Here is a 115,343-nt window from a genome sequence, read left to right as displayed (position 1 = left end):
TGCCGAGGCGTGGGACTACAAGCGCGTCAACGGTGGGCTGCTGGTGCAGAGCCGCGACATCGGCATGATCGGTGCCGATGACCTCAAGGTCGTGACGCGCCGGGCACCCAGCGAGCAGGAAATCCATGACCTGATCTTTGCCTGGAAAGTCGCCAAGTATGTGAAGTCCAACGCCATCGTGTACGCCAGGAACCGCCAGACCATCGGCGTCGGTGCTGGGCAGATGAGCCGGGTGAATTCGGCGCGCATCGCGGCGATCAAGGCTGAACATGCCGGCTTGCAGGTGCAGGGCTCGGTCATGGCGTCGGATGCGTTCTTCCCGTTCCGCGACGGCTTGGACAATGCCGCCAAGGTGGGCATCACCGCCGTGATCCAACCGGGCGGCTCGATGCGCGATGCCGAGGTGATTGCGGCCGCTGACGAAGCCGGCATCGCCATGGTATTTACCGGCATGCGCCACTTCCGCCACTGATCTGGCGACGGCCGCATTGAAGATGCGGCCTCCTACAGTGATGTTTCACGGGTACGCCGCCCCTGTAGCAGCGGCGCAAGCCGCGTCAGGTCGTTACGCGGTGTACCGCGAACACCCCTAGAATTCCGCTTTACCGAGGTTTTGAACCATGAACGTATTGATCATCGGCAGCGGCGGGCGCGAGCATGCGCTGGCCTGGAAAGTCGCCCAGGACCCACGGGTCCAGAAAGTTTTCGTGGCACCGGGCAATGCCGGTACCGCCACCGAGGCCAAGTGCGAGAACGTCGCTATCGACGTGCTGGCATTGGAGCAACTGGCGGACTTCGCCGAACAGAACGTTTCGCTGACCATCGTCGGCCCTGAAGTGCCGCTGGTGGCTGGCGTGGTCGACCTGTTCCGCGCGCGCAACCTGGACTGTTTCGGCCCCACCGCAGGCGCGGCCCAGCTCGAAGGTTCGAAAGCCTTCACCAAGGATTTCCTCGCGCGGCACAAGATTCCTACCGCCGATTACCAGAATTTCACCGAGATCGAGCCGGCACTGGCCTATCTGCGTGAAAAAGGTGCGCCGATCGTGATCAAGGCCGATGGCCTGGCTGCGGGCAAGGGCGTGATCGTTGCCATGACCCTGCAGGAAGCCGAAGACGCCGTACGCGACATGCTCGCCGGCAACGCCTTCGGTGACGCGGGTTCGCGGGTGGTCATCGAAGAATTCCTCGACGGCGAGGAAGCCAGCTTCATCGTCATGGTCGATGGCAAGAACGTGCTGCCCATGGCCACCAGCCAGGACCACAAGCGCGTGGGCGACGGCGATAGCGGCCCGAACACCGGCGGCATGGGTGCGTACTCCCCTGCCCCGGTGGTGACCGCCGAGGTTCACCAGCGGGTCATGGATCAGGTCATCTGGCCGACCGTGCGCGGCATGGCGGAAGAAGGCAATGTCTACACCGGTTTTCTCTATGCCGGGCTGATGATCGACAAGGCCGGCAACCCCAAGGTCATCGAGTTCAACTGCCGTTTCGGCGACCCCGAAACCCAACCGGTCATGCTGCGCCTGCAGTCGAGCCTGATCCTGCTGATCGAAGCGGCTTTCGCCCAGGCGCTGGACAAGGTCGAGGCTCAGTGGGACCCACGGCCGAGTGTCGGCATCGTGCTGGCGGCGGGTGGCTATCCGGGCGACTATGCCAAGGGTGATGCGATCGGCGGCCTGGACGCGGCGGCTGCCGAGACCGGCAAGGTGTTCCATGCGGGCACCGCGCTCAAGGATGGCCAGGTCGTCACCGCAGGTGGCCGCGTGCTGTGCGCCACGGCACTGGGCGACAGCGTCGGCGCCGCGCAGCGCCAGGCCTATGCGCTGGCCGCGAAGATCGATTGGCAGGGTTGTTTCTATCGCCATGACATCGGCTACCGGGCCATTGCCCGCGAAAGCGGCAAATAAGCGTGGTGACTGTCGGGGGCTTCAAGCCCCCGACACACGTTTCATGGCGCACGCGGCTATAATCAGGCATTCATCTACGAAGGGATTTCGCCTTGCGCTGGCTCAGGACTGCCATAGGATTCACCGCCGGCCTGCTGGCCCTGCTCTGTGTGCTCGGCGCCCAGGCAGAGTCGGTGGGCGGCTGGTCGATGTTGATGGACGAAGACGGCCGGCTGCAGTTGGGCGACGTGCGCTCCGAACGCTTCCAGAACCAGTTCGCCCCGGTGCAACTGCGCCAGGTCAACGCGGCCGGGCCCAACGGCGCGTTGTGGCTGCACTATCGCCTGCCGCCGACCGACCAGGAATTGTTGCTGCGTATTTTCTGCCCTGACCTGAAGGCCCTGGATTTCTATGTGCTCGACGCCGACACGCTGATCAGGCGTGTGTCGTCGGACACCGATGCCAACACCGAGGCGCCGCTGGCCAGCAGCGACCATCTGCTGACCTTGCCGGTGAGCCAGAAGCATCTCGACGTGTACCTGCGTATTGCCTCCGAACACCAGATCCGCCCCAGCATCGTTCTGCAATCCTCTTCCGCAGCGGCCGCCGATCAACGGGAGCCGTTGCTGTTCGGGCTGCTGCTGGGCTGCGTTGCCATGCTCATCCTGCACAACCTGATGTGCTTCGCCCATCGCCGCTCCAGCAGCAGCCTGTGGCTGGCCTGCTCCCAGGCCTGCCTGCTGGCCTCGGCCCTGATCCTGTTCAACTTCACCGGGCCCTGGGTTTCGCTGTGGCCGGCAGCGCGTACACCCGCCGCCTACAGCGCACTGCTGCTGGCATCGATGACCGGGCTGATGTTCTGCCTGCGTTTCTTCGCCGTACGCGGCCATCAGCGCTCCAACCGCATCATCAAGGCCGAGGTTGCCCTGATCGCCCTGTGCGGGCTGTTGTTGCTGTTCATCGACGGCCTGCCGTTCAACTTCTTCGCCTACGGCCTGCTGGCCCTGACCAGCATGACCATGCTGATGATCGGCATCTGGCACTGGCTGCAGGGCTATCGCCCGGCACGCACCTTCTGCCTGGGGCTGCTGGTGTGCAACCTGGGGTGCCTGGTGGTATTGCCGGCGCTGCTGGGCCTGACCCGCACACCTTCGCAGTGGCTGATTTTCACCTTGCTCGGGTTTGCCATGGTGGGCGGGGTGATCCTCAACGCCGCGCTGACCCAGCGCCTGCGCAGCATCAGCGAGGATCGCTTCAGCGCCAGCCGGCAGCTGGCGGCCAGCACTGCCGAGATCAACGCCAAGGCGGAATTCCTGGCCAAGCTCAGCCACGAGATCCGCACCCCCATGAACGGCGTCCTGGGCATGACCGAACTGTTGCTGGGCACACCGCTGTCGGTCAAGCAACGCGACTACGTGCAGACCATCCACAGTGCCGGCAATGAGCTGCTCGGTCTGATCAACGAGATCCTCGACATCTCCAAGATCGAATCCGGGCAGATCGAACTGGACGATGTGCAGTTCGACCTGCACGCCCTGATCGAAGACTGCCTGAACATCTTTCGCGCCAAGGCCGAGCAGCAGAACATCGAGTTGATCAGTTTTACCCAGCCCCAGGTTCCGCGAGTCATCAGTGGTGATCCGACACGCCTGCGCCAGGCGCTGCTGAGCCTGCTGGACAATGCGCTGAAGAAGACCGACCAGGGCGAGATCCTGCTGGTGGTGGCGCTCGACCAGCGCAGCGCCACCCCGCGCCTGCGCATCGCCGTGCAGGACAGTGGCGAACCAATGCCCGGCGCCGAACGCGAAGCGCTGCTGCACACCGAATTGCGCAGTACCAACCTGCTCGACGGCAACCGCCTGAGCGGGCATCTGGGGCTGGTGATCGCCCGCCAACTGGTGCTGTTGATGAAGGGAGATTTCGGCATCAAGAGCGGCAGCGAGCATGGCAGCACCCTGTGGCTGACCCTGCCGCTGGATCCGCAACGCCTCGAGCAGCCCTCTTCGGACCTCGACCTGCCGCTCAAGAACGCGCGGGTGCTGGTGGTCGACGACAACGAGACCTGCCGCAAGGTACTGGTGCAGCAGTGCAGTGCCTGGGGCCTGAATGTCAGCTCCGTGCCGTCGGGCAAGGAGGCCTTGGCCTTGCTGCGAACCAAGGCGCACCTGCGTGACTATTTCGACGTGGTCTTGCTGGACCAGAACATGCCCGGCATGACCGGCATGCAGCTGGCCGCGAAGATCAAGGAAGATCCAAGCCTGAACCACGACATTCTGTTGATCATGCTTACCGGTATCAGCAATGCGCCGAGCAAGGTGGTCGCGCGCAATGCCGGGATCAAGCGCATCCTGGCCAAACCGGTGGCCGGGTACACCCTCAAGACCACCCTGGCCGACGAGCTCAGCCATCGTGGAGAAAGCGAGGCACCGCCACTCGCTGCCGCCCACCTGGCGCCGATCGATGTGCCAGGTGACTTTCGTATTCTGGTGGCCGAAGACAACAACATTTCCACCAAGGTGATCCGCGGCATGCTCGGCAAGCTCAACCTGCATCCCGACACGGCCAGCAATGGCGAGGAAGCCCTGAAGGCGATGAAGGCCCAGCGTTACGACCTGGTGCTGATGGACTGTGAAATGCCGATTCTCGACGGCTTCTCGGCGACCCGTCAGTTGCGTGCCTGGGAAATGGGCAACCAGCGCGTGCGCACACCGGTGGTGGCGCTGACCGCGCATATTCTCAGCGAGCACAAGGAGCAGGCGCGCCAGGCCGGCATGGACGGGCATATGGCCAAGCCGATCGAAATGTCGCAATTGCGCGAACTGGTGGAGCACTGGGCCTCCCAGCGCGAGGCCATCATCCCCCCCGTTGAAAACCCCCTGACCCCGTAGCAGCGGCGCGAGCCGCGTCGGCGTCACACGCGGTACGTCAGGAAATGCGCGGTGCAGCCTGACGCGGCTTGCGCCGCTGCTACAGGGGGCGTCCGGCAGCGGTTGGTGTTCGTTTGTAGATCAGGGCTTGGTGCCGTACCAGCGTGGGGTGTATACCCAGGTGCCGCCTGCGGCCTTGGCGAAGGTGCAGGTAGTGGAAGAACCCACCAGCACCATGGTGCGCATGTCCACTTGCTCAGGCGTCAGCTCGCCCAGCGTGATGACCCGCAAGGTCTGGCCGGGACGGCCGATGTCGCGGCCCAGCACCACGGGGGTGGCAGGCGTGCGATGCAGGCGAACGATGTCCAGCGCCTTGCCCAGTTGCCACGGCCGCGAGCGGGAAATCGGGTTGTAGAACGCCAGGGCCAGATCAGCCTGACAGGCCAGGTCCAGGCGCTTCTCGATGATGGCCCAGGGTTTGAGATTGTCGGACAGCGACAATACGCAAAAATCGTGGCCCAGCGGTGCGCCGGCCTGGGCCGCCGTGGCCAGGGAGGCCGAGACGCCTGGCAGCATCTGCAGCTCTACCGCGTGCCAACTCGGGTCGGCGGATTCGTGCAGCGCTTCCAGCACCGCAGCCGCCATGGCGAACACGCCGGGGTCACCGGACGACACCACCACCACCGAGCGACCCTGAGCGGCCAATTCGAACGCGTGCCGGGCACGCTGCATCTCTTCGCGATTGTCGGTGCAGTGCAGCACCTGATCGGCGCGGAACGGGCCGGCCATGCGCACGTAGGTCTCGTAGCCCAGAATGTCGTTGGCACGCGCCAGCTCCGTCTTGACCGCCGGGACCATGAGGTCGGCGGCGCCGGGGCCCAGGCCGATGACGGCCAGACGTCCGCGCGGCCGGCCAATACCTGACAGGTCCAGTGGCTGCTCGGCCATGGCGACTGCCATGTGTTCGCCGATCGCCACGGGCGACGACTGCGGCACCGCGTGGCCGGCCATCTGCACCAGCGAGCCTTGCGCCGGGGCAAACCGCAGCGGCACGCCCAAGTCGGCGGCAGCATCGTGCAGCGCAGAATCGGCCATGGCGCCCTCGTCCGCCAGCAGGCACGCCAGTGATGGCAGGGCAATACGACGGCCCTGCAGTGCGTCACGCACGGCCTCCGCCAAATGGGGCAACGCTGAATTCACCGCCACCAGCACGTTGCGCGGATGGATGAGCAGTTCGTGGGCAACCGGTGCCCGCGCCTCGCTGCCAACATGAATGGCCAGGCGCGCCTGTGCGTCTTCGGGCAGCCGTGCGTCGGCGAGCCAGGGCGCGGCGCCTTCGACGCGCACCCGCTCACCGGCGAGCAGGTCGGAAACGAAGCGCTTGCCCAGTTCCAGGTCGGCCAGGGCATAGCCGCTGGGCGGGTTGAGCAGGCAGGTACCGAAGCGCAGCTCGCCGCTGGTGGTGATCGCAGCCGCAATTCCCAGGCCTGCGCCAATCTCGCGAGCCAGCACGTTGACCCCGGCCAGGCCACCCAACAGCGGCACCACCGCGCTGCCATCTTCGGCCACGGCCAGCACCGGCGGTTCGGCGCCCTTCTCCAGCAGGAGCGGCGCCAGGCAGCGGATGACGATGCCCGCCGCGCACAGGGCAATGATCGGGGTGTCCTGTCGATACAACTGACGCAAGGTGGCGCCGAAGTCCTGATAGCTGCGCTCGACACCGGTCACGCGCTCGGCCAGGCCGTGGATCAGCGCCTGTGGATAGAGTTGCTGCAGGCGCCGCGCGGTGGTCAGGGCACCGCTGCCGAGAATGACGATTGCTGGGGCGTTCATCAGCCTTGCCACCTCTCACCCGGAACGATGATCAAGGAAAAATAGGGCGACGAGGTCGGATCGACCTCGGCCAGGGGGACGATCTTCTGGTTGGCCATGGTGGCGCGCTCGACATACAGGGCGCGCTCGCCCAGGCCCAGTTCGATCAGCACCTGGCGGACCTTGGGAAAGTTGCGGCCCAGCTTCATGATCACGGCGGCGTCGGCGTCGGCCAGGCGACGCTTGAGGTCGTCCGCCGGCAGCACGCCCGAGAGCACCGAGAGGCTCTGGTTGCGATACACCAAGGGTGCGCCCAGCACCGAAGCACCGCCGAGCATCGAGCAGACGCCAGGGATCACCTGGGCTTCATAGCGCTCGGCGAGCCGGTCGTGCAGGTACATGTAGGAGCCATAGAAGAACGGATCGCCCTCGCAGATCACTGCCACGTCGCGGCCGGCATCCAGGTGCGCGGCGACGTCCAGGCTGGCGGTGTCGTAGAAATCGCTGATGACCTGCTCGTAGGACAGCGGCGCTGGCAGCGCTTCGGTGGTCACCGGGTAGACCAGCGGCAGCAAGGTTTGCAGAGCCTGCAGGTGGCCCTCGATGATGCCGAAGGCGTTGCCCTTCTTGCCCTTGGCGACGAAATAGGCCACCACCGGCGCCTCGCGCAACAGGCGCAGCGCCTTGACGGTGATCAGTTCGGGATCGCCCGGGCCTACGCCCAGTCCCAGCAGACGGCCACGCGGTTGCATCACTCGACCTCCGTGGCCAGTGCATTGACCGCGGCGGCGGCCATGGCACTGCCACCCTTGCGGCCTTCGACGATGACGAACGGCACGCCACGGCTGTCCGCCGCCAGCATCGCCTTGGACTCGGCCGCGCCGACGAAACCGACTGGAAAGCCGAGGATCAGGGCGGGCTTGGGCGCGCCGGCATCGATCATGTCGAGCAGGTGGAACAGCGCAGTCGGCGCGTTGCCGATGACCACGACCGAGCCCTCCAGATGGGGCCGCCACAGCTCCAGCGCAGCCGCCGAGCGGGTGTTGCCCAAGGCTTGGGCCAGGGCTGGCACGCTGTCGTCCTTGAGGGTACAGATCACCTGGTTGTTCGCAGGCAGCCGGGCGCGGGTGATGCCTTCGGCGACCATGCGCGCGTCGCACAGGATCGGCGCGCCGGCGGCAAGGGCGTCGCGGCCGGCTTTGCCGGCGCCGGGCGAGAAGCGCAGGTCCTGCACGACATCGACCATGCCGCAGGCGTGAATGACCCGTACGGCGAGCTTTTCCAGGTCTGCGGGGATCTGATCCAGCTTCGCTTCGGCACGAATGATGGCGAAGGAGTTGCGATAGATCTCCTGACCATCGCGGATGTAGTCAATCATGGGTGTCGCTCCGTGAGCGGTCGCGCAGCAGGGCAGCGGCCGCATCCAGTGAAAGATGGCGCGCGAGCAGAGTCCCGAATCCGGGTCGTTCGGCGTCGCGCAGATACAGGTCATAATGGCCGGCGCTACTGGCCAGCAGGGTCGCCGGGGCGACATGGGCCGCGGCGCATGAACGTGGGCAGCCGCTCAGATGTACGCTCAGCGGCGCCCGCGCAGGCAGCAAAGCGGCGAGGCGAACGGCATCCGCCTTGGTGTCGGCCAGGCCCTTGGCACAGCCGCTGGCGCCCGTGCAGGCGATCATGGCCGCCAAGGGCTGTTGCGGCCCGGTGATGAAGCCCAGCTGGGTCAGGGCCTGGAGCACGGGTTCGGGATCGCGCAGGTCAGGTAGCAGCAGGCCCTGCCACGGGGTCATGCGCAGGGTGCCGTTACCGTGTTCGCGAGCGAGCTGGGCGGCGCCGCGCAGCATCGCTGGGGTCAGCCGTCCCAGAGGGACCAGGGTGCAGATGAAGCTCAGGCCCGGTTGGCGCTGTGGCTGGATGCCCAGTTTGAAGGTGGCCAGCGGCCTGCCAAGTGGTGCAGGGCAAACAGGCAGACCCAGGGTGCTGAGGAATGCCTGGGTAGTGTCAGTGGCGGCCTCTTCGCGGGCAGAGCCCGCTCCCACTGGTGCAGCAATCTTGCCTGCCTTGGCTGTGGGGGCTGGCATGGTGGTATCAGCGACGAGGATCCTGTGGGAGCGAGGCGGGCGGCTGAGCCCTGTGCCTGCGAAGACGGCGTCGGCAAGCAGATCGCGCATTCGCGTGTGTTCAGGGCGCGCCAGTTCGAGAAAGCGGTCCAACACCGCCACCACCAAGGCATGGCCTTGGTCGAAAGGCACGGCGCCCACGGCCGAGTCGCTCCCGGGACAGCCGGCCAGGCCGAACGCCCACCAGCACTGCCCATCGCGTTCGAAGGCCGACAGCCACAGGTCGTGGTGATGCTCGAGCATCGCCAGGCGCTCGCCGCCGTGCAACTGCACGGCGAACTTGGCCGACAGCGCATGAAAGCGCGGCTCGGTTTCCAGGCTGTGGATGACCTGGGCCGCCAATGGGCGCGTGTCGACGACCTGGCGGGGGTCGATGCCCGCGGTGGGGCCGAGCATGACATTGCGCACGTCGTCACCGGCCGCGTCCCGTGGACCCAAGCCAGCCTGCAGCAAGTGCTCGATCAAGGCCTGATGACGTTCACCGATACCTCGAATCTGCAGATTGCTGCGGTTGGTCGCCTCGATCGTTCCCCCGGCATACCGCTCGGCGGCTTCGGCGACGGCCTCGGCCTGGTCCGCACCCAGTTCGCCGCCGGCGAGTTTGATACGGCAGATCCCTCCGTCCAATGCCTGCACGATACGCAGCAACCCCGGACACGCCGAGGGGCGGACAACGTTCGAAGTCTTGTTCAAAGGGGCACCGGACACGCGCGAAAAACCACTGGAATGGGTAAGGCGCGGTATTATGCCTGCTTTGGCCGAAGGCATGAAAAGTCTGCCCGTCGGAATAGTTTTGTATGAGGAATATTCATGTCGGCCTGGCTGACCCTGGTAGGTATCGGTGAAGACGGATTTGCGGGCCTGGGCAAACAGGCGCGACGTGCGTTGTTGAGCGCGCGGCGCATCGTCGGCTCGCCACGCCAGCTCGAACTGCTGCCGCGATGCATCGTCGGTACCCGCGTCGCCTGGCCCAGTCCGTTCAGCCTCGATGCGGTACTGTCCGAGCCCGGCGAGGCGGTCTGCGTGCTGGCCAGCGGTGATCCGATGCTCTATGGCGTCGGCGCGAGCCTGGCGCGGCAGGTCCCGGCTGCGCAGATGCACGTATTGCCCTCGCCGTCCTCCTACTCTCTGGCCGCTGCTCGTCTGGGCTGGGCCCTGCAAGACGTGGTGACCCTGTCGGTGGTCGCCCGTCCGGTCGCGGCGCTGGCGGCACACCTGTACAGCGGCCAGCGCCTGTTGGTCCTGAGCAACGATGGGGCTAGCCCGCAAGCCGTTGCACGGTCGCTGCGCGAGCGCGGCTTCGGTGCCAGCCGCATGACCGTGCTCGAACACCTGGGGGGGCCCGGCGAACGTCGTATCGACGGTACCGCCAACGATGACTTCAGCGAGATCGCCGCGCTCAACCTGATCGCCCTCGAATGCCAGGCAAGCCCGGACGCCCCGCGGCTGTCACCCCTGGCCGGCCTGCCCGACACTGCCTTTCGCCACGATGGCCAACTGACCAAGCGTGACATTCGCGCGGTGACCCTGGCACGCCTGGCACCCCAGCCGGGCGAGTTGCTGTGGGACGTCGGTGCCGGCTGTGGCTCGATCGGCATCGAATGGATGCGTGCCCACCGCAGTTGCCGCGCCATCGCGGTCGAATCCGACGAGGGCCGCCAGGCCTTGATCGAACAAAACCGCGATGCCCTCGGCGTACCAGGCCTGCAGTTGGTGCGCGGTCGGGCGCCGCAGGCCCTGGCCGGGCTGGCCACGCCTGACGCGATCTTCATCGGCGGTGGCGTCACCCGCGAAAACGTCCTGGCCGACTGCTGGGCGGCGCTCAAACCCGGTGGCCGTCTGGTGGCCAACGCGGTCACGCTGCAAAGCGAACTGGCGCTGGTGCAGTGGCGCGAGCACCAAGGCGGCGAACTGACCCGCCTGCACCTTGCCCAGGCCTGCCCGTTGGGCGAGTTCGACACCTGGCGCCAGGCGTTGCCGATCACCCTGCTCGAAGCGGTCAAACCCCTCGATGCGTGAAGAAACAGCGGAACAGCCGGCACCACTGCGCAGCGGCCTGACCACCGGCAGTTGCGCCACGGCCACCAGCCTGGCCGCCGCGCGCCTGTTGCTCGGCGGTGGCGCCAGCGATGCGGTGCATATCGTGTTGCCCAAGGGCAAGCAGGTGTCGATGCGCCTGGAGTTCTGCCGGCTGAATGCCGACGGCGCTGAAGCCGGTACGCTCAAGGATGGCGGCGATGATCCGGATGTGACCCACGGCGCCTTGCTGTACACCCAGGTGCGTCTGCTCGATGAGCCCGGCATCCATTTCGTGGCTGGCGTCGGCGTAGGCACGGTCACCCGGCCAGGGCTGGTGCTGGGTGTCGGTGAGCCGGCGATCAATCCGGTGCCGCGGCGGATGATCGGCGAGCACCTGGCGCGCTTGGCCGAGGAACATGGCTACGGCGGCGGCTTCGAGGTCACCGTCAACGTCGAGAACGGCGCTGGCCTGGCGCTCAAGACCATGAACCCGCGCCTGGGCATCCTCGGCGGGCTGTCGATCCTGGGCACCAGCGGTATCGTGCGGCCGTTCTCGTGCGCCGCTTACATCGCCTCCATTCATCAAGGCATTGATGTGGCGACCACCAACGGCTACCGGCACATCGCCGCGTGCACCGGCAACGCCAGCGAGGACACCATGCGCCAGGTCTACGCGTTGCCCGAGATCGCCCTGATCGAGATGGGCGACTTCGTCGGTGCGGTACTCAAACATCTGCGCAAGGTGCCCGTGGACAAACTCAGCCTGTGCGGCGGTTTCGGCAAGATCAGCAAGCTGGCGGCCGGACACATGGACCTGCACAGTCGTCATTCGAGTATCGATCTGGCACAGCTGGCGGGTTGGGCCAGCGACGTCGGCGCAGGCAGTGACCTGCAAACGCGGATTCGCGCGGCCAACACCAGCCAGCAAGCCTTGGCCCTGGCCCATGCCGAGGGCGTGAAGCTGGGCGATGAGGTCTGCCGCCATGCCTGGCAATTCGCTTGCAGCGTGGTACAGGATCGGGTTCAGGTGGAGGTGTTCGCCATCGATCGCCAGGGCGGGATCGTCGGGCAGGCGGGGGTGAGTCCATGAAGCGCATCCTGCTGCTGGGTGGCGTGACCGAGGCCCTGGCGATCGCGCGGACCCTGGGGCCTGAACATGTCTACAGCCTGGCGGGCGTGGGCCGCGTGCCGACCGACCTGCGCTGTCAGGTGCGCGTCGGTGGGTATGGCGGTGCCGAAGGGCTGGCAGCCTACATTCGTGGCGAGGGCATTACGCTGCTGGTGGACGCGACTCATCCCTATGCGGCGCAGATCAGCGCCAATGCGGCGAAGGCTGCGGGCCTGGCCGGCATCGAGTGCTGGGCCTTGCGCCGTCCGGCCTGGGCGCCTCAGGCGGGTGACGACTGGAGAGAGGTGGTCGACTGGGCTGCACTGGTGCAGGTGCTGGCACCGTTCCAGCGACCGCTGTTTACCCTGGGTCGCGAACCTCTGCAGCACCTCCACGAGATCCCGCCGCATCAGCATTGGACCCTGCGGGCGCTGGACCCCTACCCAGGCACGGCGCAATGCGAGGTCATCGGCGCCCGTGGTCCCTTTTGTCTGGACGCCGAACGCGCCTTGTTCGCCCAGCGCAGCATCGACGTGCTGATCAGCAAGAACAGCGGCAGCGGCGCGACCGAACCCAAGCTGCAGGTGGCGCGGGAGATGGGGTTGCCGGTGTTGGTGCTCAAGCGCCCGACGCTGCCGGCGGTGGATCGCATGTTCATGGATGCGGCCTCATTGCTGGTGCAGATGAATCGCGGCGCCTGATGACGCGGCTTGCGCCGCTGCTACAGGGTATTGCGGTGCCTGATGATGCGGTTTGCGCGGTGGACCAGATTTATTGCGTATGCCGCCGTCGCGGCTCGCGCCGCTGCTACAATGGCGGCTTTCGTATCGGGGTGTCTGCGATGAAAAGGTTCTGGTCTGCCTGTGTGCTCATGCTGCTCGCTGCCGCCGCGCAAGGCGACGTCCGTCAATACAAGGCGGGTGACCTGCTCATCGTCGAACCCTGGTCCCAGGAACTGCCACCCGGCTCGCCGACAGCGGCGGTGTACTTCGAGCTGCGCAACCGCGGGCTCGACGACGACACGCTGACCAGCGTCGACACGCCCATCGCCGCAGAGGCGCAGTTGCATCAGCACATCAACCAGGACGGCATGATGAAAATGCAGCAGGTCCAGGGTGTCACCGTTCCGGCGAGCGGCCACGCGGTCTTCGCGCCGATGGCGTTTCACGTGATGCTGCTGGATCTCAAGCTGAGCAGCCCATTGCAGGCCGGCCAGCACTTTCCCGTGACGCTGCACTTTGCCAAGGCCGGTGATTTCGTGGTGGAGGTACAGGTGCTCAAGCAGGCGCCCGCGCAGGAAGAGGCCACCGAGCATGCGCATTGACTGAATGAATGCGCTGAGCGCCAAGCGCCCTCCTTCCACGCCGTCTGCCAAGGCGCGCGCCAGCTGGATCAGCCTGTTCGCGATGCTGATGATATTCATCGGCCCGCTGATTTCCCAATCCATGCCGATGGACCACAGGATGTCCAGTGTGGCGCTGGGCAGCGCCGTGCCCACCATCAACATGCCCGCCATGGACCACCAGACTCATGGCGAGCATCACGGCAGCGCCGCGGGCAGCAGCGACCTGCACGTGCTGATGGAAAAGTGCGGTTATTGCAGCCTGTTCTTCCATTGCCCAGCGCTGCCTCAGGCGCTGGCCATTGCGGGGGCGAATGCGCAGCGCCCGCACAGTGTATTCATGGCCGAGCCCCGCGCGGGGCACGCTACACAGGCGGTGTTCCTCGGCGCGCGCACGCGAGCGCCGCCTGCGTTGGTTTGAGCTTCCACGCCAAACATACACACGCTTGTGCGTTGTCAACGCGGGCCTCTTCGCGGGTAGATGGCTCGCCGCCCGCCCCGCTCCCACAGTGGGCGTTGCTGATCCTGCGAATGTCTTCGCAGGCAAGGCTCGCTCCCGCGCGGTAGCGCGGTTGACCTGTGGAAGGGAACGGGCAGCGCATGGGCCTTGTTGAGTACACGATAAGTCGGAACACGCCTTCTCCATGAAAACCTCTTTCTACAACCTTGCCTGGCGTTGGCATTTCTACGCCGGGCTGTTCGTCGCGCCGTTCATGATCCTGCTGGCGCTGACCGGAATCATCTACCTGTTCAAGCCACAGCTGGACCCTTGGATGTACCGTGACCTGCTGGTGGTGCCGGTGGCCGAACAGCGCCTGAGCGCCGATGAATTGCTGGTGCGAACCCACAACGCCTACCCGCGTGGTGCCATCGGCCAGTACCTGCCGCCCAGCACCGCCGAGCGCAGCGCTCAGTTCGTGGTCCATGCCGATGGCCGCGAACTGAATGTATTCGTCAATCCCTACACCGGCGAATGGCTGGGCGCGCAGGATGCCAAGTGGAACCTGCAGGCGGTGGCCAGGGCGCTGCACGGCGAATTGATGATCGGCACCGTCGGCGACCGGCTGATAGAGCTGGCCGCCGGCTGGGGCATTGTGCTGGTGATCTCCGGCCTGTACCTGTGGTGGCCGCGCGGCACCGCGGCCAGCGGCGCGCTCTGGCCGCGCTGGCGCAGCCGTGGCCGGGCGCTGTGGCGCGACGTCCATGCGGCAGTCGGTTTCTGGGGCGCGGCGTTGCTGCTGGTCATGCTGCTCAGCGGCATGACCTGGACCGGTTTCTGGGGCAAGCAGTATGCCCAGTTGTGGAACCAGTTCCCTGCCGCCATGTGGAACGACATGCCCACCTCCGACGAGCAGGCTGGCAAACTCAACCAAGCCCACCGGCAGACCGTGCCGTGGGCCATGGAACACACGCCGATGCCACAGTCCAGCGGCGCGCATGCCGAACACATGGCTCATGGCGAGCACGTGCATGCCCCGGCGGCGCCGCAGATCAGCCTGCAGAGCGTGGTCGATACAGCGGCGCGATTGCAGGTGGAGCCGGGCTACAGCATCACCTTGCCGACCACCGCGAGCGGCGTGTTCACCGTGGCGGTATTCGCCGACGACCCACGCAACGACGCGACCCTGCACATCGATCAGTACAGCGGTCAGGTTCTGGCCGATGTGCGCTGGGCACAGTACGGCCTGGTCGCCCGTGCTACCGAAACCGGCGTGATGCTGCACGAGGGCAAGATGTTCGGCCCGGTCAATCAGATCATCGTGCTGCTGGTGTGCCTGATGATCCTGCTCAGTTCGGTCAGCGGCCTGGTGATCTGGTGGAAGCGCCGGCCACAGGGCAAGCTCGGTGTACCGCCGCTGCGCCATGATCTGCCGCGATGGAAGGTGGCGGTCGGAGTGATGGTTGCGGTGGGCGTGCTGTTTCCGCTGGTGGGCCTGTCCTTGGTGCTGGTGTGGGTGGCGGATCGGGTGCTGCTGCGGGTGCGGCCTTCGGTCGAAGCTGTCTGAGTCATCCTGCATACATCTGCGGTACGCCCGGACGCGGCTCGCGCCGCTGCTACAGGGGATTTGCGGTCCCCGTAGCAGCAGCGCAAGCCGCGTTGGCGGTGCACGCAATCCCGCAGCAGCGGCACCAGCCGCGTCGGCGGTGCACGCAATCCCGCAGCAGCGGCGCAAGCCGCGTCGGCGGTGCATGCGATCCCGCAGCAGCGGCACCAGCCGCGTCGGCGGTGCACGCAATCCCGTAGCAGCGGCGCAAGCCGCGTCGGCGGTGCACGCAATCCCGTAGCAACACCGCAAGCCGCGTCGGCGGTGCACGCAATCCCGTAGCAGCGGCGCAAGCCGCGTCGGCGGTGCACGCAATCCCGTAGCAGCGGCGCCAGCCGCGTCGGCGGTGCACGCAATCCCGCAGCAGCGGCGCCAGCCGCGTCGGCGGTGCACGCAATCCCGTAGCAGCGGCGCAAGCCGCGTCGGCGGTGCATGCGATCTGCCTGATGGTCGCTCACGTAGTCCGGCGCACCAATACCACTCAACCCTGCGCACCATCCTGCCAGTCGAGCACCAGCACGGTGCGCGCCGCTGCGTTGCCTAAGCTCAACCGGCACGTATTTCGCCCCTGCGCGACTCCGGCACACCCCTTGCAATACTCCAGCGAGAAGTCCCCACCTGCCGCACCGGAACGACATTCCGTACATGGAGATTGCACAATGAAGCGTCGCAGCTTGATCAAGGCGTTCACCCTTTCCGCATCGATCGCTGCCATGGGTTTGTCCTGGACGATCCAGGCTGCCGAGACCATCAAGGTCGGCATCCTGCACTCGCTGTCCGGCACCATGGCCATCTCGGAGACTTCGCTGAAAGACATGGCCTTGATGACCATCGACCAGATCAACGCCAAGGGTGGCGTCAATGGCAAGATGCTCGAGGCGGTGGTGGTGGACCCGGCGTCCAACTGGCCGTTGTTTGCCGAGAAGGCACGGCAGTTGATCACTCAGGACAAGGTGGCCGTGGTGTTCGGCTGCTGGACGTCGGTGTCGCGCAAGTCGGTGCTGCCGGTCTTCGAAGAACTCAACGGCCTGCTGTTCTACCCCGTGCAGTACGAGGGTGAGGAGATGTCGCCGAACGTGTTCTACACCGGTGCGGCGCCCAACCAGCAGGCGATCCCGGCGGTCGAATACCTGATGAGCGAAGACGGTGGCGCGGCCAAGCGCTATTTCCTGCTGGGCACCGATTACGTCTACCCACGCACCACCAACAAGATTCTGCGCGCCTTCCTGCACTCCAAGGGCGTCGCCGACAAGGACATCGAAGAGGTCTACACCCCGTTCGGTCACTCGGACTACCAGACCATCGTCGCCAACATCAAGAAGTTCTCGGCAGGCGGCAAGACTGCGGTCATCTCCACCGTCAACGGCGACTCCAACGTGCCGTTCTACAAGGAACTGGCCAACCAGGGCCTGAAGGCCACCGACGTACCGGTGGTGGCCTTCTCGGTCGGCGAAGAAGAGCTGCGCGGCATCGACACCAAGCCGCTGGTGGGCAACCTGGCGGCATGGAACTACTTCCAGTCGGTGGAGAACAAGGAAAACACCAAGTTCGTTGCTGACTGGAAAGCCTACGCCAAGGCCAAGAACCTGCCGAACGCCGGCACCGTGGTCACCAATGACCCGATGGAAGCGACCTACGTGGGCATCAACATGTGGGCACAGGCCGCCAACCAGGCCAAATCCACCGACGTCGACAAGGTGCGTGAGGCCATGGCCGGGCAGACCTTCGCCGCGCCGTCGGGCTACACGCTGACCATGGACAAGACCAACCACCACCTGCACAAGCCGGTGATGATCGGCGAGATCGAGGACAACGGTCAGTTCAACGTGGTGTGGCAGACCAAGGAGCCGATCCGCGCCCAGCCATGGAGCCCGTACATTCCTGGCAACGACAAGAAGCCGGATCATGCGGTGAAGAGCAACTGATCCACGTGGCCGCGAAGGGGCGGCGCGGTGCGTCTGGTAGACCGCAGCGCTCTCTTCGCGGCCGATGACCGCTCCTACGGTGGATCGCGAGTTTTCTGTAGGAGCGGTCTATGGCCGCGAAGGGCTATCGCAGTGCAGCTGATAGAGCGCAGCGTTTTTTTTCGCGGCCGATGACCGCTCCCACAAAGGGGGCGGGTGTTGCCTTCAATTCAAAGGACTTGCCATGTCCCTCATCAAATTCTTCACCGCTGTCGTTCTGCTCTTGCCCATGGTGGCGAGCGCCAACGACGCCAGTGATTTTACCGGCGCTTCATCCGCCGAGCAGGTTCGACTGCTGGAAGCCTGGGCTGCGCAGCCCGAGCCGGCGCGGATGGCTTTGCTCACCGCCCTTCAGGACGGCCGAGTGGCGGCCGATGCCGAGAAAAAACCGTTCATCGAAACCGATGGCCAGATGACCGCAGCCGACGGCACTGCCGCGGCCATCGAACCAGTGCGCAAGTTGCGCCTCAACAACCGTCTGCGCGGCCTGGTGGACACCGCCCTGGCCAGCCACCAACTACTGAGCAACGATGTTCAGGTACGCTTGGCCGCCGCGCAGCAACTGCAACGCTCGGCGCAGCCCAGCCAACTGCCCCTGCTCGACCGGCAGACCGCCGGTGAACAGGACGAAACGGTGAAAACCGCCTTGACCCTGGCCCTGGCCAATCTGCAACTGGTCGATCCCGAACCCGCCGTGCGCCTGGCTGCGGTACGCCTGCTGGGTGAAACCGGCGAGCCACTGGCGCGCACCCGTCTGGAAAACCTGTTGGCGCCCGGTGTCGAAGCGGACACGGCGGTGCGCACCGCTGCCGAGACCAGCCTGGTTCAAGTGAAGCGCAAGCTGATGATCGGCGACATCCTGGGCCAGGCCTTCAGCGGCATGTCCCTGGGTTCGATCCTGCTGCTGGCCGCCCTGGGCCTGGCGATCACCTTCGGCCTGCTTGGTGTGATAAACATGGCCCATGGCGAGATGCTCATGCTCGGCGCCTACTCCACCTACGTCGTGCAGATGCTGGTCCAGCGCCTGGCGCCGGGCGCCATCGAGTACTACCCACTGATCGCGCTGCCCGTGGCCTTCTTCGTCACCGCTGTGATCGGCATGGTGTTGGAACGCACCGTCATCCGCCACCTGTACGGACGCCCCCTGGAAACCCTGCTGGCGACCTGGGGTATCAGCCTGATGCTGATCCAGGCGATTCGCCTGATCTTCGGTGCGCAGAACGTGGAAGTGGCCAACCCGGCCTGGCTCTCCGGCGGCTGGCAGGTGCTGCCCAACCTGGTGCTGCCGTACAACCGCATCGTGATCATCGCTTTCGCCTTGTCCGTGGTGGTGCTGACCTGGCTGCTGCTGAACAAGACCCGCCTGGGCCTGAACGTGCGCGCCGTGACCCAGAACCGCAACATGGCCGCCTGCTGCGGCGTGCCCACCGGGCGCGTCGACATGCTTGCCTTCGGCCTGGGCTCGGGCATTGCCGGCCTGGGTGGCGTGGCGCTGAGCCAGATCGGCAACGTCGGCCCCGACCTGGGGCAGAGCTACATCATCGATTCCTTCCTGGTGGTGGTACTGGGCGGCGTCGGCCAACTGGCCGGCAGCGTATCCGCCGCGTTCGGCCTGGGCATCGCCAACAAGATCCTAGAACCGCAGATCGGTGCGGTGCTCGGCAAGATCCTGATCCTCGCGCTGATCATTCTGTTCATCCAGAAACGTCCGCAAGGCCTCTTCGCACTGAAAGGACGGGTGATCGACTGATGAACCAGCCATTGATGCTCACTGCTGCGCAGAAAGCCGGGCCGAAAGTGACCCTCGCCATCGGCGTCGTGATCCTGTCGATCCTCATCGCCCTGCCGCTGCTGTCACTGCTGCCGGCCAGCAACGGCTTGCAGGTCTCGGCCTACACCCTGACCCTGGTCGGCAAGATCCTCTGCTATGCCATCGTCGCCCTGGCGCTGGACCTGGTCTGGGGCTACGCCGGCCTGTTGTCGCTGGGCCACGGGCTGTTCTTCGCCCTTGGCGGCTATGCCATGGGCATGTACCTGATGCGTGAGGCGGCCGGCGACGGCTTGCCGGCGTTCATGACGTTCCTGTCGTGGACCGAGCTGCCCTGGTTCTGGGTGGGTACCGAGCATTTCCTCTGGGCCATGTGCCTGGCGGTATTGGCCCCAGGCTTGCTGGCACTGGTGTTCGGTTTCTTCGCCTTCCGTTCGCGGATCAAGGGCGTGTACTTCTCGATCATGACCCAGGCACTAACGTTCGCCGGCATGCTGCTGTTCTTCCGCAACGAGACGGGTTTCGGCGGCAACAACGGCTTCACCAACTTCCGCAGCATCCTGGGCTTCAGCATCACCTCCCAAGGTACCCGTGCCGTGCTGTTCCTGCTCACCGTGGCGCTGCTGGTGCTGAGTCTGTACGTGGGCTGGCGCCTGGCGCGCAGCAAGTTCGGCAGGGTGCTGACTGCACTGCGCGACGCCGAGAACCGCTTGATGTTCTGCGGTTACGACCCGCGCGGTTTCAAGCTGTTCGTATGGGTGCTCAGCGCAGTGCTGTGCGGCCTCGCCGGGGCGCTGTACGTGCCACAGGTCGGCATCATCAACCCCAGCGAGATGTCGCCGACCAACTCCATCGAGGCCGCCGTCTGGGTGGCCCTGGGCGGACGTGGCACCCTGATCGGGCCGCTGCTGGGTGCCGGCATCGTCAATGGCATGAAAAGCTGGTTCACCGTGGCATTCCCTGAATACTGGCTGTTCTTCCTCGGCGCGCTGTTCATCATCGTGACCTTGTACCTGCCCAAGGGCGTGATCGGCCTGCTGAAGAAAAGGGGTGAACAATGAGAATCACCGCGACCGCCGAGTTCATGCTCGAACCGGTGCTGGACCCCAACAGCGACGCCGGCACCAGCCGCGATGCCATCGGCCTGGGCCAGGCCAGCGGACCGGGGCTGAACACCCGCCACGGCACCATCCTGACCCTGGAGGACATCAGCGTCAGCTTCGATGGTTTCAAGGCGTTGAACGACCTCAACCTGTACATCGGCGTGGGCGAGCTGCGCTGCATCATCGGGCCCAACGGTGCCGGCAAGACCACCCTGATGGACGTGATCACCGGCAAGACCCGGCCCACCACGGGCAAGGCCTGGTTCGGCGAAACCCTGGACCTGACCCACATGAGCGAGGTGCAGATCGCCCAGGCCGGCATCGGCCGCAAGTTCCAGAAGCCGACCGTGTTCGAAGCCTTGAGTGTGTTCGAGAATCTGGAGCTGGCGCAGAAGACCGACAAGTCGGTCTGGGCCAGCCTGCGTGCGCGGCTGAGCGCCGAGCAGCATGAGCGCATCGTCGACGTGCTGGAGACCATTCGCCTGAGCGCGTCGATCGATCGCCCGGCAGGCTTGCTGTCCCACGGCCAGAAGCAGTTTCTGGAAATCGGCATGCTGCTGGTGCAGGACCCTCAGCTGTTACTGCTCGATGAGCCGGTGGCGGGCATGACCGATGCCGAAACCGAATTCACCGCCGAACTGTTCAAAACCCTCGCCGGCAAGCACTCATTGATGGTGGTGGAGCACGACATGGGTTTCGTCGGCTCGATTGCCGACCATGTGACGGTGCTGCACCAGGGCAGCGTGCTGGCCGAAGGGTCGCTCGAGGCGGTGCAGGCCGATGAGCGGGTGATCGAGGTCTATCTGGGGCGTTGAGGTCCATTCGCGGCCGCTGACCGCTCCTACGGTAATCAACCGTAGGAGCGGTCGCCGGCCGCGAAGAAGCCCGCCCGGACACTGCAAGAACAAGGACAAAACCTATGCTGCAAGTCGACCAGCTTCACCAATACTACGGCGGCAGCCACATCCTGCGCGGCCTGTCGTTCGCTGTGAACATCGGCGAAGTGACCTGCCTGCTGGGGCGTAACGGCGTCGGCAAGACCACCCTGCTCAAGTGCCTGATGGGCTTGATCCCAGCCAAGCAAGGCAGCGTGGCCTGGGAAGGCAAGCCGATCACCGCCTTCAAGCCACACCAGCGGGTGCATGCAGGCATCGCCTACGTGCCCCAGGGCCGCGAGATTTTCGGCCGCCTGACGGTCGAGGAAAACCTGCTGATGGGGCTTTCACGCTTCCCCGGCAGTGAGGCTCGCGAAGTGCCGGCGTTCATCTACGAACTGTTTCCGGTGCTGCTGCAGATGAAGCACCGCCGCGGTGGCGATCTGTCCGGCGGGCAGCAGCAGCAACTGGCAATCGGCCGGGCGCTGGCCAGCCGACCACGGCTGCTGATTCTCGACGAGCCCACCGAAGGCATCCAGCCGTCGGTGATCAAGGAGATCGGCGCGGTGATCAAGCAACTGGCCGCGCGCGGCGACATGGCGATATTGCTGGTCGAGCAGTTCTATGACTTCGCCGCCGAACTGGCCGATCAGTACCTGGTCATGTCGCGCGGTGAAATCGTTCAGCAGGGTCGGGGTGAAAACATGGAATCGGAGGGTGTACGCGGCCTGGTAACCATTTAATCTGCCGCGACCCGAACAAGAATGAAGGCCATGAATCTACCCGTCACTTCCCTCCCCTACACGCCGAGCTGGCACGCCCGGCTGGAGCTGGGGTACGCGCGGTTCGGCGACAGTACGCGCCCGACCCTGCGCCGCCATTTCGGCCCATTGCGGGTGCAGAAACACCTCTATGCCGAAGGGCCCGAGGTGTGCCAGCACATCATCGTGCATCCGCCTGGCGGCATCGCCGGGGGCGATCGGCTGGACATCAGCGCCCAGGTGCAGGCCAACGCCTGGGCGCAATTGACCACACCGGGCGCGGCCAAGTGGTACCGCGCCAACAGCCCTGCCTGTCAAAACACCGAATTGCATGTGGCCGCGGGCGCCACGCTGGAATGGCTGCCCCAGGAGACCATCGTCTACAGTGCCGCCCAGGCCGAACTGGATACCCGTATTTACCTGCAGGGCGATGCCCGGTTGTTCTATTGGGACATCGTCGCCGTAGGGCGACCGGCGGCAGCCGAGCGTTTCGACCAGGGGCATTTTCAGTCGCGGCTGGAAATTCGCCGAGACGGCGAACTGCTGTGGCATGAACGCCAGCGCATCATCGGCAACGATGGCTTGCTCGACTCGGCCGTGGGCCTGGGAGGCAAGCCGGTGTTCGCCACTTTGCTGGTGACCGGCGAGATCGACCCGGCCCTGCTTGAACGCTGCCGGACACTGCCGGCGCGCGTACGCGGCGACCTGAGCCAATTGCCGGGGCTGCTGGTGGCACGCTGCCTGGCCGACGAGGCACTGCATGCGCGCGACTGGCTGATCGGACTGTGGACGCTGTTGCGCCCGGCCATGCTCGGCCGCGAAGCGCTGGCCCCGCGGATCTGGAGCACCTGATTGAATCTGCCAGCCCTTTCGCGGCCGCTGACCGCTCCTACAAGCGATCTGCCGGGTACCTGCCTGCGGCAGCCGGCCACGCCCACAGGCGATCTGCCGGGTACCTGCTTGCGGCAGCCGGCCACGCCCACAGGCGATCTGCCGGGTACCTGCTTGCGGCAGCCGGCCACGCCCACAGGCGATCTGCCGGATACCTGCTTGCGGCAGCCGGCCACGCCTACAGGCGGTCCGCCGGGTAGCCGTAGGAGCGGCCAGTGGCCGCGAAGAGGCCCTCACTGCCAACCAATATTCTGAAGGAACACCCATGGACCTGACACCCCGCGAAAAAGACAAGATGCTCATCTTCACCGCCGGCCTGGTAGCCGAGCGCCGTCTGGCCCGTGGCCTCAAGCTGAACTACCCGGAAGCCATGGCGCTGATCTCCGCGGCGCTGCTCGAAGGCGCCCGCGATGGCCAGACGGTCGCGCAATTGATGCACTACGGCACCACCCTGCTCAGCCGCGAACAAGTCATGGAAGGTATTCCGGAAATGATCCCGGAGATCCAGGTGGAAGCCACCTTTCCCGACGGCACCAAACTGGTCACCGTCCATCAACCCATCGCCTGAGGCACGCCATGATTCGTGATGCAACCGAGCGCGACCTGCCTGGGATCTGCGCGATCTACAACGATGCAGTGCTCAACACCACGGCGATCTGGAACGAGAAGCCGGTCGACCTGGCCAACCGTCAGGCCTGGTTCGAGGCGCGCCAGGCGCAGGGTTATCCGATCCTGGTGGCAGAGGAACAAGGCGAGGTCACTGGCTACGCATCCTTCGGCGACTGGCGACCTTTCGAAGGCTTTCGCTACAGCGTCGAGCACTCGGTGTACGTGCGCAACGACCAGCGCGGCAAAGGTCTCGGCGCGCGTCTGATGCAGGCGCTCATCGAGCGTGCTCGCGAGGGCGGCAAATACGTCATGGTGGCCGCCATCGAAAGCGGCAACCAGGCATCGATCCATTTGCACGAGCGCCTGGGTTTCGTCACCACCGGGCAGATGCCCCAGGTAGGCATCAAGTTCGGCCGCTGGCTGGACCTGACCTTCATGCAACTGGCGCTGCAGCCAGGCGCCGAGCCGCCCCAGGCCTCAGCTTGAACCACCGTCTTTCTTCGCTTCGAGGAGCTATTTCATGATTCCTGGCCAATACCGGATCCAGCCTGGCGACATCGAGCTCAACGTCGGCCGGCGCACCCTCAGCCTGACCGTGGCCAACAGCGGCGATCGGCCCATTCAGGTGGGGTCGCACTATCACTTCTTCGAAACCAACGACGCCCTGCATTTCGACCGCCCGGCCGCTCGCGGCATGCGCCTGAACATTCCCGCCGGAACCGCCGTGCGCTTCGAACCGGGGCAGAGCCGCGAAGTGGAACTGGTGGACCTGGCCGGCTTGCGCCGGGTATATGGCTTCGCCGGGCGCATCATGGGTGACCTCTGACCCCACAGGGTCCATACACAACTGAATTCCAGGGCATACCGATGAAGATTTCCAGACAAGCCTATGCCGACATGTTCGGCCCGACCGTCGGTGACAAAGTCCGCCTGGCCGATACCGACCTGTGGATCGAAGTGGAAAAAGACTTCACCACTTACGGCGAAGAAGTGAAGTTCGGCGGTGGCAAGGTCATTCGCGATGGCATGGGCCAGGGCCAGCTGCTGGCCGCCGAAGTGGTCGACACGCTGATCACCAATGCCCTGATCATCGATCACTGGGGTATCGTCAAGGCCGACGTCGGCCTCAAGGACGGGCGCATCGCCGCGATCGGCAAAGCCGGCAACCCCGACATCCAGCCGGACGTGACCATCGCCATCGGCGCCAGCACCGAGGTCATCGCCGGCGAAGGCATGATCCTCACTGCTGGCGGCATCGACACCCACATCCACTTCATCTGCCCGCAGCAGATCGAAGAAGCGCTGATGAGCGGCGTCACCACCATGATCGGCGGCGGCACCGGGCCTGCCACCGGCACCAATGCGACCACCTGCACCTCGGGGCCGTGGCACATGGCGCGCATGCTCCAGGCCGCCGATGCCTTCGCCATGAACATCGGTTTCACCGGCAAGGGCAACGCCAGCCTGCCCGAGCCGCTCATAGAACAGGTCAAGGCCGGGGCCATCGGTCTCAAGCTGCACGAAGACTGGGGCACCACGCCGGCCGCCATCGATAATTGCCTGAGCGTGGCCGATCAATACGACGTGCAGGTTGCGATTCATACCGACACCCTCAACGAGTCGGGCTTCGTCGAGACCACCCTGGCTGCCTTCAAGGGGCGCACCATCCACACCTACCACACCGAAGGCGCTGGCGGCGGCCACGCTCCGGACATCATCAAGGCCTGCGGCTTCGCTAATGTACTGCCCAGCTCGACCAACCCGACCCGGCCGTTCACCCGCAACACCATCGACGAGCACCTCGACATGCTCATGGTCTGCCACCACCTGGACCCCAGCATCGCCGAGGACGTGGCCTTCGCAGAGAGCCGCATTCGCCGCGAAACCATTGCCGCCGAAGACATCCTGCACGACCTCGGCGCGTTTTCCATGATCAGCTCCGACAGCCAGGCCATGGGCCGGGTCGGCGAGGTGATCACACGCACCTGGCAGACCGCCGACAAGATGAAAAAACAGCGCGGCGCGCTGCCCGAGGACGCCGAGGACGCCGAGGGCAACGATAACTTCCGCGCCAAGCGCTACATTGCCAAGTACACCATCAACCCCGCCATCACCCACGGCATCAGCCATGAAGTGGGTTCGATCGAGGTCGGCAAATGGGCGGACCTGGTGCTCTGGCGGCCGGCGTTCTTCGGCGTCAAGCCGACCTTGATCCTCAAGGGTGGTGCCATCGCCGCCAGCCTCATGGGCGACGCCAACGCCTCCATCCCGACGCCGCAGCCCGTGCACTACCGGCCCATGTTCGCCAGTTTCGGTGGTTCGCGACACGCCACCAGCCTGACCTTCATCAGCCAGGCCGCGCTGGACGCAGGCGTGCCCGAGCAATTGGGCTTGAAGAAGCAGATCGCGGTGGTCAAGGGCTGTCGCTCGGTGCAAAAGACCGACCTGATCCACAATGGTTACCTGCCCGACATCGAGGTCGACCCGCAGACCTATCAGGTCAAGGCCGATGGCGTGCTGCTGTGGTGCGAACCGGCGGATGTGCTGCCCATGGCGCAGCGCTATTTCCTGTTCTAAGAAGCCTGTTCTAAGAGGCCTGTTCTCAATGCGCCGTGCCGACAAGGCTGTCCCGGACAGGGCCAGCCTAACTATGTAGGCCGTAACCCCCCGGCGGATTTTCTATGGTGCAGCTCCATTCGATCCAGGAGCTCCCCCATGACCGGCGCCACCCCGCTATCGGCCGAAAACGTCAGTGCCATTGCCGACCGCTACTACGCGAACTTCCCTGACCTGCGCGAGTGCGCGCGGGACTGGGGCATCAAGCTGCTCAAGTTCCATACCCACCTGGATCTGGATCCGGACACCGTCTACTGGCACGACTTCGACAACGCCCAGAACAACCCACGCGCCTTTACCGGACAGCAGCACATGGGCAAGCCCAAGGAAACGCTGACCGTCACGGAGCTGGTCCTGCGCCGGTTCAAGACGTTCTATCAAGTGAACTTCGACCTGCTCGATCAGATGTCCGGGTTCTATACCGTCCAGCAGGCCGGGATCTACAACGAAACCAATCAGGTCCCCCTGGCGCCCTCGCAGATCATGAAAGCGTTCTGGGCCACGGATTTCTCCAGCCACTACAAGAAGCGCCTGGACGCCTTCCTGCGTGACTATGCCGATGACGGCCGCGTGCTGATCAAGATCCTGTTTTTCAGCTTCAGCTGGAATGCCTACAACAGCGGAGCGCTGAGCAATCGGGAGCTGAGGCTAGTGTTCGACACCCTGGCCGGCCCCATCGCAGGACCGCCGACCCTGGAGGACCTGAAACGGCTGCACACGGCTCGCACCCAGGCAACGGTCAAGAGTTTTACCCTGGGGGACCTGACCTCGTTCGACATACTGCGCATCACCACCGGCAAGGGCCCGCAGATCCTTTACATCCCTGCCGCCTGGTTCCGGGTCTTTCACAATGAACAGCAGATGTACGAGTGGGTGGCCGAAACGGCCGCCCACGAGCAGGGCCGTGAGCGCCTGATCGCTCACTTCGACACCCCCGGAGAGTCGATCCTGCCACCGCGGGGCCTGCTGCTGGCGACCCTGGAGCGCATCCGTACCACGCCATGGCAAGCCGGGCAGCGCCTGCTCAACGGCAACGCGACGACGATCGACAAGGACGTGTTCAGCCTGCTGTTCGATACGGTGGGCAAACGCCTCAAGCTCGATGCCAGGCAACTGTTGAACGGCAATCACGAACTGCGCAGGGAGCTGTTCCTCGTCGACCTGGAGGCATTCATGCGCATCGTCACGCCCATGGCACCGGCGGACCCGGCAGTGGCCCTGGTGGCCGTGGCGGCGGGTTCGATAGCCTTTGGTACGCACCTGGCGAACGCCGTGCACGGGACCGTACCCAAGGCCCGTCAAGCGGCCTTCAAGGCGGCGATCCTGGATGCACTGAACATCCTGCTGGATATGCCGCTGTTGCGCGGCGTGGGCGACGAAGCCATCGCCGAGCTGGGAAACTTCGAGGAGCTGGGCGCCGCGCTCGACCTGGACAGCACTGACCTGGCTCAGATCGACCGCGTGACTCCCGGTGGTTCGCCCCTGGACCTCATCGCCACGGATGAAGACCTGACCGGATTGCCGGAAGGCACCGGCATCTACCAGGGCGTGTTCACCAACCCCGATGGCCAGCACTACATTCGCCTGGAGGGCAAGATCTTTCAGGTCACCCACATCGACTCGCTGGAGCGCTGGGTGATCGTCGATCCGATCGCCCCCGAGCAGATCACCGGCAGCTACCCCGTGCAGAGAAGCTGGACCGGCCATTGGGAGCTGTTCACCATGACCGCCCCCGAGAACCTGGCGGCCAGCACCGACGCGCTGGCCGCATTCGACACTTCACCTGGCTTTCGTGACATCACCGCCATGCTGGTCAATCCCGGCGCACATCAGTTGATGACCGGGCCCATCGACAGCGTGCTGCGCACCGCCCGCTCACAGCTGATCGAGTTGCGCACGAACCTGGGCAAGGAGGCCGAAGCCTTCTTCCTGACCTCTACCCCACAGCACAGCCCACGCCTGCCGGCGGTGAGCACCACCATGACGCCCAAAGAGTTTTTCACTCAGGTGTATGCCAGCAATACCGGGGTGGTGGTCAACGAGGCCAGGAATGCCGTCGGCAGTTGCCAGCTGTTGATCAAATACATGTCCACGCTCAAGGCCCAGCAGGTCAAGACGCTGTACGTGCAAGGCCTGCTCAAGGATCTGCACCAGGACCTGCTCGACCGCTTTCACGCGACCGGGATATTGGGCCGCGATCTGGAGAAGAAGCTGCGTGACCTGCACAACCGTGGCACCACCCTGGACAGTGGTCGCTACACCCTGCGCCAGGTGCTGGTGGAAGCGCGGCGCCAAGGCATAAGCGTGAAGGCCCTGGACTGCGCCGCCAGCCTGTCCACCGACGGCCTGAGCAACCCGGCGCCTCATCTGCAGCAACGCCTGCGGGTTTACTACGCGTACAAGCGCATCGAAGCGCTGCAGAGCCTCAAGCCCGAGGAAAAATGGCTGGCGCTGACCGACCAGACCGTGGCCAACCACTATAGCCGCACACCAGGCCTGGCCAATCTGATCGGAACCCCAAGCCTGCGGGTCAAGCTGGTGGACGGCGATCAGCCATTGCGCTTCGGCCTCGATACCGGGGAAGTGCTGACCCCCGGGCTGATACCGATTCGCGGCGACATCAGCCTGAAAATGCCAGCGGCCGGCAAAGGGTCCGGCATCGAGGCATAGCGGTATCAGCGTCCCCAGTTCTCGCGCGGGTCGAACTCGGCGTGCCTGGCCAGCTCGGCCCAGGCCGCGCGAGTGGATTCGTCGGCCTGCGTGGGCATCACCACTTTCAGCTGGGCGAACAGGTCGCCGCGGCCGCCAAGCTTGTTCTTCAGGCCCATGCCTTTGACACGCAGGCGCTGGCCGTTCTGGCTGTCCGGGCGAATCGTCAGGTTGATCCGCCCGGTCAGCGTAGGCACCGCGACCTTGGTGCCCAACGCCACTTCCCAAGGCGCCAACGGTACCTGGATGACCAGGTCGGGAGCGTCCACCTCGAACAGAGGGTGGGCCGCCAGACGCAAGGTCAGGAACAGATCGCCGCTGGCACCGCCCGCAACGCCGGGCGCGCCCTGGCCCTTGAGGCGCATGCGCTCGCCGTCGGCGACGCCTGCGGGAATCTTCACGTTGAGGTTCTTGACCACATCGGTCAGTCGCTGGCCAGCGGCGCTGTACTGCGGCACCTTGAAGCTGATCTTCTTCGATTCCTCGGCCAGGGTTTCCTCGAGCGACACGGTCAGTTCCATTTCCACGTCCTGACCCTTGCGCGCTGCGCTGCGCTGTTGACCGCCACGGCCGAACGGATTGCCACCGGGATCACCACGAGCACCGCCGTTACCGAAGATGGTGCTGAAGAAATCGGAGAAATCGCCTGCGTTCTCTTCATGGAAACCACCGCCACCGCGACCCTGCCAACCGGGCGGGCCCTGGAACGGACGGCCATGCTGGCCATACTTGCGCAGCTCGTCGTATTCGGCGCGCTTGTCGGCATTGCTCAGCGCCTCATAGGCCTCACTGGCCTCCTTGAACTTGTCTTCGGCGTCCTTTTCCTTGCTGACGTCGGGGTGATATTTGCGCGCCAGCTTGCGGTAGGCGGTCTTGATCGCCTTTTCGTCCGCTGTCGGCTCGACGCCCAGAATCTTGTAATAGTCTTTGAAATCCATCTAAGCATCACCATCAATGAGCGAATGCGCGCCGCTCGCGCCTACTGGTCGGACTCGGCAACGCATGGGAAGTTTATCGGCTGCAGGCCACTGGATGTGAACAGTGGGTTGTACAGCGCGGTCGATGGCTAGAAGGTTGGGGCCGCCGGCGCGCTTTCAAGGCGGTCGCAGGCCTTGATTCTGTACGCAACTGGCATACACTGCGCGGCCGTTTTTTGAACAGACCCGCCTTGCCATGAAAAACGCATCCCCGGCCCGCGCCTGCGGCATCGACTTCGGTACTTCCAACTCCACTGTCGGCTGGCACCGCCCGGGCAGCGAGACGCTGATCGTCCTGGAAGACGGCAAGATCACCCTGCCCTCGGTGATCTTCTTCAACTTCGAAGAGCGGCGTCCAGTGTACGGGCGTCTGGCGCTGCACGAATACCTGGAAGGCTACGAAGGCCGCCTGATGCGCTCGCTCAAGAGCCTGCTCGGTTCCAAGCTGATCAAGCACGACACCAGTGTGCTGGGCACGGCGATGCCGTTCAAGGACTTGCTGGGCCTGTTCATCGGCGAGCTCAAACAGCGCGCCGAAGCCAACGCCGGGCGTGAGTTCGACCAGGTCGTGCTGGGGCGACCGGTGCACTTCGTCGACGACGACGCGGCCGCCGACCAGGAAGCCGAAGACACCTTGGCCGAGGTGGCGAAAAAGATCGGCTTCAAGGACGTGTCCTTCCAGTTCGAGCCGATTGCAGCGGCGTTCGACTACGAGTCCACCATCGAGCGTGAGGAGCTGGTGCTGATCGTCGACATTGGCGGTGGTACCTCCGACTTTTCCCTGGTGCGCCTGGCGCCCGAGCGACGTGCGCTGGACAACCGCGTGGACGACATCCTGGCCACCGGAGGCGTGCACATCGGCGGCACCGACTTCGACAAGCAGCTCAGCCTGCAGGGCGTCATGCCGCTGTTCGGCTATGGCAGCCGGATGAAGAGCGGCGCCTTCATGCCGACCAGCCACCACATGAACCTGGCGACCTGGCACACGATCAACTCGGTGTACCTGCAGAAGGCGCAACTGGCCCTGGCCAGCATGCGCTACGACATCCAGGACACGGACGGTATCGACCGCCTGTTCAAGCTGATCGAGCAGAAAGCCGGGCACTGGTTGGCGATGGAAGTCGAGGAAACCAAGATCCAGCTGACGCAAGCTGCCGGTCGTCACCTGCCACTGGACCGCATCGAGCCGGGGCTGAGCGTGGAGCTGAGCCGGGCCTTGTTCGAAGCCGCCATCGACGGCCTGCTCGAACGGGTGCGTGGCAGTGTGTCCGAGTTGCTGAACCGGGCAGGCGTGGGCGTTGAGCAGGTCGACACAGTGTTCTTTACCGGCGGCTCCAGCGGTATCCCGGCCCTGCGCCATGGCGTGGCGGCCATGCTGCCCAACGCGCGGCATGTGGAAGGCAATATCTTCGGCAGCATCGGCAGCGGCCTGGCCATCGAGGCGCGCAAGCGCTACGGCACCGAGTAAGGCAGGTCTGGCCTCTTCGCGGGCAGAGCCCGCTCCCACAATGCCCATTCCTACAATGCCCATTTCTACAATGCCCATTCCCTCAATACCTGTGGGAGCGGGGCGGGCGGCGAGCCCTCTTCGCGGGCAGAGGCCAGTGAACCCTAGACCAACTGCGCCTGCCTCAACTCACTTTTCAGATAGGCATAATAGATCGGCCCCGCCACCACCCCGGGCAGCCCGAACGCTGCCTCGAATATCAGCATGGCCAGCAGCAGTTCCCATGACTTGGCGCTGATCTGACCGCCCACGATCCGCGCGTTGAGGAAGTACTCGACCTTGTGGATCAGTATCAGATAGCCCAGCGCCGCAACCGCCACCCAGATCGACAGCGACAGCCCGACAATGGTGATCAGCGTGTTCGAGATCAGGTTGCCGATCACCGGCAACAACCCGAGCAGGAAGGTCAGCACGATGAGGGTCTTGGTCAGCGGCAGCTTGATCCCGCACAGCGGCAACACCACGGCCAGGAAAATGGCGGTAAAGAAGGTGTTCAGCAGTGAAATCTTGATCTGCGCGAAAACGATGTTGCGAAAGGCTCGCACCAGCAGGGCCAGGCGGTCGAACAGCGCCGCGGCCAATGGCTTGCGGTTTTCGGGATCGGGGATCGCCTGCAGGGCGATGATGGCGCCCAGTACCATGCCGATCAGCAAGGTCACGAACATGTGCGCCGCATCCTTGCCCACCAGTTGCAGATCACTCAGGTGCTTGCTCAGCCAGCCGCTGATAGCCACCCGAAACTCGGCGGCACTGGCCGGCAGGTAGGCGTCGATGAAAGGCGGCAACTGGCCGCGAGCGCGATCCACTACGCCCATGAACTTGTTCAGCGAAGCACCGGGGTTTTCTGCCTCGTGCAGGATGAAACTGATGACGCCGGCGAACAGCAACGCCAGGCTGCTGACCACCAAGGTGCCCAGCAACGCCACCGCCACCCACCGTGCACGCCGCCCGGCAATCAGTCGCTCCAGTTGCGGCGTGAGCATGTTGACCAGTTCGAATACCAGCAGGCCAGCCAGCAAGCTCGGCAGCAAGCGCATCGGCAAGACCAGCAGAAGGCCGCCGAACACCAGAATCCAGCTGGCGATCAGCACTTGACGCGAAGAAAACATGGGCATAAAGCCTCAGCAGCGAGCGATTCGAAAGGACAGGCAGTCTGCCAGCGTTGTGAGCGAAGGGCCAGTAGGCGGACGCATGCCGAGCCCCGGCTAAATTGCGTCATTTGTTTTCCGCTACAGCCCGTCTTCAACGGCTCCGCAGACGCTTTGCTGCCTGAAAGATTTCAGAACTATCGCGCGGTCGATGCGCTCAAAGCATCACGGGGCCACTCACGGCCCATCGAAGGAGCGACTCCCCATGTACAAGCAATCCTTGGCAGCACTCTTTGCCGTAGCCGCGCTGGCTGGCTGTTCATCGAACACCACCGTGCAGAACCCGGTGGACTTCGTGACCTACCGTGACGCGCCTCTGGTCAAGCAGGTCGAGAAAGGCATGACCATGCAACAGGTGCTGGCCATCGGCGGCACGCCTTCGACCGTCGTTGCCGGCACTGCGAACTCCATGTACGGCACCTGCAATAACTACATCCTGACCCGTGAAGGCCATCAGCAGCCTTACTACGTGAGTTTCGACAGCTCTGGCCACGTCGCCACCAAGGGCTTCATGACTTGCGAGCAACGCAAGCTCAACGAAACCGCACCGTAACCCTGCCCCAGGCGGCTGACGAAAGGCCCTCCCCGGGCCATTTGTAATAAAACTTTTCGTCGCCGCCACGACTCACATCTGTGTAGCGAGACTTCTGTACCGATCCCGCCGGGCCCCGAATTCGGGGCAACAGAGCGCGACGGCCAAAACCGTATAGCTGGAGACGAACATGATCGACCTAGAAACTTCCAAATTGACTCCCGTCGATGTACTGCGTGCCCGTGCGCGCCAAGGTGTCGAGAACGGCGCGGTCACCGAAGGCTACGACGCCAACCGCGAAGAGATCATCAAGCTGCTCAACAGCTCGCTGGCGACAGAGCTGGTATGCGTGCTGCGTTACAAGCGCCATTACTTCATGGCCAGTGGTTTAAAGGCCAGCATTGCGGCCGACGAGTTCCTCGAGCACGCCAAACAGGAAGCCGAACACGCCGACAAGCTGGCTGAACGTATCGTGCAGTTGGGCGGCGAGCCGGAGTTCAACCCGGACCTGCTGAGCAAGAATTCCCACGCCCAGTACGTGGCTGGCAACAGCCTGAAGGAAATGGTCTACGAAGACCTGGTGGCCGAGCGGATCGCCGTCGACAGCTACCGCGAAATCATCCAGTACATTGGCGACAAAGACCCTACCACTCGCCGTATCTTCGAAGACATCCTGGCTCAGGAAGAAGAACACGCCGATGACATGGCGGACATCTACGGCTCGCTGTAACAGCCTGCCGCGAGTCCCAAGCCAGAACTCAGGTTCTGGCTTTTTTGTGCCTGACGGCCGCGTCAGCGGAGATGTGTTTCAACTGATACACCGCAGGGCCCGTTTCGCGGCCGATGACCGCTCCTACAGGAATACCGCGCCTGCTTGTAGGAGCGGTCCGTGGCCGCGAAGGGCGCGCCTCAATTCACCTGATACACCGCAAGGCCCGTTTCGCGGCCGATGACCGCTCCTACAGGAGTACCGCGCATGCTTGTAGGAGCGGTCCGTGGCCGCGAAAACACGATTCGGCTCAACTGACACACCGCGGCGACTGCTTCGCGGGCAGAGCCCGCTCCCACACAGGTGCGGGTCATTCCGGGGGAGCCGCCTTCCAACCGAGCCTCAGGAAGCAGGCACGGTCTTGGGCGCCTTGCCCGACTTCATCTGTTCGAGCAATGGCGTGCACTGGTTCGGCTCACCGCCACTAGGCGCGACCAGTGCCAGCAACCCGGCCGCCGGCCCGATGGTAGCGCCCAGCGCAATCATGCCCGCGCCGCGCAGCAGCAGTGGCACGGCTTGCACCCCGGCATTGGGCTTGGCGAACGGGCCGCGCACATACAACGGCGAGCGCAGCGACAGCAGGCGGAAACCCTTCGATTCCGGCGATATCTTCAGGTCCAGTTGTTCCTGCTTGAAATTCACCGTGCCGTCGACGTAGATGATCGCGTTCTCGGTATCGAAAACGAACAGATCGGTGCTGGCCAGCCCGTTCTTGATGCCCAGCGAGGCCGCCGCACAGTTGATCTCCACTTCCTTGTCGCCGAAGATCTTGCCCACCAGGTAGTTACCGACATTGAGCCCGGCAATCTCCATCAGGTCACGGCTCACGGCGCCATCATTGACCAGCATCTTCAAATTGCCATCTGCCGAACCCAGTAGCGCTGCGACTGAATTACCGGTACCGGTGATGTCGGCATCGCCGTTGAGCTGGCCGAAGCTGGTGCGCATGGGTTCGAACGTGGGAAACAGCTGCTTGAGCTGAAACCCGCGGGCGGTCAGTTTGGCCCTGCCCTGCAACGGCGTAGTGCGCCCGTTCAGCGAGATCTGTGTATCCAGCTTGCCGCCGGCCACGCCAAAGCGCAGAGGTTCCAGGCGCAGGTTGCCGTCGTTCAACACCACATGGGTGTACAGATCGGTGAACGGCAATTCTTCGCTGTGGACGATCTTGCGTCCGGTAAATTCGACATCGGCGTCCATGGCACGCCAGCGGTCGGTCCTGAACTCTTCGACTGGCAACACCTTGCCGGTGGGTTGCTTGCTTGCGCCGCCACGAGCCTTCTGCTCGGTATTGGAGTCAGCGCCGATCAAAGGCTTGAGGTCGGCAAACAGCAACTGGTTCGAGACCAGCGCGCCGCTCAGCTTGGGCCTTGGCTGACTGGCGACGAAGCCCAGATCACCATGGATGTCGCTGTTGCCGATCTTGCCGTTGAAGCCTTCATAGCGGAACGACGCGCCGCCGGGCTCGTGCAGTTTGACCAGCAAGTGCCCGTCGGTTTCGTACGCAGGCGAATCCGGCAGGGTCACCCCGGTCAGTGGATACAGGTTGCCCAGGCTGCTGCCACTCAGGCGCAGGCGCAGGTCCAGGGCACCGAGATTGCGTGGGTCGGTCAGGGTACCGGCAACCGCTGCGCGGGTATCGGCAATGCGCACGTCAACCTGCACTGGAAACGGTCGTGTTGCATCCTGCAGCGCCAGCAGCCCGCCGATCTTGCCCGACCCCGACAGCGGCAGGTCCTTGTAGCGGCCATCGACCTTGAAGCCGAAGGCATAATCCTGGGCACTGGCGCCCTGGTCGGCGACTTTCTTGGCCGCACCGCTGCCGACGATATCGCTGAACGCGATGGGCTTGCCCAATGGATCGATCAACACCTTGACCGAGGTCTTGAGCGTCTGGTCGTCGAAAGCCACCACGCCTTTGTCGAAGCCGATGGCACCGATGTCCATGACCCACTTGGAGGGCTCGGCATCGGGGTCTTTTTCGTCGAACTGAAAGGTCCAGTTGGCGCGTCCATCCGCCAGGCGCTGCAGGGCTACGTCGGGCCCGGTCAGGTCGATACGCGGTATGACCACCCGCTGGGCCAGCAAAGGCAGGGGCGAGAGACGAAACTCGACCTTCTGCAGGCTCGCCATCTGGGGCTTCTGCGACCAGTCGGGGTTGCCCAGGGTGATGTCCTGGGCGACGAAGCGCGGCCATGGCACCCAGGCACGCCAGCCGCCCTCATCCGTTTCGCGCTGCCAATGCACAGCCAGGTCGCCATTGATGGCGAAAGGGCGATGCAGGGCCTCGGACACTTTTTCGTTGAGCGTGGGCTTGATTCGATTCCAATCGAAGGTGGCGATCACCACCACCAATATCACCAGCAGGACCAACAGGCTGCCCAGGGTCCAGGCGATGATTTTACGTGGGCGCGTCATTGCGGGCTCCTTGAGACTGCGTGCTCCCGCGAGCACAGGGGGTGCTACCTAACAAGGGTAGGACTGATAAACGCCTCGAGGGTTTAGTTTTTGGCTTTTTCGAGCCCGGACGCGAGCCGCTTCAACGGCGGATGCGTTGTGCCTGATGCAATGCGATGAACCCGGACGCGGCTTGCGCCGCTGCTACAGGGATCGCGGTCTACTCCCTGTAGCAGCGGCGCAAGCCGCGTCAGCGGTGCATGCGATCTGCCTGATACAACGCGGTCAACCAGGACGCGGCTCGCGCCGCTGCTACAGGATTTCAGCGTCGCTCCTTCATCGACGTTACCGATGGTGACGCTCGACAACGGTGCTCAGGGCCCGAGAATTCACTGTGCTGGTGCACTGAAACCCTCGATCTAGAGCCCTCGCGGCAAAACATCATTTTCGTTGATTGTTACCATTGCCTTTATGAACTTTTCTATCGAATTTCAAAGAGTAGCATTGGCTCTGTACCCAATTACTGCCCTCCCAAGGAGCGCCACCATCATGAAACGCCAATTGCTGCTTTCCCTGACTCTCTCGGTCCTCGCTGCCAACGCCTTCGCCATGCCAGCCGCCGATCAAAGTGTTTCCGCCGAACTGCGTTCCAGCGCTGCCAGCTTCAGCCAGCCCTACCTGGCGGAAGACGGTTCCGACCGCACCCCACAAGGCGCTGTCGCCGAGAACGGCTCCGACCGCACGCCACAGGCCACGTTCGCTGAAGACGGTTCGGATCGCACCCCACAAGGCACCTTCGCCGAGAACGGCTCCGACCGCACGCCACAGGCCACGTTCGCTGAAGACGGTTCGGATCGCACGCCACAAGGCACCTTCGCCGAGAACGGCTCCGACCGCACGCCACAGGCTACTTTCGCTGAAGACGGTTCGGATCGCACCCCACAAGGCACCTTCGCCGAGAACGGCTCCGACCGCACGCCACAGGCCACTTTCGCTGAAGACGGTTCGGATCGCACCCCACAAGGTACCTTCGCCGAGAACGGCTCGCAGCGTCTGCTCGATCGTCAAGACCAAGCCAACGCATGAGGCAGCGGTTTGAGGTATCCGACGAAGCCCGGCCTCCCCAAGCCGGGCTTGCCACCTCCGCGTAATCCATCGCTGCACCCGCTTGGTTCGACGCCCCGCCTGTCAATTTGCTAGAGTTCTTCGCTGTCCTTCACAGAAGCTCCGTCGATGTTGCCTCGCGCCGAACAGAAACAGCAGACCCGTCTCGCCCTCCTCGAAGCTGCACGCCAACTGATGGCGGCCGGTCGAGGCTTCGGCAGTATCAGCCTGCGCGAAGTCGCCAAGGCTGCTGGCATCGTACCCACCGGTTTCTATCGCCATTTCGACGACATGGATCAGCTCGGCCTGGCCCTGGTCAACGAAGTCGACGCCACGTTCCGCGCCACACTGCGCCTGGTTCGTCACCATGAAATAGTGGTCGGCGGCCTCACGGCGGCTTCCGTCCGCATCTTTCTCGACGGAGTGGCTGCCAATCGCCCGCAATTCCTGTTCCTCGCCCGCGAGCAATACGGAGGGTCCCTGCCCGTGCGCCAGGCCATTGCCACTTTGCGCGCCGGCATCAGCGCCGACCTGGCCACCGATCTGGGGTCCATGCCCAAATGGCAGCACCTGAGCAGCGCGTCACTGCAGGTGATGGCCGACCTTGTCGTCAAGGCCGTGTTTGCCACGCTTCCCGAACTGATCGACCCACCCGCTGCCGACCTGCCAGCCCACCTGACCCCCGAGGCGAAGATCAGCCAGCAACTGCGCTTCATTTTCATCGGCGCCAAATACTGGAAAGGCCTCAACCAATAACTCGCTCGCCTCGAATTGGTGCACCTCACGCCGCTACGCACCGCACCAGTGCATTGCGCCGAGCCTCGTTCATCCTGATCCCGCAGCCCCGTTAGCTCACTACCGGTTGGCAAGACACTTGCTCTGCATTGGCCACTGCCCTTCAATGGAAACGTCCAATGCTGGTTATCCATCGCAGAATCGCGCCCGCAAGCCAATGGGCAGCCGAACTGCACCTCAACTTCGAAGCCCGCAGCAAGAGTCGCCTGCGCTGTTTCAGTGCCGAAGGTGAAGACGTCGGCCTGTTTCTGGAACGCGGTCAACCTCCGTTGCACGACGGTGAATGCCTGCAGGCCGAGGACGGCCGCGTGGTGCGGGTCTGCGCGCGTCCCGAGGCGCTGCTTCATGTCACCTGCAGCAGCGCCTTCGAGCTGACTCGCGCCGCCTACCATCTGGGCAACCGCCACGTGGCCCTGCAAGTGGGTGACGGCTGGCTGCGCCTGCTCGACGACTACGTGCTCAAGGCCATGCTCGAACAACTCGGCGCCCAGACCCAGCCCCTGCTGGCACCTTTTCATCCCGAACATGGCGCCTATGGCGGTGGTCATCACCACTCGCGCCATGGCGAGGAAGACTTCAACTACGCGCCCAAACTGCACCAGTTCGGCGTGCGCACGTGAACAACGCCTGGGCCCTGCTGCGCCTGGCCAGCCCGCAACTGCCGATCGGTGGCTACAGCTACTCGCAGGGCCTGGAGATGGCCGTGGAAAACGGCACGGTGACCGATGCGCAAAGCGCCCATCGCTGGATCGCCGACCAACTGCTGCTCAACCTGGCCCGTTTCGAGGCGCCCCTGCTGCTGGCCCACTGCGTGGCTGCCGCCGAAGAGGACTGGGGACAACTGCTGGAGCTAGGTGCCGAACATCGCTCGAGCCGCGAAACCCGCGAGCTGCAACTCGAAAGCCGGCAAATGGGCTATTCGCTCAAGCAACTGCTGCTCGGCCTTGCCGAACTGGACATTACGGCCCGCCACTATCTGGCTCAGATCGAAGAGCCCCACCTGGCCCTGGGCTGGGCACTGGCCGCGCGCGCCTGGAACATCCCTGCGCAGGACGCCCTTGCGGCCTGGCTGTGGAGTTGGCTGGAAAACCAGTTGGCGGTGCTCATGAAGACCCTGCCCCTGGGCCAGCAGGCTGCTCAGCGACTTACCACACAACTGCTGCCGACGCTGCAGCAGGCCCAGTTCGCAGCCACCGAACTGGATCCCCGACACTACGGCAGCGCCGCTTTCGGCCTGTCATTGGCGAGCATGGCCCACGAGCGCCAGTACAGCCGCCTGTTCCGTTCCTAGGAGAGTCACCATGAATACCCAACCCCTGCGTGTCGGTATCGGAGGCCCGGTAGGCTCTGGCAAGACCGCGCTGACCCTGGCCTTGTGCCTGGCCCTGCGCGAGCGCTACAACCTGGCCGTGGTCACCAACGATATCTACACCCGCGAAGACGCCGACTTCCTGGTACGCAACCAGGCCCTGGCGCCCGAGCGCATCATCGGTGTGGAAACCGGTGGCTGCCCGCACACCGCCATCCGCGAAGACGCCTCCATCAATCTGGAAGCCGTGGACCAGCTCAACCGGCGCTTTCCGGGCCTGGACCTGATCCTCGTGGAATCGGGTGGGGACAACCTGTCCGCCACCTTCAGCCCCGAGCTGTCGGACCTGACCATCTACGTGATCGACGTGTCCGCCGGCGACAAGCTGCCGCGCAAGGGCGGCCCTGGCATCTGCAAGTCCGACCTGCTGGTGATCAACAAGATCGACCTGGCGCCGCTGGTAGGGGCCTCGTTGGAAATGATGGACAGCGACACCCGACGCATGCGCGGCGACAAGCCGTTCGTCTTCAGCAACCAGAAGACCGGTCAGGGCCTGGAACAGATCATTGCCTTCATCGAACGCCAAGGCCTGCTCGACGCCGCCTGAACCCAGCGCACCCTTGCTCGCAACTACCGTGAACACGACGATAAGGAACAGACCCGCATGACCTTCAAGACGCTTCTCACCTGCGCAGCCCTGCTGCTGACACCGGCGGTGGCCTTCGCTCATCCGGGACACGGCGACAATGGCCTGCTGGCCGGCATCGGTCACCCCCTGGGTGGCCTCGACCACCTGCTGGCCATGCTCGCCGTCGGCCTGTGGGCGGCGCAGCAGCAAGGCGCGGCACGCTGGGCCCTGCCCTGCACCTTCGTCGGCACCATGCTGATCGGTGGCCTGCTGGGTTTTGCCGGCCTGCAACTGCCTGCACTGGAAAGCGGCATTGCCGCCTCGGTACTGGCCCTGGGCCTGGCCGTGGCACTGGCCGTGCGGCCACCGTTAGCCTTGGCGGTGGTGGCCACTGCGCTGTTCGCATTGTTCCACGGCGTCGCTCACGGCCTGGAATTGCCGGAGATGTCCAGCCCGGTTGCCTATGCTGCCGGTTTCGTCATGGCGACCGCAGCACTGCATGCGGCGGGTTATGCCGTCGTTCGGTTCCTGCCAACGGCAGCCGCGCCACTGGTACGCGTGGCCGGTGCGCTGTCGGCCATGACCGGCGCATGGCTGCTTACCGGCTGATCGCGCCAGGCCCCCTGCCCGGGGGCCTTGTCTTGGGCGCCGTGGCCGACACCTGCTACCATGTCGCGCAAAACGTCTCCGATGATCCCGCCAATGCCCGACCCAACGCTGCACGCCGCCCTGGCGGCCACCCAAGCGCACTTTCGCGAAATCGTATTGCCGTTGTGGCAAGGCGCTGGCTTCGATAGCGAACTCGGCCTGCCGTTCGAAGCGGTGAGCGCTGCCGGCCAGCCCTTGCCGGTGCAGCGCTACCGCGCCATGGCCTGCGCCCGCCAACTGTATGTCTTTTCCAGCCTGATCGAGCAACCCGGTGCGCGCGAACACGCCGCCACCCTGTTCCGTTCCCTGCAACGGCATTTCCACGACGCCGAACACGGCGGCTGGTTCTACAGCATCGACGCCCAGGGCCGCCCGCTGGATCGACGCAAGGATCTCTACACCCACGCGTTCATCGTCTTCGCCTGTGCGCACTACTGGGCCAAGGTGCGCGAACCGCTGGTGGAATCGGTGCTCAGTGCCGCCCTCGAGGTCATCGCCACGCGCTTTTCCACAGATGATGGGCTTTACGAAGCCGTGCTCGGCGAAGGCTGGGCCAACCTGGGCACCGGCCCACTGCAGAACCCCTTGATGCACCTGGCCGAGGGCTTCCTGGCAACCTTGGCAGTGCGTGACGACCCACCCACGCAGAGGGCGCTGCAGGCCCTCTGCGAAGCGATGCAGGCGCGTTTCGTGGAGCCCGAACACGGGATCATGCTGGAGAAGCCGCGCGGAGCGGTGGATAACTGGTTCGAGCCCGGTCATCAGTTCGAGTGGCTGTTCCTCGTGCAGACCTCACCGCTGTTGCAGGGCAGTGCGCTGCACCTTTCCCTGCAGCGCGCCTTCATCTATGCACAACGCACGGGCGTTCGGGACGGCGTGGTCACAGGCATGCTCACGCTCGATGGCCAGGTGCTGGACGCCACCCAGCGTATCTGGGCACAGGCCGAATACCTGCGGGCGCTGACCTTGCAGCCCGGTGCGGCGGTGGCCGCGCAGTTGCAGGTGCTGCGCGAGCGCTTCCTGCACCCCGGCGGCTGGCACGAATGCCGCGATGGCACCGGGGTAGTCAGCCGCACGGACATGCCATCGACCACCCCCTACCACCTGCTGACCTGCTACCAGGGCCTGCAGGCGTTCCTCTGACGCCAGGGCCGATCAAGCCTTGCCTGGACGCTCCACGGCGAAGCCGGCCCACGATTGCGTGACCGGCATCACTTCCAGACTGTTGATGTTGATGTGCGCCGGCTGGGTCAGAATCCAGTGGATGGTTTCGGCGATGTCCTGCGGCTGGATCGGATTGGCGCCGGCATAGGTGGCGTCGTAGCGTGCCTGGTCGCCGCCGAAACGCACCAGTGAGAACTCGCTTTCGCACATCCCGGGTTCCAGGTTGGTGACGCGCACGCCGGTGCCCTGCAGGTCACAGCGCAGACTCAACGAGAATTGCCCGACGAAAGCCTTGGTGGCGCCGTACACATGGCTGCCGGGATACGGGTAATTGCCCGCCACCGAACCCAGGTTGACGATGGTAGCCCCCTTGCCGTGGGCAATCAGGCGCGGCAGCAACAGCCGCGTCGCGTAGATCAGGCCCTTGACGTTGGTATCGACCATGGTGTCCCAGTCGTCCAGGTCGCACTTGGGTGCAGGATCGGTACCCAAGGCCAGGCCGGCGTTGTTGACCAACCCGCTGATGCTGGCGAACTCCTCGGGCAACCCGGCAATCGCTGCCTCCATGGCCTTTCTGTCGCGCACATCGAGCACCAGCGGATGCACCCGCGTCTTTGCCGACAGCTCTTCGCTCAGCGCCATCAGGCGCTCTTCGCGACGGCCGGTGAGAATCAGCGACCAGCCTGCCTCGGCGAAACGTCGCGCGCAGGCTTCGCCAAATCCGGACGTGGCGCCAGTGATGAATACCGTGGAAGTCATGCGGGTCTCCTGCGGGGGTAGCCACGGAGCGTGCCCACGCAATGCGCAGGCCGTTCGAACCGTCGCCACCGTGAATGGGGTTTTGCAGAATGCCCGGCGTACGGGCCGTATGCAACTGATCAATAATCGAACAGCGCCCGCAGACCCTTGTGGTTGCGGGTCCCAGTGCGGTTACCCGCAACTTATCCACAAGCCGTTCCACAGAGATTGGGGGCAACTCCCTTCTGCACGGCAACCCCGGAGGCCAAGCTGGCCGGGAGCCATTAGAATTTTTTGGCTTGACCGGTGAGGTGTATTGCGCATGCAGGTACGGCACTGCGTCTGCAGTGGTCATACGACCAAAGGCGCAACGCCAGTGAAACCGCCACTTTTCGAAGTATTTCCAAGGCTTGTTCACAGACTTATCCACAGCCTGTGCGAGTGCTGTCACTCTGATTGGCACGGTGGATAAAACAGTTGACAAAGCCCGTTCGCGCGACTGTCCAACCTGCTGTTCGATTTTTGATCAGCTGACTGAAGGCCCCGTATACCGTGGCCTGCAGAGGTATACCACCAACTTGTCCACAACCGGTTCCACAGCAATTGGGGACAAGCGTGCTTTGTGGCATTTCGGTGACCAACAGTGGTTTTATGTCGCACTTTGACACTGCAGCGAATTTGTTTTCCACAATTGGGCAGGGTGACGAAAAACGCCCCTGACGGGGCGTTCGGCAAGCCTTTCACGTCTGCTCAGTGCCCGCCCAGATACGCGTTGCGCACCTCGTCGTTGCTCAACAACTCACGCCCCGTGCCGGTCAGACGGATCTCGCCGTTGACCATCACATAGGCACGGTCGGAAAGCCGCAGAGCGTGGTTGGCGTTCTGCTCGACCAGGAAGATGGTCATGCCGCCCTGAGCCAGCTCGCGCAGGGTCGAGAAGATCTGCTTGACCACGATCGGCGCCAGCCCCAGCGACGGCTCGTCGAGCAGCAACAGCTTGGGCCGGCTCATCAGCGCGCGCGCGATGGCCAGCATCTGCTGCTCGCCGCCGGACATGGTCATGGCGCGCTGATTGCGCCGTTCCTTGAGCCGTGGAAACAGCTCGAACATGCGCTGCATGTCTTCGCTCGAGTGCTTGTCGCCGATGGGGATGGTACCCATCATCAGGTTTTCTTCCACCGACATGTCGGGAAACACCCGACGGCCTTCCGGCGACTGGGCAATGCCGTTGGAAGCGATGTAGTGGGACGACTTCTGGGTGATGTCGGTACCCCGGTAGATGATCTGCCCCGCACTGGCGCGCGGCTGGCCGAAAATCGACATCAACAGCGTCGACTTGCCCGCGCCATTGGAACCGATCAGGCTGACCGTCTCGCCCTCGTTGATGTGCAGCGAGACTTTCTTCAGCGCCTGGATCGGGCCGTAGTGAACGTCGATCTCCTTCATTTCGAGGATGGGCGTACTCATACCAGCTCCTCCTCTTCGGCACCCAGGTAGGCGGCGATCACCTTGGGGTCGTTGCGGATCTGCTCCGGCCCGCCCTTGGCGATCACATTGCCATGGTCCAGTACCACGATGTCGTCGGAAATGCTCATCACCATGCCCATGTCGTGTTCGATCAGCACCACCGTCATGTCGTGCTCGTCACGCAGCAGGCGGATCATGCCGCTCAGGGCCTCGGTTTCCTGCGGGTTGAGGCCCGCCGCCGGTTCGTCCAGGCAGATCACCTGGGGCCGCGTGCACATGGCCCGGGCGATCTCCAGACGCCGTTGCTGGCCGTAGGAAAGCTCACCGGCCAAGCGGTTGGCGCAGTTCACCAGGTCCACCACTTCCAGCCAGTAGAACGCGGTCTTGATAGCGTCCTCTTCGGCCTTGCGATAACCACGGGTGTTGAGGATGCCTGCCAGCATGTTGCGGTTGACCCACATGTGCTGGGCGACCAGCAGGTTTTCCAGCACCGACATTTCCTTGAACAGACGAATGTTCTGGAAGGTCCGGGCCAGCCCGGCGCGGTTCACCAGGTGAGTCCCGCCGAACATCTTGTACCAGACCCGGCTGGCGAAGCTGCGTGGCGAGACGAAATCGGTGGCCTGGAACGGCTCGCCCAGCAACTTGATGACATTGGTCTTCTGGCCGCGAGCGTTCAGTTCGATACGTCCACCGGTGGCCTTGTAGAACCCAGTGAGACAGTTGAAGACGGTGGTCTTGCCGGCGCCGTTGGGGCCGATCAAGGCGAAGATCGAGTTGCGCCGGACCTGCAGGCTGACATCGCTCAAGGCCTTGATGCCACCGAAATGCATCATCAACTTCTCGACCGACAGAATGACTTCGTTACTCATGGCGTAGTCCCCTTGGCGTCGATCAATGCGCCCTTGACTGGCTTGATGCCGGTACGGCTGATACGGATCAGGCCACGTGGCCGCCAGATCATCATCAGTACCATCAATACGCCAAACAGCAATACTCGGTACTCGGAGAAACTGCGCAGCAGCTCCGGGGCCACGGTCAGTACGAAGGCAGCAATCACCACACCTACGGTGGAGCCCATGCCGCCCAGCACGACGATGGCAAGGATCAGCGCCGACTCGAAGAAGGTGAACGAGGTCGGGTTGACGAAGCCCTGGTAGCTGGCGAAGAACACCCCAGCCAGGCCTGCGGTGGAGGCACCGATGGTGAAGGCCGAAAGCTTGACCAACACGTGGTTCAGGCCCATCGAGCGGCAGGCGATCTCGTCCTCGCGCAGGGCTTCCCAGGCACGCCCTACCGGCATGCGGGTGAGTCGATGCTTGACGTAGAGAACGGCCAGTACCACCAGGAACAGCACGGCGTAGATGAACAGGAATTTCAGGTCGGGGTTGTATTCGAAGCCGAAGTACTCGTGGATCGGCACCCCGCCGTCACGGGCGCGACGACCGAACTCCAGGCCGAAGAAGGTGGGCGAAGGTACCGGCACACCATTGGGACCGCCGGTGAACGACAACCAGTTGTTGAGCACCAGGCGAATGATTTCGCCGAAGCCCAAGGTCACGATGGCCAGGTAGTCCCCGTGCATTCGCAGCACCGGGAAACCCAGTATGCACCCCGCCAGCGCCGCCGCGATCGCGGCCAGCGGCAACGCCGACCAGAAGCCCAGGCCCAGGTACTGGTAGCCCAATGCGAGGCCGTAGGCGCCGATGGCATAGAACGCCACGTAGCCCAGGTCGAGCAGACCGGCCAGCCCGACCACGATGTTCAGGCCCAGGCCCAGCAACACATAGATCAACCCGAGAATGACCACGGTGAGGATGTATTTGTTGGCGAAGATGGGGAACACGATGGCGATCACGATCAGCGCTGGAATGATGAAGCGCAGCCGCGACTTGTAGTCCGGCGGCAGCACGTGCACGCCCGACCCCGAGCTTTCGAAGCTCTGGGAAATGCTGCGGCCACGCGGCGTCTGCAGGAACAGGCTGAGCAGGAAGCGCCCGGCCATCACCGCTGCCACCAGCCAGGCGACGCGGGCCGGTTGCAGGTTGAAGCTGTAGCCGTCGAGCACGATGCCGACGATGGGGCCGAACACGATCAGCGCCAGCAGGCCGGCAATGACCATGTCGACCAGGCTTTTCTTGATATCGATAGGTTTGGCAGTAGGTGCGGACATACTTATACCTTCGCCACGAGTGGGCGACCCAGCAGGCCTTGGGGACGGAAGATCAGAATCAGCACCAACAGGCCGAAGCTGAACACATCCTTGTAGTCGGAGTTGATCAAGCCGGAGAACTGCGATTCGGCAACCCCCAGTATCAGGCCACCGAGCATGGCGCCGGGCAATGAGCCGATGCCGCCCAGTACCGCTGCGGTGAACGCCTTGATGCCGATGATGAACCCGGCGTAGAAGTCGAACGTGCCGTAGTTCATGGTAATCAACACGCCGGCCAGCGCCGCCATGGCCGCGCCGATGATGAACACATAGGAAATGACCCGGTCGGTGTTGATGCCCAGGATCGAGGCCATCTTGCGATCCTGCTGGGTGGCGCGGCACATGCGCCCAAGTTTGGTGAACTTGATGATGTAGGTCAGCACGCCCATGCCCACGAAGGCGGCAATGAGGATGAAGATCTTGGTGTAGGTGATCTGCACGAAACCGGTGCCCACTTCAAGGCGCCAGGCCCCTTCGAGCAGGGTCGGGACGCCTTGCTGGCGAGCGCCCTGGCTGATCTGCGCGTAGTTCTGCAGGATCAGCGATATGCCGATGGCGCTGATCAGCGGCGCCAGCCGGGTCGAGTTGCGCAGCGGCTTGTAGGCCACGCGCTCGATCACGAAGCCGTACACACCGGTCACCACGATGGTGAACACCAATGTGCCGAGGATCAGGAACGGAAAGGATTCGAGGCCGAAGAACGACAGCACGGCCAGGCCTATGGCGGCCAGGTAGGCGCTGATCATGTAAACGTCGCCGTGGGCAAAGTTGATCATGCCGATGATGCCATAGACCATGGTGTAGCCAATGGCGATCAAGCCGTACACCGACCCCAGGGTCAGGCCGTTGATCATTTGTTGCAGGAAGATACCGTCCATCATGCACTCTCACGAACGTCTGGAACCGCGCACCGCGCAAGGTGCGGGCAGGCCTCGGCCCGCCCGCCACCCGTCAGGCGGTATTGAGGGAAACGTGGGCCATCCCAAGGGCGGCCCGGACTGGCATGCGCCAGTGCAAACGTCCTACTTCTGCTGTTCCAACTGCTTGTACTTGCCCTCGGCGTTCCACTGGTAGACCACGTAGTCGGACACTTTCAGGTCACCCTTGGAGTCCCAGGCCTTCTCGCCCATGACGGTCTTGACCGGGTTGGCCTTCAGCCATTTGGCAGCCTCTTCGCCCTTGTTCGACTTGGCGCCGTTGAAGCCTGCAGCCAAGGCCTGCAACGAAGCGTAGGCGTACAGAGTGTAGCCCTCTGGCTCGTAGCCGGACTTGCGGAACTCCTCAACCACCGCCTTGCTGTCGGGCAGCATGCGCGGATCGGCGCCGAAGGTCATGTACACGCCGTCGACGTATTGCGCACCGCCAGCGGTGGTGACCAGTTCGTCGGTGACGATGCCGTCGTCGGACATGAACTTGACGTCCTTGAGGCCCTGTTCGCGCATCTGCCGAACCAGTGGCCCGGCTTCGGGGTGCAGGCCGCCGAAATACACCACATCGGCGCCGGTGGAGCGGATCTTGGTGACCAGGGCGCTGAAGTCTTTCTCGCCGCGGGTCAGGCCTTCTTCCAGCACCGGCTTCACACCGCGCTTGGTCAGCTGTGCCGAGGTGGCGTCGGCCAGGCCCTTGCCGTAGGTGTCCTTGTCGTTGATCACTGCGACTTTCTTGCCCTTGAGCACGTCGACGATGTAGTCGCCGGCCACGATGCCCTGCTGGTCGTCGCGACCGCACATGCGGAATACCGCCGGCAGGCCACGTTCGGTCACGGTCGGGTTGGTCGAGCCGGGGGTGATCATCAGCACGCCGGCGTCTGCATACACCTCGGATGCCGGAACGGTGGACGAGGAACAGAAGTGCCCCACCACCCCTGCGACCTTGTCCTGATCGGCCAGCCGGTTGGCGACGGCCACGGCCTGCTTCGGCTCGCAGGCGTCATCACCGGCAACCAGGACGATCTTTTCCCCATTCACGCCGCCGGCCTTGTTGATGGCATCGGCTGCCGCCTGTGCACCCTTCATGTACTGCTGACCGAACGATGCGTTGGCACCGGTCATCGGCCCTGCTACGCCGATCTTGATGTCGGCTTGAACAATCGACGAAGCGCCCAGCGCAGCTGCCACTGCGAGAGCCAGAAAACCTTTCCTGTAGAACGTCTGCGACATGAGTGGTGCTCCTGAATTTTTTTGGTTGGCACTACAGCTTCAGCGCATTGCTCAGAGCAAGGGCCGTGCCAGCGCATTTGTCCAACTTGCGCAGTTTTCATTTTCAGGAGCACTTCACTGCGCCGGAACCATTTTCTACAGGTCGTGCAACCGTCTGGCACGGGAATGGTGGAACCCGCAAAGAGTGCGGGTACAACCCGTATGCGCCATCGTTGCAACCCCACGCAGCGCCCGTGGGCAACCACGCTGTAACCGCCGACGTAACCGAAGTGCACACTGTCGGTGCATAACCGCTACACCGCGCACCACAGGATCCTCCTGCAGTGCCGGGTGCAGGCCACTTCGCGTCTCTCTTCGCGGGCCTGCGCAGGGCACTGGCACGGGTCGCGCAGGGGAAGGCACGTCACATCCACCCGCACTCCAAAAAGCTGGCAGAATGTGCCCCTACTGTGCGCCACCGCCGTTCCAAATGAGGCACGCGGTTCTGGAGACCCTGATGAGCGAGAGCGTATTCGCCGATCGCATCGTGCAAAACCTGCTCGACACCGATCTTTACAAGTTGAGCATGATGCAGGCTGTACTGCACAACTACCCCAACGTAGATGTCGAGTGGGAGTTTCGTTGTCGCAACGGCGAAGACCTGCGGCCCTACCTGAACGACATTCGCGAACAGCTCGAGCAGCTCTCCGAATTGAGTCTGGGCCCGGACCAGCTGAGCTTTCTGGAAGGCATCAATTTCATGAAGCCCGACTTCCTGCGCTTCCTAGGTCTGTTTCGCTTCAACCTGCGCTACCTGAGCATCGGCATCGAGAACGACCAGCTGTTCATTCGCCTGCGCGGGCCGTGGCTGCATGTGATCCTGTTCGAAGTGCCACTGCTGGCCACGGTCAGCGAGGTACGCAATCGCATTCGCTATCCCGATGTGCTGCTCAGCCAGCCGCGGGAAAAACTCTACCGCAAGTTCGAATGGCTGCAGGCCAATGCCAGCAGCGAAGAGCTGGCCGAATTGCAGGTGGCCGACTTCGGCACTCGTCGACGCTTTTCCTACAAGGTGCAGGAGGAAGTGGTCACGGTGCTCAAGCACGAGTTTCCGGGGCGCTTCGTCGGCACCAGCAACATGCACCTGGCCCGTCAGCTGGATCTCAAGCCGCTGGGCACCATGGCCCATGAGTGGATCATGGCTCACCAGCAACTGGGGCCGCGCTTGATCGACAGCCAGATCGCCGCACTCGATTGCTGGGTGCGCGAGTACCGTGGCCTGCTTGGCATCGCGCTCACCGACTGCATCACCATGGATGCGTTTCTGGGGGATTTCGACCTGTACTTCGCCAAGCTCTTCGATGGCTTGCGCCACGACTCGGGTGACCCGGTAGTCTGGGCGGAAAAGGCCATCGCCCACTACCGCAAGCTGGGCATCGATCCGATGACCAAGACCCTGGTGTTTTCCGATGGGCTGGACCTGCCCAAGTCCCTGCAGATATTTCGCGCACTGCGCGGGCGCATCAATGTGAGCTTCGGCATCGGCACCAACCTGACCTGCGACATTCCAGGCGTGGAACCCATGAACATCGTGCTGAAGATGACCGACTGCAACGGCCAACCGGTGGCGAAGATTTCCGACGAAGCCGCCAAGACCCAATGCCGTGACCCCAATTTCGTCGCCTACCTGCGCCACGTGTTCAAGGTGCCTACTTGAAGCCAGTACACGCAATGGCGGACGTCCTGTAGGAGCGGTCCGTGGCCGCGAAAAGGTCAACGCGGTGAATCAGGCATACCGCGTCGCCTGCTTCGCGGCCGATGACCGCTCCTACGTGGTCGAAGCGAACACTCAATCGACCAGGGTCACCGCCCCCTTCATCATGGCCAGGTGACCCGGGAACGAGCAGAAGAACAGGTACTTCTGGTCTGCCGACAGTTTCGACACGTCGAACGACACCGAATCCTTCTCCCCGGCGCCGATGACCTTGGTGTACGCAATCACGCGCTCGTCGCCTTTCTTCAGGTAGCTGTTGTCGATGCCGGCACTCATGCCGTCCATCGCGATGCCGCGGGCATCGTCTTCCTTGCTCAGGACCCAGTTGTGGCCCATGACTTCCTTGGGCAGGCTGCCGGAGTGGGTCAGGTTGACCGTGAACGTCTTGCAGCTCTTGCTGATCTCGATAGCCTTGCTGCCGAAGGTCATCTGGTCGGTCGAATCGACGGTGGTCGAGCACTCGGCCGCCAGCAACTGACCGCTGGCCAGGGCAAGCACCGATACCGCTACAGCTTTTGCAAACATGTGAGTCTCCAGGCAGGGGAAATGGCTACGGCGGCAATCATTTCACGATTGGCCGCAGGCTGCAGCACTCTGCCAGCAGTCAGACATTCGCTGTAAACATTCGGCTCAAACCATCGGCAGAACGGTCACGCGCACCTCGGGATCGTGCCCACCACCGCCCAGAATCACTCCGCGCAAGGGCGACACGTCGCTGAAATCACGCCCCCATGCCAGGGTGATGTGTTCCAGCCCCGGTTGAACGTTGTTGGTGGGGTCGAAATCGACCCATCCCAGCACCGGGCAGAACACCGACACCCAGGCATGCGACGCATCCGCGCCGATCATTCGCGGCTGCCCTGGGGGTGGCTGGGTCAACAGGTAGCCGCTGACGTAGCGTGCCGCCAAACCGCGCGAGCGCAGGCAGGCCAGCATCAGGTGGGCGAAGTCCTGGCAGACGCCCCGACGGTTCTCCAACACCTCGACCAGCGGCGTCGCCACCTGGGTAGCCATGGCATCGAACGTGAACTCGCTGAAGATCTTCTGCATCAAGGCCTGGGCACCCTGCAGCATCGGCCTGCCGGACGGAAAGCAACTGGCGGAAAACGCCACGAAGCTTTTCTTCAGGCGCACGTAGGGGGATTCGAAGCGGTAGCGACAGGCTTGCAGCACCTGCGCGGCGACTGGCCGGCCGCTATAGCACAGGGCATCGCGGGTCGACTCCCAGGCCGGCGACAGGGCAAGCACGACCGGCGCTCGTGGCAGCACCTCGACATGCAGGCGCGCGCCAACCTTGAGTTCATCGTGGGGGCGCTCGAACGCCAGCCGCGTCAGTGGATTGCCGAACACATCGAGCTCATCGGTACGCCGGGTCGGTTCGGGGCTGATCTGCAGTGCGCGCTCATGGCACACCTGCCAGGCGCAAGGCCTCGGCCACAGGTGCGCCAGCTGCTTGGCCAGCGACACTGGGCTGTCGTAGCAGTAACGGGTGTCGTGAACGATCTGGTAATGCGCACTCATCACACCGACACCGTTTGCTGGCTGACATCGTCGACATGGACGAAATGGCGCAACGCCAGGCGGTCCGATACCTGCACGCTGACACTGGCGATATCCTCCAGCAGGCTGCGCAGGCCGTCGAGCACGGCGCGCACGCTGGCTTCACCGAACAGCGCGTTTTCCAGGGTACCCAGATCGAAGCGCGCCACGCGCTCGATCAGTGGCTCCAGGGCGCGATCCACCGGCAGGTCGAATTCATCGCTCAGGCGGCGTACAGCCCGCGCCACCAGCTTGAGCTGGAACAACACGGCATGGGGGTTCTGGGCGTCGAGCAACAGCAGGTCCAGCACCGGAATCAACTGCGGCACGGCCAGATAGCGCGAGCGATAGGTGATGCTGCTGTTGCCCAACTCGAGCAGCCAGTCAAGGCCAGCCTGTTCGTCCAGCGCATCGCTTGCCAGAAACGCCGACAGACCATTGCTGAGAAACTGCAGGCGTTCGATGCGTCGCCCGATCATCAGAAAACGCCAGCCTTCATCGCGGGTCATGTCGTCGAGCGCAAAACCGGACAGTGCAGCCAGGTTCATCACCAGTCGATTGAGGAAGTCGAGCAGCTCGCCCAGGTCCGGCACGTCGACTTCGAGCACCAGTGACTCGCGCTGCAGTTCGCCCAACGCCTGCCAGTTCTCTCGCGACAGCTTGCCGCGTACCTGAAACGCCGCCCATTGCAGACGCTGCAGGTTGGCACGCAGGCTGAACGCCCAATCCTCACCGCGCAGGGCCATCAGCAGGCGCTCGCGCAGGTCGCCCTCCTCGGGCAACAGGTGCAGGCTCTCGGCCAGATCGACAGCGGCCTGCAGCGCCTGAGGATCGTCGCCGTCCAGATAGCGGCCGAGAATGATCCGCAGCAGTCGTGCGCTGCCGTCGCAACGCTCGCAGTAACGGCCGAACCAGAACAGGTTCTCCACCACCCGCGAAGGCAGGTAGGGGTCCATGCGCACCAGGTCATGGACCCCGATGCTCCGCTGCGCCCGCCACTGCTCGCCGACCGGAGCGTGCTCGCCCAACACCCAAGTGTCCTTGCTGGCGCCGCCGTGCTGCATCGACACCACTTCGGCATCGGCGTCCGTGGCCACTCGGGTCAAGCCGCCGGGCAACACTCGGTAACCGTCGGCGGCGGCGACCGCAAACACGCGCATGCCGATCGCTCTGGGTTGCAGGTGGTTGCCGTGGCCATGCCACACCGGCGCCAGGGACAGCTGCGCCATTTCCTGAGCGACATAGGCATAGGGCCGGGCCTGAATGCGTTCGGTCAGTGCCTGACGCTGGGCGGCGTCCAGATCCCGACCGAACACCGGGCCGAAGTTCTGCGACGGGAAGGCCGGCTTGATCACCAGCTCGTCCAGCCGCTCGAGGGCCTGGGCCAGCACCGGCGGCTCGCCGCACCACCAGGTGGCGATTGACGGCAGGATCAAGGTTTCGCCGAACAGATGCTCACAGATGCGCGGCAGAAAACCCAGCAGCCCGGGCGATTCGAGCACGCCGCTGCCCAAGGCATTGGCCACCATCACATTGCCCTGGCGCACGGCGTCGAGCAGGCCGGGCACGCCCAGGGCAGAGTCGGTACGCAACTCCAGGGGGTCGCAGAAATCGTCGTCCAGGCGACGCATGATCGCGTGCACCCGGCGCAGACCGCTCAAGGTCTTCAGGTAGACGGTCGCCTCGCGCACGGTCAGGTCACTGCCCTCGACCAGCGGATAGCCGAGCTGACGTGCCAGGTACAGATGCTCGAAATAACTTTCGTTGAACCGCCCAGGCGTCAACAGCACCACCAGCGGCGCCTCGTTGGCGCTGGCTGCCAGTCGGCTCATGGTGTCCTGCACGGTGCGAAAAAAGCCGGCCATGTGCTCGACTTTCAAGTCGCGGTACAGCTCGGGAAAGGTCCGCAACAGGCCCATGCGGTTTTCCAGCGCATAGCCTGCGCCGGAGGGCGCCTGGGTCCGGTCGGCGGTGACCCACCAGCGTCCATCGGGCGTGCGCGCCAGGTCCGCCGCATACAGGTGCAGGAACGTGCCTTGCGGCGGCTGCATGCCCTGGCACGGCCACAGGTAGTTGTTGTGCCCGAAGATCAGCTCGGCGGGCAGCAGCCCTTGGGCAATCAGCGTTTGCGGGCCATAGATATCGGCCAGCACGGCGTTGAGCAAGCGTGCCCGCTGGGCAATACCCGCCGCGACCTGGCGCCATTCGTGAGCAGGAATGATGTGCGGCAGCAGGTCCAGTTCCCACGGCCGATCGGCCCCCTTGGGGTCGGCATAGACGTTGTAGGTGACGCCGTTTTCCTGGATCTGCCGTGTCAGCGACGCCTGGCGCTGCGACAACTGGCCTGGCGCACTGCGTTGCAGATGCTCGAACAGGCGCCGCCAGTGCGGGCGCACGCCGCCATCGGGTTCGAGCATTTCATGATAGGACCCGCCGGACAGCGAGTAACGATCGAGCAGGTCAGACATGGCGAAGCTCGGGGGCAGCGTTGAGAAGAACGATTATCGCAGCCTGCACGGTGCGCGGATACCGTCCATGGCTCACACCCCGCCTTGAGGAACGCGGCGCATGTCCAGGGTCATCGGCAAGTCATCGTCCACCTTGAGCGCTGGCAGTACCAGCCTGCCGGGACTGTGGCCGATCCGAAAGAACCGCGCCAGACGCCGGCTTTCGGCTTCGTTGGCATTCACCGGTGGGCTGTCGTAGCTGCGCCCGCCGGGGTGCACCGCATGGTACTGGCACCCACCCAGCGAGCGCTGCGTCCAGGTGTCGACGATGTCGAAGGTCAGCGGCACATGCGCCTGGCCGGCGACGTCATCGCCGTGATCGGCCTGCCAGGCACGGTAGCGCACTCCCGCAACGAACTCGCCGGCACGACCGGTCGCGGTCAGCGGCAGGGGCTGGCCATTGACAGCCAGCCGGTAACGATCGGCCAGCAACCCATTGACGCGCACCTGCAGGCGCTCCAGTGATGCGTCCGGCGACTGCGGCGCGCCACTGGCACTGCCTCGGCCGGGGCCAGGCTCCAGGGCATGGCGCAGCTCCACGGCAATTCCCTCTACAACGCAGTCGCCCATGGTGGGGAAGCGAAACGCCCGTTGTGCGGCAAACCATCCGGCATCCACGGCATAGCCGTGTGCATTCAGATCGTCGATCACCTCGGCGAAATCGCGCTCGATGAAGTACGGCAGCATGAAGCGGTCGTGCAGCTGTGTCCCCCAGCGGGTCAGCCTGGCCGGTGCGTAGGGCTTGCGCCAGAAGCGCGCCACCAGGCTGCGCAGCAACAGTTGCAGAGCCAGGTTCATGCGCCCATGGGGTGGCATTTCCATGCCCTGCAGGCGCAGCAGCCCCGCGCGCTCCCCTGGTCCGTCACCGTCCAGACGGGCAATGCAGAACTGCGCGCCGGTAGGGTTACCGGTCATATCCACCAATAGATGGCGCAGCACACGGTCGATCAGCCCTGTTGGGCACGGCACGCCGGGAACGGGCAATTGCGCCAGAGCGATCTCGAGTTCGTACACCGCATCGCCGCGCGTTTCGTCGACCCGCGGGGTCGGCCAGGCAGTGCCACTGAACAGATACGACAGCGCCGGATGATCATGCCAATAGCCGATCAGACTGCGCAGCAGGTCGGGCCGGCGCAGAAACGGCGAATCCGCCGCCGTCGTCCCACCCAGCAGCAACGGATTACCCGCGCCGGTGCCGGTCTGCCGACCGTCGATCATGAACCGCTGGGCCTCCAGGCGACGCTGCCGGGCCTGCTCGTACAGCTCATCCACACCCTGGACCGACTGCGCCCAACTGGTGGATGGCGGCACGTCGACCTTGAACACCCCTGGCATCGACGTAGCCTTGAAACCACTGGCAGGTGCGTCGCTTCGAGCTTCCCACGTTGCGGCATCGGCGCCATCCATGGCCACGAACGTCGGCTCGCTGCCGATGCCCAGGCGCACGTCCTCTGCGCGCAGATCGGCATCGACCCGCTGCCCCAGGGCCTGCATGTCCGCCCATTGCTCTTCGCTCAACGGCCAGGTGACGCGTGGCGTCTGCCAGATACGCTGCACCGACATCCGGTGGGAAAACGTCACCTCACAGGGCTCCACCCGGCCACTGATCGGCGCCGCCGAAGAAGGTTCGGGACTGCACGCCAGGGGAATGTGGCCCTCCCCGGCAAACAGCCCGGACGTGGCGTCCAGACCAATCCAGCCAGCGCCCGGCAAATACACCTCGCACCAGGCATGCAGGTCGGTGAAATCGACATCGGTACCGGACGGACCGTCGAGGGCCTGCTCATCGGCGACCAATTGGATCAGATAGCCGGAGACGAAGCGCGCGGCAATCCCCAGCCGGCGCATCAGCTGCACCAGCAGCCAGGCGGAATCGCGGCACGAACCGGCACCGGTGAGCAGCGTGTGCTCGGGCGTCTGCACGCCCGGCTCCATGCGCAGCAGGTAGCGAATGTCCTGGCTGAGTTGCTGGTTCAGCCTGACCAGGAAATCGATACTGGGGATCGGCGTACGGTCGATGCCGTCCAGGTACGCTTGAAACCTGGGCGTCAGGGCCAGGGTTTCCAGGTAGGGGGCCAGCTCATGCTGCTCTTCGTCGGTGTATGCGAAGGGAATCTGCTGCGCATGCGGTTCGAGAAAGAAATCGAAGGGATTGAACACCGCGATCTCGGCAACCAGGTCCACTTCGATGCGCAGCTCGGTGGCCTTCTCCGGAAACACCAGGCGGGCCAGGTAGTTGCCCTGTGGGTCCTGCTGCCAATTGATGAAGTGCTGCGCTGGCGACACTTTCAAGGCATAGGAAAGCACCCGCGTGCGGCTGTGCGGCGCGGGGCGCAGGCGCACCACTTGAGGGCCGACATCGACGGCGCGGTCGTAGCGATAATGGGTGACATGGTTCAGTGCGACATGAATCGACACGGCGTGCCTCCTGCGAGCCTGGAAGGTAAGTGCACGGCGCAAGACTTATGCCATGTGGAGGGTTCAGCCACTGCACTGCGAAGCGGGACATCCGATCGAACGGTTGCCCTCGTTCGGCGTGTGCCAGCGTCGCATACATTGGGCGCATCGTGGTGCGATAAACCTGTATTGCCCAGGCAGGAGGCGCTCACCTTAATGTGGGCGCTCATTCAATCAGGAGATATCCCCATGCCAACCGACCAAGACACCGCTGCGCAAGCCCTGCTCACCGCGCAGACTTCAAGACAGCGCAAGACGTCGTTGCGCCCCACCCAGGCATTGATCGACGCCATCCGCAGTGCGACCAGAGACGGAGTGCTGGACACGACCGACAACCCAGCCCACGACGCCATCGCCGCACGCCCACCGCGACGAGCGCAGCCGAAGTCGACCGACACCGTGCCTGACGGTCACACCGAGCCGTAAGCCATCGCGCTCACGGCAGCGCAACGTGCATCAGCGCGGCAGGACCGGCTGGCGGGTCGGCTTGCCCTTGCCCTTGCCGGGCTTGGCAGCCTGCTGGCGATCCTTGGCAGCCTGCTTGCTGCGCGCCTCGGCGGCAGCCTTGGCCTGCTCGCGCTTGTCCCACGGCTTGGAACCATCGCTGGCACGCGGCGGCAAGCCGGTATGCTGGGTCAGGATGCGGGTTTCCTTGGCTACCTTGTGGCTGCCGGCCGGGGTGGAATTCTTGCGTCGAGCACTCTGATAGGTGTCGGTAGCCGGCTGATGCAACGGAATCAGCTGGTTTTTCCCCGGACCGATCAGGTCGGCACGGCCCATGCGTTCCAGTGCCTCGCGCAGCATCGGCCAGCCCTTGGGATCGTGATAGCGCAGGAATGCCTTGTGCAGGCGACGCTGTTCCTCGCTCTTGACGATGGTCAGGTTGTCGCTCTTGTAGGTGACCTTGCGCAGCGGGTTCTTGCCCGAGTGGTACATCGCGGTGGCCGAAGCCATCGGCGAGGGGTAGAACGCCTGCACCTGGTCGGCACGGAAACCGTTGCCCTTGAGCCAAAGCGCCAGGTTCATCATGTCTTCATCGGTGGTGCCGGGGTGGGCGGCGATGAAGTACGGGATCAGGTACTGCTCCTTGCCCGCTTCTTTCGAGAACTTCTCGAACATGCGCTTGAATTTGTCGTACGAGCCGATACCCGGCTTCATCATCTGATTCAGCGGACCTTCCTCGGTATGCTCCGGGGCGATCTTGAGGTAGCCGCCGACGTGGTGCGTCACCAGCTCCTTGACGTACTCGGGGGACTCCACCGCCAGGTCGTAGCGCAGGCCCGAGGCAATGAGGATCTTCTTCACGCCCGGCAGTGCTCGCGCGCTGCGGTACAGCTGGATCAGCGAAGAGTGGTCGGTGTTGAGGTTCGGGCAGATCCCCGGGAACACGCACGACGGCTTGCGGCACGCGGATTCGATTTCCGGGCTCTTGCAGGCGATGCGGTACATGTTGGCGGTCGGCCCGCCAAGGTCGGAAATCACTCCGGTAAAACCCGGCACCTTGTCGCGGATCTCTTCGATCTCGCGAATGATCGACTCTTCGGAACGGTTCTGGATGATCCGCCCCTCGTGCTCGGTGATCGAGCAGAAGGTGCAGCCACCGAAACAGCCGCGCATGATGTTCACCGAGAAGCGAATCATGTCGTAGGCCGGGATTTTCTGGTTGCCGTACGCCGGGTGCGGAACCCGGGCATAGGGCATGCCGAACACGTAGTCCATTTCCTCGGTGGTCATGGGAATGGGCGGCGGGTTGAACCACACGTCCACTTCGCCATGCCGCTGCACCAAAGCACGGGCATTGCCTGGGTTGGTTTCCAGGTGCAGCACGCGGTTGGCGTGGGCGTACAGCACGGCATCGCCGCGCACCTTCTCGAAGGAAGGCAGGCGAATCACCGTCTTGTCCCGCGTCATCCGCGGGCTGGCCAGGATCTGCACGACCTTGGCTTCGTTCGGGTCTTCGACGTTGCCCTTCTCCTGCTCGATGGCGCAGGCCTGGGTGTCCTGGGTGTTGACGTACGGGTTGATGATCTTGTCGACCTTGCCCGGCCGGTCGATACGGGTCGAGTCGACCTCGTACCAGTCCTTGGGCGTATCGCGGCGAATGAACGCGGTGCCGCGAATGTCAGTGATCTCTTCGACCTTCTGACCGTACGACAGGCGCTGGGCCACTTCGACGATGGCGCGCTCGGCGTTGCCGTACAGCAGGATATCGGCGCAGGCGTCGATCAGGATCGAATGACGAACCTTGTCCTGCCAGTAGTCGTAGTGCGCGATGCGGCGCAGCGATGCTTCGATGCCGCCCAGCACGATCGGCACATGCTTGTAGGCTTCCTTGCATCGCTGGCTGTACACCAGGCTGGCGCGGTCTGGCCGCGAGCCGGCCTGGCCGCCGGGCGTGTAGGCGTCGTCGGAACGCACCTTCTTGTCGGCGGTGTAGCGGTTGATCATCGAGTCCATGTTGCCGGCCGCGACACCGAAGAACAGGTTCGGCTCGCCCAGCTTCATGAAGTCATCCTTGGACTGCCAGTTCGGCTGGGCAATGATGCCCACGCGAAACCCCTGGGCTTCCAAAAGCCGGCCGATGATGGCCATGCCGAACGACGGATGGTCGACATAGGCATCACCGGTGACGATGATGATGTCGCAGGAATCCCAGCCAAGCTGATCCATCTCCTCCCTGCTCATAGGCAGGAAAGGCGCTGGGCCGAAGCATTCGGCCCAGTATTTGGGATAGTCAAAAAGCGGCTTGGCTGCTTGCATGTCGATGACCGTATGAAAAATCGCGGGCGCGGAATATAGCACAAAAAATAACCAATTCCGATGGCTTTAGTCGGAAATGGCTGGTGAATTTTCCGCCGGCAGAGCTCATTGAACCTGGATCCCTGCTGTAGGAGCGGTCAGCGGCCGCGAAAGCCCCAACGCGGTGTACCTGACCCAACCGCACCGCTCATTCGCGGCCATGGACCGCTCCTACGGGAAATCCGAACAGCGCGTTTACTCGTCGTCGTCGAAGTTGTAGCTACCCGGAGCGAGGTTCTCGAAGCGGGTGTACTTGCCGATGAAGGCCAGGCGGATGAAACCGATCGGACCGTTACGCTGCTTGCCGATGATGATCTCGGCAATGCCCTTGTGCTCGGTGTCCGGGTGATACACCTCGTCGCGATAGACGAACATGATCACGTCGGCATCCTGCTCGATGGCGCCGGACTCTCGCAGGTCGGAGTTCACCGGGCGCTTGTTCGGGCGCTGCTCGAGCGAGCGGTTGAGCTGCGACAGCGCCACCACCGGGCAATTGAACTCCTTGGCCAGCGCCTTCAGCGAGCGAGAGATCTCGGAGATCTCGTTGGTACGGTTGTCGCCGCTGGAACCGGGGATCTGCATCAACTGCAGGTAGTCGATCATGATCAGGCCGATCTCGCCGTGCTCGCGCACCAGGCGACGCGTACGCGCACGCATCTCCGACGGACTGATTCCGGCCGTATCGTCGATGAACAGCTTGCGATCGTTGAGCAGGTTGACCGCCGAGGTCAGGCGCGGCCAATCGTCGTCATCCAGCCGGCCCGAGCGCACCTTGGTCTGATCGATACGTCCCAGCGAGGAAAGCATACGCATGATCAGCGAATCGCCTGGCATCTCCAGCGAGTACACCAGCACGGCTTTCTCGCTGCGCAGCACGGCGTTTTCCACCAGGTTCATGGCAAAGGTGGTCTTGCCCATGGACGGACGGCCGGCGACGATGATCAGGTCGGCCGGCTGCAGGCCGCTGGTCTTCTCGTCCAGATCGGTGTAGCCGGTGGACAGGCCGGTGATGGCCGCATCGGTATTGAACAGGGTGTCGATGCGATCGATGGCCTTGGTCAGCAGGTCGTTGACACTGACCGGGCCACCGGTCTTGGGCCGCGCCTCGGCGATCTGGAAAATCTGCCGTTCGGCCTCGTCGAGAATCTCGGCAGCATTGCGCCCCTGCGGATTGAACGCACTGTCGGCGATCTCGCTGCTGATGCTGATCAACTGGCGCAGGGTGGCACGCTCGCGGACTATCTGCGCGTAGGCCTTGATGTTGGCCACCGACGGGGTGTTCTTCGCCAGCTCGCCCAGGTAACCCAGGCCACCGACCTGAGTGCCCTGGCCTTCCTTGTCGAGCTGTTCGTGCAGGGTGACCACGTCGAAAGGCGTGTTCTGATCGGCCAGCTTGGCGATGGCGCGGAAGATCAGCCGGTGGTCATGACGATAGAAATCGCCGTCCGAAACCTGATCGAGCACACGTTCCCAGGCGTTGTTGTCCAGCATCAACCCACCGAGCACGGCCTGTTCGGCCTCGACGGAATGCGGCGGCACCTTGAGGGCAGCGGTTTGCAGATCGTATTGCTCGGGAGCGGATATCTCGTTCATGGCCACTTGAAATTCGGGTTGCAGAAAACAGCTTCTTCACAAAAACAAAGGGCACGACCTGTGAACAGGTCGTGCCCGATGTTAAACCGCCTGGCACCAGAGGTGCCAGCCGACTTATGCAGCTACTACGACAACGCGTACGGTAGCTTCAACGTCGCTGTGCAGGTGCACGGCTACGTCGTATTCGCCAACGTTACGGATGGTGCCGTTCGGCAGACGCACTTCAGACTTGGCCACTTCGACGCCGGAGGCGGTCAGGGCGTCAGCGATGTCGTGAGTGCCGATCGAACCGAACAGCTTGCCTTCGTCGCCAGCGGTGGCAGTGATGGTCACTTCCAGCTCGGCCAGTTGGGCAGCACGCGTTTCGGCCGAAGCCTTCTTGTCGGCAGCTGCTTTTTCCAGCTCGGCGCGACGCTCTTCGAACGCAGCCAGGTTGGCAGCGGTCGCAGCGGTAGCCTTGCCGAATGGCAGCAGGAAGTTACGACCGTAGCCGGCCTTAACATTTACCTTATCGCCCAGGTTGCCCAGGTTGGCGACTTTTTCCAGCAGGATCAGTTCCATTTGGTATAAACCTCTTAACTTTTAACCTTCACCGTTCGCGGAATCGCTATCGGTGCCTTTCGGCCCGATTCGACCGCGAAAATCAATCAGGCTGTCGACAATGGCCAGGACCACGAGCAACGGATAGATCAGCTGCATGAACAGCACGAGCGTGACGTACATCCCCACGAGCCAGAACCTGCCCAGCTTGCCCGCCTTGACCAGCCCATGCATCAGGGCCAGCCCGGCGAACACCAGCGGTACGCTGCACAGCGGCGTCAACATGGCCATCTGAGGTCCGAAGTTCGGACCGATGAGCATGCACGCCAGCAGCAATACCGCCGGCCAGAGTGGAATGCGAATGGCGCGAAACTCGCTGCCAAAACCACCCGGGTTGTACAACGCCGCCTGCCAGTAACGCCCCAGCATCAGGGCTGCCACGCTGACGACTTGCAACAAGGCCGCTATCAGGCCATTGAGTACCGGCGCAATGAGGCTGCCAAGGCTGGCCCGCTCCTCTACCGACATCTGCTGGTAGAGACCACCGAGCATCTGCGGCAGGCGTTCGTTCAACGCCTGCGCCAACGCTTCGATGGGTTCGCGAAACACCACGCCCAACAACACTCCGTACACCAGCCCCAGCGCTATGCTGGCCAGCAGCACGCGATTCCAGGCCCACCCCGCGCGCAACAGCGCCGCGAGCCCCAGTGCGCCCAGCAACACCATCAAGGTGCGCGGTTCACCGAAGTACCACCAGGCCAAAGCCGGCAGCAGAGCCCAGATGAGGACGCCAATGGCGTCACTCATGCCGCGCCGCAGGTACACCAGGCACGCTGCGGCAGCACTCAACCAGAACAACAGCGGCAATGCCGCGCATCCGACCACTACCAGAGTGGCCTGCATGCGACCGCGCATGATGAAATCAGCCAGGGCACGCATGCGTATCTATCCTTTTACTGCGTATCGACAACCCGGTCTCAGCGGCCGTGGCTGTCGGTGTAGGCCAGCAGGGCCAGGAAGCGGGCGCGCTTGATAGCGACGGCCAGCTGACGCTGATAACGAGCCTTGGTACCGGTGATACGGCTTGGAACGATCTTGCCGGTTTCGGATACGTAGGCTTTCAGAGTGTTGAGATCCTTGTAATCGATCTCCTTCACATCTTCAGCGGTGAAGCGGCAAAATTTACGACGACGGAAGAAACGTGCCATGTAATGGGCTCCTCAAAAGGTCCGTGGATTACTCGTCAGCGTTATCGCTGGCGTCGCTGTTGTCGCTGTCATCGCCATCGGCGCTGTCAGAGTGCTCAGGACGGTCACGACGCTCACGGCGCTCGCTGCGGTTTTCTTCTGCCTTGAGCATCTCGGACTGGTCGGTGACGGCTTCGTCGCGACGGATGACAAGGTTACGGATCACGGCATCGTTGTAGCGGAAGTTGTCTTCCAGCTCGGCCAGGGCCTTGCCGGTGCACTCAACGTTCAGCATCACGTAGTGAGCCTTGTGAACGTTGTTGATGGCGTAGGCCAGTTGACGACGGCCCCAATCTTCCAGACGGTGGATCTTGCCGCCGTCTTCTTCGATCAGCTTGGTGTAACGCTCAACCATGCCGCCGACTTGCTCGCTCTGATCCGGGTGGACCAGAAAGATGATTTCGTAATGACGCATGAATGCTCCTTACGGGTTGTAGCCTGCCGCCAGAGCGGTCAGACAAGGAGTGAATGACACTGTGTGTCTTGCCTTGTGGCTTTTGGATAGAGGCGCACGAGTGCACCAGCCATCACGGCAAGGGGCGCAATTGTAGAGAAGGGGTTGGGGGGAAGCAAGGGGATTGGTGAATATTTGTACAGCGATGGCGGTGTCGCGGCCAACCCCTTCGCGGGCAGAGGGCTCGCGAAGGGGTTGGCCAAGGCGGATCATTTCTTCTTGGCGTTACGCTGACGAACCGCTTCGAACAGACAGATCCCGGTCGCCACCGACACGTTCAGGCTGCTCACGCTGCCCGCCATCGGCAGCTTGACCAGGTAGTCGCAGTGCTCGCGGGTCAGGCGACGCATGCCCTTGCCTTCGGCGCCCATGATCAGGATGGTGGGCCCGGTCATGTCCTGCTGGTAGATCTCGTTTTCCGCCTCGCCGGCGGTACCCACGACCCACAGGCCACGCTGCTGGAGTTTTTCCAGGGTACGGGCCAGGTTGGTCACGGCCACCAGCGGAATCACTTCCGCTGCGCCACACGCCACCTTGCGCACGGCAGGAGTGAGGGTGGCCGATTTGTCCTTGGGCACGATCACCGCCAGCGCACCGGCCGCATCGGCGGTACGCAGGCAGGCACCCAGATTGTGCGGATCGGTCACGCCATCCAGAACCAGCAGCAACGGCGGGCCCTCGGTGCGATCCAGCAGCTCGTCGAGCATCGCCTCGCCCCACACCTGGCTCGGGCTGACCTCCGCCACTACCCCTTGGTGCACGCCTTCGACCCAGGCATCCAGCTCACGCCGCTCGGCCTGGCCAACCGCCACACGATTCTGCGTGGCGAGGTCGACCAGGGTCTGTACCCGCGGCTCACTGCGCCCCTCGGACAGCCAGATCTGCTTGACCCGTTTGGGATGATGGCGCAACAGCGCCTCCACCGCGTGCACGCCGTAGATTTTTTCCAGCTGACTCATGACTTGGCCTTGGGTTTGCGGCTGCCCGATTTCGATGGACCCTTGCGGTGCTTGGTCGCCTTGGCATCGCCTCCGGCGCCCGTGCTGCCAGTACCGCCGTTGCGGCTGCCGGAAGCCTTGGCCGAGCCGCCCTTGGCGGCATCGGCAAGCAGGGCCTTCTTCATTTCACGGCTCTTGCGCACCTCGGCGTTCTGCGCGGCGGCATCGGATGCCCGATAGACCTCGTCGCTGTCGGCCTTGCGCGCCTTGCTCGGGGCAGCGCTGCGCTTGGCGGCAGCGGCGGCCGGCTTCTCGGCGGCGGTCTTTTCGACCGCCGGCGTGGTCGGGTAGCTCTTGGGCTTGCCGGCCGGCGCGTCGGCCTTGCGGTTCTTGCGCCCGATCGGCTGGTTCAGCGTTGCTTCGCCGATACCGAAATCGATCTTGCGCTCGTCCAGGTCGACCCGCATGACCTGCACCTCGACCGTGTCGCCAAGGCGGAAATTGCGCCCGGTGCGCTCGCCGGCCAGGCGATGGTGGATCGGGTCGAAATGGTAGTAGTCGCCCGGCAGCGCGGTGACGTGCACCAGGCCTTCGACGAAGATATCGGTCAGTTCGACGAACAGGCCGAAACCGGTCACGGCGGTGATCACGCCAGGGAAGGTTTCGCCCACGCGGTCCTTCATGAACTCGCACTTGAGCCAATTGACCACGTCACGGGTGGCTTCGTCGGCACGGCGCTCGCTCATCGAACACTCTTCGCCCAACTGTTCCAGCGCCGCTTCGTCGTACGGATAGATGCGCGCCTTGGGAATGGTCGGGGCACCGGCTCGCTTGACGTGCGGGGTGTCCTGCTTGGAGTGGATCACGCTGCGGATTGCCCGGTGCGTGAGCAGGTCGGGGTAGCGACGGATCGGCGAGGTGAAGTGGGTGTACGCCTCGTAGTTCAGGCCGAAGTGACCATGGTTGTCGGCGCTGTACACCGCCTGGCTCAACGAGCGCAGCATGACGGTCTGGATCACGTGGAAATCCGGGCGACTCTGGATGGTTTCCAGCAGTGCACGGTAATCCTTGGGCGACGGACCGTCCTTGCCCTTGTTCAGCGATAGGCCAAGCTCGCCGAGGAAAGCACGCAGCTTTTCCAGACGCTCCGGCGGCGGACCGTCGTGGACGCGATACAGAGCCGGGATTTCGTGTTTCTTGAGGAATTCGGCAGTGGCCACGTTGGCCGCCAGCATGCATTCCTCGATCAGCTTGTGGGCATCGTTGCGGATGGTCGGCTTGATCTCGGCGATCTTGCGCTCGGAACCGAAGACGATGCGCGTCTCCTGGGTTTCGAAGTCGATGGCACCACGCACGTGACGCGCCGACAGCAGCACCTTGTACAGGGCATACAGCTGCTTGAGATGCGGCAGCACATCGCCGAACTCGCCACGCAGGGCCTTGGCTTCGCTGCTGCGCGAATGCTCGAGCAGGGTACTGACCTTGTTGTAGGTCAGGCGCGCATGGGAGTGGATCACGGCTTCGTAGAAGCTGTAGTCGGTCATCTCGCCGGTCTTGGAGATGGTCATCTCGCAGACCATGGCCAAGCGGTCGACATGGGGGTTCAGCGAACACAGGCCGTTGGACAGCTGCTCGGGCAGCATCGGAATCACGCGCTCGGGGAAGTACACCGAGTTGCCACGTACCTGAGCTTCGGTATCGAGCGCCGAGCCAAGCTTCACGTAGCTGGACACGTCGGCAATGGCGACGTACAAGGTCCAGCCGCCGTTGAACAGGCGCAGCTTGCTCTTGGCTTCGCAATAGACGGCATCGTCGAAGTCGCGCGCGTCTTCGCCGTCGATGGTCACGAACGGCAGATGGCGCAGGTCGATGCGCTTCTCCTTGTCCTTGTCTTCCACCTGCGGCTTGAGCTTGGCGGCCTCCTTGAGCACGGCTTCGGGCCATACATGAGGAATGTCGTAGGTGCGCAGGGCGACGTCGATTTCCATGCCGGGCGCCATGTAGTTGCCCAGCACCTCGACGATGTCACCCTGAGGCTGGAAGCGCGCGGTTGGCCAGTGGGTGATCTTCACCCCGACGAACTGGCCGATCTTCGCGGCGCCATGGCGACCGGGGGTGATCAGCACTTCCTGCTGCACCTTGGGGTTGTCCGGTGTCACGAAACCAATGCCGCCTTCTTCGAAGTAGCGGCCAACGATGGTTTCATGGGCACGCGACACCACTTCGACGATCACGCCTTCGCGACGACCGCGACGGTCGAGGCCGGAAACCCGTGCCAGGGCACGGTCGCCATCGAACACCAGACGCATCTGCGCCGGGCTCATGAACAGGTCGTCGCTGCCGTCGTCGGGGATCAGGAAGCCGAAGCCATCGCGGTGACCGCTGATGCGGCCGGCGATCAGGTCGAGCTTGTCGACCGGGGCATAGGTGCCGCGACGGGTGTAGATCAGTTGCGCATCGCGCTCCATGGCACGCAAGCGGCGGCGCAGGGCTTCCAGCTGGTCCTCGGTGGTGAGGCCGAACTCGTCCACCAGCTGCTCGCGGCTGGCGGGAGAGCCGCGCTCGTCGAGGTGCTTGAGGATCAGCTCACGGCTGGGAATGGGGTTTTCGTATTTTTCCGCTTCACGAGCGGCCTCGGGATCGAGGGTCTGCCAATCGGCCATTAGAGAGAATTCACCTTGTCTATATAGGCGTTAGTTTGGCATACGCGTATTGAAACGGGAAATTTCAGGCGCTGCCTGCCAGTTAAAAGCCCTGCCCCGAGGTCGAAAACAGTGTCCGGGACGCCACTGGGGAATTTTAGTCGATTTTTCTCGCCACAGGGGTTTACAGCGTAAAGGGCGCTCCGTATAGTGCGCGCCATCGACAACGCACAGCGTTGCAGATGCTGCCCAGATGGTGAAATTGGTAGACACGCCAGCTTCAGGTGCTGGTGACCTTACGGTCGTGGAAGTTCGAGTCTTCTTCTGGGCACCAATTCAGGACACGAGATTACATCAATCTTGTGCCACTCACAAAAGCCCGCGAAAGCGGGTTTTTGCGTTTCAGGGCTTTTTCAGGCAGTTGGATGTTTTGAATTAACAAAATCAAAACAGGGGTTTACAGATCAAAAGGGCGGTCGTATAGTGCGCCCCATCAACGGCGTGCAACGCTGCTGATGCTGCCCAGATGGTGAAATTGGTAGACACGCCAGCTTCAGGTGCTGGTGACCTTACGGTCGTGGAAGTTCGAGTCTTCTTCTGGGCACCAATTCTTCACAAGAACCCGCGAAAGCGGGTTTTTGCGTTTCTGGCACCCCAAAATCTCCCCACCTTTCTCCCGTAGGAGCGGTCCGTGGCCGCGAAAGAGCGCATCGGTATATCAGACACACCCCGCCGCGCCTTTCGCGGCCGATGACCGCTCCTACGGTAGGTCTGCATACGCGCGCTCCCGTAGGAGCGGTCCGTGGCCGCGAAACAGGCGACGCGGTCTTCCTGACACACCCCAGGGCGCCCTTCCCGGCCGATGACCGCTCCCAGGGATAAGCCTTGCGTGGATCCGAAAGGCCACCTGAGAACCTATATCGTTTACAATTGTTTCAAGATTCCGCTGCCCTGCCGTAAGGAAGTTGCCCCATGCCCACACCAACCCTCCGGTCCCTTTTTCGCACCCTGGCCGCCTGCCTGCTGGGCACGGCACTGGCCGCCCCGCTGGCCCTGGCCGCCGACAAGGTCGAACTGACCCTCTACAATGGCCAGCACAAGGAAATAGGCGAGGCCATCGCGCAGGCCTACGAGGCCAAGACCGGGATTCATGTCAATGTCCGCAAGGGCAGCAGCAATCAATTGGCCAGCCAGGTAATGGAAGAAGGCCAGCGCTCTCCGGCGGATCTCATCTACACCGAAGAATCACCCCCTCTGAACAATCTGGGCGAGAAAGGCTTTCTGGCCAGAATCGACGACAGCACCCTGAGCATGCTGCCGCCCGAATACGTCGCCAAGGACGGTTCGTGGATGGGCGTGACCGCTCGCGTACGGGTGGTGGCCTACAACCCGAAGCTGATCGACGAAAAAGACCTGCCTGAAACGGTGCTGGAGTTCGCCGAGCCGCAGTGGCAGGGCAAGGTCGGCTTCGTGCCCACCAGCGGAGCCTTCCAGGAGCAGGCCGTGGCCATCATCAAGCTGCACGGTCGCGAGGCCGCCGAGGAATGGCTGACCGGTCTGCGCGCCTTCGGCAAGACCTACACCAACAACATGGTCGCCCTCAAGGCGGTGGAAAACGGCGAAATCGCCACTGTTCTGGTAAACAACTACTACTGGTTCGCACTCCAGCGCGAGAAAGGCCAGCTCGACTCCAAACTGCATTACTTCAGCAATGGCGACGCCGGCGGCCTGATCACCATTTCTTCCGCTGCCGTTCTCAAGTCCAGCAAGCACCCGCGGGAAGCCCAGGCGCTGCTCGCCTACATGGCCAGCGAGGAAGGCCAGCGCGTCATCACCCAGACCACTGCCGAGTACCCACTGCACAAAGGCATGGTCTCGGACCGCGGCCTGAAGCCGTTCGACGAGCTGCAGGCACCGGCCATCACTCCGGCAGACATCGGCAATGCCGAGGACGCACTGGACCTGGAACGGGACGTCGGCCTGAATTGACCACCTCTCTCGTCATGCCTGCGGGGCGGCGCAAGCGCCCCTCGATCTGGGTGCTCGTACCCGTCCTGCTGCTGGTCGGGCTGAGCCTGCTGCCCCTGCTCTATGTTGGCCTGAAGGCGTGGCAAGCGGGCCTCCACGAAGCCATCAGGCTGTTGTGGCGCCCTTACGTGCTGCGCTTGCTGGGCAACACCCTGATGTTGATGGCCGGGGTGACGGCAGCCTGCGTGATCATCGGTGTGAGCCTGGCCTGGTTGCTCGAACGCAGCGACCTGGCCGGCCGACGTCTCTGGGGCGTGATCCTCTGCCTGCCGTTCGCGGTACCTGCCTTCGTCAGCGGCTTTACCTGGGTTTCGCTCAGCCCACGATTCGAAGGATTGGGCGGCGCGATTCTGGTGATGACCCTGTCGAAATACCCGCTGGTGTTTCTGCCGGTCGCCGCGACGCTGCGCAATCTGGACACCTCTCTGGAGGAATCGGCGCGCACGCTGGGGCAGAACCGCACGGGAGTGTTCTTCAAGGTCACCCTGCCGCTGCTGTGGCCGGCGGTACTGGGTGGGGCGCTGCTGATCGCGCTGCACATGCTGGTGGAGTTCGGCGCCCTGTCGATCCTGGGGCTGCAGACCTTCACCACAGCGATCTATCAACAGTTCGAACTGGAATTCAGCAACACCAATGCGGCGATGCTGTCGGCACTGCTGCTGGTTCTGTGCCTATTGCTGCTGTGGCTGGAGCTGAAGGTGCGTGGCAACGCGCGTCACATTCGCACCGGCCAGGGCGCTGCCCGGCGTGCAACCCCTTTGCGGCTCGGCGCCTGGCGGGTGTTGGCGCAGTTGTATTGCCTGCTGCTGGTGATCGTGGGCAGCGGTGTGCCACTGGCCATGCTCGGCTATTGGCTGGTGAAGGGCTCGTCGGCGGCCTTTCCCGTGGCGGCCATCGGCGAGGCACTGTTGACCTCGTTGGCATTGGCCCTGGGCGGCGCCGCGCTGTGCCTGGCGCTGGCATTGCCCGTGGGGCTGTTGGTGGTGCGCCACCGGGGCCGCCTGGCCATCTGGGCAGAACGCCTGCCCTATCTGCTGCATGCGCTACCGGGGCTGGTGATCGCCTTGACGCTGGTGTATTTCGCCCTGCACTACGTTCCGGCGATGTACCAGACCACCGGGCTGCTGTTGCTGGCTTACGCGCTGCTGTTTCTGCCCTTGGCGCAGGCGCCGGTGCGTACTGCCCTGAACAAGGCTGCGCCTGCGCTCGAAGAAGCGGCACGGACCCTGGGCGCCACGCCGTTCACCGCGTTCTGCCAGGTGACACTGCCGATCATCTTCCCGGCGATGGCAGCGGCATTCGCGCTGGTATTCCTCGATGGCATGAAGGAACTGACCGCTACCCTGGTGCTGGCCCCCACCGGCATGACAACCCTGGCCACCGAGGTGTGGTCGCACACCTCGAACATGGAATTCGCCGCCGCCGCGCCCTACGCGGCACTGCTGATCCTGATTTCCGGCGTCCCGGTGTACCTGCTCACCACCCGCATGTACCTGAACCGCACAGAGTGAAGCCACGCAATCCTGTAGGAGCGGTCCGTGGACGCGAAACGGGCGCCGCGGTTCGTCAGCAAGGACCGCGGTGCGCCCTTCGCGGCCGATGACCGCTGATGCCACGCAATCCTGTAGGAGCGGTCCGTGGCCGCGAAAAGGCACCGCGGTTCGTCAGGCAGACCGCAGCGCGGCTTCAGGCGCGGAATTGGCCCAGGCTGGCTTTGAGCTGGGCAGCGAGCTTGTCCAGTTCCCGGCTGCTGGCCGTGGTCTGCTGTACCGCGAACGCTGCTTTCTCTGCCTGAGCGTGGATCACCTGCACCCTGCCCTTCACCGCCTGCGCGCCACGCGCCTGCTGTTCGGCCGCCTGGGTTGCCAGGCCGATCGCCGAGTGCACCTGTTCCACCGAAATCTGAACGGCCTGCTGCAGCCGCGCACTGTCGCGCAGCACTGCCAGGCCTTCGTCCGCCTGTCGTCCGGCCTGACCGATAGCCGCCACCGCTTCCCGCGCACCGGCCTGCAAAGCGCCGATGTGGGCCTGGATATCGCCGGTCGAACTCTGCGTCTTGCTTGCCAGCGCACGCACCTCGTCGGCGACCACGGCGAAACCGCGCCCGGTCTCACCGGCCCGCGCCGCCTCGATGGCGGCATTGAGCGCCAGCAGATTGGTCTGCTCGGCGATCCCGTGGATCACCGTCAACACCACCTCGATCTGCTGGCTCTGCTCGGCCAGGCGCTCGATCACCTTTGAGCCGCTCTGCACCTGGCCGGCCAACGCCTCGATCAACCCCCCGACCTGTTGCGAGGCACGAGTATTGTCGTCGGTGGCCTTGCGAATCTGCGCCACCTGCTGCAAGGCCGACTGCATCGCCTGGCTCTCGGCCTGAGCCTCATCGGCCATCTGCGACAAGTCGTGCAGGCTCTGCGCTACTTCATCGCGCTGCAGTCGAGCGGCATCATCGGCACCAGCGTTGCGTTGGGCCATGCTGCCGATCTCGATACCGGTCTTGTGCGCCACCTCACCCGCCTCGCGAACGATAGGCTGCAGCTTGTCGACGAAACGATTGACCGCCGCCGCCATGTCGCCGATCTCGTCACGGCTGTGGATAGCGACGCGTTTGGTCAGATCACCCTCGCCTGCGGCCAGATCATCCAGCGCACCGACCAGCAGACGCAGACGATGCACCACGCGCCGCCCCAGTACCGCGGCCAGCACCACCAGCATGACCATGCCGACCAGGGCCAGACACAGCCCGATGCGCCAGCGCAACTGCGCCGCAGCGGCCTGCACCGTGTTGTGGGTATTGGCCTGCATGGTCGCCGCCGCCGATTCCGCCGACTGCAGACGCGCCTGCAGCGCCTTGGCACTTTCGGCCGAGGCGCCTTGCAGGCTCTCGCCCACCAACTGCCCCGCACTGGCAATCAATGCCGCGAAGCGCTTGTCCAGTTCGGCCACCTCGGCCTCTACACCAGTGCGCGAGACAGCCATCAGTACCCGGCCGATCTCTGCGCCATTGGGGTTGATCGAGGCCTCGACATAGATCACCGCCGGGTCTGTCTTGGCCGCATTGAGCACCTTGTCCAAGGCTCGCTCACCGGCGCCCTTGGCCAACAGCGCCTGGTTGATGGGGTTGTCGCGGTTCAAGTAACGGGTCAAGTGCTCGCCCTGGGCGTCGTTGTAGATCACGAACAGCACGTTGGGATTGCGCTGGGCGCGGCGGGCGAACTCGGAAAGCGTCGGTACATCGTTATCCCACATTGCCCGCGGCGCGACCGAGGCCAGCAATTCGGCCATGTCGGTGGCCGATTCCTGCAGGTCCTTATCCAGCGTGGCGCGGATCTGCGCCTGCTCGCCGGTCAGACGTGCCGACAAACCGGCACTCAGGCGCTGGCGAGTATTGCCCGAAAGGCTCTCGAGGCCGGAAGACACTTCCGCGCTCGCGCTTTGCAGCTCGCCCGTCAGCCGCTGGCTGTCCTGAGCCATGCGACGGTCCAGATCCGCTTCCAGCGCGGTGACCGTGCTTCGGGTCAGCGCAATGGCGGCCAGCACCTGCACCAAAAGAGCGATGCCCAGGGCGATGAAGACCGGACGCAGCAAACGGCTGCGCATAAGAGAAAGGACAGCGGACATGTGAATCCCCTTTTTATTGACGCCATTCTGACGATGGCGCCTGATTGAGGACTCACACAGCAAAGGCCGTGCCGAGAAGGTTTGCCTGTTGCTCGAACGACAAAGGGCCCCGAAGGGCCCTTTGCTGTATTGCGCGAACCGCTGTCAGCCGAACGGGTGACGCAGCACGATGGTTTCGTTGCGGTCCGGGCCGGTCGAGATGATGTCGATCGGTGCGCCGATCAACTCCTCGACTCGCTTGATATAGGCACGAGCGTTGGCGGGCAGCTCTTCCAGGGTTTTCGCACCCACGGTCGACTCGCTCCAGCCCGGTACTTCTTCGTACACTGGCTGCAGGCCCACGTAGCTGTCAGCGTCAGTGGGGGCAACGTCCTTGCCCTCCGAATCTTTATAGCCGATGCAGATATTGATGGTTTCCAGACCATCGAGTACGTCCAGCTTGGTCAGGCAGATGCCCGAGATGCTGTTCACATCGATAGCGCGACGCAGGATGACGGCGTCGAACCAGCCACAACGACGAGCCCGGCCGGTGGTCGCGCCAAACTCGTGGCCTTGCTTGGCCAGGTGCGCACCGACTTCGTCGAACAGCTCGGTGGGGAACGGACCCGAACCTACACGGGTGGTGTACGCCTTGGTGATGCCCAGGATGTAGTCCAGGAACATGGGACCAACGCCGGAGCCGGTCGCAACGCCACCCGCGGTGGTGTTGGAACTGGTCACGTACGGGTAGGTACCGTGGTCGATGTCGAGCAACGAACCTTGGGCACCTTCGAACATGATGTCTTTGCCGGCACGACGCAGGTCGTGCAGTTCGGCAGTCACGTCGAGCATCAGCGGCTTGAGCAGCTCGGCGTATTCCTTGCACTCGGCCAGAGTCTTTTCAAACTCGATGGCAGGCTCTTTGTAATAACCCACCAGCATGAAGTTGTGGTAATCCACCAGTTCACGCAGCTTGTCTTCGAAGCGCGGCATGTTGAGCAGGTCGCCCACACGCAGGCCGCGACGAGCAACCTTGTCTTCATACGCCGGGCCGATGCCGCGACCGGTGGTGCCGATCTTGAGCTCGCCACGGGCCTTTTCACGGGCTTGATCCAGCGCCACGTGGAAAGACAGGATCAGCGGGCAGGACGGGCTGATACGCAAGCGCTCGCGCACTGGTACGCCTTTGTCCTCGAGCTTGGTGATCTCGCGCATCAGAGCGTCGGGTGCAACTACCACACCGTTGCCGATCAGGCACTGGACGCCCTCGCGCAGCACGCCCGAAGGGATCAGGTGCAGGACGGTTTTCTCGCCGTCGATGACCAGCGTGTGACCGGCGTTGTGGCCGCCTTGATAGCGCACCACCGCAGCAGCATGTTCGGTCAGCAGATCAACGATCTTGCCTTTGCCCTCATCACCCCATTGGGTGCCCAGGACTACGACATTCTTACCCATAACACTTGTCCTCATTCGCGCAAACTTGGTGCCGGCAGCGGCCGGCAGGAAAACTCAAGAGGCCAGTGGCAGCACTTGCCATTGCCCGTTCTGCTGAATCAATTGACAGTCGCAATCTGCCTCGCCGGCAGCCTCGATCGTCTGTCCCGGCAATGCCTGGACCACGCGGCGACCCTCGCGGCGCAGCTGGCAGACTGCCTGCCACAAGGCCGCATCGGTGCTGTCAGGCATCCAGACGCCACCGACGGGCAGTTCGATCCGGGCCCGACCCAGCGTCACCAGGGACTTGAGGTCCGTGGAGAAACCGGTTGCCGGGCGGGCACGGCCGAAGTCCGCACCAATGTCATCGTAGCGGCCGCCCTGGGCGATGGACTGGCCCATGCCTGGAACGAACACGGCGAACACAACGCCGGTGTGATAGTGATAACCGCGCAACTCGCCCAAGTCGAAGTACAGCGGCAATTGTGGAAAACGCAACGACAGCCGCTCGGCAATCGCCAGCAGGTCGTCCAGTGCGGTCATCACCGGCGCCGGTGCGTTGGCCAGGCGTACCTTGGCCTGAGCCAGCACTTCGCGACCGCCACACAGGCCAACCAGGGCACGCAGCATCTCGGCGATGTCCGCTTGCAGCCCTTCGGTGAGGACGATCACTTCGTCGATGGCCTTGCGCTGCAGGGCATCGAACAACTGCTGCTCGACATCGCCCGACAGCCCGGCCGCGCGGGCCAGGCCGCGGTAGATACCGACATGCCCCAGATCCATGTGCACGTCTGGCACATCGGCCATTTCCAGCATGGTCAGCATCAGGCTGATGACTTCCACGTCGCTGCTCGGACTGGCATCGCCATACAGCTCGGCGCCCAGCTGGATCGGGCTGCGCGAACTGGACAGTGCCCGCGGCTGTGCATGCAGCACACTGCCGGCATAGCACAGGCGGTTCGGCCCTTCACGGCGCAAGGTGTGCGCATCGATGCGCGCCACCTGCGGCGTGATGTCGGCACGAAAGCCCATTTGCCGACCCGATTGCGGGTCGATCACCTTGAAGGTGCGCAGGTCCAGGTCCTGCCCGGCACCGGTCAGCAGCGACTCGAGGTATTCGATGTGCGGCGTTACGACGAACTCGTAACCCCAGCTCTGGAACAGGTCCAACACCTGACGCCGCGCGACTTCGATTCGCGCAGCCTCGGGCGGCAGTACTTCTTCGATGCCATCTGGCAGCAGCCAGCGGTCTACCGTTGCCATTACGCCTTTCCCCTATGATCCGGGCGGCCTGCCGTCGGGCTAGCCTTGAGTGAAGCAGAAATCGCCCACCGCAAGCAGGTCGCGGGGCAATGTCCTCATGAACCGGGCCTATGAATCGGCCAATCTAACTTGCAGACGCAAAAAAGCCGGGAATTTCCCGGCTGCCGCATCATACACACGTTTCGCCGATCGTTCACCCCGCCGAACGGTTAAACCGCTCGACGGGGAAAGCCGATCAGGGCTTGTACTTCTCCATGAAGCGGAAGAAATCGCTCTTGGAGTCCAGCACCATCACGTCGCTCTTGTTGGCGAAGCTCTGGCGGTACGCCTGCAGGCTGCGGAAGAAGGAATAGAATTCCTGATCCTGACCATAGGCCTGGGCGTAGATGGACGCTGCCTGCGCATCGCCGTCACCACGCGCTTCCTCGGACTCGCGATAGGCTTCGGCCAACAGCACACGACGCTGGCGATCGGCGTCGGCACGGATGCCTTCCGCTAACTCGTTACCCTTGGCACGGTGCTCGCGCGCCTCGCGCTCACGCTCGGTGCTCATGCGCTCGAACACGCTGCGGTTGACTTCCTTGGGCAGGTCGATGGCCTTGACGCGCACGTCGATGACCTCGATACCCAGCTCCTTGTCTGCCATGCGGTTGAGCGACGTGGTGATGTCGGACATCAACGCGTCACGCTCGCCCGACACCACTTCATGCAGGGTGCGCTTGCCGAACTGGTCACGCAGACCCGATTCGAGACGTCGCGACAGACGCTCGTCGGCGATCTGCTTCATGCCGGAAGTAGCGGTGTAGTAGCGCTCGGCATCCTTCACACGCCACTTGGCATAGGCATCGACCATCACCGCTTTCTTCTCCAGGGTCAGGAACCGCTGGGTCGGGGCGTCGAGGGTCATCAGCCGCGCATCGAACTTGCGCACCTGGTTGACGTACGGCAGCTTCACATGCAGGCCGGGCTGGACATCGGCCTGGACCACGCGACCGAATTGCAGGAGGACCGCACGTTCGGTTTGCGCAACGATGTAGAAGCAGTTCCATGCTGCCACCGCCAGAACGACGGTGACGACAAGGGCGATCACAGATTTATTGCCCATCAGCGACTCTCCCTTGAACGCATTTCACGCTGTTGCTGCTGCAGGTCGGCCGCAGCGCGTGCGCCGGCGGCGTCGCTGGCCGAGGCCGGCGTGCTGGCGGCAGGCGTGCTGCCGTTGTTGCGGTCGCCACCGACCATCTTGTCCAGCGGCAGGTAGATCAGGTTGTTCTGACCTTCCTTGCTGGCCACCAGCACCTTGCTGGTGTTGCTGTACACGTCCTGCATGGTTTCCAGGTACAGGCGCTGACGGGTCACGTCGGGTGCCTTGCGGTACTCGGTGACCAGCTTGGTGAAGCGGTCGGCCTCACCCTTGGCGCGCGATACGACTTCGTCGCGGTAGCCGTTGGCATCTTCGATGATGCGCTGGGCCTGCCCGCGAGCCTCGGGAATCACGCCGTTGGCATAGCCTTCGGCCTGGTTGCGCGAGCGCTGCTCGTCTTCCCGGGCGCGGATCACGTCGTCGAAGGCTTCCTGCACTTCACGCGGCGCTGCCGCGCTCTGCACGTTGACCTGGGTCACGGTGATACCGGTCTGGTAGGTGTCGAGGAAACGCTGCAGGCGCTCCTTGATCTCGCCGGCCATCTGCTCGCGACCTTCGGTCAGCACCTGGTCCATGGCGGTGGAACCCACCACGTGGCGAAGCGCACTGTCGGTAGCATGCTGCAGGCTGATTTCGGGCTGGTCGACGCGCAGGACGAAGTCCTGCAGGTTGGTGATCTTGTACTGCACGGTCAGCGGCACTTCGACGATGTTCTCGTCTTCGGTGAGCATCTGCCCCTGCTTGGTATACGAACGCTCGCGCGTGACGTTTTCCAGGTACTTGCGGTCGATCGGCGGGAAATAGATGTTCAGGCCCGGACCTACCGTTTCGTAATACTTGCCGAAGCGCAGCACCACGGCCTGCTCCTGCTCGTCGACCACATACACCGCGCTGTACAGCCAGATCGCGCCAAGCACGGCAAGGCCGATGCCCAACAGGCCGAGACCACCGCCCTTGGACGTGCCTCCACCGTCGCCACCGCCACCTGTGCGTTTCTTTCCACCGCCGAACAACCCGTTCAGGCTGTCCTGCAGCTTGCGGAAGGCCTCGTCGAGATCCGGTGGCCCCTTGCGGTCGCCTCCACGGCGTTTACCACCCCAAGGATCTTGATTGTTCGAGTTGCCACCCGGCTCATTCCAAGCCATAGCGCTCTCCATCTGATAAAGCAAAGACGCACCCACGGCGCGCCGACCAATGCTACAGAATGCCCGACATGACAGCACAGCTGCCACACGAGGCTTTTATTGCAAAGTGTGTTGCTCGATGAATTCAGCGGGCTCCATGCCTTCGCGACTGACCAGGCGATTGAGCTCCGCACGCGGCAGGCGTATTGCCAGCAGACTGCCACCTTGCTCATCATGCGCTTCGCTTTGCACCGCGCCCAGCGAAAACAGCTGGGCGCGCAGGCGGCCCAGTGTCTGGCCCAGCTGCAGCGTGCCGACGAACAGGTCTTCGCCGAGCAGCTCGGCAACCGCCTGCTTGACCAGCTCGAGACCGCGCCCGTCGCGCGCCGACACCCATACCCTGACCGGCTTGCCGTCGGCATCGCGCTGTATCTGCGGCTCGACGTTCTCGAGCAGGTCGAGTTTGTTATACACCTCGAGGATCGGCAACCCTTGCGCGCCGATCTCGGTGAGCACGGCCATGACCTGTTCGATCTGCGCCATGCGCTCGGGCTCATGGGCATCGATCACGTGCAGCAGCAGGTCGGAGTTGCTCGATTCCTCGAGGGTGGCGCGAAACGCTTCGACCAGCTTGTGCGGCAGGTGACGAATGAAACCCACCGTGTCGGCCAGGATCACCGGCCCCAGGTCGTTCAACTCGAGTCGGCGCAGGGTCGGATCGAGCGTGGCGAACAGTTGGTCGGCCGCGTACACCTCGGACTGCGTGACGGCGTTGAACAAGGTCGACTTGCCGGCGTTGGTGTAGCCCACCAGGGACACCGACGGAATGTCGGCTCGCCGGCGGCCGCGACGCGCCTGCTCGCGCTGGCTGCGAACCTTTTCCAGGCGCTGCTTGATCTGCCGCAGGCGTACCCGCAGCAGACGCCGGTCGGTTTCCAGCTGGGTTTCACCAGGGCCGCGCAGGCCGATACCACCGCCCTGGCGCTCGAGGTGAGTCCAGCCGCGAACCAGCCGCGTGCTCATGTGCTCGAGCTGGGCCAGTTCGACCTGCAGCTTGCCTTCATGGGTACGGGCGCGTTGCGCGAAGATATCCAGGATCAGACCGGTACGGTCCAGCACGCGGCACTCGAAGACTTTCTCGAGGTTGCGCTCCTGGCTGGGTGTGAGGGTGTGATTGAAGATCACCAGATCTGCGTGCTCGGCCTTGACCTGGTCACGCAGCTCCTCGACCTTGCCGCTGCCGATCAGAAATTTGGCACTGGGCCGATGACGGGCGACATTGACGAATGCGACAGTTTCGGCGCCGGCCGAGATGGCCAGCTCCTGAAACTCCTGCGGGTCTTCGCGCGCCTCAGGGTCCTGACCATCCAGATGAACGAGGATCGCTCGCTCACCACCACCGTGGCGCTCAAAGAACAAGGCAGACTCCTATCAAGCGTTACCTGGGTCGGTGTCGCCCTGCTCGGATTCGGTCGCACTTGGCAGACGAATCGGACGCACCGGTACAACCGTGGAAATAGCGTGTTTGTAGACCATCTGGCTGACCGTGTTCTTCAGCAAAATGACGAACTGGTCGAACGATTCGATCTGGCCCTGCAACTTGATACCGTTCACCAGATAGATCGAGACGCCGACCTTCTCTTTACGCAAGGTGTTCAAGTAAGGGTCTTGTAGCGAATGCCCTTTTGACATGTGCCGCACTCCTTTAAGGATCAATAGTGGAAAAGCTTTGAAAAGATGAAGGCTCTGACCGTCAGACCCAAGGATAGACGGCAATTGCGGGACTCAGCTCAATATGGAGGCCGAACCCAGGTATTTCAAGGTGCGAGGCAGATTGTCGATGGCCAGGCTGTCGAGCCAGTGCAGATCGGCCCAACTGCGCAACCAGGTAAACTGTCGCTTGGCCAATTGGCGCGTGGCGATGATGCCGCGTTCGCGCATCTGCACCTCGGTCAGCTGGCCATCCAGATGATCCCAGACTTGCCGATAGCCCACCGCTCGTATAGACGCAAGCCCAGCATGCAAGTCACTTCGAGCACGCAAGGCAGTGACCTCGTCGACGAAGCCTTGTTCCAGCATTTGTCCGAAACGCACGGCAATTCGCTCATGCAGCACCGAGCGATCGGCGGGTGCGATTGCCAAGTGGGCCACAGTATAGGGCAATTGCCCGCTTGCCAATGCGCCTGCCTCGGTACTTTGCGCAGATTGTTGCGCGCGCAGCTCGGTCATGCTCGAACCACTCACGCGGTAGACCTCCAGCGCTCGGATCAGCCGTTGCGGATCATTGGGATGAATGCGCGCGGCAGAGACCGGATCGACCGCCGCAAGCTGGTCATGCAGTGCCTGCCAGCCGTGCAGCGCGGCCTGCGCCTCGAGATCGGCGCGCACCTGGGCATCGGCGCCCGGCATGTCCGCCAACCCCTCGAGCAAAGCCTTGAAATACAGCATGGTGCCGCCAACCAGCAGCGGGATGTTGCCCCGCGCGGTGATCTGCGCCATGGCCTGCAACGCATCGCGGCGAAAGTCGGCGGCGCTGTAGCTTTGCGCCGGATCGAGGATGTCGATCAGTGCGTGCGGATGGGCGTCGAGCACCGCCCGCGACGGCTTGGCGGTGCCGATGTCCATGCCGCGGTAGACCAGGGCCGAGTCGACGCTGATCAGCTCGCACGGCAGCACCTTGCTCAGCTCGATGGCCAGGTCGGTCTTGCCCGCGGCCGTGGGCCCCATGAGGAAGATCGCCGGAGGTAGGCCACTCATGTTCAACGCCCGCGCAGGAAGAGTTTGTCCAGGTCGTCCAGTCCCATCTGGGTCCAGGTCGGTCGACCATGGTTGCACTGGCCACTGCGCTCGGTGTTTTCCATATCGCGCAGCAGGCCGTTCATTTCCGGAATGGCCAGGCGCCGGTTGGCACGAATGGCACCGTGGCAGGCCATGGTGCCCAGCAATTCGTTCAAGTGGGCCTGGATACGGTCGCTGGTGCCGTACTCCATCAGGTCGGCCAGGACATCGCCGACCAGGCGATTGGCCTCGGCCTGCTTGAGCAGGGCTGGAATCTGGCGTATGGCCAGGGTTTCCGGGCCCAGGCGCTGCAGCTCGAAGCCCAGCCGCTGGAACCACGCCGCGTGCTCCTCGGCACAGTCGGCCTCGCGTTGGCTCATGGCCAGCGATTCGGGCACCAGCAAGGGCTGCCCGCTCAGACCTTCGCTGGCCATGGCGATCTTCAGGCGCTCGTACATGATGCGCTCGTGCGCCGCATGCATGTCCACCAGAACCAGCCCCTGGGCGTTTTCGGCCAGGATATAGATACCCTTGAGCTGTGCCAGCGCGTAGCCCAGCGGGGGGATGTCGCCCTGGCTTGGTGGCAGACTGGGAATCGGCGCGGTGCTGCTGCCGGCGGTAGGCAGCGGTGCGAAGAACTCCCGGTAGGCGCTCTGCGCCTCGGCCACCGGCAGGGCAGCGGTCGGCCGTGGCGTGTATGAATAACCGCCGCTGTAACCCCCACTTGACTGCGGCTGGGCCATCGGTGAGTGCAGCAGGTTGGCCGCCAGGCCCATTTCACCCTGAGGGCCGAACTCGCCTGCCTGGGCCCCGCTCGGCCGCAACGGCTGGGCCTGCGCCGGCGCGCTCGCCAACTGGTCTTCCGGGCGAACATCGGCCAGCGCCCGGTGCAGTGTGCCGTAGAGAAAGTCGTGCACCATGCGCCCGTCGCGAAAGCGCACTTCATGCTTGGTCGGGTGTACGTTGACGTCGACCACCGCTGGGTCCACTTCCAGAAACAGGACGAAGGTCGGATGACGGCCGTTGAACAGCACGTCGCGATAAGCCTGGCGTACCGCGTGGGCCACCAGCTTGTCGCGCACCGCTCGGCCGTTGACGAAGAAGTATTGAAGGTCGGCCTGGCTGCGCGAAAACGTCGGCAAGCCTACCCAGCCCCACAGCCGCAGGCCGTTGCGCTCGACTTCTATAGGCATCGCCTGTTCAAGGAACGCCGGCCCGCAGACCGCAGCGACCCGCCGTGCACGGGCGGTTTCGTCATGGGCCTCATGCAAGCCGAGGATGCTCTTGCCGTTGTGCCGCAGGTGGAAGCCTACGTCGAAGCGCGCCAGCGCCAGGCGCTTGATGACTTCCTGCAGGTGGTCGAACTCGGTTTTTTCGGTCTTGAGAAACTTGCGCCGCGCCGGCGTATTGAAGAACAGGTCGCGCACCTCTACCGAGGTCCCCACTGGGTGCGCCGCAGGCTGCACGCGGGCGTCCATGTCGCGGCCTTCGGTTTCTACCTGCCAGGCCTGATCGGCCGCCGCGGTGCGCGAGGTCAGGGTGAGCCGCGCCACCGAACTGATCGAGGCCAGCGCTTCGCCGCGAAAACCCAGGCTCATGACGCGCTCGAGGTCCTGCAGGTCGCGGATCTTGCTGGTGGCATGGCGCGCCAGGGCCAGCGGCAGGTCGTCGGCCGAGATGCCGCTGCCGTCGTCGCGCACGCGCAGCAGCTTGACGCCACCCTGCTCGACCTCGATGTCGATGCGCCGGGCGCCGGAGTCCAGGCTGTTTTCCAGCAGCTCCTTGATCACCGAAGCCGGTCGTTCGACCACCTCGCCAGCCGCGATCTGGTTGGCGAGCCGCGGACTGAGCAGCTCGATACGCGCCGATTCAACCATTACTGGGACGCCAGGGCAGTACTGGGAATGGTGACTTCCTGACCTATCTTCAATTCATCGGTTTTCAAGTCATTGGCGCTGCGCAAGGTGGCGATGCCCAGGTCGTAGCGCGCCGCCAGCATGGCCAGGGTTTCGCCGGGACGCACTACGTGAGTGCTGGGGCCGCGGGCAATCTTGCCGGTGTCGCGCAACCAGGCCATGTAGGTACCTGGCGGCGGGTTCTGCTGGAAGAACTGCTTCACGCCGGTACGGATGGAGCGCGCCAGCGCCTGCTGGTGACCCGAGCTTTGCAGTTTGTTGGCTTCGTTGGAGTTGGAGATGAACCCGGTCTCCACGAGGATCGAAGGGATGTCCGGCGATTTCAACACCATGAACCCGGCCTGCTCGACCCGACGCTTGTGCAGCGGTGTCACCTGGCCAATGTTGCTCAACACTTTCTGGCCCACATTGAGGCTGGAAGTCAGCGAAGCGGTCATCGACAGATCCAGCAACACGCCGGCCAGCATGCGGTCCTTGTCATCCAGGCTGACGTTACCGGCGCCACCGATCAAGTCCGAACGGTTCTCGGTATCGGCCAGCCAGCGTGCGGTTTCCGACGTGGCGCCGCGCTCGGACAGGGCGAATACCGAGGCGCCGAAAGCCGCCGAGGAGGGCGCGGCATCGGCGTGAATGGACACGAACAGGTCAGCGCCCTTCTTGCGGGCGATTTCGGTACGCCCGCGCAGCGGAATGAAGTAGTCGCCGGTGCGCGTCAGCTCGGCGCGAAAACCTTGTTCGGCGTTGATCTGGCGTTGCAATTCCTTGGCAATCTGCAACACCACGTCTTTTTCATGCTGCCCGCGCGGCCCCGAGGCGCCTGGGTCTTCGCCGCCGTGGCCGGCATCAATGGCAATGACGATATCGCGCTTGCCGTTAGGCACCGGGGTCAGCTTGATGGCCGGACGCGTCGGCGTCACCGGCACCGCCGGGGTGATGGCCACGGCCGGCTGGGGTGGCGTGGGCTCGGCATCGGCCGCGGAGTCGAACAGGTCGACCACCAGGCGGTTGCCATATTGCTGGTTGGGTGCAAGCGTGAAGCTTTTCGGGGTGATGGCCTTTTTCAGGTCCACCACCACGCGCAGATCGGTGGGGGTACGCTGTGCCGAGCGCACGCTGGTGACGGGCGAGTCGCCAGGCGCCACGCTCAACGGACCGGCCGCAGTGGCGCCGTTGATGTCGATGACCAGTCGATCGGGCGACGACAGCGTGAACACGCTGTGCTGGACGGGACCGGTGAGGTCGAAGACCAGCCGGGTATTATCCGGCGCTCGCCACAAGCGCACGCTCTTGACTTGTGTAGCGGCCACGGCATTGACGACAAAACCCGTCAACATCAGACCAACGACCGCGACCAGCGCGCGAATGCGCATACCTAACCCCATCAATTTATTTGGATTTCTGTGCCACAGCGGCACACCAGGACACACCGCGCGGGCCCTGTGGCGATAACTTCAACAGCCTTCCGGCCGCTTGCGGGCTTATGGTAATGGTCAGGTCCGGCTTTGGCAAAAAGCCTGCGCCCTGCTGGGGCCACTCGATCAGGCACAAGGCGTCCTCTTCAAAGTAGTCGCGGATGCCCAAATACTCCAATTCCTCTGGATCAACAAGACGATAGAGGTCGAAGTGAAAGGCTTTTATAACTCCGATCTCGTAGGGTTCGACCAGAGTGAAGGTCGGGCTCTTGACCGCTCCGACGTGGCCCAGGCCGCGGATCAGGCCTCGGGAAAAGGTGGTCTTGCCGGCGCCCAGATCACCCTCCAGGAAGATCAATCCGTGGCCTTGGGTCACCTCTGCCATGCGCGCACCGAATGCAAGCATGGCCGCCTCGCCTTCCAGGTAGATTTCTACTTCAGACACGGATAATGCTCCTCGAGCAACTGACGAATGGCAGGTATCAGGTCGCTGGCCGCCAGACCACGACCGAGCTTGCCCAGCCGCTCTCCGGCGCCGGCATGCAGCCACACACCCAGGCAGGCCGCATCGAAGCCATCCAGGCCTTGGGCACGCAGGGCGCCGACCAGCCCGGCGAGCACGTCGCCCAGGCCTCCGGTGGCCATGGCGGGATGACCCTGATCGCAGATCGCCAGGCGCCCATCGGGCGCAGCGATCAGACTGCCCGCCCCTTTGAGCACGCACACTGCCGAATACTGACGCGCCAGGCGCAGGGCCGCCGCGGGGCGATCGGCCTGCACCTGCGCGGTGGAAATACCCAGCAGCCTGGCCGCTTCCCCTGGGTGCGGGGTCAGCACGGCATCGGCCGGCAGCGCGACGGCGCCCTGCGCCAACTGATTCAGTGCATCGGCGTCCCACACCTGTGGCTTGTCCTGGCTGGCCGCCACCGACAGCAAGCTTCGGCCCCAGCTGGCCTGCCCCAGCCCGGGCCCGACCACCAGCACCGTGGCCGCTTCGGCCAGCGCCAGCAGCTGGTTGGCCGAAGCGATATCGGCAACCATCACTTCCGGCATGCGCGCCAGCGCCGGCGCCACGTGCTCGCCGCGGGTAGCCAGCGTTACCATGCCGGCCCCGCTGCGCAGGGCACTTTGCGCGCTGAGCAAGGCCGCACCGCCGGTGCCATGGTCGCCACCGATCACCAGTACACGGCCGTACATGCCCTTGTGCGCATCCATCGGCCGCGCGGCCAGAACCGGCAAGGTGGTGGGGTCGAGCTGCACAGCGGCCGAAGGCTGGCGCTGCCCCGCGTCGGGAATTTGCGTGTCTGGCGGCATGCTTGAACCTTTACTGTCGATGTCTGGCAGAATTATACCCACCTCCGCACAGGTTTCCTCGCTCGCATGTCTGCTCCCACCATCGACCTTCCCGCCCTGGCGCTCTCCATCAAGCAATGGGGACGCGAACTGGGTTTCCAGCAAGTCGGCATCGCAGGCCTGGACCTGGGCGAGCATGAACAGCACCTGCAGCGCTGGCTCGATGCTGGCTATCACGGCGAAATGGACTACATGGCTGCCCATGGCAGCAAGCGCTCACACCCCGAGCAGCTGGTGCCAGGCACCTTGCGGGTCGTTTCGCTGCGCATGGACTACCTTCCCGGCGACACCCAGATGGCGCAACGCCTGGCGCAGCCTGAAAAAGCCTATGTGTCGCGCTATGCCTTGGGCCGCGACTACCACAAGCTGATCCGCAAACGTGTGCAGCACCTGGCCGAACGCATCCAGCAGGACATCGGCCCGTTTGGCTTTCGCGCCTTCGTCGACAGCGCGCCGGTGCTGGAAAAAGCCATTGCCCAGGAAGCCGGACTGGGCTGGATCGGCAAGAACACCCTGGTACTCAACCGCAAGGCCGGCAGCTACTTCTTCCTCGCCGAACTGTTCGTCGACCTGCCGTTGCCGGTCGACGAGCCCCACGCCAGCGAGCACTGCGGGCGCTGCACGGCCTGCCTGGACATCTGCCCTACCGCCGCCTTCGTCGGGCCCTACGTGCTGGATGCTCGTCGCTGCATTTCCTATCTGACCATCGAGCTCAAGGGCCCCATTCCCACCGAGCTGCGTCCGCTGATCGGCAACCGTGTGTTCGGTTGCGACGACTGCCAGATCGTTTGCCCATGGAACCGCTTCGCCCGCCCTTCGGGCGAAGGCGATTTCCAGCCGCGGCATCAACTGGACAATGCCGAACTGGCGCAGCTGTTTTTGTGGGATGAAGACCGGTTTCTGAGCAGCACCGAAGGCTCGCCCCTGCGCCGCGCCGGTTACGAGCGCTTTCTGCGCAACCTGGCGGTTGGGCTGGGCAACGCACCGTCGAGCATCCCGGTGCTCGAAGCCTTGAAGGCACGCCGCGAACACCCCAGCGAACTGGTCCGTGAACACGTCGAATGGGCCCTGGCGGCCCACGCTCAACGATCGTCGTAGACGAACTTGGGCATTTCCCAATGGAATCGAATAGCCAGCAGACGCAGGAGAAAGCCGCCGCACAGGGTGATGGACAGCGCCTGAATCGGCACCAGCTCCAGGTAGGTGCAACCCAGAAAGCACCACGCCGCAGCGAATGAGACGCTGGCATACAGCTCGCGGCGGAACACCAGGGGAATGTCGTTGCAGAGGATATCGCGCAGGATGCCGCCGAAGACCCCGGTGATCATGCCGCTGATGGACGCCACCAGATAATCGTGGCCCAGCTCCAGCGCGGTCATGGTACCGATCAGGGTAAACGCCACCAGCCCCAGCGCATCGAGCACCAGAAACAGCGAACGCAGGCGGCGCATGAGTGGCGCGATGAAAATCGTCACCAGCGCCGCCACGCTGGTGAGCACCAGGTATTCGGGATGCTTGACCCACGTCAGCGGATAGTTGCCGAGCAACACGTCGCGCATCGACCCACCGCCCAATGCAGTCACACAGGCAATCAGCACCACGCCGAACCAGTCCATACCGCGCCGCCCTGCGGACAAGGCACCGGTCATGGCTTCAGCGGTGATGGCGATGAGGTAGAGGGTCAGCAGCATGGGAACCTGGAGCCAAAAGACGAGCAGTGTGATGGGCGCGGTATCGACTGCAACATGGGCGCCGCGATGATCCCTCATGATACCGGGCACGCACTGGCGTTGTCCGCTTCACGGGGTCCGGAGACACAGCGTGAGTTCATCGCCCACAGGATAGCTGCAACACGCCAATGCGTACCCAGCCGCGCACTCCTGTACGCCCAGTGCAAAATCGGCCTCGCTGCGACATTCCCCTTTCAGGACTTTGATCTTGCACGCACCACAAATTCCAGCACGACACTGACTGCGCACTTTCAGGCCCTGGGATTCCAACTGCGCAAGCAGGGTCAGCGAATGAACCGCTTCGAACTCGACCCCCGACGCGGGGATCTTCAAACGCACCGTTCCAGTGTCGGCCTGCTTGGCGGGCAACGGCGAATCGGCCGAGCTGAATGCTTCGATAAAGTACTGGGCCCCACCATGCCGAACCTGCATGGCCCGGTGTATTTCTACAGCGAATGCCTGGCTTCCGCAGATCACGATGCCTTGCGACGCCTCCAGGGCGTCCAGTACCCCCTGGTTTGGACGCCCCCTCCACAAGCAGCCGTTGTCTTGGTACAACGACTGCCGGGTGACATGGATGCGCAAAGTGAACCAGCGTTCGGCAAGCTCCAGGGTCATCAACTCGGCGAAGCATGGCACGGCTTCCAGAGAGGGCGTGCACAACAGCAATGTGATCCGTGGCACTCGGCGGCCTTGCCGTGCCCATTGCCTGAATTCGCGTATCAATGCCCAAGGCAAGGTAAACCCGATACCACCAGCCAACAGCGCCACGCTATCCAAACCAGAAAGTTGTTGCGCCGTGATATCTCCTGCAACGCCCACACAGCGCACCAGGGCGCCGACCATCAGATGATTGAACATCGTCTCTGACAACCCTTTGGAAGGCACGCGCTGGACGATGATCTCAACCTGCCAGCGCGTGGGGCAGGCCACTATCGAATAGCAGGCCGTGCGAACTTGACCGGTAGCACCTGCGTATTCAAGTATCAGGTAACGGCCTGGGACATATTCTTCTTCACGCTGTTCATCGAGCACCGTGAAGACAAATCTCCTCGCGTTCTCGGCAACGTCGCATGCCACATCACACCGTAGAAAACCTGGCCCAACTGGCTCTACTGCAGATGAATTGTTCTTAGCCGAAAGCACCATCTATTCCAGACCTATACGTGCAAGGAGACTGGAAACCGACTCGGTGTAGACCTCTACTTCGCTTGATCGAGAACACTCCAGAAGCATTGCCTCATACCCCTGGAATCCCGCTAGAGAAAGCGCCCGAGCCCACGCACCCAGTTCGTTATCGGCAAACATCTCTACCGTCCTGGCAATCACAGCCTGCAAGTACGTTCGTTCGCCAACACTTAGCGTGTGGACGATATCGCACGCTACAAAACTGAAAACACTTGAATGGCTCCACTCATCCACTGCGTGAGTACGAGTCACCTCATGGCACACCTGCTGGATGGAGTCATCCTCGGACAAGGTTTTCAGGTAGTCAGTGATCAAGGTTTCACTGGCACAGGCAATACCGAATCGAGTGAGCCGCCGCTGCCACTCAGCCTTACATGTGGACAATATCTGGTCCCGCCAGCGGATGAGATTGAAGTCGCTGAAATCGAGGTAGGGCAGCTTGCGGTTCAGATAGATGTAATTGCATGCCGTGACTGACATTTTGGTATGGAGCGCTTCGTCAAGCAGCGCCTCAGACATCACTCGCTGCAGGATGTCGCGGTTGCGAGACTCAACAGGTGGCCTTTTGATGATGTCCTCGCAGGCAGGTGTCACAATGTCGCATTCGATATAAATGGTTTTGAGGTTATAGATAATCCAGCCATAGGACAGACATCTGGATTTCATTTCAGCCGTAGCTGCCTGCCAGGCTGGATGACTTCGAAACGGAACCAGCGACTCGCTAAAGTCCAACCTGCCGTGTTCGAAGAGCAATTCGCTGTACGGGGTCGCATCATTATTGACTGCTGCCCGTACGTTCCACAAAGAAGACAACTTCTCCAGCATGTTCCTGACGCCATCATGGCTTTCCGGACCAACTTCCATATTCACGTGCTGTGTACCTCTTTACCTGTGATGTTCAACCAATTGCGCCATTGATGGCATTCAAGTCTTTGCAAACATGCCCTGCGCATACAGCAACCGAATCCCGTCAGGCGTGGATTCCAACAACCGGCGCTCACCCGTTTTGCGTTGTATGTCGAGGGTGTAGCCCTCGCCTTCGGGGAAGCGGCGGACCACATCCGCCAATGCATGCTCGGCAGCGGCATGCTCTATATCGAACTGGCACCAGTCCGCCCGGTGCAATTGAACGATGACGCGAAAGTGCTGCATGGTTTCTACTCTCCTGAAAGGGGACCCAGCACTCGGCTGGCCCAGTTCTCGATCTGCCCCGTTGTCAGGCGCCGCTCCACGAGTGAGCGCCAGGATGGTACGAGCGGCAGTTGCGCAAGTTGGCTCAACTCATCGAGGTCCAGCGGCCGTTCGTACAACAGCGCGATGACTCTGCGCAACGGCCATCGAGGGATGGGGCGGCCCTCGAGCACCATTGCGTCGCCTGCTCGCAGGACACCGCCCTCGAGGACCCGGTAATACCAGCCCGTCATTGCACTGGCCTGCATGCGCAAGGCCATATCGCTCACCTCGAAGCGGTCGCTGAGCTTCCAGCAAGGCTGGCGGGTCTGGCTGACTTCGAGGAGCACGTCGCCGCAGCGAAAGATGTCACCCAGGCAAACGGTGTTTTCGTCGAGACCGACAGTCGACAGGTTCTCGCCGAATGCGCCTGGCCGTGCAAGGCGTGGATGCTCGCCGATGAGCTGTGTCCACGCCTGGTAGTGCTCGAACGGGTAGTGGTGAAGGGCTTTGTCGAGGCCTCCATGGATGCGGCGGTCTCCCTGCTCATCGCCTGTTATTCCCAGCGTTCCCACTTCAACCGGTCCGCATACCGACTCCTTGTCGATACCGGTGAAACTGCCTGGGCGCGTAAAACGGCGAGACTTGCCCGCGAGCACGTGCCGCAACTCGATGACGGACCGCGCCCCACTCATCGCAGGCGCGCCAGCCAGTCGATCAGGATCGTACTGGCTGCTTGTACGCCTGCAGAACCCAGGGCCTGAGCCTGGGCGCGCAGTTCGCGGGGGTCGATTCGCTGTTGATGCAGTTCGTTGGCGTGGCCGACCAGCCATGCTTCGAGTGCCTGCGGTGCCACCTCGAGATGAAATTGCAGCGCGAGCACCTGATCGCCCACGCTGAATGCCTGATGGGGGCAGGCCTCGGTGCTGGCTAGCAGCGTGGCCTGCGCTGGAATGTCGAACTGATCGCCGTGCCAGTGCAATACGGGTATTCCGTTCGCCAGGGGCGCCAGTACCGAGGCGCTTCCGGCTGCGGTCAGCGTGACGGGGCCGAAGCCGATTTCCTTATGGTCCATGGCGGCAACGTCGGCGCCCAGGACGCGAGCGATCAGTTGAGCGCCCAGGCAGATGCCCAACAAGGGTTTACCGTTGTCCAGGCGTTGGCGGATGAGCTGGAGTTCGTCCAGCAGGAATGGGTACCGCCCTTCATCGAAAGCGCCAATGGGCCCGCCCAGGATGATCAGCAGGTCTGCCGAGTTCACATCGAGCGACGCCAGCGGGTGCAGAGGCGCCTCTATCGTTTGGATTGCATAGCCTTCGGCTTCCAGCACCGCAGCCAGGCAACCCAGGTCTTCGAACGCGAGGTGACGCAGGACCACTGCTCTTTTCATTTTTGTACCAATACAATAATATGAATGTATGAATACATTATTGACGAATGCATCCACCGCCGTCGAGATCGCCGACGCCATCGAGCGGCAGATCCGCCAGGGTGATTTGCTTCAAAACGCTTCGCTGCCTTCGGTCCGCAACCTGGCCATGCAGCTCGAGGTCAGCCCCAATACCGTCGCGGCGGCCTATGGAAGGCTGCGCGACAGCGGCCTGTTGATCACCGACGGGCGCCGCGGCACGCGCGTCAATGCACCTGGGTCGCAGGTCGCCGAACACGGCTTCGTTATTCCCCAGGGCCTCGACGACATGGCCAGCGGCAATCTGGATGCCGCGCTGTTGCCAGCCGCGGATCACGACTGGCTGCTGCGCAACTTCAAGCAGAATGGTTTCGACCAGTTCGGCGATGATCCACAGCTATCCGGCCTGGCACGCGACTGGCTCGTGAGCCAGCGATTGCCCAGCGAGCACGTGGGCGTATATTGCGGGGCGCTGGACGCTGTGGAGCGAGCACTGCGGGCGCGCTGCCGACCCGGCGCCACGGTGCTGATCGAAGACCCGTGCTGGCCACCGTTGCGCGATCTACTCGCCGGGCTGCAGCTCAAGCCGGTGACCCTGGCGATGGACGACCATGGCGCGCTGCCACCGGCGCCCGAGGTGCTGCGCGGTGCGGCGGCCGTGGTATTGACGCCTCGCGCGCAGAACCCGACCGGCTGTTCGTTCGACGCCCAGCGGTGGCGGCAGTGGTCGCAGGCCATGCAGGACCCGGTGCAGACCCTGTTGGTGATCGACGATCATTGGGGGCCGCTGAGCCAGGCCCCGACCATTGATTTGCAGCCGCTGCCACAGCAATGGGTCTACGTGCTGTCGACCAGCAAGTTTCTGGGCCCTGATCTGCGGGTGTCGATTGCCGGCGCCAGCGCGTCCCTGCACGCCGAGATGCAACGCCAGCAGCGGGTCGGCCCGCGCTGGGTCAGTCTGCTGCTGCAACGGCTGACCGCCCATCTGTGGAGCGCGATGCTGCAAGGGAATCGTTTGGCGGAAGTCGGTGCAGCCTATCGAAGCCGACGACGCTCGCTGGTCGAGGCGCTCGAACTCAACGGTGTGAGGCCGTCCAGTTCGGGTGAAGGCCTGCACCTGTGGCTGCCGGTTGTGGATGAAACCTCGACGGTGCAGGCCTTGGCCGCCGCGGGTTGGGCGGTCCAGGCAGGGAGCCCGTTTCGGTTGCAGAGCGGGCAGGCGGTGCGTGTCAGTGTCGGCAACCTGGCTCATGCCGATATCGCGCGGTTGGCCGGCGACATTGCCAGTGCCATGCAGGCACCGCGGCGTCGGGTGTATTGAGAGAGGTAGGCTTGAGGGGCTCTTCGCGGGCAGAGGGATCGCCGCCCGCTTCGCTCCCGCAGCAGAGGTTTCCGGGCTTCAGAACTTGATGAAATGCTTGCGGTAGTGTTGCAGCTCGGCGATGGATTCGCGGATGTCGTCCAGGGCCAGGTGGGTGCTGCCCTTCTGGAAGCTGTCCTTGACCTCCGGGGCCCAGCGCGCGGCCAGCTCCTTGAGGGTCGAGACATCGAGGTTGCGGTAGTGGAAGTAGTTTTCCAGTTCGCGCATGTGGCGGTAGAGGAAGCGGCGATCCTGGCAGATGCTGTTGCCGCAGATCGGCGACTTGCCCTTGGGCACCCATTGCTCGAGGAAGGCAATGGTCTGCGCCTGCGCATCGGCCATGCTGACGGTGCTCTCGCGCACCCGCTGGGTCAGGCCGGAGCCGCCGTGCTGACGGGTGTTCCACTCGTCCATGCCGGCGAGGATCTCGTCGCTCTGGTGGATGGCGATGACCGGCCCTTCGGCCAGGGTATTGAGGTCGCTGTCGGTGACGATGGTGGCCATTTCGATGATGACATCGTGATCCGGGTCCAGGCCGGTCATTTCCAGGTCGATCCAGATCAGGTTCTGTGGGTTCTGCATGAAAGTCTCCTCGGCGTAGCTGCGCAGTTTAGCCTAGCCGGCCGTGCTAGTATCCCGCCTTCGTCAACACCTGCATTCATTTACACGGAACACACATGGCCAAACGCCAACTGAACCGCCGCCAGAACTGGCGTATCGAAAAAATCCAGGGCGAGCGCGCTGCCCGCGCCGCCAAGCGTGAGTCCCAGGCCCTGGAGACGCTGGAAGGCGGTGACCTGGGCCCCGAGCAGACAGGGCTGGTAATCGCGCACTTCGGTGTTCAGGTGGAAGTCGAGGCGCTGGAAGGCGAACAGACCGGTCAGGTTTGCCGCTGCTACCTGCGCGCCAACCTGCCGGCGCTGGTCACTGGCGACAAGGTGGTCTGGCGCGCCGGCAATCAGGGCATCGGTGTCATCGTTGCCCAACTGCCGCGCAGCACCGAGCTGTGCCGCCCCGACAGCCGCGGGCAGCTCAAGCCGGTCGCGGCCAACGTCGACCTGATTGTCATCGTGTTCGCGCCCATGCCCGAACCCCATGCCAACCTGATCGACCGCTACCTGGTGGCTGCCGAACACGCGGGCATCCATCCCCTGCTGCTGCTGAACAAGGCCGACCTGATCGACGAGCAAAATGCGCCGGCGCTCAACGCGCTGCTGGCGGTGTATCGCCAGCTGGGTTACCCACTGCTCGAGGTCTCGGCTCATCAGGGCGATGGCATGCAGCAGTTGCAGGCACGCCTGGATGGTCACATCAGCGTATTCGTGGGCCAATCCGGCGTAGGCAAGTCCTCGCTGGTCAACAGCCTGCTGCCTGAAGTGCAGGCCCGCGTGGGTGCGCTGTCGGAATGGTCCGGCCAGGGCACGCACACCACCACCACCGCACGGTTGTTCCACTTCCCCGGCGGCGGTGAGCTGATCGACTCCCCCGGTATCCGCGAGTTCGGCCTGGGCCATGTCAGCCGCGCCGACGTCGAAGCCGGCTTCATCGAGTTCGCCGACCTGCTCGGCACCTGTCGCTTCCGCGACTGCAAGCATGACCGCGAACCCGGCTGCGCCTTGCTCGCAGCACTGGACGATGGCCGTGTGCAGCAGCAGCGCATGAACAGCTACCGCTCGATCATCGCCAGCCTGACCCAGGACACCTACTGATCCAGGGTATCTGCCGACCCTGAGGCCGGCTGCGGCCCCAGGGTCTGGACGATGTAGTCCACGAATGCGCGCAGCTTCGGCGAACGGTAGCGCGCCTGTGGATAAAGCAGGTGCATGGGTCTGCCGGGCAACGCGTATCGAGCCAGTACCTGGACCAGCTTGCCTTCCTCGAGATCGCCACGCACCAGCACGTCGGGAAGCATCACCAGGCCCATGCCCGCCAGGGCGGCCTGACGCAGCCCGGCGCTGCTGTTGGTGACCAGACGCCCTCGAACATCGACGCCGATCGAGCCATTGGGCCCCTGCATGGACCACCGCTTTTGCGTGCCGCGCCACTCATCGCCTGGGTTGTACATGAACTGCAGGCACTCGTGGGCAGCCAGCTCTTCGGGGTGGCCAGGCGTGCCATGGCGACGCAGGTAGTCCGGGGACGCACAGATGCTCAGCCGATAGTCGTCCAGGGGACGTGCGATCAAGGTCGAGGGCTCCAGATTACCCAGGCGCAGGGCGGCGTCGTACCGGCCGTCGAGCATGTCCTGTACCTGATCGCCGAGGCTGAGGCTGACGCTGATCTGCGGATAACGCTGAAGAAACCCCGCCAGTGCCGGCGCCAGGCACTCGGCGCCGAAGGTGGGCGGCGCGGTGATCCGTAACAGGCCCTGCGGGGTGCCTTGGGTGTGTTCGGCCCAGCGCTCGGAATCGGCGACCAACCCCAGCACCTCCAGGCAGCGCTGGTAGTAGGCCTGGCCCGCGTCGGTCACCTGCTGACGGCGCGTGGTGCGCAGCAACAGGGTAACGCCCAGACGCCGCTCCAATGCCTGCAGATGGTTGCTGACCATGGTCGTGGACAGGTCGCAGGCGTTGGCGGCTGCCGTCATGGTGCCTAGTTCCACGACTTTCACGTACACCTGCATGGCTTGGAACAGATCCATTATCAACTCCAAGTGAAAAGTGCATCCAGTCTAGCGGCGTTTATCCATATGAGCTTGAAGGGAATACTGCAGATTCATTTCCCGCCGAGAGATTCGCGATGAGCGCCAGCCACTTGATGCCGACCTATCAACCCCTGCCCCTGACGTTCACCCGCGGCCTCGGCACCCGCCTGTGGGACGACAGCGGCCGCGAATACCTGGATGCACTGGCCGGCGTGGCGGTGACCAACGTGGGCCATAGCCATCCCGACGTGGTAGCCGCCATTGCCGAACAAGCCGGGCTGTTGCTGCACACGTCCAACCTGTATGCCATCGACTGGCAGCAACGACTGGGCGCGAAGCTGGCTGAAAAATCCGGCCTGGCCCTGGCGTTTTTCAACAATTCGGGGGCCGAGGCAAACGAGACCGCATTGAAGCTGGCCCGCCTGCATGGCCATGCCCGCGGCATCGCCCGGCCTTTGGTGGTGGTCATGAACAACGCCTTTCACGGGCGCACCCTGGCCACCCTGGCAGCCAGCGACGGTGCGCACTTGAGCGCCGGACTGGGCCAACTGCCGGGGGATTGCGTGAGGATCCCCTTCGCCGACCTCGACGCGCTGGCCAGCGTCACCCAGGCGTTCGGACAGCGCATTGCGGCAGTGCTGCTCGAACCGATTCAGGGCGAAAGCGGTGTACATGTCGCCTCCGCTGCCTACCTGCGCGCCCTGCGTGAGCACTGCGACAACCATGGCTGGTTGCTGATGCTCGATGAGATCCAGAGTGGCATCGGCCGCACCGGCCAGTGGTTCGCCTACCAGCATGCGGACATCCAGCCGGATGTGGTCACGCTGGCGAAGGCCCTGGGCAACGGCATTCCGATCGGCGCCTGCCTGGCCAGCGCGGCAGTGGGCCGCCTGTTCACGCCCGGCAGCCATGGCAGCACGTTCGGCGGCAACCCGCTGGCCTGCCGGGTTGGCTGCACGGTGCTGGACATCATCGAGCGCGAGGGGCTGCTGGACAACGCCGCGCGCCAGGGGCAGGCGCTGCTCGAGCGCTTGCGCAGTGAAGTGGGCGTCTTGCCCGGAGTCAAGGCTGTGCGCGGCGTGGGCCTGATGATCGGCGTGGAGCTGGACCGGCCCTGTCGCGAACTGATGCAGCGGGCGGCGCAAGAGCATGCCCTGCTGATCAACGTGACCCGTGGCACCACCCTGCGCCTGCTGCCGCCCTTGATCCTGAGTGCGGCTGAGGTGGAGCGTATTGCCGATGCCCTGTACGCCTTGGTCCATGCGCCGCAAGGGTTTTGCACAGGTGCCGGCTAGAGGAATTGGCCGTAGGAGAAGTTACTTTCCTAGGTAAGGAATGTCTCTTTTGAATGACATACCTTGCCGCTTAAACGGCATTGAACAATCTTTCAACCTTCAACACTCACGATGAAGGTTTTCCATGCTCGACCTGCCCGTTGCCTGCCTGCGCCCCGTTCGACCGACTGCTGGCGGGAGTCGGCGATGAGCGTGTTCATCGGCTACCAGCATGCCGATCATCCACACGCGCTGCGGGTCCGCAAGCAACTGCGCAGGGCCGGGATCGAGGTGCGCATGGACGTGATGGACTTCGAATCGCTGACCACCCTGCATGTCACCGAGACGATCACCGCGCACATCCGTGACTGCACCCACGTGATCCTGATGATGTCCCACAGCAGCGCCCGGCGTTGGTGGATACCCTTCTCCATCGGCGAGGCGACCTCGTGGGACCGACGCATCTGCGTGTATCGAATGGGTGACCAGGCGCTGCCCGAATACCTGGCCCATTGGCCGACCCTGACGCGCACGCAGCAATTGGACTTCGTCATCGAGGCCTACCACCGCGAGGCGGCCCTGCGCATGCCGGCCAGTCAGCGCGAGACGCCGCTGCAGCTGTGTGCGCGCGATATCCACAGGGGCCTGCGCGAACGCATCGGGCGTGGATTCTAGCTAGGCGGCAAGGCTGGGAAGGCGGTGCGGCCCATCAGGGCGCGGGTTTGCCCAGCTCGACCATCTTCGTCGAGCCGTCCTCGAAGAGGTTCAGCCGCTGGCGCAGCTCGCGCGGCTGCACCGGCGCATCGGGATCACCGATCGACGCGCCAGGAGGACTGGCAGCTGGAGGCGCGCCGGGTGCAGGCGTTTCCAGGGCCGGTTGCTCGCCTTCGATATCGCGCTGGGCCTTCTTGGTCAGCACCACGATATCGATACGGCGATTGATGGAGTTCAGCGGATCCTTGCGGTCGAACAGCGAGGAGGAGCCATAGCCAACCACTCGCGCGATCTGGTCTTCCGGGTAGCTGCCGGCTACCAGCGCGCGGCGCGCGGCATTGGCGCGGTTGGACGACAGCTCCCAATTGCCGAAGCCGCCCGCCGCACTGCCGGCGTAGGGCTTGGCATCGGTGTGACCGCTGACGCTGATCTTGTTCGGCACCGCCTTGATGGTGTCCGCCATGGCCAGCAGGATGTCCTCGAAATAGGGTTTGAGCCGCGCACTGCCCAGGTCGAACATCGGCCGATTCTCGGCGTCGGTTATCTGGATGCGCAAACCGTCCTGAGTGATCTCGAAAAGGATCTGGTCCTTGAATTTCTGCAGCTGGGGGTTTTCGTCGACCTTGTTCTGCAGTTCCTGCAGCAACAATTCGAGGCGTTCCTTTTCAACCTGCTGGGCCACTTGCTCGGCCTGCTCGGCCGCGACCTGAGTCGAGGTCTCGGGCTTGGGCGGCGACACCTCGACGTCCGGATTCAGGGTCTTCTCGGGCGATAGTTGAGGCGAGCCGCCCAGGTCGATGACATAGGGCGTGCCGCTTTCGGAGAAGCCGATAGGGTCCTTGAAGTAGCCAGCGATGGCGATCTTCTGTTCAGGCGTGGCTTCGGACAACAGCCACAATACCAGGAAGAACGCCATCATCGCCGTCGCGAAGTCGGCGAACGCGATCTTCCAGGCGCCGCCGTGATGGCCGCCGCCAAAGCGCTTGACCCGCTTGACGATGATGGGCTGGTTGTTTTCCATGACTCAGCGACCGCGTACGGCTTGTTCGAGTTCGGCGAAGCTGGGCCGGTGCGCCGGGTACAGCACCTTGCGCCCGAACTCCACGGCCAGCGACGGCGGCATGCCCGAGGCCGAAGCCACCAGCGACGCCTTGATGGCCTCGTAGACGTTCAGTTCTTCCTTGGCATCATGGGCCAGGCAGGTCGCCAAGGGCCCGAAGAAACCATAGGCCGCCAGGATACCCAGGAACGTACCGACCAGGGCGGCGCCGACGTGGCCGCCGATCGCTGCCTTGTCGCCATCACCCAGCGAGGCCATGGTCACGACGATACCCAGCACCGCCGCAACGATACCGAAACCGGGCAACGCATCGGCGATACCGGTCACGGCGTGGGACGGGTGCTCGAGCTCTTCCTTCATGCTCAGCAGCTCCATGTCGAACAGGCCTTCGAGTTCGTGCGGCGCCATGTTGCCCGACGACATGATGCGCAGGTAATCGCAGATGAAGGCCATCATCTGCTCGTCCTTGAGAAGGGCTGGGTACTTGGCGAAGATCGGGCTGGCGGCGACGTCCTCAATGTCGGCCTCGATGGACATCATGCCCTCGCGACGGCTCTTGTTGAGGATCTCGAACAGCAGGCTCAGCACTTCCAGATAGAAGGCATGACTGAAGCGCGACTTGAACATCTTCAGCGACTTCTTCAGTACGATCATGGTGGTGCTGCCGGGGTTGGCCTGCAGGAACGCGCCCAGTGCGGCGCCACCGATGATCAGCACCTCGAAGGGCTGCACCAGGGCAGCCAACTGACCATGGGAAAGAACGTATCCGCCGAGCACGCTCGCGAACACGACAATGATGCCGATAATTTTAGCCATGGATAAAAAACACTTCAGAAGTCGGGTTCATGGACGAAAAAGGTGATGTTGAATCTGTTGTTCTCCTTATCGGCAGAACTGCGCCAGACTATAGGCAGCGGTTTTCAAAAGCCAGTTTGGTCCGTTCGTGTAGTCGGCCTGCATTCAGGCATGCATCAGGATAAGCATAGTGTCCAACGCCAAGCCTCAAACCCTAGACACCTGGCTCGCATTGCTCGATGGCGTGCGGCTGCCGATCCCCAGGCTCTACCACGACAAGGTTCGCGCGGCGATCAAGGACCGACGCCGCTCGCTGCGCGACATCGCTGACCTGATGCAGCACAGCCCGGCGCTGGTGCTCAGCGTGATGCGCGAAGCCAACCGGCATGCCAGCAACAGCCTGGCGGAACCGGCGGAAAGCCTCGAAGTGGCCCTGAACCGGCTGGGCCTGTCGCGTGCCGAAGAGTTGCTGATGCGCCTGCCCCCGCTCGACCCGCAGCAGATGCCGCTGACCCTGCGTCAGTTGCAGATGATCAGCCAGCATGCCAGCCAGCAGGCCAATGGCCTGTTCGCGGCACGGCTGGCGCGGCTGTGGCAGGAGATCCACTGGGGCAGCCTGTTGTTCCTGTCGCCGCTCTGGCCACTGGCTGCCACCTACCCCGAACTGCTCGATGAATGGGAGCGCCGGGTCATTGCCGAGGGCGAAACGGCGGCCACGGTCGAGCAGGCGCTGTTCGGCGTACCGCTGCTGGTGCTCTGCGAGGCACTGGCGCAGAAATGGCGCTTGCCGGCCTGGGTGCTGCACGGCTATCGCCTGCTGCTGGGGGAACGGCGGGCGCTGGTGCAGGCGCTGCACATCGCCCGCGACAACCAGCACCGCCTGCGTCAGCAACAGCAACTGGACGACGAGCCGGCGCTGCGCCGCTGGCTGAACCAGCCGGCCAATACCATCCTGATGGCCAATGGTCTGGCCCTGGCGGCGCAGCACGGCTGGTTCACCCCCCACCTGCAGCGCTGGCAGTACCTGAGCTGCCTGTACCTGCAAGTGCCGCTGGAGCAGGTGCAGCAACAGGTTCATCAACATGCGGTGCACAGCGCCCGTGTGCACTGGGCTACCGACCTGTGGCACCCGGCGCGCAGCCTGCCGTGGCCGCCGCAGCACACGCCCGCGACGCAGGACAGCGAACCGGCGCCGGCACCCAGCGAAGCGGCACTGGCGGGCTGGCGGCACCTGTGCACGCAGCTGCTGGCCACGCCAACGCCGTTCAACAATGCCTTGCACCTGACCACCTGCGCGCGCGATGCACTGCTGGCATGCGGCATGCAGCGGGTCATGCTGCTGATGGTCGACCGCAGCCATGGCAGCCTGCGCGTGCACCAGAGCGCGGGGCTGCCCAAGGAGGCGGCCGCGCTGAGCCTGGGCATCGAGCACAGCAGCCTGTTGCAGCGGCTGCTCGCCCAACCGACGCAGTTGCGCATGGGCAGCGCCAACAGCGCGCAGCTGCAGGCACTGCTGCCGGCGACCCTGCGCGCGCTGTTCCGCGGTGAACACGTGCTGCTGCGCTCGCTGGGCGTCGAAGGCCGCGTGCACACGTTGCTGGTCGCCGACCAGGGCGGACGCCCGTTTTCCGAGATCAGTGTGCAGGGCTTCGGCAAGACCGCACAGTGCATCGAGCGCGCGCTGGACACCTTTACCAACCGCAGCCGGTAAGGCTTGCGCTACAATCGTCGTTCCGTTTCGTCTGGAGACCCGAATGCCTGACTTCGCTGGCCTGCCCCTGGTGATCGAGCCCGAGGCGCTGAGTACTCGGCTCGATGCCGCCAACCTGATCGTGGTCGACCTGACCAGCGACGCGCGCTACGCATCCGGGCACATCCGCGGGGCGCGTTTCGTCGATCCCAAGCGTACCCAATTGGGTCAGCCGCCTGCACCGGGGCTGTTGCCCGGGCTGGCGTCACTGGAGCAGCTGTTCGGCGAGCTGGGTCACCACCCGCAGGCGACCTACGTGGTCTACGACGACGAGGGCGGCGGCTGGGCCGGACGCTTCATCTGGCTGCTCGACGTGATCGGCCATTCTCGCTATCACTACCTCGATGGCGGCATCCTGGCCTGGGAGGCCGCCGGCCTGCCGCTGAGCCAGGACACGCCAGCCAGCGCTGGCGGCCCGGTGTCGCTGACCCTGCACGACGAGCCCACCGCAACCCGCGAGTACCTGCAAAGCCGCCTGGACGCCAGCGACCTGGCCATCTGGGATGCCCGCGGCCCGCTGGAATACTCGGGCGAAAAAGTACTGGCAGCCAAGGCGGGGCACATTCCCGGTGCAATCAACCTGGAGTGGACTGCGGTCATGGATCCGGCGCGCCAGCTGCGCATTCGCAGCGATGCGGCGCAGATGCTCGACGGCCTGGGCATCACCGCCGACAAGGAAATCATCACTCACTGCCAGACCCATCACCGCTCTGGCTTCACTTATCTCGTGGCCAAGGCGCTGGGCTATCCACGCGTCAAGGGCTATGCCGGTTCCTGGGGCGAATGGGGCAACCACCCCGACACCCCTATCGAAGTTTAAGGACACTCAATGAAAGATCGCTTGTTCATCATCAGTCAGTACCTGCTGCCCCATCACCTGCTCTCGCGCCTGGCCGGGTGCGTTGCCGAGTGCCGCTCGCGCTGGTTCAAGAACGCCTTCACCCGCTGGTTCGCCGAGCGCTACAACGTCGACATGTCGCTGGCCCAGGTCGAGGACCTGAGTGCCTACGAGAACTTCAACGCCTTCTTCACCCGTGCCCTGAAGCCCGATGCGCGTCCGCTGGACCCGACCCCCGGTGCAATACTCTCGCCGGCCGACGGCGCCGTCAGCCAGCTGGGTACCATCGAACACGGTCGCATTTTCCAGGCCAAGGGTCACAGCTTCAGCGTGCTCGAACTGCTGGGCGGCGATCCAGACAACGCCGCTCCTTTCATGGGTGGCAAGTTCGCTACCATCTACCTGTCACCGCGCGACTACCATCGGGTGCACATGCCACTGGCGGGTACCCTGCGCGAAATGATCTATGTGCCGGGGCGCATCTTCTCGGTCAACCAGACCACCGCCGAGAACGTGCCTGAACTGTTCGCGCGCAACGAACGGGTGGTGTGCATCTTCGACACCGAACGCGGGCCGATGGCCATGGTGCTGGTGGGCGCGATGATCGTCGCTTCGATTGAAACCGTCTGGGCGGGCCTGGTGACGCCGCCCAAGCGCGAACTCAAGACCTTTCGCTACGACGAAGCCGCTCGCGCGCCGATCCATCTGCAGAAGGGTGCCGAGATGGGCCGCTTCAAGCTGGGCTCGACCGTGGTCATGCTGTTTGGCCCGGAGCAAGTCAAATGGGCCCATCATCTGGCCAACTTGTCACCGGTGAACATGGGCCAGGGCATCGGGCTGGCGGCCAGCGCGGACGACGTGGCGCCGGCGCCAGCTTCCACCGTGATCTGAACCGCCTGCAGCCTGCGCGGCGCAGCCTCGGCGACATCGAGGCTGCGACCGTTATCCAATGCTGTTAGAGTCCTTGCATACGGCCAAATGAATGGCCTGTCTTTTCTCGTCGTTCAAGCCCTCGAGCGACGACCTGAGTTGAACCAGGAAACGACCGATGTCGCCACGCCCCCATCTGTTGTTGCGCGCACCGACGCCATCGCAGTTGAGCCTGACCTTCTGCGAAGCGACCCCGCGCGACCTCAAGCGCTGGATTGCCAAGCTGCCCAAGGCCAATCTGGGGGAAACCGCCCGGTTGCTGTACCAGGGCCTGGGCGAGCTCAACCAGCTGCTCACGCCCAGCGAAAACCGCCTGCAACTGCTCGAGCTGCTGCGGCCCGAGGTGTCTTTCGTCTGCAAGCATCTGGAACGACACTTCCTCAACCAGTCTATCGTTCTCGACGAGCGCTCGCGTAAGGTCGCCAACCTGTGCCAGGCCCTGCAGAACCATCTGGCCATCGGCTACAAGCAGATCGTACTGCGCATTTCCTCCACTTACTCCAAAGACCGTGCCTCCAAGGATCGCGCCACGCTGCTGGCCACCGCTGCGCAGCGCGCCCTGCACTGCCTGAATGGGCCAGTGATGCGCGCCAGCCTGCTGTACTGCCCTGTGCCCGACGGGGTCTGGCTGGAACTGCACCAGCTGTACCAGGCGGCCCTGGCGCATCAGTTGCAGAACGTCCCGATCAACGATCCGCTGGCCGCGCATGGCACGACCCTGAGCGTGCAGCAAAGCTACACCGCCGCCTTGTTGCTGGGCAGCTCACGCTGCAACCAGATGCGCCAGCAGGCGATCCTGCGCCTGGCCGAGGTGCTCGAGGCATGGAGCCTGCTGGTGCGTGTGCAGCCTGCCACCCTGGCTTCGAGCCTGTTCGCCATGGCGCCCGACGAAGACAGCCCGCCACGCTACAAGACGCTGTATGAAGAGGATCAGCTGCCGCTGCTGGTCGGGCTCGACCCCGCCGATCTGGTCGAGGCGATCAAGACGCACCTGGAAATGCCGGTCGAGCAGCGTGCTCAGTCGCGCCTGATTCCCAGCAATTTCAGCATCGATCTGCTGCAACACGTGGCGGCCGCCTGGGGCGATGTGGCGGAACGCACCTTTACCCGCACCCCCGGTCAGGGCAACCTGACGGTGTGCATCGGCATGAGCGCGCTGCATTACTACATTGGCGGCGAGCGTTCCTTCAGCGAGATCCTCAAGCGCCCGGCCCTTTCCCAGAGCGCGCAGTTCGTGCCGGGCGCCGCCACCCAGTCCTGGAGCAGGCCGAGCGAAACCGATCGGCACGGCGACTACGAAGAAATCCAGTACGACCTGCCGAGCGGCGAAGGCAGCGGCGCAGCCAGCGCGTCCAACAATGACCAGCACTTCCCTACCTACGCTCTGCAGATCGTCAACCACAGCCCCGGTGGCTATTGCCTGGCATGGCCAAGGGAAGTTCCGCCGCAGCTGCAGGCCGGCGAAATGATCGGCATCCAGGACACTCAGGCCCAGGGCTGGAGCGTGGCGGTGGTGCGCTGGATCCGTCAGGTGCGCAGTGGCGGCACGCAGATGGGCATCGAGCTGGTGGCACCGCACGCGCAGCCATGCGGTCTGCAACTGGTGCGCGTCAGCGAGCAGAACAGCCAGTTCCTGCGCGGCCTGTTGCTGCCGGAAATCCGCGCCATCGACATACCCGCCTCCCTGCTGGCCCCACGCATGCCGTTCCTGGAAGGCAACAAGGTGATCATCAACACCCAAGGTGAAGAACGCCCGGCCGGCCTTGGGCAGCGCATGACCGGCACCGGCAGCTTCAACCAGTTCGAATACCACCTGCTGGAAGTGGCCAAACCGGCGCCGGCCGGTGCCGACGATGCTGCACCCGAAGAAGACTTCGATTCGCTGTGGAAAGACCTCTGAGCCAGGCTGCGTTCAGTCGCGGCGGCCCAGCAGGTACAGCACGGCATCCAGCCCCAGCACGCTGATGGCCTGACGCGCCGACTGGCGTACCAGCGGCTTGGCACGGAACGCCACGCCCAGGCCTGCAATCGCCAGCATGGCCAGGTCGTTGGCGCCATCGCCCACGGCGAGGGTCTCGCTCAACTCCACACCCTGTTCACGAGCCAGCTGCTGCAGCAGGTCGGCCTTGCGCTGGGCGTCGACGATCGGCTCGACTGCCACGCCGGTGCATTTGCCTTCGACCACCTGCAGTTCGTTGGCGAACACATGGGTTATGCCCAGGCGCTCCTGCAACTGCCTGGCGAAATACGTGAAGCCACCGGACAGAATGGCCGTCTTCACGCCCATGCGGTTGAGTTCGGCGAACAGGCGCTCGGCCCCTTCACTCAGGCGCAGTTGGGCGCCGATGTCATCGAGGACCGCAACGTCGAGGCCGTCGAGCAGGGCCAGGCGTGCCTTGAAGCTGGCGCGAAAGTCGATTTCGCCGCGCATGGCCTGCTCGGTGATGGCCGCAACACGTTCGCCGATGCCAGCGGCCTTGGCCAGTTCGTCGATCACCTCGGCCTCGATCAGGGTCGAATCCATGTCGAACACCGCCAGGCGTGGCTGTCGGCGCTGAGGGGATTCGGGCTGGTAGACGATGTCCAGACCCAGCGCGGCGCTGAGCTCAAGCACTTGCCCGCGCAATTGCAGCGGCTGCTCCAGCGTGCCGAGCAGGCCCAGCTCGAAACAGGCGTTGCCGCCCGCCGCCGCAGACAGGCGCTCGATGCTCGCCAACGCCAAGCCATGCTCGCTCAGCAGGCTGATAACCTGCTGCAAGGCAGGGTAACCGACCTGGCGCCCCATCACGCTGACCACATGTTCAGCCGGCGTGGCGGACTGGGCGGCGCTGAACGTGGTATCGGCGGCCAGAGCGGCGCGCAAGGCATCGGCGATGCCCGACTGCTCCCGAGCGGTGATGTTGAGCAGGACGATTTCGCGCAAGAGGCACCCCGTTTCATGAAAAAAAACGCATTCTAACCACTTTCAGTGACCATCGGGCACAGGCAGCGCTTTGCCGCTCGGAGGGTGCTCGTTATACTGCGCGCCAACTTCACGGACAAAGAGCCGCGCTCAGTGAACCGGCCTACGCCAGTCAAAACCGACAACTTCTTCCTGCTGATCTTCCGAGCCGTGCGCCACCGTCGAGTGCCCCTGGCTTTGCGCATCGCGTTCACCAACATCGTGCTGGTTGCCATAGCCCTGGTGATCTACGCCTGCGTCATGGGTCTGCAGTTCAAGCAGGCCATGCACGAGCAGGCCGACGCGGTGGGGCAGAGCCTGACCACGCAAACGGCCACGTCCGCTACCGAGTTGCTGGTGTCCAACGACATTCTCAGCCTCAACGTGCTGCTCAACAACCTGGTGAAGAACCCGCTGGTCGCCCACGCGGCGATCTTCAGCCCGGACAACCGCATTCTCGCCGAAGCCGGACAGCGCCCCAAAAGCGGCCTGCTGGGGCAGAGCCAGGGGCTGTACGAAACCAAGATCAACTTCCAGGATGCGCTGGCCGGGCAACTGCGCATCAGCCTGGACATGAATCAGTTCCAGCAGCCGTTGACCATCAGCCTGCAAAGCATGGGCGTTCTGGCCGGTATCCTGTTGGTGCTGGCACTGGCGTTGAGCCTGCGGCTGGGTCGCTACATTTCCACGCCGCTGCTGCAACTGCGGGTCTGGTTGCGCAACCCCGACGAGTTCACCCCGGCCACCCAGCGCACCGACGAGATCGGCGACCTGGCCCGGCAGCTGCACGCACAGCTGGCGCCAGAGCCGCGCGAGCCCGAGGTCGAACCCGAAGACACCGACGAAGACGAGGTGCCGCACGCAGCGCCACCCGTGCGCACGGCAACCGCCAAGCCGGGCCCCTTCCCGCCCGTGGCAGCCAAGCCGGTAAAACCGGTCATGCGCCAGATTCAGGCTGACGAAGACGAAGAAGACTTCGGTGACGACCCGTTCGCCGACCTGCGCGAAACCCCGGTGGCCGTGATCAAGCAGCCGACCACTGCCGTGGCTCGGGTGCACACCGACAGCGCCGTGCTGGCCGTGCAACTGGGTGCGCAGGAACAACTGCGTCGCCTGCCCAAGGCACGTCTGGCCGAGCTGCTGGAGCGCTATCACGACTGCCTGCAACAGGCCGCCTCGCTGTACGAGAGCGAAGTGCACATGCTCAACGACGGCAGCACGCTGATGCTGTTCCACAGTGAACACAGCGGTGATGACTACCTGACCAACGCGATCTGCTGCGGCGAACTGTTGCGTGCCCTGGGCCATGCCTTGCAGATCGAGGTCGCCGACAGCGGCATCACCCTGCAACTGCAGTTGGGTCTGGTGCTCAGCGACGAAGTTCACGGCTTGAACTCCATCGACCTGCTGCTGACCGAATCGGCCCAGGATGCACTGGCGCTTTCGCAGCACAGCCGCAACCTGTTGCTGGTCGTGCGCGAGATCGGCGAAGACCCGCTGATCCGTCAACGCGCGCGCATTCGCTCGATCGCCAGCCCCGAAGGGGCCTGCTGCGTCGAGCGTCTGCTGGAGCCTTACCCGTCCCTGCTGGAACGCCAACTGGCACGAATCAGCTGATTGGTTGAGCGTTTGCCCATAAAAAAAGCCCGCAATGCGGGCTTTTTTGTGGGTGCCGTTCTAGAAGCGGAACACTTCCAGATCGGTGCGGATGGGCGTAGCCAGAGGAATCCGCGACTTTTCCTGCTCGCGGCGCACCTGCGCCGGCGCGGACTTGCGCTCCTCGACCAGCGCCGGCTGGTTGGCCAACGGCTTGAGCGCTGCAGTCAGCTGCGCGGCCAGGCGCTGCAGCAGTACGCCCTGGGCCTGGACTTGATCCGCGGTGCCGCCGTCATGCTTTTCCTCGAGATGGACGATGCGGTTGTCACGCACTTGCCCACGGCGGTCGAGGACACGCCACTGGGCATCCAGGACGGCAGGCTGGCCGCTGCCTGAATCGAGTCGCGTGATCGACAACAGCACCTGGGCGTCAGGCGTGAAGTTGGCGGGCGTAGGCGCCAACACCACGCGCTGGCTGTCCAGGCGCCAGGCCATCTGGCGCAACAGCAACTGGTCGATGTCGGCAGAAAGGCTGCCGGCCCAGCGACCGTCGGTGGACGCTCTCAGGCTGCCGTCGGACTGGCGCTGCAGCAGCGTTTCGCGCTGCAGGTAGTCGGCCACGGATACTGGCCCCAGCAGCACGGCCATACCTCGACTTTCCTTGGGCAGCCCGGGGTTGCCGCTGTCGAGCTGGTACAGGGCCACCGGTTGATGCGTGCTGCATCCGGCCAGTCCCAGCACGCCGCTGAGCAATAAAATCACGGGAAGGCGCAACAGTTTCATCATTTCATCCAGGCGGCTGCCACACGGCAATCGCAGCAATACTTGACCGAGTCGTCTGGACGCTGCCGCTTGGCAGCGCCGCGAAAGGGCCTATCATCCGTGAATCCGCGCCCTGACTCCAGTGCTTGTCCGTCGAACGGCAGCACGGCCACCGTCCAGGCGCGGGCGTCGATCAGAGGTTTTCCACGACCAGGGCGTCGACACGCTGGAAACCGCGGGGCAGCTTGTTGCCACGCCGACCGCGCTCGCCTTTATAGTGCTCCAGGTCATCGGGTTTGAGCGACAGCGTGCGTTTACCCGCGTGCAGCACCAGCGTCGAGCCTTCGGCGACCACCGCAAGGTCAGTGACGAATTCTTCACGACTGGCCACGCGATCACCGGGAATGCCGATGATCTTGTTGCCTTTGCCCTTGCCCAGTTGCGGCAGGTCGCTGATCTTGAACACCAGCAGGCGGCCCTCGGTGGTCACCGCGGCCAGCCAGTTCCGTTCCCGATCGGGTACGGCACGCGGGTTGATCACCTTGGCCCCTTTGGGCAGGCTGAGCAGTGCCTTGCCAGCCTTGTTCTTGGCCTGCAGGTCTTCGCCCTTGACCACGAAGCCGTAGCCGGCGTCCGACGCGATGACGTACAACGCGTCGTCGTCGGGCAGCATCACGCACTCGAAGGTGGCGCCGGGTGGCGGCGTCAGGCGGCCGGTCAGCGGCTCGCCCTGGCCACGGGCCGAAGGCAGGGTGTGCGCGGCCACCGAATAGCTGCGCCCGGTCGAGTCGATGAATACCGCGAACTGGTTCGAACGCCCGATGGCTGCGGTCTTGTAGCCGTCACCGGCCTTGTAGGAGAGGCCCGTGGCGTCGATATCGTGACCTTTGCCACAGCGCACCCAGCCTTTTTCCGACAGCACTACCGTCACCGGCTCGGTCGGCATCAGCTCGTTCTCCGACAGCGCGCGTGCTTCGCTGCGCGCAACGATCGGCGAACGACGCTCGTCGCCATAGGTTTCGGCGTCCTTGATCAGCTCGGCGCGCACCAGCTTCTTCAGCTTGCTTTCGCTGCCCAGCAGCGCCTGCAGCTTGGCGCGTTCCTTGGCCAGTTCTTCCTGCTCGCCGCGGATCTTCATTTCCTCAAGGCGCGCGAGCTGACGCAGGCGCGTGTCGAGAATGTAGTCGGCCTGGATCTCGGTGAGGGCAAAGCGTTCGATCAGGCGCGCCTTGGGATGCTCCTCGGTGCGGATGATGTGGATCACTTCATCCAGGTTGAGGAAGGCGATCAGCAAGCCGTCCAACAGGTGCAGGCGACGTTCGACCTTGTCCAGGCGGAACTGCAGGCGACGGCGCACGGTGTTGACACGGAACTCCAGCCATTCGACCAGCAACGCGCGCAGGTTCTTCAACTGCGGGCGACCGTCCAGACCGATGATGTTGACGTTGACCCGGTAGGTCGACTCCAGATCGGTGGTGGCGAACAGATGCTGCATCAGGTCGTCGACTTCGACGCGATTGGAGCGTGGAATGATGACGATGCGACACGGATGCTCGTGGTCGGATTCGTCACGCAGATCGGCCACCATCGGCAGCTTCTTGGCCTGCATCTGCGCCGCGATCTGTTCCAGCACTTTGGCGCCGGACACTTGGTGCGGCAAGGCGGTGACGACTACGTCGCCGTCTTCCAGGCGATACACCGCGCGCATGCGCACCGAGCCGCGGCCGGTCTGGTAGATTTTCAGCAGATCGGCGCGCGGGGTGATGATTTCCGCTTCGGTCGGGTAGTCGGGGCCCTGGATGTGTTCGCAGAGCTGCTCGATCGTCGCCTTGGGCTCGTCGAGCAGGCGCACACAGGCGCTGGCCACTTCGCGCAGGTTGTGCGGTGGAACGTCGGTGGCCATGCCTACGGCAATGCCGGTGGTGCCGTTGAGCAGGATATTGGGCAGCCGTGCCGGCAGCACCGACGGCTCGTCGAGGGTACCGTCGAAGTTCGGCACCCAGTCCGCCGTGCCCTGGCCCAGCTCGGTGAGCAGCACCTCGGAATAGCGCGACAGACGCGCCTCGGTGTAGCGCATGGCGGCGAACGACTTGGGATCGTCCGGTGCGCCCCAGTTGCCCTGGCCATCGACCAGCGTGTAGCGATAGCTGAACGGCTGGGCCATCAGGACCATGGCCTCGTAGCAGGCCGAGTCGCCGTGGGGGTGGAACTTGCCGAGTACATCGCCCACGGTACGTGCGGACTTCTTGTGCTTGGCGTCGGCGTCCAGGCCCAACTCGCTCATGGCATAGACGATGCGTCGCTGGACCGGCTTGAGGCCATCACCGATATGCGGCAAGGCGCGGTCCATGATCACGTACATGGAGTAGTTGAGGTAGGCCTGTTCGGTGAAGTCAGCCAGGGACCGGCGTTCTACGCCGTCAAGACTGAGATCGAGGGAATCGCTCATGCAAGCCTCATCGTTTCGTGGTCTGGCGCAGCAGCAAGTTGCCGCCGCGCTGAGTGAATTCAAGTTGTTTCAGGGCGCTCATGCCCAGCAGCACCTGGTCGCCGTCGAAGCCCGGCACCACCAGGGCGCGGACATTGCTCAGGCGTATGTCGCCCAGCTGCAGAGTGGCGATCTCGGTGCGATAGCCTTGGGTCTTGCCATTGGCAGTGGTCAGCAGCACCGGCGCACCGCGGGCCAGATCGAGCTTGCGCGCGACCGCTTCGGGCATGGCCACATCGGTGGCGCCGGTGTCGAGCATGAATTGCACCGGCTGCCCATTGATGAAGCCGCCGCTGACGAAGTGCCCCTGGCCATTGCCGGCCAGTTGCACTTCCACGTAGCCGTCGCCGTGCTGGGAAACCGGCACCGCATTGGGATTTTCTCGACGCTGTTCCCAGTCACCGAAGAACTGCGTGGCCAGGTACAACGCCGCGGCCCAGGCCAGCAGCATCAACACCTTGCCAACACGCCTGCCCGGTGCGGCCTGGCTCATGGCGCGGCGCTCCAGCCGCCGGCGGGGGCCGCGAAGCGCCAGACCACCGGACGCCGCTCGCCATCGGCGCGGGCCCACTGGTTATTGTCGGTGCCCACCCATGCCCCCTCGGCATCGACGCTCAGCGCTTCGGTCAGACCGTAGGGAGCATCATAGCGGCGAGCCGGCAACAGCGCCTCGGCGGCGAACGACCAGCATCGCTCCACGGCAGCCGTGTCCGCGTCGCGACGACAGATGCGATAGGCATTGCGTTCCAGCGTGAACAGCTTGCCATCGAACCAGGCCAGATCGGCAAAATCGCGCGGCATGTGCCTGGCCCGGGGAATCTGCACCGGCAGGGCTTCCGCACCGCCTTCGGCAAGCAATACGCAACGCCCCTCACAGCTCCAGCTCAATGGCCGCTTGCGAACGGCCAGCAGGCCGCGCTGCTGACGTTCGGCAGCCAGCCACAGGCGGTCGCCGGCCAGATTGACGGTCAGCCCTTCGAACAGGGCATTGAAATGCAACAGCAGGTGGCTGGCACGTGCCTGACTGACCAGGGTCGGGTCCAGGGGCAACCATTTCGGCTCGCCTGACACGGGAATCTGCAGCACCGCGACGTGGGATTCACTGACCAGGTATTGGTTGCCTCGGGCATCGCAGCTGATGCCTTCGAAATCCAGGTCGCCGCCACGCACGAAGGCCGCCGCCCAACTGCTCATGCGCAGACGAACGGGCAGCCCGCTGGGCGGTACCGGCGGCGCCTTGAAGGTTACGGCCGTGGCCTGCCAGTTGGGAGTCGAGGTATCGAGCCGATAGACCGTACCGTCCTCCCGGTCCGAAACGGCCCACAAGGTCTTGCGGCACAGCGCCAGGCCGGACAGGTTTCCGGTGGGCATACCGTCCACCACGTGCTCGCCGACCAGGGTCAGCTCGGGCACGGGTGGTTGCACCGACGCCACGGCCAGCGTCGGCAGGGCCAGGGCGAACAGGGCTGTCAGCAGCGCTGCGATCAAGCCAGCACCTCGGCCAGGTTGCCCTTGGACTCGAGCCACGCCTTGCGGTCGCCCGCACGTTTCTTGGCCAGCAGCATGTCCATGATCTCGGTGGTCCCGGCGAAATCGTCCAGGGTCAGTTGCACCAGGCGGCGGGTGTTGGGGTCCATGGTGGTTTCGCGCAGCTGCGGCGGGTTCATTTCGCCCAAACCCTTGAAGCGCGTGACCTGCGGCTTGCCGCGTTTCTTTTCGGCAACCAGGCGGTCGAGAATGCCGTCGCGCTCTGCCTCGTCCAGGGCGTAGAAGATCTCCTTGCCCAGGTCGATGCGGTACAGCGGCGGCATGGCGACGTAGACGTGACCGGCGTCCACCAAGGGTCGGAAGTGCTGGACGAACAGCGCGCACAGCAGGGTCGCGATGTGCAGGCCGTCGGAGTCGGCGTCGGCCAGGATGCACACCTTGCCGTAGCGCAGTTGGCTGATATCGGCGGCACCGGGATCGACGCCGATGGCCACGGCAATGTTGTGGACTTCCTGGCTGGCGAGTACTTCGCTGCCGTCCACCTCCCAGGTGTTGAGGATCTTGCCGCGCAACGGCAGGATCGCCTGGAACTCCTTGTCTCGCGCCTGTTTGGCCGAGCCGCCTGCCGAGTCGCCTTCGACCAGGAACAGCTCGGAGCGGGCTGGGTCCTGGCCGGCGCAGTCAGCCAGCTTGCCGGGCAATGCGGGGCCCTGGGTGATGCGCTTGCGCTCGACCTTCTTGCTCGCCTTGAGGCGACGCCCGGCGTTGCTGATCGCCAGTTCGGCCAACTGCATGCCCAATTCGGGATGGGCGTTGAGCCACAGGCTGAAGGCGTCCTTGACCACGCCGGAGACGAACGCGGCCGCCTCGCGCGAGGACAGCCGCTCCTTGGTCTGGCCCGAGAACTGCGCATCCTGCATCTTCATCGACAGCACGAAGGCGATGCGTTCCCAGATATCTTCGGGCGCCAGTTTCAAGCCGCGTGGCAGCAGGTTGCGGAACTCGCAGAACTCGCGCATTGCATCCAGCAGACCCTGGCGCAGCCCGTTGACGTGGGTACCGCCCTGAGCCGTCGGGATCAGGTTGACGTAGCTTTCCTGAACGCTGTCGCCGCCTTCGGGCAACCACAGCAGTGCCCAGTCCACGGCTTCCTTGTTGCCCGCCAGGCTGCCGCAGAACGGCTCGTCGGGCAGGCGAGCGAATTCGGTGACCGCATCGATCAGGTACGAACGCAGCCCGTCTTCATAATGCCACTCGACCTTCTCGCCGCTGCCTTTGTCTTCGAAGCTGACCAGCAGGCCGGGACACAACACCGCCTTGGCCTTGAGCACATGCTTGAGGCGGCTGACGGAAAACTTCGGCGAATCGAAGTATTTCGGGTCCGGGGCGAAATACACGCTGGTGCCGGTGTTGCGCTTGCCGACGGTGCCGATGACTTCCAGATCGGTGGCCTTGAAGCCATCGGCGAAGGTCATCTGGTACTCGTTGCCGTCGCGCTTGACCCTGACCCGCACCTGATTGGACAAGGCGTTGACCACCGAGATGCCCACCCCGTGCAGGCCGCCGGAAAACTGGTAGTTCTTGTTGGAAAACTTGCCGCCCGCGTGCAGCTTGGTAAGGATCAGCTCGACGCCGCTGACGCCTTCCTCTGGGTGGATGTCCACGGGCATGCCACGGCCATCGTCGGACACTTCAAGAGAGTGATCGGCGTGCAGGATGACCTGGATAGAACGCGCATGGCCCGCCAGGGCTTCGTCGACACTGTTGTCGATGACTTCCTGGGCCAGGTGGTTGGGCCGACTGGTGTCGGTGTACATGCCCGGGCGCTTGCGCACCGGGTCGAGGCCCGAGAGGACTTCGATGGCGTCTGCGTTATAGGAGCTAGCGCTGGGATTGGCCATGGGGTCTCGTCGTCAGTCGTTCGTGAAAAGAGTGATCAAAGCTGGGCAAAATCGACGGCCTGGTAACGCGCCGCGTCGATGCCGGCGAATGCCAGCAGCGCTGGCAACTTTTGCGCAAAGCCTTGGAAGCCGTGGTCGCCGCCGTTTTCGATGTGTACGCTGCAGGCTTGGTAGAAGGCCGCAGCCTGGCGATAGTCGAGGGTTTCGTCGCCGGTCTGCAGCCACACCTGAAGCCGCTCGGGGTCGGTGGGCGCCGGCACTTCCAGCTCGGCAAGGGCCGTGACGTGGTCGCGGGTCAACTGCCAGCGTTCGCCCGTATAGTGGTTGGTCTGCATTCCCAGGTAGCCATCGAACAGGTGGTGCGGATTGACCACCGGGTTGATCAACAATGCCTTGAGGCCGAAGCGCTTTGCCAGGTGCGTCGCATAGTAGCCGCCGAGGGAGCTTCCCACCAGCAATGGTGCGTCGAGCTGCGCCAGCGCGGCTTCCAGTTGGGCAATGGCCTGGCGCGGATGGTGGTGCAGCGCCGGCGCGCGAAGCTGGTCGGCCAGGCCGATGCGTTGCATCAGCGCGCTCAGCTGGCGGGCTTTCTGCGACTCCGGCGAACTGTTCAGACCGTGAATGTAGAGGATCGAACCGGGCATGGGGGCCTCCGGGCATAGAGATGGCGCGCAGTTTACCTTGTCGAGGGTGCAGTTGGGGTGTTGCTGCGTCGGTATATGGGCAAGCCGCAATCCTGGCGCGAAACCCTGTGGGAGCGGGCTCTGTCCGCGAAGGCCGCACTACCGCCTCTGTTTCAATAACCCGCCGCGTCCAGGTCCGGGGTGAAGGTGAAGTTCGCCAGCCGCGACACGCCGGTCTCGATCTGCCCGTCGGGCATCAGGCGCAGCCAGCGGTAGCCCGGCGCGCGGTTGTCCAGGGCGAAATCCTCACTGCCGGGCAGAAACTGAATGCCCGTGGACGGCGACGCCAGCAGGCGCAAGCCATGGGCGTGCCGGTCGATCTCCTGATGCACATGCCCCCAGAGCACACCACGCGCCTGCGGAAAACGCCCGAGCAGCTCGAACAGGGCCCCGGCGTTGCGCAGCCCGATGGGCTCTATCCACTGGCTGCCGATCGCAACCGGATGGTGATGCAGGCACACCAGATGATGCTTGTGCGGTGCTTCAGCGAGCGCCCGCTCGAGCAACTGCAACTGATCGTCGGCCAGATGGCCGGCTGCCGAACCGGCGATGGCCGAATCGAGCAGCGTCACCCGCCAGGCACCCACATCCGCCACAGGCTCCAGCCACTGTGTGCCTTCGGCGGCTTGCCGCATGAGCGCCGGCTCGTCGTGGTTGCCGGGCAGCCAGCGCGTGGGTGCGCAAATGACTTGGGTGGCCTGCGCGAACGCCTGGTAAGACGCCAGCGTGCCGTCCTGGGACAGGTCACCGGTGGCGACCAGCAGGTCGATGCGCGGCTGCTCCTCGAGCACCTGCGTGACCACCTGCGCCAGGCTCCGTCGCGTGTTCAAGCCGAACATGGCACCGTCGGCTGCGGCCACCAGGTGGCTGTCGGAAAGCTGCACGAGCACTACCGGTGCATCGACAGCAGGATCAGATAGGCTCGACAAGACCGTCTCCAGGCAAAAGGGCGAACCGGCAAATTATGCGCAGCCTGAATGACAAGGGCAATGCGACCTGCGGTGCTCGTGCAGGCCGATGTTCAGCGTACCGCTTCGTACTCGTGGCCACAGGCCAGGCAATGACTCAGCCACTCACCCAGGAACAGATTGAGCTGGGCCTTTTCGTCAGGCTGGTGCATGGCCGCGTTGGGGTAGGGATAGACGCTGCGGAAACGCCGGGCGTGCTCGGCGCTGACGACTTCGGCCATGCGCGCGTCGTGGTACACCTGCACCTCCATCTGCGGCACCGGCAGCCATGGCAGGCTGTGTTCCTGGCGTACACGCAGGGTGGTGGTGTACGGACAGGCAAGCAGCACCTCCAGCGTCAGCACACCGAGCATCTGGTCGGCCTGGGTCATGGCGATGCGGCGTGACAACTGCTGGCTGCGCATGTCCGGCAGCAGGCGCATGAGCCGCGCATAATTGGCTTCGCAGGCCGCCTGCAGGCCGACCAGGTCGACGCGGTAGCGCTCGCGCAACGGGCTCACGACCACAGCCCCCTGACTTCGTCGCGGTTCAGGGCCAGCCATTGGATGGCGATGATCGCTGCCGCGTTGATGATTCGACCATCGCGCACGGCCTGCAGGGCATCGTCGAATGCCCAGACCTTGACGCGAATGTCCTCGCCCTCTTCTTCCAGGCCATGCAGGCCACCTGCGCCCTCGCTGCTGCAGCGGCCCAGGTAGAGGTGCACGTACTCGTCGCTGCCGCCGGGTGACGGGAAGTACTTGCTGATCGGCCACAACGCTTCGATCTGCAGGCCCGCTTCCTCGTCGGCCTCGCGGTGCGCGACTTCCTCGGGCCGCTCGTCCTTGTCGATCAGCCCGGCGACCATTTCGATCAGCCAGGGGTTGTCGACCTTGCCCACCGCGCCGACCCGGAACTGCTCGATGAGCACCAGTTCGTCGCGGGCGGCGTCGTAGGGCAACACACACACGGCATCGTGGCGCACGAACAATTCGCGGCTGATCTGCTTGCTCATGCCACCGTTGAACAGCTCGTGGCGCAGGAACAGCTTGTCCAGTTTGTAGAAGCCCTGGAAGCAGAGCTCGCGCTTGTCGATTTCGACCGCCGAA

Annotated in this window: 100 protein-coding genes, 2 tRNA genes and 1 pseudogene (2 of these 103 cut by a window edge); 46 read left to right on the top strand and 57 right to left on the bottom strand. The window is 63.8% G+C overall.

Annotation, left to right across the window (positions count from 1 at the left end):
- The 3 genes from purH to IFT76_RS15330 form a co-directional block, all read left to right on the top strand.
- Positions 1–472, top strand: partial view of a bifunctional phosphoribosylaminoimidazolecarboxamide formyltransferase/IMP cyclohydrolase gene (gene purH / locus IFT76_RS15340; protein ID WP_122480312.1) — the 3' portion only. It extends 1,136 nt beyond the left edge of the window; the window shows 472 of its 1,608 coding nt (coding positions 1,137–1,608); the start codon falls outside the window, past its left edge; its stop codon occupies positions 470–472.
- 148 nt (positions 473–620) lie between these two features.
- Complete coding sequence (gene purD, locus IFT76_RS15335; RefSeq protein WP_185795277.1) at positions 621–1,907, top strand: phosphoribosylamine--glycine ligase; 1,287 nt, start codon at positions 621–623, stop codon at positions 1,905–1,907.
- 92 nt (positions 1,908–1,999) lie between these two features.
- Entirely contained in the window at positions 2,000–4,774 is a 2,775-nt protein-coding gene (locus tag IFT76_RS15330; RefSeq protein ID WP_192059115.1) for a hybrid sensor histidine kinase/response regulator, read from the top strand.
- A 120-nt stretch (positions 4,775–4,894) separates the two neighbouring features.
- Here IFT76_RS15330 and cobJ read toward each other — a convergent pair whose 3' ends face one another.
- Genes cobJ through cobG form a run of 4 tightly spaced genes read right to left on the bottom strand, consistent with a single transcriptional unit; the run spans position 4,895 to position 9,453 of the window.
- On the bottom strand, positions 4,895–6,586 hold the full coding sequence (cobJ, locus tag IFT76_RS15325; RefSeq protein WP_192059113.1) for a precorrin-3B C(17)-methyltransferase: 1,692 nt from the start codon (positions 6,584–6,586) through the stop codon (positions 4,895–4,897).
- On the bottom strand, positions 6,586–7,317 hold the full coding sequence (locus tag IFT76_RS15320) for a precorrin-2 C(20)-methyltransferase (protein WP_122480316.1): 732 nt from the start codon (positions 7,315–7,317) through the stop codon (positions 6,586–6,588). Before IFT76_RS15320 ends, cobJ begins: the two co-directional genes overlap by 1 nt.
- A complete protein-coding gene (locus tag IFT76_RS15315; RefSeq protein ID WP_122480317.1) occupies positions 7,317–7,943 on the bottom strand; it encodes a precorrin-8X methylmutase in 627 nt (208 codons plus the stop codon). The genes IFT76_RS15320 and IFT76_RS15315 overlap by 1 nt, the downstream gene beginning before the upstream one ends.
- Positions 7,936–9,453, bottom strand: a complete 1,518-nt coding sequence (gene cobG / locus IFT76_RS15310; protein WP_192059111.1) for a precorrin-3B synthase — start codon at positions 9,451–9,453, stop codon at positions 7,936–7,938. Before cobG ends, IFT76_RS15315 begins: the two co-directional genes overlap by 8 nt.
- Positions 9,454–9,495: 42 nt before the next feature.
- Here cobG and cbiE point away from each other — a divergent pair, with 42 nt between their 5' ends.
- From cbiE to IFT76_RS15225, 17 genes are all read left to right on the top strand, one after another.
- Positions 9,496–10,704 carry a precorrin-6y C5,15-methyltransferase (decarboxylating) subunit CbiE gene (gene cbiE, locus IFT76_RS15305; RefSeq protein ID WP_192059109.1) on the top strand — a complete coding sequence of 403 codons (1,209 nt, stop codon included), beginning with the start codon at positions 9,496–9,498 and terminating at the stop codon, positions 10,702–10,704.
- Entirely contained in the window at positions 10,697–11,794 is a 1,098-nt protein-coding gene (locus IFT76_RS15300) for a cobalt-precorrin-5B (C(1))-methyltransferase (RefSeq protein WP_192059108.1), read from the top strand. Before cbiE ends, IFT76_RS15300 begins: the two co-directional genes overlap by 8 nt.
- Positions 11,791–12,513 carry a cobalt-precorrin-6A reductase gene (locus tag IFT76_RS15295; RefSeq protein ID WP_192059106.1) on the top strand — a complete coding sequence of 241 codons (723 nt, stop codon included), beginning with the start codon at positions 11,791–11,793 and terminating at the stop codon, positions 12,511–12,513. The genes IFT76_RS15300 and IFT76_RS15295 overlap by 4 nt, the downstream gene beginning before the upstream one ends.
- A 140-nt stretch (positions 12,514–12,653) precedes the next feature.
- Positions 12,654–13,136: a copper chaperone PCu(A)C gene (locus tag IFT76_RS15290; protein ID WP_446730949.1), complete on the top strand. Its 483-nt coding sequence runs from the start codon at positions 12,654–12,656 to the stop codon at positions 13,134–13,136.
- Positions 13,137–13,140: 4 nt separating this feature from the next.
- Positions 13,141–13,575, top strand: a complete 435-nt coding sequence (locus IFT76_RS15285; RefSeq protein ID WP_192059104.1) for a DUF2946 domain-containing protein — start codon at positions 13,141–13,143, stop codon at positions 13,573–13,575.
- Between the two features lie 223 nt (positions 13,576–13,798).
- Positions 13,799–15,160, top strand: coding sequence for a PepSY-associated TM helix domain-containing protein (locus IFT76_RS15280; protein WP_192059102.1), 1,362 nt, complete (start codon positions 13,799–13,801; stop codon positions 15,158–15,160).
- A 698-nt stretch (positions 15,161–15,858) separates the two neighbouring features.
- The gene (gene urtA / locus IFT76_RS15275; RefSeq protein WP_122480324.1) at positions 15,859–17,124 is read left to right on the top strand and encodes an urea ABC transporter substrate-binding protein; all 1,266 of its coding nucleotides are present in this window, start codon (positions 15,859–15,861) and stop codon (positions 17,122–17,124) included.
- 223 nt (positions 17,125–17,347) lie between these two features.
- A complete protein-coding gene (urtB, locus tag IFT76_RS15270) occupies positions 17,348–18,913 on the top strand; it encodes an urea ABC transporter permease subunit UrtB (protein ID WP_192059100.1) in 1,566 nt (521 codons plus the stop codon).
- Complete coding sequence (urtC, locus tag IFT76_RS15265; protein WP_122796493.1) at positions 18,913–19,992, top strand: urea ABC transporter permease subunit UrtC; 1,080 nt, start codon at positions 18,913–18,915, stop codon at positions 19,990–19,992. Before urtB ends, urtC begins: the two co-directional genes overlap by 1 nt.
- Positions 19,989–20,849, top strand: a complete 861-nt coding sequence (urtD, locus tag IFT76_RS15260; protein ID WP_192059098.1) for an urea ABC transporter ATP-binding protein UrtD — start codon at positions 19,989–19,991, stop codon at positions 20,847–20,849. Before urtC ends, urtD begins: the two co-directional genes overlap by 4 nt.
- Positions 20,850–20,953: 104 nt before the next feature.
- On the top strand, positions 20,954–21,652 hold the full coding sequence (urtE, locus tag IFT76_RS15255; protein WP_122480328.1) for an urea ABC transporter ATP-binding subunit UrtE: 699 nt from the start codon (positions 20,954–20,956) through the stop codon (positions 21,650–21,652).
- Between the two features lie 30 nt (positions 21,653–21,682).
- Positions 21,683–22,522 (top strand): urease accessory protein UreD, encoded by an 840-nt coding sequence (locus IFT76_RS15250; RefSeq protein WP_192059096.1) that lies wholly within the window; start codon positions 21,683–21,685, stop codon positions 22,520–22,522.
- A gap of 304 nt (positions 22,523–22,826) precedes the next feature.
- Positions 22,827–23,129: an urease subunit gamma gene (locus tag IFT76_RS15245; protein ID WP_049861996.1), complete on the top strand. Its 303-nt coding sequence runs from the start codon at positions 22,827–22,829 to the stop codon at positions 23,127–23,129.
- A gap of 8 nt (positions 23,130–23,137) precedes the next feature.
- Positions 23,138–23,656, top strand: a complete 519-nt coding sequence (locus tag IFT76_RS15240) for a GNAT family N-acetyltransferase (RefSeq protein WP_192059094.1) — start codon at positions 23,138–23,140, stop codon at positions 23,654–23,656.
- A 34-nt stretch (positions 23,657–23,690) separates the two neighbouring features.
- Positions 23,691–23,996, top strand: coding sequence for an urease subunit beta (locus tag IFT76_RS15235; RefSeq protein WP_122480331.1), 306 nt, complete (start codon positions 23,691–23,693; stop codon positions 23,994–23,996).
- Between the two features lie 41 nt (positions 23,997–24,037).
- Positions 24,038–25,747, top strand: a complete 1,710-nt coding sequence (gene ureC / locus IFT76_RS15230; protein WP_192059092.1) for an urease subunit alpha — start codon at positions 24,038–24,040, stop codon at positions 25,745–25,747.
- Positions 25,748–25,885: 138 nt separating this feature from the next.
- Complete coding sequence (locus IFT76_RS15225; RefSeq protein WP_192059090.1) at positions 25,886–28,456, top strand: membrane-targeted effector domain-containing toxin; 2,571 nt, start codon at positions 25,886–25,888, stop codon at positions 28,454–28,456.
- 5 nt (positions 28,457–28,461) lie between these two features.
- Here the strand turns inward: IFT76_RS15225 and IFT76_RS15220 are convergent, their stop codons facing one another.
- Positions 28,462–29,433: a DnaJ C-terminal domain-containing protein gene (locus IFT76_RS15220; protein ID WP_192059088.1), complete on the bottom strand. Its 972-nt coding sequence runs from the start codon at positions 29,431–29,433 to the stop codon at positions 28,462–28,464.
- Between the two features lie 235 nt (positions 29,434–29,668).
- On the opposite strand from IFT76_RS15220, the gene IFT76_RS15215 reads away from it, so the two are divergent.
- Complete coding sequence (locus tag IFT76_RS15215; protein ID WP_192055729.1) at positions 29,669–30,940, top strand: Hsp70 family protein; 1,272 nt, start codon at positions 29,669–29,671, stop codon at positions 30,938–30,940.
- Positions 30,941–31,083: 143 nt separating this feature from the next.
- Here the strand turns inward: IFT76_RS15215 and IFT76_RS15210 are convergent, their stop codons facing one another.
- On the bottom strand, positions 31,084–32,094 hold the full coding sequence (locus IFT76_RS15210; RefSeq protein WP_122480336.1) for an AI-2E family transporter: 1,011 nt from the start codon (positions 32,092–32,094) through the stop codon (positions 31,084–31,086).
- A 238-nt stretch (positions 32,095–32,332) separates the two neighbouring features.
- Here IFT76_RS15210 and osmE point away from each other — a divergent pair, with 238 nt between their 5' ends.
- On the top strand, positions 32,333–32,680 hold the full coding sequence (gene osmE / locus IFT76_RS15205; RefSeq protein WP_122480337.1) for an osmotically-inducible lipoprotein OsmE: 348 nt from the start codon (positions 32,333–32,335) through the stop codon (positions 32,678–32,680).
- Between the two features lie 169 nt (positions 32,681–32,849).
- A complete protein-coding gene (locus IFT76_RS15200) occupies positions 32,850–33,389 on the top strand; it encodes a ferritin-like domain-containing protein (protein WP_122480338.1) in 540 nt (179 codons plus the stop codon).
- 381 nt (positions 33,390–33,770) lie between these two features.
- Here IFT76_RS15200 and IFT76_RS15195 read toward each other — a convergent pair whose 3' ends face one another.
- Positions 33,771–35,843 (bottom strand): AsmA family protein, encoded by a 2,073-nt coding sequence (locus IFT76_RS15195; RefSeq protein WP_192059086.1) that lies wholly within the window; start codon positions 35,841–35,843, stop codon positions 33,771–33,773.
- A 528-nt stretch (positions 35,844–36,371) separates the two neighbouring features.
- On the opposite strand from IFT76_RS15195, the gene IFT76_RS15190 reads away from it, so the two are divergent.
- The 7 genes from IFT76_RS15190 (at position 36,372) to IFT76_RS15160 (ending at position 41,449) form a co-directional block, all read left to right on the top strand.
- The gene (locus IFT76_RS15190) at positions 36,372–36,908 is read left to right on the top strand and encodes a hypothetical protein (RefSeq protein ID WP_122480340.1); all 537 of its coding nucleotides are present in this window, start codon (positions 36,372–36,374) and stop codon (positions 36,906–36,908) included.
- Positions 36,909–37,055: 147 nt separating this feature from the next.
- On the top strand, positions 37,056–37,682 hold the full coding sequence (locus IFT76_RS15185) for a TetR family transcriptional regulator (protein ID WP_192059085.1): 627 nt from the start codon (positions 37,056–37,058) through the stop codon (positions 37,680–37,682).
- 158 nt (positions 37,683–37,840) lie between these two features.
- Positions 37,841–38,341 carry an urease accessory protein UreE gene (gene ureE / locus IFT76_RS15180; RefSeq protein ID WP_122480342.1) on the top strand — a complete coding sequence of 167 codons (501 nt, stop codon included), beginning with the start codon at positions 37,841–37,843 and terminating at the stop codon, positions 38,339–38,341.
- Positions 38,338–39,012, top strand: a complete 675-nt coding sequence (locus IFT76_RS15175) for an urease accessory protein UreF (protein ID WP_185795297.1) — start codon at positions 38,338–38,340, stop codon at positions 39,010–39,012. Before ureE ends, IFT76_RS15175 begins: the two co-directional genes overlap by 4 nt.
- Positions 39,013–39,022: 10 nt before the next feature.
- Entirely contained in the window at positions 39,023–39,637 is a 615-nt protein-coding gene (gene ureG / locus IFT76_RS15170; RefSeq protein ID WP_122480344.1) for an urease accessory protein UreG, read from the top strand.
- 57 nt (positions 39,638–39,694) lie between these two features.
- Complete coding sequence (locus IFT76_RS15165; protein ID WP_122480345.1) at positions 39,695–40,267, top strand: HupE/UreJ family protein; 573 nt, start codon at positions 39,695–39,697, stop codon at positions 40,265–40,267.
- A 93-nt stretch (positions 40,268–40,360) separates the two neighbouring features.
- Positions 40,361–41,449, top strand: a complete 1,089-nt coding sequence (locus IFT76_RS15160) for an AGE family epimerase/isomerase (protein ID WP_192059083.1) — start codon at positions 40,361–40,363, stop codon at positions 41,447–41,449.
- Positions 41,450–41,461: 12 nt separating this feature from the next.
- Here the strand turns inward: IFT76_RS15160 and IFT76_RS15155 are convergent, their stop codons facing one another.
- The 6 genes from IFT76_RS15155 to IFT76_RS15130 all read right to left on the bottom strand — a co-directional run bounded on the left by IFT76_RS15155 (position 41,462) and on the right by IFT76_RS15130 (position 48,046).
- Positions 41,462–42,229 (bottom strand): SDR family oxidoreductase, encoded by a 768-nt coding sequence (locus IFT76_RS15155; RefSeq protein WP_192059081.1) that lies wholly within the window; start codon positions 42,227–42,229, stop codon positions 41,462–41,464.
- A gap of 729 nt (positions 42,230–42,958) precedes the next feature.
- On the bottom strand, positions 42,959–43,675 hold the full coding sequence (locus IFT76_RS15150) for an ABC transporter ATP-binding protein (RefSeq protein ID WP_122480348.1): 717 nt from the start codon (positions 43,673–43,675) through the stop codon (positions 42,959–42,961).
- Positions 43,672–44,547 (bottom strand): ABC transporter ATP-binding protein, encoded by an 876-nt coding sequence (locus tag IFT76_RS15145; RefSeq protein WP_122480349.1) that lies wholly within the window; start codon positions 44,545–44,547, stop codon positions 43,672–43,674. The genes IFT76_RS15150 and IFT76_RS15145 overlap by 4 nt, the downstream gene beginning before the upstream one ends.
- Complete coding sequence (gene livM, locus IFT76_RS15140; RefSeq protein WP_122480350.1) at positions 44,544–45,848, bottom strand: high-affinity branched-chain amino acid ABC transporter permease LivM; 1,305 nt, start codon at positions 45,846–45,848, stop codon at positions 44,544–44,546. The genes IFT76_RS15145 and livM overlap by 4 nt, the downstream gene beginning before the upstream one ends.
- 2 nt (positions 45,849–45,850) lie before the next feature.
- Positions 45,851–46,765 carry an ABC transporter permease subunit gene (locus IFT76_RS15135; RefSeq protein ID WP_122480658.1) on the bottom strand — a complete coding sequence of 305 codons (915 nt, stop codon included), beginning with the start codon at positions 46,763–46,765 and terminating at the stop codon, positions 45,851–45,853.
- A 144-nt stretch (positions 46,766–46,909) separates the two neighbouring features.
- Positions 46,910–48,046, bottom strand: coding sequence for a branched-chain amino acid ABC transporter substrate-binding protein (locus IFT76_RS15130; protein WP_122480351.1), 1,137 nt, complete (start codon positions 48,044–48,046; stop codon positions 46,910–46,912).
- A 496-nt stretch (positions 48,047–48,542) separates the two neighbouring features.
- On the opposite strand from IFT76_RS15130, the gene pncB reads away from it, so the two are divergent.
- Positions 48,543–49,742: a nicotinate phosphoribosyltransferase gene (gene pncB / locus IFT76_RS15125; RefSeq protein ID WP_185795302.1), complete on the top strand. Its 1,200-nt coding sequence runs from the start codon at positions 48,543–48,545 to the stop codon at positions 49,740–49,742.
- 132 nt (positions 49,743–49,874) lie between these two features.
- Here pncB and azu read toward each other — a convergent pair whose 3' ends face one another.
- From azu to IFT76_RS15105, 4 genes are all read right to left on the bottom strand, one after another.
- On the bottom strand, positions 49,875–50,324 hold the full coding sequence (azu, locus tag IFT76_RS15120; RefSeq protein ID WP_122480353.1) for an azurin: 450 nt from the start codon (positions 50,322–50,324) through the stop codon (positions 49,875–49,877).
- Positions 50,325–50,429: 105 nt separating this feature from the next.
- Positions 50,430–51,320 carry a transglutaminase family protein gene (locus IFT76_RS15115; protein ID WP_122480354.1) on the bottom strand — a complete coding sequence of 297 codons (891 nt, stop codon included), beginning with the start codon at positions 51,318–51,320 and terminating at the stop codon, positions 50,430–50,432.
- Positions 51,320–53,806, bottom strand: a complete 2,487-nt coding sequence (locus tag IFT76_RS15110) for a circularly permuted type 2 ATP-grasp protein (protein WP_192059079.1) — start codon at positions 53,804–53,806, stop codon at positions 51,320–51,322. Before IFT76_RS15110 ends, IFT76_RS15115 begins: the two co-directional genes overlap by 1 nt.
- A 72-nt stretch (positions 53,807–53,878) precedes the next feature.
- Positions 53,879–56,263: a transglutaminase family protein gene (locus tag IFT76_RS15105; RefSeq protein ID WP_192059077.1), complete on the bottom strand. Its 2,385-nt coding sequence runs from the start codon at positions 56,261–56,263 to the stop codon at positions 53,879–53,881.
- 228 nt (positions 56,264–56,491) lie between these two features.
- On the opposite strand from IFT76_RS15105, the gene IFT76_RS15100 reads away from it, so the two are divergent.
- Positions 56,492–56,728, top strand: a complete 237-nt coding sequence (locus IFT76_RS15100; RefSeq protein ID WP_122480357.1) for a hypothetical protein — start codon at positions 56,492–56,494, stop codon at positions 56,726–56,728.
- Positions 56,729–56,758: 30 nt separating this feature from the next.
- Here the strand turns inward: IFT76_RS15100 and IFT76_RS15095 are convergent, their stop codons facing one another.
- The 8 genes from IFT76_RS15095 to rnr form a co-directional block, all read right to left on the bottom strand.
- Positions 56,759–59,062 carry a YgiQ family radical SAM protein gene (locus IFT76_RS15095; protein WP_122480358.1) on the bottom strand — a complete coding sequence of 768 codons (2,304 nt, stop codon included), beginning with the start codon at positions 59,060–59,062 and terminating at the stop codon, positions 56,759–56,761.
- A 234-nt stretch (positions 59,063–59,296) separates the two neighbouring features.
- Positions 59,297–60,694: a replicative DNA helicase gene (gene dnaB / locus IFT76_RS15090; RefSeq protein ID WP_122480359.1), complete on the bottom strand. Its 1,398-nt coding sequence runs from the start codon at positions 60,692–60,694 to the stop codon at positions 59,297–59,299.
- Positions 60,695–60,808: 114 nt separating this feature from the next.
- Positions 60,809–61,255, bottom strand: coding sequence for a 50S ribosomal protein L9 (rplI, locus tag IFT76_RS15085; RefSeq protein ID WP_122480360.1), 447 nt, complete (start codon positions 61,253–61,255; stop codon positions 60,809–60,811).
- A 21-nt stretch (positions 61,256–61,276) separates the two neighbouring features.
- Positions 61,277–62,173 carry a hypothetical protein gene (locus IFT76_RS15080; RefSeq protein ID WP_122480361.1) on the bottom strand — a complete coding sequence of 299 codons (897 nt, stop codon included), beginning with the start codon at positions 62,171–62,173 and terminating at the stop codon, positions 61,277–61,279.
- A gap of 38 nt (positions 62,174–62,211) precedes the next feature.
- Entirely contained in the window at positions 62,212–62,442 is a 231-nt protein-coding gene (gene rpsR / locus IFT76_RS15075) for a 30S ribosomal protein S18 (RefSeq protein WP_008368574.1), read from the bottom strand.
- 28 nt (positions 62,443–62,470) lie between these two features.
- Complete coding sequence (gene rpsF, locus IFT76_RS15070; RefSeq protein ID WP_122480362.1) at positions 62,471–62,896, bottom strand: 30S ribosomal protein S6; 426 nt, start codon at positions 62,894–62,896, stop codon at positions 62,471–62,473.
- 248 nt (positions 62,897–63,144) lie between these two features.
- Positions 63,145–63,894, bottom strand: a complete 750-nt coding sequence (gene rlmB, locus IFT76_RS15065) for a 23S rRNA (guanosine(2251)-2'-O)-methyltransferase RlmB (RefSeq protein WP_192059075.1) — start codon at positions 63,892–63,894, stop codon at positions 63,145–63,147.
- On the bottom strand, positions 63,891–66,536 hold the full coding sequence (gene rnr / locus IFT76_RS15060; protein WP_192059073.1) for a ribonuclease R: 2,646 nt from the start codon (positions 66,534–66,536) through the stop codon (positions 63,891–63,893). The genes rlmB and rnr overlap by 4 nt, the downstream gene beginning before the upstream one ends.
- A gap of 226 nt (positions 66,537–66,762) precedes the next feature.
- Here rnr and IFT76_RS15055 point away from each other — a divergent pair.
- The 4 genes from IFT76_RS15055 to IFT76_RS15040 all read left to right on the top strand — a co-directional run bounded on the left by IFT76_RS15055 (position 66,763) and on the right by IFT76_RS15040 (position 70,054).
- Positions 66,763–66,849, top strand: a tRNA-Leu gene (locus IFT76_RS15055).
- Positions 66,850–67,035: 186 nt separating this feature from the next.
- A tRNA-Leu gene (locus tag IFT76_RS15050) sits at positions 67,036–67,122 on the top strand.
- 365 nt (positions 67,123–67,487) lie between these two features.
- Positions 67,488–68,504 (top strand): extracellular solute-binding protein, encoded by a 1,017-nt coding sequence (locus tag IFT76_RS15045; protein WP_122480365.1) that lies wholly within the window; start codon positions 67,488–67,490, stop codon positions 68,502–68,504.
- 14 nt (positions 68,505–68,518) lie between these two features.
- A complete protein-coding gene (locus IFT76_RS15040) occupies positions 68,519–70,054 on the top strand; it encodes an ABC transporter permease (RefSeq protein WP_192059185.1) in 1,536 nt (511 codons plus the stop codon).
- 175 nt (positions 70,055–70,229) lie between these two features.
- Here IFT76_RS15040 and IFT76_RS15035 read toward each other — a convergent pair whose 3' ends face one another.
- From IFT76_RS15035 to IFT76_RS14980, 12 genes and pseudogenes are all read right to left on the bottom strand, one after another.
- Positions 70,230–72,164 (bottom strand): methyl-accepting chemotaxis protein, encoded by a 1,935-nt coding sequence (locus tag IFT76_RS15035; protein WP_192059072.1) that lies wholly within the window; start codon positions 72,162–72,164, stop codon positions 70,230–70,232.
- Positions 72,165–72,308: 144 nt separating this feature from the next.
- Positions 72,309–73,598, bottom strand: coding sequence for an adenylosuccinate synthase (locus tag IFT76_RS15030; RefSeq protein WP_192059070.1), 1,290 nt, complete (start codon positions 73,596–73,598; stop codon positions 72,309–72,311).
- Between the two features lie 54 nt (positions 73,599–73,652).
- Complete coding sequence (locus IFT76_RS15025; protein ID WP_122480369.1) at positions 73,653–74,840, bottom strand: ATP phosphoribosyltransferase regulatory subunit; 1,188 nt, start codon at positions 74,838–74,840, stop codon at positions 73,653–73,655.
- 235 nt (positions 74,841–75,075) lie between these two features.
- Positions 75,076–75,945, bottom strand: a complete 870-nt coding sequence (gene hflC, locus IFT76_RS15020; protein WP_122480370.1) for a protease modulator HflC — start codon at positions 75,943–75,945, stop codon at positions 75,076–75,078.
- The gene (gene hflK / locus IFT76_RS15015; protein ID WP_122480371.1) at positions 75,945–77,129 is read right to left on the bottom strand and encodes an FtsH protease activity modulator HflK; all 1,185 of its coding nucleotides are present in this window, start codon (positions 77,127–77,129) and stop codon (positions 75,945–75,947) included. Before hflK ends, hflC begins: the two co-directional genes overlap by 1 nt.
- Positions 77,130–77,225: 96 nt before the next feature.
- Positions 77,226–78,527: a ribosome rescue GTPase HflX gene (hflX, locus tag IFT76_RS15010; RefSeq protein WP_122480372.1), complete on the bottom strand. Its 1,302-nt coding sequence runs from the start codon at positions 78,525–78,527 to the stop codon at positions 77,226–77,228.
- Positions 78,528–78,539: 12 nt separating this feature from the next.
- Complete coding sequence (gene hfq / locus IFT76_RS15005) at positions 78,540–78,800, bottom strand: RNA chaperone Hfq (protein ID WP_043191144.1); 261 nt, start codon at positions 78,798–78,800, stop codon at positions 78,540–78,542.
- A gap of 93 nt (positions 78,801–78,893) precedes the next feature.
- Entirely contained in the window at positions 78,894–79,865 is a 972-nt protein-coding gene (gene miaA / locus IFT76_RS15000) for a tRNA (adenosine(37)-N6)-dimethylallyltransferase MiaA (RefSeq protein WP_192059068.1), read from the bottom strand.
- 2 nt (positions 79,866–79,867) lie between these two features.
- Positions 79,868–81,763, bottom strand: a complete 1,896-nt coding sequence (mutL, locus tag IFT76_RS14995; RefSeq protein ID WP_192059066.1) for a DNA mismatch repair endonuclease MutL — start codon at positions 81,761–81,763, stop codon at positions 79,868–79,870.
- On the bottom strand, positions 81,763–83,172 hold the full coding sequence (locus tag IFT76_RS14990) for an N-acetylmuramoyl-L-alanine amidase (protein WP_192048115.1): 1,410 nt from the start codon (positions 83,170–83,172) through the stop codon (positions 81,763–81,765). Before IFT76_RS14990 ends, mutL begins: the two co-directional genes overlap by 1 nt.
- Positions 83,173–83,188: 16 nt before the next feature.
- Positions 83,189–83,659 (bottom strand): tRNA (adenosine(37)-N6)-threonylcarbamoyltransferase complex ATPase subunit type 1 TsaE, encoded by a 471-nt coding sequence (tsaE, locus tag IFT76_RS14985; RefSeq protein ID WP_122480376.1) that lies wholly within the window; start codon positions 83,657–83,659, stop codon positions 83,189–83,191.
- Positions 83,647–84,468 (bottom strand): annotated as a pseudogene (locus IFT76_RS14980) (NAD(P)H-hydrate dehydratase); the annotation flags it as partial. The pseudogene IFT76_RS14980 and the gene tsaE, both read right to left, overlap by 13 nt.
- A gap of 126 nt (positions 84,469–84,594) precedes the next feature.
- Between IFT76_RS14980 and queG the strand changes: the two are divergent.
- Positions 84,595–85,665 (top strand): tRNA epoxyqueuosine(34) reductase QueG, encoded by a 1,071-nt coding sequence (queG, locus tag IFT76_RS14975; protein WP_192059061.1) that lies wholly within the window; start codon positions 84,595–84,597, stop codon positions 85,663–85,665.
- Here queG and IFT76_RS14970 read toward each other — a convergent pair.
- The 6 genes from IFT76_RS14970 to IFT76_RS14945 form a co-directional block, all read right to left on the bottom strand.
- A complete protein-coding gene (locus tag IFT76_RS14970) occupies positions 85,650–86,258 on the bottom strand; it encodes a trimeric intracellular cation channel family protein (RefSeq protein ID WP_122480379.1) in 609 nt (202 codons plus the stop codon). The genes queG and IFT76_RS14970 overlap by 16 nt on opposite strands.
- Before the next feature lie 108 nt (positions 86,259–86,366).
- Positions 86,367–87,446, bottom strand: a complete 1,080-nt coding sequence (locus IFT76_RS14965) for a 2Fe-2S iron-sulfur cluster-binding protein (protein ID WP_244647957.1) — start codon at positions 87,444–87,446, stop codon at positions 86,367–86,369.
- The gene (locus IFT76_RS14960; RefSeq protein WP_192059183.1) at positions 87,447–88,349 is read right to left on the bottom strand and encodes a diiron oxygenase; all 903 of its coding nucleotides are present in this window, start codon (positions 88,347–88,349) and stop codon (positions 87,447–87,449) included.
- A gap of 60 nt (positions 88,350–88,409) precedes the next feature.
- Positions 88,410–88,637 carry a hypothetical protein gene (locus IFT76_RS14955; RefSeq protein ID WP_192059058.1) on the bottom strand — a complete coding sequence of 76 codons (228 nt, stop codon included), beginning with the start codon at positions 88,635–88,637 and terminating at the stop codon, positions 88,410–88,412.
- Between the two features lie 5 nt (positions 88,638–88,642).
- Positions 88,643–89,350, bottom strand: a complete 708-nt coding sequence (locus tag IFT76_RS14950) for an MOSC domain-containing protein (protein ID WP_122480382.1) — start codon at positions 89,348–89,350, stop codon at positions 88,643–88,645.
- On the bottom strand, positions 89,347–90,045 hold the full coding sequence (locus IFT76_RS14945; RefSeq protein ID WP_192059057.1) for a glutamine amidotransferase: 699 nt from the start codon (positions 90,043–90,045) through the stop codon (positions 89,347–89,349). Before IFT76_RS14945 ends, IFT76_RS14950 begins: the two co-directional genes overlap by 4 nt.
- A gap of 28 nt (positions 90,046–90,073) precedes the next feature.
- On the opposite strand from IFT76_RS14945, the gene IFT76_RS14940 reads away from it, so the two are divergent.
- A complete protein-coding gene (locus IFT76_RS14940) occupies positions 90,074–91,384 on the top strand; it encodes an aminotransferase class I/II-fold pyridoxal phosphate-dependent enzyme (protein WP_192059055.1) in 1,311 nt (436 codons plus the stop codon).
- Positions 91,385–91,462: 78 nt separating this feature from the next.
- On the opposite strand, the gene orn is transcribed toward IFT76_RS14940, so the two are convergent.
- Entirely contained in the window at positions 91,463–92,005 is a 543-nt protein-coding gene (gene orn / locus IFT76_RS14935; protein ID WP_122480385.1) for an oligoribonuclease, read from the bottom strand.
- A 95-nt stretch (positions 92,006–92,100) separates the two neighbouring features.
- On the opposite strand from orn, the gene rsgA reads away from it, so the two are divergent.
- A complete protein-coding gene (rsgA, locus tag IFT76_RS14930) occupies positions 92,101–93,132 on the top strand; it encodes a small ribosomal subunit biogenesis GTPase RsgA (RefSeq protein WP_122480386.1) in 1,032 nt (343 codons plus the stop codon).
- Here the strand turns inward: rsgA and IFT76_RS14925 are convergent.
- Positions 93,126–94,064: a LysR family transcriptional regulator gene (locus IFT76_RS14925; RefSeq protein WP_122480387.1), complete on the bottom strand. Its 939-nt coding sequence runs from the start codon at positions 94,062–94,064 to the stop codon at positions 93,126–93,128. The genes rsgA and IFT76_RS14925 overlap by 7 nt on opposite strands.
- Before the next feature lie 98 nt (positions 94,065–94,162).
- Between IFT76_RS14925 and IFT76_RS14920 the strand changes: the two genes are divergently transcribed.
- A complete protein-coding gene (locus IFT76_RS14920) occupies positions 94,163–95,362 on the top strand; it encodes an aspartate aminotransferase family protein (RefSeq protein ID WP_192059053.1) in 1,200 nt (399 codons plus the stop codon).
- 186 nt (positions 95,363–95,548) lie between these two features.
- Positions 95,549–96,016, top strand: a complete 468-nt coding sequence (locus tag IFT76_RS14915) for a toll/interleukin-1 receptor domain-containing protein (protein ID WP_163007695.1) — start codon at positions 95,549–95,551, stop codon at positions 96,014–96,016.
- Between the two features lie 34 nt (positions 96,017–96,050).
- On the opposite strand, the gene motB is transcribed toward IFT76_RS14915, so the two are convergent.
- Together motB and motA are read right to left on the bottom strand one after the other, a co-directional pair.
- Positions 96,051–97,076 (bottom strand): flagellar motor protein MotB, encoded by a 1,026-nt coding sequence (gene motB, locus IFT76_RS14910; RefSeq protein WP_192059051.1) that lies wholly within the window; start codon positions 97,074–97,076, stop codon positions 96,051–96,053.
- Positions 97,077–97,079: 3 nt separating this feature from the next.
- Complete coding sequence (gene motA, locus IFT76_RS14905) at positions 97,080–97,931, bottom strand: flagellar motor stator protein MotA (RefSeq protein WP_122480391.1); 852 nt, start codon at positions 97,929–97,931, stop codon at positions 97,080–97,082.
- 169 nt (positions 97,932–98,100) lie between these two features.
- Here motA and IFT76_RS14900 point away from each other — a divergent pair, with 169 nt between their 5' ends.
- The 4 genes from IFT76_RS14900 (at position 98,101) to IFT76_RS14885 (ending at position 103,328) form a co-directional block, all read left to right on the top strand.
- Positions 98,101–99,621, top strand: coding sequence for an HDOD domain-containing protein (locus IFT76_RS14900; RefSeq protein WP_342365581.1), 1,521 nt, complete (start codon positions 98,101–98,103; stop codon positions 99,619–99,621).
- Between the two features lie 43 nt (positions 99,622–99,664).
- Entirely contained in the window at positions 99,665–100,480 is an 816-nt protein-coding gene (locus tag IFT76_RS14895; protein WP_192059049.1) for a rhodanese-like domain-containing protein, read from the top strand.
- A gap of 9 nt (positions 100,481–100,489) precedes the next feature.
- A complete protein-coding gene (asd, locus tag IFT76_RS14890) occupies positions 100,490–101,389 on the top strand; it encodes an archaetidylserine decarboxylase (protein WP_192059047.1) in 900 nt (299 codons plus the stop codon).
- Between the two features lie 157 nt (positions 101,390–101,546).
- The gene (locus tag IFT76_RS14885) at positions 101,547–103,328 is read left to right on the top strand and encodes a molecular chaperone (RefSeq protein ID WP_192059046.1); all 1,782 of its coding nucleotides are present in this window, start codon (positions 101,547–101,549) and stop codon (positions 103,326–103,328) included.
- 12 nt (positions 103,329–103,340) lie between these two features.
- Here IFT76_RS14885 and serB read toward each other — a convergent pair whose 3' ends face one another.
- The gene (gene serB / locus IFT76_RS14880) at positions 103,341–104,291 is read right to left on the bottom strand and encodes a phosphoserine phosphatase SerB (protein WP_446731106.1); all 951 of its coding nucleotides are present in this window, start codon (positions 104,289–104,291) and stop codon (positions 103,341–103,343) included.
- 192 nt (positions 104,292–104,483) lie between these two features.
- Between serB and IFT76_RS14875 the strand changes: the two genes are divergently transcribed.
- Positions 104,484–105,986: a histidine kinase gene (locus IFT76_RS14875; protein WP_185794973.1), complete on the top strand. Its 1,503-nt coding sequence runs from the start codon at positions 104,484–104,486 to the stop codon at positions 105,984–105,986.
- Positions 105,987–106,046: 60 nt separating this feature from the next.
- Here IFT76_RS14875 and IFT76_RS14870 read toward each other — a convergent pair whose 3' ends face one another.
- From IFT76_RS14870 to IFT76_RS14830, 9 genes are all read right to left on the bottom strand, one after another.
- On the bottom strand, positions 106,047–106,751 hold the full coding sequence (locus IFT76_RS14870; RefSeq protein ID WP_122480397.1) for a PqiC family protein: 705 nt from the start codon (positions 106,749–106,751) through the stop codon (positions 106,047–106,049).
- 169 nt (positions 106,752–106,920) lie between these two features.
- Positions 106,921–109,176 carry a DNA topoisomerase IV subunit A gene (parC, locus tag IFT76_RS14865; protein ID WP_192059042.1) on the bottom strand — a complete coding sequence of 752 codons (2,256 nt, stop codon included), beginning with the start codon at positions 109,174–109,176 and terminating at the stop codon, positions 106,921–106,923.
- Between the two features lie 7 nt (positions 109,177–109,183).
- Entirely contained in the window at positions 109,184–109,708 is a 525-nt protein-coding gene (locus IFT76_RS14860; protein ID WP_185794971.1) for a retropepsin-like aspartic protease family protein, read from the bottom strand.
- Positions 109,705–110,691 carry an esterase-like activity of phytase family protein gene (locus IFT76_RS14855; protein WP_192059180.1) on the bottom strand — a complete coding sequence of 329 codons (987 nt, stop codon included), beginning with the start codon at positions 110,689–110,691 and terminating at the stop codon, positions 109,705–109,707. Before IFT76_RS14855 ends, IFT76_RS14860 begins: the two co-directional genes overlap by 4 nt.
- A gap of 8 nt (positions 110,692–110,699) precedes the next feature.
- A complete protein-coding gene (gene parE / locus IFT76_RS14850) occupies positions 110,700–112,604 on the bottom strand; it encodes a DNA topoisomerase IV subunit B (protein ID WP_043191207.1) in 1,905 nt (634 codons plus the stop codon).
- Positions 112,605–112,639: 35 nt separating this feature from the next.
- On the bottom strand, positions 112,640–113,248 hold the full coding sequence (locus IFT76_RS14845; protein ID WP_192059040.1) for a YqiA/YcfP family alpha/beta fold hydrolase: 609 nt from the start codon (positions 113,246–113,248) through the stop codon (positions 112,640–112,642).
- Positions 113,249–113,400: 152 nt separating this feature from the next.
- A complete protein-coding gene (gene cpdA / locus IFT76_RS14840; protein WP_192059038.1) occupies positions 113,401–114,216 on the bottom strand; it encodes a 3',5'-cyclic-AMP phosphodiesterase in 816 nt (271 codons plus the stop codon).
- A 92-nt stretch (positions 114,217–114,308) separates the two neighbouring features.
- The gene (locus tag IFT76_RS14835; RefSeq protein WP_197975833.1) at positions 114,309–114,797 is read right to left on the bottom strand and encodes a DUF1249 domain-containing protein; all 489 of its coding nucleotides are present in this window, start codon (positions 114,795–114,797) and stop codon (positions 114,309–114,311) included.
- A protein-coding gene (locus tag IFT76_RS14830) for an NUDIX domain-containing protein (protein WP_192059036.1) crosses the window boundary here: on the bottom strand, positions 114,752–115,343 show its 3' portion. It continues 26 nt past the right edge of the window; only the last 592 of its 618 coding nucleotides appear in the window; its start codon lies beyond the right edge, outside the window — the gene reads right to left on this strand; the stop codon is at positions 114,752–114,754. Before IFT76_RS14830 ends, IFT76_RS14835 begins: the two co-directional genes overlap by 46 nt.

The sequence above is a fragment of the Pseudomonas sp. CFBP 13727 genome, assembly GCF_014841915.1.
GTDB lineage: Bacteria > Pseudomonadota > Gammaproteobacteria > Pseudomonadales > Pseudomonadaceae > Aquipseudomonas > Aquipseudomonas baltica.
The sequence above is the reverse complement of the archived record's forward strand: the minus strand, read 5'-3'. Positions and strand labels throughout refer to the sequence as shown.

Bases quoted from the DNA above. Each gene is read 5' to 3' on its own strand.
- purD (WP_185795277.1), top strand. From the start codon at position 621: ATGAACGTATTGATCATCGGCAGCGGCGGGCGCGAGCATGCGCTGGCC.
- cobJ (WP_192059113.1), bottom strand. From the start codon at position 6,586: ATGAACGCCCCAGCAATCGTCATTCTCGGCAGCGGTGCCCTGACCACC.
- IFT76_RS15320 (WP_122480316.1), bottom strand. From the start codon at position 7,317: ATGCAACCGCGTGGCCGTCTGCTGGGACTGGGCGTAGGCCCGGGCGAT.
- IFT76_RS15315 (WP_122480317.1), bottom strand. From the start codon at position 7,943: ATGATTGACTACATCCGCGATGGTCAGGAGATCTATCGCAACTCCTTC.
- cobG (WP_192059111.1), bottom strand. From the start codon at position 9,453: ATGCCTTCGGCCAAAGCAGGCATAATACCGCGCCTTACCCATTCCAGT.
- cbiE (WP_192059109.1), top strand. From the start codon at position 9,496: ATGTCGGCCTGGCTGACCCTGGTAGGTATCGGTGAAGACGGATTTGCG.
- IFT76_RS15300 (WP_192059108.1), top strand. From the start codon at position 10,697: ATGCGTGAAGAAACAGCGGAACAGCCGGCACCACTGCGCAGCGGCCTG.
- IFT76_RS15295 (WP_192059106.1), top strand. From the start codon at position 11,791: ATGAAGCGCATCCTGCTGCTGGGTGGCGTGACCGAGGCCCTGGCGATC.
- IFT76_RS15290 (WP_446730949.1), top strand. From the start codon at position 12,654: ATGAAAAGGTTCTGGTCTGCCTGTGTGCTCATGCTGCTCGCTGCCGCC.
- IFT76_RS15285 (WP_192059104.1), top strand. From the start codon at position 13,141: ATGAATGCGCTGAGCGCCAAGCGCCCTCCTTCCACGCCGTCTGCCAAG.
- IFT76_RS15280 (WP_192059102.1), top strand. From the start codon at position 13,799: ATGAAAACCTCTTTCTACAACCTTGCCTGGCGTTGGCATTTCTACGCC.
- urtA (WP_122480324.1), top strand. From the start codon at position 15,859: ATGAAGCGTCGCAGCTTGATCAAGGCGTTCACCCTTTCCGCATCGATC.
- urtB (WP_192059100.1), top strand. From the start codon at position 17,348: ATGTCCCTCATCAAATTCTTCACCGCTGTCGTTCTGCTCTTGCCCATG.
- urtC (WP_122796493.1), top strand. From the start codon at position 18,913: ATGAACCAGCCATTGATGCTCACTGCTGCGCAGAAAGCCGGGCCGAAA.
- urtD (WP_192059098.1), top strand. From the start codon at position 19,989: ATGAGAATCACCGCGACCGCCGAGTTCATGCTCGAACCGGTGCTGGAC.
- urtE (WP_122480328.1), top strand. From the start codon at position 20,954: ATGCTGCAAGTCGACCAGCTTCACCAATACTACGGCGGCAGCCACATC.
- IFT76_RS15250 (WP_192059096.1), top strand. From the start codon at position 21,683: ATGAATCTACCCGTCACTTCCCTCCCCTACACGCCGAGCTGGCACGCC.
- IFT76_RS15245 (WP_049861996.1), top strand. From the start codon at position 22,827: ATGGACCTGACACCCCGCGAAAAAGACAAGATGCTCATCTTCACCGCC.
- IFT76_RS15240 (WP_192059094.1), top strand. From the start codon at position 23,138: ATGATTCGTGATGCAACCGAGCGCGACCTGCCTGGGATCTGCGCGATC.
- IFT76_RS15235 (WP_122480331.1), top strand. From the start codon at position 23,691: ATGATTCCTGGCCAATACCGGATCCAGCCTGGCGACATCGAGCTCAAC.
- ureC (WP_192059092.1), top strand. From the start codon at position 24,038: ATGAAGATTTCCAGACAAGCCTATGCCGACATGTTCGGCCCGACCGTC.
- IFT76_RS15225 (WP_192059090.1), top strand. From the start codon at position 25,886: ATGACCGGCGCCACCCCGCTATCGGCCGAAAACGTCAGTGCCATTGCC.
- IFT76_RS15220 (WP_192059088.1), bottom strand. From the start codon at position 29,433: ATGGATTTCAAAGACTATTACAAGATTCTGGGCGTCGAGCCGACAGCG.
- IFT76_RS15215 (WP_192055729.1), top strand. From the start codon at position 29,669: ATGAAAAACGCATCCCCGGCCCGCGCCTGCGGCATCGACTTCGGTACT.
- IFT76_RS15210 (WP_122480336.1), bottom strand. From the start codon at position 32,094: ATGCCCATGTTTTCTTCGCGTCAAGTGCTGATCGCCAGCTGGATTCTG.
- osmE (WP_122480337.1), top strand. From the start codon at position 32,333: ATGTACAAGCAATCCTTGGCAGCACTCTTTGCCGTAGCCGCGCTGGCT.
- IFT76_RS15200 (WP_122480338.1), top strand. From the start codon at position 32,850: ATGATCGACCTAGAAACTTCCAAATTGACTCCCGTCGATGTACTGCGT.
- IFT76_RS15195 (WP_192059086.1), bottom strand. From the start codon at position 35,843: ATGACGCGCCCACGTAAAATCATCGCCTGGACCCTGGGCAGCCTGTTG.
- IFT76_RS15190 (WP_122480340.1), top strand. From the start codon at position 36,372: ATGAAACGCCAATTGCTGCTTTCCCTGACTCTCTCGGTCCTCGCTGCC.
- IFT76_RS15185 (WP_192059085.1), top strand. From the start codon at position 37,056: ATGTTGCCTCGCGCCGAACAGAAACAGCAGACCCGTCTCGCCCTCCTC.
- ureE (WP_122480342.1), top strand. From the start codon at position 37,841: ATGCTGGTTATCCATCGCAGAATCGCGCCCGCAAGCCAATGGGCAGCC.
- ureG (WP_122480344.1), top strand. From the start codon at position 39,023: ATGAATACCCAACCCCTGCGTGTCGGTATCGGAGGCCCGGTAGGCTCT.
- IFT76_RS15165 (WP_122480345.1), top strand. From the start codon at position 39,695: ATGACCTTCAAGACGCTTCTCACCTGCGCAGCCCTGCTGCTGACACCG.
- IFT76_RS15160 (WP_192059083.1), top strand. From the start codon at position 40,361: ATGCCCGACCCAACGCTGCACGCCGCCCTGGCGGCCACCCAAGCGCAC.
- IFT76_RS15155 (WP_192059081.1), bottom strand. From the start codon at position 42,229: ATGACTTCCACGGTATTCATCACTGGCGCCACGTCCGGATTTGGCGAA.
- IFT76_RS15150 (WP_122480348.1), bottom strand. From the start codon at position 43,675: ATGAGTACGCCCATCCTCGAAATGAAGGAGATCGACGTTCACTACGGC.
- IFT76_RS15145 (WP_122480349.1), bottom strand. From the start codon at position 44,547: ATGAGTAACGAAGTCATTCTGTCGGTCGAGAAGTTGATGATGCATTTC.
- livM (WP_122480350.1), bottom strand. From the start codon at position 45,848: ATGTCCGCACCTACTGCCAAACCTATCGATATCAAGAAAAGCCTGGTC.
- IFT76_RS15135 (WP_122480658.1), bottom strand. From the start codon at position 46,765: ATGGACGGTATCTTCCTGCAACAAATGATCAACGGCCTGACCCTGGGG.
- IFT76_RS15130 (WP_122480351.1), bottom strand. From the start codon at position 48,046: ATGTCGCAGACGTTCTACAGGAAAGGTTTTCTGGCTCTCGCAGTGGCA.
- pncB (WP_185795302.1), top strand. From the start codon at position 48,543: ATGAGCGAGAGCGTATTCGCCGATCGCATCGTGCAAAACCTGCTCGAC.
- azu (WP_122480353.1), bottom strand. From the start codon at position 50,324: ATGTTTGCAAAAGCTGTAGCGGTATCGGTGCTTGCCCTGGCCAGCGGT.
- IFT76_RS15115 (WP_122480354.1), bottom strand. From the start codon at position 51,320: ATGAGTGCGCATTACCAGATCGTTCACGACACCCGTTACTGCTACGAC.
- IFT76_RS15110 (WP_192059079.1), bottom strand. From the start codon at position 53,806: ATGTCTGACCTGCTCGATCGTTACTCGCTGTCCGGCGGGTCCTATCAT.
- IFT76_RS15100 (WP_122480357.1), top strand. From the start codon at position 56,492: ATGCCAACCGACCAAGACACCGCTGCGCAAGCCCTGCTCACCGCGCAG.
- IFT76_RS15095 (WP_122480358.1), bottom strand. From the start codon at position 59,062: ATGCAAGCAGCCAAGCCGCTTTTTGACTATCCCAAATACTGGGCCGAA.
- dnaB (WP_122480359.1), bottom strand. From the start codon at position 60,694: ATGAACGAGATATCCGCTCCCGAGCAATACGATCTGCAAACCGCTGCC.
- rplI (WP_122480360.1), bottom strand. From the start codon at position 61,255: ATGGAACTGATCCTGCTGGAAAAAGTCGCCAACCTGGGCAACCTGGGC.
- IFT76_RS15080 (WP_122480361.1), bottom strand. From the start codon at position 62,173: ATGCGTGCCCTGGCTGATTTCATCATGCGCGGTCGCATGCAGGCCACT.
- rpsR (WP_008368574.1), bottom strand. From the start codon at position 62,442: ATGGCACGTTTCTTCCGTCGTCGTAAATTTTGCCGCTTCACCGCTGAA.
- rpsF (WP_122480362.1), bottom strand. From the start codon at position 62,896: ATGCGTCATTACGAAATCATCTTTCTGGTCCACCCGGATCAGAGCGAG.
- rlmB (WP_192059075.1), bottom strand. From the start codon at position 63,894: ATGAGTCAGCTGGAAAAAATCTACGGCGTGCACGCGGTGGAGGCGCTG.
- rnr (WP_192059073.1), bottom strand. From the start codon at position 66,536: ATGGCCGATTGGCAGACCCTCGATCCCGAGGCCGCTCGTGAAGCGGAA.
- IFT76_RS15045 (WP_122480365.1), top strand. From the start codon at position 67,488: ATGCCCACACCAACCCTCCGGTCCCTTTTTCGCACCCTGGCCGCCTGC.
- IFT76_RS15040 (WP_192059185.1), top strand. From the start codon at position 68,519: ATGCCTGCGGGGCGGCGCAAGCGCCCCTCGATCTGGGTGCTCGTACCC.
- IFT76_RS15035 (WP_192059072.1), bottom strand. From the start codon at position 72,164: ATGTCCGCTGTCCTTTCTCTTATGCGCAGCCGTTTGCTGCGTCCGGTC.
- IFT76_RS15030 (WP_192059070.1), bottom strand. From the start codon at position 73,598: ATGGGTAAGAATGTCGTAGTCCTGGGCACCCAATGGGGTGATGAGGGC.
- IFT76_RS15025 (WP_122480369.1), bottom strand. From the start codon at position 74,840: ATGGCAACGGTAGACCGCTGGCTGCTGCCAGATGGCATCGAAGAAGTA.
- hflC (WP_122480370.1), bottom strand. From the start codon at position 75,945: ATGGGCAATAAATCTGTGATCGCCCTTGTCGTCACCGTCGTTCTGGCG.
- hflK (WP_122480371.1), bottom strand. From the start codon at position 77,129: ATGGCTTGGAATGAGCCGGGTGGCAACTCGAACAATCAAGATCCTTGG.
- hfq (WP_043191144.1), bottom strand. From the start codon at position 78,800: ATGTCAAAAGGGCATTCGCTACAAGACCCTTACTTGAACACCTTGCGT.
- miaA (WP_192059068.1), bottom strand. From the start codon at position 79,865: ATGAGTGGCCTACCTCCGGCGATCTTCCTCATGGGGCCCACGGCCGCG.
- mutL (WP_192059066.1), bottom strand. From the start codon at position 81,763: ATGGTTGAATCGGCGCGTATCGAGCTGCTCAGTCCGCGGCTCGCCAAC.
- IFT76_RS14990 (WP_192048115.1), bottom strand. From the start codon at position 83,172: ATGCGCATTCGCGCGCTGGTCGCGGTCGTTGGTCTGATGTTGACGGGT.
- queG (WP_192059061.1), top strand. From the start codon at position 84,595: ATGTCTGCTCCCACCATCGACCTTCCCGCCCTGGCGCTCTCCATCAAG.
- IFT76_RS14970 (WP_122480379.1), bottom strand. From the start codon at position 86,258: ATGCTGCTGACCCTCTACCTCATCGCCATCACCGCTGAAGCCATGACC.
- IFT76_RS14965 (WP_244647957.1), bottom strand. From the start codon at position 87,446: ATGGTGCTTTCGGCTAAGAACAATTCATCTGCAGTAGAGCCAGTTGGG.
- IFT76_RS14960 (WP_192059183.1), bottom strand. From the start codon at position 88,349: ATGGAAGTTGGTCCGGAAAGCCATGATGGCGTCAGGAACATGCTGGAG.
- IFT76_RS14955 (WP_192059058.1), bottom strand. From the start codon at position 88,637: ATGCAGCACTTTCGCGTCATCGTTCAATTGCACCGGGCGGACTGGTGC.
- IFT76_RS14950 (WP_122480382.1), bottom strand. From the start codon at position 89,350: ATGAGTGGGGCGCGGTCCGTCATCGAGTTGCGGCACGTGCTCGCGGGC.
- IFT76_RS14945 (WP_192059057.1), bottom strand. From the start codon at position 90,045: ATGAAAAGAGCAGTGGTCCTGCGTCACCTCGCGTTCGAAGACCTGGGT.
- IFT76_RS14940 (WP_192059055.1), top strand. From the start codon at position 90,074: ATGAATACATTATTGACGAATGCATCCACCGCCGTCGAGATCGCCGAC.
- orn (WP_122480385.1), bottom strand. From the start codon at position 92,005: ATGCAGAACCCACAGAACCTGATCTGGATCGACCTGGAAATGACCGGC.
- rsgA (WP_122480386.1), top strand. From the start codon at position 92,101: ATGGCCAAACGCCAACTGAACCGCCGCCAGAACTGGCGTATCGAAAAA.
- IFT76_RS14925 (WP_122480387.1), bottom strand. From the start codon at position 94,064: ATGGATCTGTTCCAAGCCATGCAGGTGTACGTGAAAGTCGTGGAACTA.
- IFT76_RS14920 (WP_192059053.1), top strand. From the start codon at position 94,163: ATGAGCGCCAGCCACTTGATGCCGACCTATCAACCCCTGCCCCTGACG.
- IFT76_RS14915 (WP_163007695.1), top strand. From the start codon at position 95,549: ATGAGCGTGTTCATCGGCTACCAGCATGCCGATCATCCACACGCGCTG.
- motB (WP_192059051.1), bottom strand. From the start codon at position 97,076: ATGGAAAACAACCAGCCCATCATCGTCAAGCGGGTCAAGCGCTTTGGC.
- motA (WP_122480391.1), bottom strand. From the start codon at position 97,931: ATGGCTAAAATTATCGGCATCATTGTCGTGTTCGCGAGCGTGCTCGGC.
- IFT76_RS14895 (WP_192059049.1), top strand. From the start codon at position 99,665: ATGCCTGACTTCGCTGGCCTGCCCCTGGTGATCGAGCCCGAGGCGCTG.
- asd (WP_192059047.1), top strand. From the start codon at position 100,490: ATGAAAGATCGCTTGTTCATCATCAGTCAGTACCTGCTGCCCCATCAC.
- IFT76_RS14885 (WP_192059046.1), top strand. From the start codon at position 101,547: ATGTCGCCACGCCCCCATCTGTTGTTGCGCGCACCGACGCCATCGCAG.
- IFT76_RS14870 (WP_122480397.1), bottom strand. From the start codon at position 106,751: ATGATGAAACTGTTGCGCCTTCCCGTGATTTTATTGCTCAGCGGCGTG.
- parC (WP_192059042.1), bottom strand. From the start codon at position 109,176: ATGAGCGATTCCCTCGATCTCAGTCTTGACGGCGTAGAACGCCGGTCC.
- IFT76_RS14860 (WP_185794971.1), bottom strand. From the start codon at position 109,708: ATGAGCCAGGCCGCACCGGGCAGGCGTGTTGGCAAGGTGTTGATGCTG.
- parE (WP_043191207.1), bottom strand. From the start codon at position 112,604: ATGGCCAATCCCAGCGCTAGCTCCTATAACGCAGACGCCATCGAAGTC.
- IFT76_RS14845 (WP_192059040.1), bottom strand. From the start codon at position 113,248: ATGCCCGGTTCGATCCTCTACATTCACGGTCTGAACAGTTCGCCGGAG.
- IFT76_RS14835 (WP_197975833.1), bottom strand. From the start codon at position 114,797: ATGGCTGGCCCTGAACCGCGACGAAGTCAGGGGGCTGTGGTCGTGAGC.